The organism is Moorella humiferrea, from assembly GCF_039233145.1.
Lineage (GTDB): Bacteria > Bacillota > DSM-521 > Neomoorellales > Neomoorellaceae > Neomoorella > Neomoorella humiferrea.
In genome coordinates this window covers 1,357,279-1,472,621 of record NZ_CP136419.1, presented here as the reverse complement: position 1 = coordinate 1,472,621, position 115,343 = coordinate 1,357,279, and the positions used below count along the sequence as shown (strand labels likewise).

General features: G+C 51.8%; 111 protein-coding genes and 3 riboswitches (2 of these 114 only partly in view). Of the genes, 89 read left to right on the top strand and 22 right to left on the bottom strand.

Annotation, left to right across the window (positions count from 1 at the left end; translation table 11 throughout):
• Positions 1-1,072: the 3' portion of a nucleoside recognition domain-containing protein gene (locus MHFGQ_RS07630; protein ID WP_106004750.1), read on the top strand. The gene continues 329 nt to the left of window position 1, outside the view; 1,072 of the gene's 1,401 nt are visible here — the last part of the coding sequence; its start codon lies beyond the left edge, outside the window; the stop codon is at positions 1,070-1,072.
• A gap of 6 nt (positions 1,073-1,078) precedes the next feature.
• Here MHFGQ_RS07630 and mntR read toward each other — a convergent pair whose 3' ends face one another.
• The 3 genes from mntR to MHFGQ_RS07615 form a co-directional block, all read right to left on the bottom strand.
• Positions 1,079-1,552 carry a transcriptional regulator MntR gene (gene mntR, locus MHFGQ_RS07625; RefSeq protein WP_106004749.1) on the bottom strand — a complete coding sequence of 158 codons (474 nt, stop codon included), beginning with the start codon at positions 1,550-1,552 and terminating at the stop codon, positions 1,079-1,081.
• 76 nt (positions 1,553-1,628) lie between these two features.
• Positions 1,629-1,871: an alpha/beta-type small acid-soluble spore protein gene (locus tag MHFGQ_RS07620; RefSeq protein ID WP_106004748.1), complete on the bottom strand. Its 243-nt coding sequence runs from the start codon at positions 1,869-1,871 to the stop codon at positions 1,629-1,631.
• Positions 1,872-1,923: 52 nt separating this feature from the next.
• Positions 1,924-3,024 (bottom strand): GerAB/ArcD/ProY family transporter, encoded by a 1,101-nt coding sequence (locus MHFGQ_RS07615; RefSeq protein ID WP_106004747.1) that lies wholly within the window; start codon positions 3,022-3,024, stop codon positions 1,924-1,926.
• Between the two features lie 124 nt (positions 3,025-3,148).
• Between MHFGQ_RS07615 and MHFGQ_RS07610 the strand changes: the two genes are divergently transcribed.
• The 4 genes from MHFGQ_RS07610 to MHFGQ_RS07595 all read left to right on the top strand — a co-directional run bounded on the left by MHFGQ_RS07610 (position 3,149) and on the right by MHFGQ_RS07595 (position 7,582).
• Positions 3,149-4,828: a spore germination protein gene (locus MHFGQ_RS07610; protein ID WP_245907785.1), complete on the top strand. Its 1,680-nt coding sequence runs from the start codon at positions 3,149-3,151 to the stop codon at positions 4,826-4,828.
• Positions 4,829-6,082, top strand: a complete 1,254-nt coding sequence (locus tag MHFGQ_RS07605; protein WP_106004746.1) for a Ger(x)C family spore germination protein — start codon at positions 4,829-4,831, stop codon at positions 6,080-6,082.
• Positions 6,083-6,171: 89 nt separating this feature from the next.
• Complete coding sequence (locus MHFGQ_RS07600) at positions 6,172-6,339, top strand: hypothetical protein (RefSeq protein WP_170066176.1); 168 nt, start codon at positions 6,172-6,174, stop codon at positions 6,337-6,339.
• Positions 6,340-6,445: 106 nt separating this feature from the next.
• A complete protein-coding gene (locus tag MHFGQ_RS07595) occupies positions 6,446-7,582 on the top strand; it encodes a sensor histidine kinase (RefSeq protein ID WP_106004744.1) in 1,137 nt (378 codons plus the stop codon).
• 28 nt (positions 7,583-7,610) lie between these two features.
• Here MHFGQ_RS07595 and MHFGQ_RS07590 read toward each other — a convergent pair whose 3' ends face one another.
• Positions 7,611-7,877 carry a hypothetical protein gene (locus tag MHFGQ_RS07590; RefSeq protein ID WP_106004743.1) on the bottom strand — a complete coding sequence of 89 codons (267 nt, stop codon included), beginning with the start codon at positions 7,875-7,877 and terminating at the stop codon, positions 7,611-7,613.
• A gap of 141 nt (positions 7,878-8,018) precedes the next feature.
• Here MHFGQ_RS07590 and MHFGQ_RS07585 point away from each other — a divergent pair, with 141 nt between their 5' ends.
• On the top strand, positions 8,019-8,342 hold the full coding sequence (locus MHFGQ_RS07585; protein WP_106004742.1) for a DUF190 domain-containing protein: 324 nt from the start codon (positions 8,019-8,021) through the stop codon (positions 8,340-8,342).
• Here the strand turns inward: MHFGQ_RS07585 and crcB (MHFGQ_RS07580) are convergent.
• Together crcB (MHFGQ_RS07580) and crcB (MHFGQ_RS07575) are read right to left on the bottom strand one after the other, a co-directional pair.
• Entirely contained in the window at positions 8,331-8,717 is a 387-nt protein-coding gene (crcB, locus tag MHFGQ_RS07580; protein ID WP_106004741.1) for a fluoride efflux transporter CrcB, read from the bottom strand. The two genes, MHFGQ_RS07585 and crcB (MHFGQ_RS07580), sit on opposite strands and share 12 nt — an antisense overlap.
• 12 nt (positions 8,718-8,729) lie before the next feature.
• Positions 8,730-9,149 (bottom strand): fluoride efflux transporter CrcB, encoded by a 420-nt coding sequence (crcB, locus tag MHFGQ_RS07575; protein ID WP_106004740.1) that lies wholly within the window; start codon positions 9,147-9,149, stop codon positions 8,730-8,732.
• 65 nt (positions 9,150-9,214) lie between these two features.
• Positions 9,215-9,279: riboswitch (Fluoride riboswitch) on the bottom strand.
• 408 nt (positions 9,280-9,687) lie between these two features.
• Between crcB (MHFGQ_RS07575) and MHFGQ_RS07570 the strand changes: the two genes are divergently transcribed.
• From MHFGQ_RS07570 to MHFGQ_RS13970, 4 genes are all read left to right on the top strand, one after another.
• Positions 9,688-9,915, top strand: a complete 228-nt coding sequence (locus MHFGQ_RS07570; protein ID WP_211292849.1) for a nucleotidyltransferase domain-containing protein — start codon at positions 9,688-9,690, stop codon at positions 9,913-9,915.
• A gap of 433 nt (positions 9,916-10,348) precedes the next feature.
• Entirely contained in the window at positions 10,349-10,744 is a 396-nt protein-coding gene (locus MHFGQ_RS13975) for a nucleotidyltransferase domain-containing protein (protein ID WP_422879828.1), read from the top strand.
• Positions 10,741-11,148 carry a HEPN domain-containing protein gene (locus MHFGQ_RS07565; protein ID WP_106004738.1) on the top strand — a complete coding sequence of 136 codons (408 nt, stop codon included), beginning with the start codon at positions 10,741-10,743 and terminating at the stop codon, positions 11,146-11,148. Before MHFGQ_RS13975 ends, MHFGQ_RS07565 begins: the two co-directional genes overlap by 4 nt.
• Before the next feature lie 171 nt (positions 11,149-11,319).
• A complete protein-coding gene (locus MHFGQ_RS13970) occupies positions 11,320-11,547 on the top strand; it encodes an IS3 family transposase (RefSeq protein ID WP_146127120.1) in 228 nt (75 codons plus the stop codon).
• Positions 11,548-11,755: 208 nt separating this feature from the next.
• Here the strand turns inward: MHFGQ_RS13970 and MHFGQ_RS07560 are convergent, their stop codons facing one another.
• The 3 genes from MHFGQ_RS07560 to MHFGQ_RS07550 are packed head-to-tail and all read right to left on the bottom strand — an operon-like array spanning position 11,756 to position 12,798.
• Positions 11,756-12,328, bottom strand: coding sequence for a manganese catalase family protein (locus MHFGQ_RS07560; RefSeq protein WP_106004736.1), 573 nt, complete (start codon positions 12,326-12,328; stop codon positions 11,756-11,758).
• A gap of 15 nt (positions 12,329-12,343) precedes the next feature.
• A complete protein-coding gene (locus tag MHFGQ_RS07555) occupies positions 12,344-12,601 on the bottom strand; it encodes a spore coat protein CotJB (RefSeq protein WP_106004735.1) in 258 nt (85 codons plus the stop codon).
• Positions 12,602-12,621: 20 nt separating this feature from the next.
• Positions 12,622-12,798, bottom strand: coding sequence for a spore coat associated protein CotJA (locus MHFGQ_RS07550; protein ID WP_106004734.1), 177 nt, complete (start codon positions 12,796-12,798; stop codon positions 12,622-12,624).
• 207 nt (positions 12,799-13,005) lie between these two features.
• On the opposite strand from MHFGQ_RS07550, the gene MHFGQ_RS07545 reads away from it, so the two are divergent.
• The 15 genes from MHFGQ_RS07545 (at position 13,006) to MHFGQ_RS07475 (ending at position 25,641) form a co-directional block, all read left to right on the top strand.
• Complete coding sequence (locus tag MHFGQ_RS07545; RefSeq protein WP_211292848.1) at positions 13,006-13,320, top strand: twin-arginine translocation signal domain-containing protein; 315 nt, start codon at positions 13,006-13,008, stop codon at positions 13,318-13,320.
• On the top strand, positions 13,313-14,461 hold the full coding sequence (locus MHFGQ_RS07540; protein ID WP_211292847.1) for a molybdopterin-dependent oxidoreductase: 1,149 nt from the start codon (positions 13,313-13,315) through the stop codon (positions 14,459-14,461). Before MHFGQ_RS07545 ends, MHFGQ_RS07540 begins: the two co-directional genes overlap by 8 nt.
• 73 nt (positions 14,462-14,534) lie before the next feature.
• Positions 14,535-14,678, top strand: coding sequence for a hypothetical protein (locus MHFGQ_RS13965; RefSeq protein WP_245907783.1), 144 nt, complete (start codon positions 14,535-14,537; stop codon positions 14,676-14,678).
• A 21-nt stretch (positions 14,679-14,699) separates the two neighbouring features.
• Positions 14,700-15,536 (top strand): dimethyl sulfoxide reductase anchor subunit family protein, encoded by an 837-nt coding sequence (locus MHFGQ_RS07530; protein WP_106004732.1) that lies wholly within the window; start codon positions 14,700-14,702, stop codon positions 15,534-15,536.
• Positions 15,537-15,630: 94 nt separating this feature from the next.
• On the top strand, positions 15,631-16,788 hold the full coding sequence (locus MHFGQ_RS07525; protein WP_106004731.1) for an NADH-quinone oxidoreductase subunit I: 1,158 nt from the start codon (positions 15,631-15,633) through the stop codon (positions 16,786-16,788).
• Positions 16,788-17,075, top strand: coding sequence for a molybdopterin-dependent oxidoreductase (locus MHFGQ_RS07520; RefSeq protein ID WP_106004730.1), 288 nt, complete (start codon positions 16,788-16,790; stop codon positions 17,073-17,075). Before MHFGQ_RS07525 ends, MHFGQ_RS07520 begins: the two co-directional genes overlap by 1 nt.
• 261 nt (positions 17,076-17,336) lie before the next feature.
• A complete protein-coding gene (locus tag MHFGQ_RS07515) occupies positions 17,337-18,284 on the top strand; it encodes a PucR family transcriptional regulator (RefSeq protein WP_170066173.1) in 948 nt (315 codons plus the stop codon).
• Positions 18,285-18,312: 28 nt separating this feature from the next.
• On the top strand, positions 18,313-18,990 hold the full coding sequence (locus MHFGQ_RS07510) for a TorD/DmsD family molecular chaperone (protein WP_106004729.1): 678 nt from the start codon (positions 18,313-18,315) through the stop codon (positions 18,988-18,990).
• Between the two features lie 187 nt (positions 18,991-19,177).
• Entirely contained in the window at positions 19,178-19,627 is a 450-nt protein-coding gene (spoVAC, locus tag MHFGQ_RS07505; RefSeq protein ID WP_170066183.1) for a stage V sporulation protein AC, read from the top strand.
• A gap of 12 nt (positions 19,628-19,639) precedes the next feature.
• A complete protein-coding gene (gene spoVAD, locus MHFGQ_RS07500) occupies positions 19,640-20,656 on the top strand; it encodes a stage V sporulation protein AD (RefSeq protein ID WP_106004727.1) in 1,017 nt (338 codons plus the stop codon).
• A gap of 32 nt (positions 20,657-20,688) precedes the next feature.
• Entirely contained in the window at positions 20,689-21,045 is a 357-nt protein-coding gene (gene spoVAE / locus MHFGQ_RS07495; RefSeq protein WP_106004726.1) for a stage V sporulation protein AE, read from the top strand.
• A 17-nt stretch (positions 21,046-21,062) separates the two neighbouring features.
• Positions 21,063-22,619 carry a spore germination protein gene (locus MHFGQ_RS07490; RefSeq protein WP_106004725.1) on the top strand — a complete coding sequence of 519 codons (1,557 nt, stop codon included), beginning with the start codon at positions 21,063-21,065 and terminating at the stop codon, positions 22,617-22,619.
• Complete coding sequence (locus tag MHFGQ_RS07485; RefSeq protein WP_338823192.1) at positions 22,600-23,547, top strand: acyl-CoA dehydratase activase-related protein; 948 nt, start codon at positions 22,600-22,602, stop codon at positions 23,545-23,547. The genes MHFGQ_RS07490 and MHFGQ_RS07485 overlap by 20 nt, the downstream gene beginning before the upstream one ends.
• Positions 23,544-24,677, top strand: coding sequence for an acyl-CoA dehydratase activase-related protein (locus MHFGQ_RS07480; protein ID WP_106004723.1), 1,134 nt, complete (start codon positions 23,544-23,546; stop codon positions 24,675-24,677). Before MHFGQ_RS07485 ends, MHFGQ_RS07480 begins: the two co-directional genes overlap by 4 nt.
• 4 nt (positions 24,678-24,681) lie before the next feature.
• Positions 24,682-25,641, top strand: a complete 960-nt coding sequence (locus MHFGQ_RS07475) for an acyl-CoA dehydratase activase (protein WP_106004722.1) — start codon at positions 24,682-24,684, stop codon at positions 25,639-25,641.
• Here MHFGQ_RS07475 and galU read toward each other — a convergent pair.
• From galU to MHFGQ_RS07455, 4 genes are all read right to left on the bottom strand, one after another.
• Positions 25,638-26,516 (bottom strand): UTP--glucose-1-phosphate uridylyltransferase GalU, encoded by an 879-nt coding sequence (gene galU / locus MHFGQ_RS07470; RefSeq protein ID WP_106004721.1) that lies wholly within the window; start codon positions 26,514-26,516, stop codon positions 25,638-25,640. The two genes, MHFGQ_RS07475 and galU, sit on opposite strands and share 4 nt — an antisense overlap.
• Before the next feature lie 24 nt (positions 26,517-26,540).
• Positions 26,541-27,290 (bottom strand): trehalose-phosphatase, encoded by a 750-nt coding sequence (gene otsB / locus MHFGQ_RS07465; RefSeq protein WP_106004720.1) that lies wholly within the window; start codon positions 27,288-27,290, stop codon positions 26,541-26,543.
• Positions 27,265-28,722: an alpha,alpha-trehalose-phosphate synthase (UDP-forming) gene (locus MHFGQ_RS07460; protein ID WP_106004719.1), complete on the bottom strand. Its 1,458-nt coding sequence runs from the start codon at positions 28,720-28,722 to the stop codon at positions 27,265-27,267. The genes otsB and MHFGQ_RS07460 overlap by 26 nt, the downstream gene beginning before the upstream one ends.
• A gap of 101 nt (positions 28,723-28,823) precedes the next feature.
• Positions 28,824-28,974, bottom strand: a riboswitch (cyclic di-AMP (ydaO/yuaA leader).
• A 214-nt stretch (positions 28,975-29,188) separates the two neighbouring features.
• Positions 29,189-30,418, bottom strand: a complete 1,230-nt coding sequence (locus MHFGQ_RS07455; protein ID WP_106004718.1) for an IS110 family transposase — start codon at positions 30,416-30,418, stop codon at positions 29,189-29,191.
• Between the two features lie 352 nt (positions 30,419-30,770).
• On the opposite strand from MHFGQ_RS07455, the gene MHFGQ_RS07450 reads away from it, so the two are divergent.
• The 12 genes from MHFGQ_RS07450 (at position 30,771) to MHFGQ_RS07395 (ending at position 42,093) form a co-directional block, all read left to right on the top strand.
• The gene (locus tag MHFGQ_RS07450; protein WP_106004717.1) at positions 30,771-32,930 is read left to right on the top strand and encodes an amylo-alpha-1,6-glucosidase; all 2,160 of its coding nucleotides are present in this window, start codon (positions 30,771-30,773) and stop codon (positions 32,928-32,930) included.
• An 86-nt stretch (positions 32,931-33,016) separates the two neighbouring features.
• Positions 33,017-34,207, top strand: coding sequence for a glycosyltransferase family 4 protein (locus MHFGQ_RS07445; RefSeq protein ID WP_106004716.1), 1,191 nt, complete (start codon positions 33,017-33,019; stop codon positions 34,205-34,207).
• 100 nt (positions 34,208-34,307) lie between these two features.
• Complete coding sequence (gene lysA, locus MHFGQ_RS07440; protein WP_170066172.1) at positions 34,308-35,627, top strand: diaminopimelate decarboxylase; 1,320 nt, start codon at positions 34,308-34,310, stop codon at positions 35,625-35,627.
• Between the two features lie 17 nt (positions 35,628-35,644).
• Positions 35,645-36,697, top strand: coding sequence for a CCA tRNA nucleotidyltransferase (locus MHFGQ_RS07435; RefSeq protein WP_106004714.1), 1,053 nt, complete (start codon positions 35,645-35,647; stop codon positions 36,695-36,697).
• A gap of 20 nt (positions 36,698-36,717) precedes the next feature.
• Entirely contained in the window at positions 36,718-37,347 is a 630-nt protein-coding gene (locus MHFGQ_RS07430; protein WP_106004713.1) for a site-2 protease family protein, read from the top strand.
• 23 nt (positions 37,348-37,370) lie between these two features.
• Complete coding sequence (trpS, locus tag MHFGQ_RS07425; protein WP_106004712.1) at positions 37,371-38,348, top strand: tryptophan--tRNA ligase; 978 nt, start codon at positions 37,371-37,373, stop codon at positions 38,346-38,348.
• A gap of 19 nt (positions 38,349-38,367) precedes the next feature.
• Complete coding sequence (locus tag MHFGQ_RS07420) at positions 38,368-39,111, top strand: segregation and condensation protein A (protein WP_106004711.1); 744 nt, start codon at positions 38,368-38,370, stop codon at positions 39,109-39,111.
• A gap of 18 nt (positions 39,112-39,129) precedes the next feature.
• Positions 39,130-39,672: an SMC-Scp complex subunit ScpB gene (gene scpB, locus MHFGQ_RS07415; protein WP_422392967.1), complete on the top strand. Its 543-nt coding sequence runs from the start codon at positions 39,130-39,132 to the stop codon at positions 39,670-39,672.
• Positions 39,673-39,732: 60 nt separating this feature from the next.
• The gene (locus tag MHFGQ_RS07410; protein WP_106004709.1) at positions 39,733-40,383 is read left to right on the top strand and encodes a DUF2953 domain-containing protein; all 651 of its coding nucleotides are present in this window, start codon (positions 39,733-39,735) and stop codon (positions 40,381-40,383) included.
• Positions 40,365-40,826, top strand: coding sequence for a GerW family sporulation protein (ytfJ, locus tag MHFGQ_RS07405; protein WP_106004708.1), 462 nt, complete (start codon positions 40,365-40,367; stop codon positions 40,824-40,826). The genes MHFGQ_RS07410 and ytfJ overlap by 19 nt, the downstream gene beginning before the upstream one ends.
• 137 nt (positions 40,827-40,963) lie before the next feature.
• The gene (locus MHFGQ_RS07400) at positions 40,964-41,563 is read left to right on the top strand and encodes a nucleoside recognition domain-containing protein (protein ID WP_106004707.1); all 600 of its coding nucleotides are present in this window, start codon (positions 40,964-40,966) and stop codon (positions 41,561-41,563) included.
• Complete coding sequence (locus MHFGQ_RS07395) at positions 41,560-42,093, top strand: spore maturation protein (RefSeq protein ID WP_106004706.1); 534 nt, start codon at positions 41,560-41,562, stop codon at positions 42,091-42,093. The genes MHFGQ_RS07400 and MHFGQ_RS07395 overlap by 4 nt, the downstream gene beginning before the upstream one ends.
• On the opposite strand, the gene MHFGQ_RS07390 is transcribed toward MHFGQ_RS07395, so the two are convergent.
• Positions 42,068-42,613 carry a methylated-DNA--[protein]-cysteine S-methyltransferase gene (locus tag MHFGQ_RS07390; protein ID WP_106004705.1) on the bottom strand — a complete coding sequence of 182 codons (546 nt, stop codon included), beginning with the start codon at positions 42,611-42,613 and terminating at the stop codon, positions 42,068-42,070. The genes MHFGQ_RS07395 and MHFGQ_RS07390 overlap by 26 nt on opposite strands.
• Before the next feature lie 19 nt (positions 42,614-42,632).
• Complete coding sequence (locus MHFGQ_RS07385; RefSeq protein ID WP_106004704.1) at positions 42,633-43,229, bottom strand: phosphatase PAP2 family protein; 597 nt, start codon at positions 43,227-43,229, stop codon at positions 42,633-42,635.
• Positions 43,230-43,329: 100 nt separating this feature from the next.
• On the opposite strand from MHFGQ_RS07385, the gene MHFGQ_RS07380 reads away from it, so the two are divergent.
• The 29 genes from MHFGQ_RS07380 to spoIVA all read left to right on the top strand — a co-directional run bounded on the left by MHFGQ_RS07380 (position 43,330) and on the right by spoIVA (position 73,809).
• Positions 43,330-44,067, top strand: coding sequence for a pseudouridine synthase (locus tag MHFGQ_RS07380; protein ID WP_106004703.1), 738 nt, complete (start codon positions 43,330-43,332; stop codon positions 44,065-44,067).
• Between the two features lie 36 nt (positions 44,068-44,103).
• Positions 44,104-44,631: a cob(I)yrinic acid a,c-diamide adenosyltransferase gene (cobO, locus tag MHFGQ_RS07375; protein ID WP_106004702.1), complete on the top strand. Its 528-nt coding sequence runs from the start codon at positions 44,104-44,106 to the stop codon at positions 44,629-44,631.
• A gap of 109 nt (positions 44,632-44,740) precedes the next feature.
• Positions 44,741-45,733, top strand: a complete 993-nt coding sequence (ilvC, locus tag MHFGQ_RS07370; protein WP_106004701.1) for a ketol-acid reductoisomerase — start codon at positions 44,741-44,743, stop codon at positions 45,731-45,733.
• Positions 45,734-45,883: 150 nt separating this feature from the next.
• Entirely contained in the window at positions 45,884-47,902 is a 2,019-nt protein-coding gene (locus tag MHFGQ_RS07365; protein WP_106004700.1) for a sodium-translocating pyrophosphatase, read from the top strand.
• A 121-nt stretch (positions 47,903-48,023) separates the two neighbouring features.
• Positions 48,024-48,434 carry a HutP family protein gene (locus tag MHFGQ_RS07360; protein ID WP_106004699.1) on the top strand — a complete coding sequence of 137 codons (411 nt, stop codon included), beginning with the start codon at positions 48,024-48,026 and terminating at the stop codon, positions 48,432-48,434.
• 51 nt (positions 48,435-48,485) lie between these two features.
• Complete coding sequence (gene aroH, locus MHFGQ_RS07355; protein ID WP_106004698.1) at positions 48,486-48,842, top strand: chorismate mutase; 357 nt, start codon at positions 48,486-48,488, stop codon at positions 48,840-48,842.
• A 180-nt stretch (positions 48,843-49,022) separates the two neighbouring features.
• Positions 49,023-50,513, top strand: coding sequence for an anthranilate synthase component I (trpE, locus tag MHFGQ_RS07350; protein ID WP_170066171.1), 1,491 nt, complete (start codon positions 49,023-49,025; stop codon positions 50,511-50,513).
• Entirely contained in the window at positions 50,497-51,087 is a 591-nt protein-coding gene (gene pabA, locus MHFGQ_RS07345) for an aminodeoxychorismate/anthranilate synthase component II (protein WP_106004697.1), read from the top strand. Before trpE ends, pabA begins: the two co-directional genes overlap by 17 nt.
• A gap of 33 nt (positions 51,088-51,120) precedes the next feature.
• Positions 51,121-52,137, top strand: coding sequence for an anthranilate phosphoribosyltransferase (gene trpD / locus MHFGQ_RS07340; protein WP_106004696.1), 1,017 nt, complete (start codon positions 51,121-51,123; stop codon positions 52,135-52,137).
• Positions 52,137-52,913: an indole-3-glycerol phosphate synthase TrpC gene (gene trpC / locus MHFGQ_RS07335; RefSeq protein WP_106004695.1), complete on the top strand. Its 777-nt coding sequence runs from the start codon at positions 52,137-52,139 to the stop codon at positions 52,911-52,913. The genes trpD and trpC overlap by 1 nt, the downstream gene beginning before the upstream one ends.
• A gap of 31 nt (positions 52,914-52,944) precedes the next feature.
• Entirely contained in the window at positions 52,945-53,574 is a 630-nt protein-coding gene (locus MHFGQ_RS07330; protein ID WP_106004694.1) for a phosphoribosylanthranilate isomerase, read from the top strand.
• Positions 53,575-53,602: 28 nt separating this feature from the next.
• A complete protein-coding gene (gene trpB, locus MHFGQ_RS07325) occupies positions 53,603-54,808 on the top strand; it encodes a tryptophan synthase subunit beta (protein ID WP_106004693.1) in 1,206 nt (401 codons plus the stop codon).
• On the top strand, positions 54,798-55,580 hold the full coding sequence (gene trpA / locus MHFGQ_RS07320; protein WP_106004692.1) for a tryptophan synthase subunit alpha: 783 nt from the start codon (positions 54,798-54,800) through the stop codon (positions 55,578-55,580). Before trpB ends, trpA begins: the two co-directional genes overlap by 11 nt.
• 172 nt (positions 55,581-55,752) lie before the next feature.
• Positions 55,753-56,781 carry a 3-deoxy-7-phosphoheptulonate synthase gene (gene aroF, locus MHFGQ_RS07315; RefSeq protein ID WP_106004691.1) on the top strand — a complete coding sequence of 343 codons (1,029 nt, stop codon included), beginning with the start codon at positions 55,753-55,755 and terminating at the stop codon, positions 56,779-56,781.
• Complete coding sequence (gene pheA / locus MHFGQ_RS07310; RefSeq protein ID WP_106004690.1) at positions 56,778-57,617, top strand: prephenate dehydratase; 840 nt, start codon at positions 56,778-56,780, stop codon at positions 57,615-57,617. The genes aroF and pheA overlap by 4 nt, the downstream gene beginning before the upstream one ends.
• A 14-nt stretch (positions 57,618-57,631) precedes the next feature.
• Entirely contained in the window at positions 57,632-58,771 is a 1,140-nt protein-coding gene (locus tag MHFGQ_RS07305) for a prephenate dehydrogenase (RefSeq protein ID WP_106004689.1), read from the top strand.
• A gap of 60 nt (positions 58,772-58,831) precedes the next feature.
• Complete coding sequence (gene aroA, locus MHFGQ_RS07300) at positions 58,832-60,136, top strand: 3-phosphoshikimate 1-carboxyvinyltransferase (protein ID WP_106004688.1); 1,305 nt, start codon at positions 58,832-58,834, stop codon at positions 60,134-60,136.
• The gene (gene cmk / locus MHFGQ_RS07295) at positions 60,133-60,855 is read left to right on the top strand and encodes a (d)CMP kinase (RefSeq protein WP_106004687.1); all 723 of its coding nucleotides are present in this window, start codon (positions 60,133-60,135) and stop codon (positions 60,853-60,855) included. The genes aroA and cmk overlap by 4 nt, the downstream gene beginning before the upstream one ends.
• 24 nt (positions 60,856-60,879) lie before the next feature.
• Positions 60,880-61,458 carry a lysophospholipid acyltransferase family protein gene (locus tag MHFGQ_RS07290; RefSeq protein ID WP_106004686.1) on the top strand — a complete coding sequence of 193 codons (579 nt, stop codon included), beginning with the start codon at positions 60,880-60,882 and terminating at the stop codon, positions 61,456-61,458.
• A 123-nt stretch (positions 61,459-61,581) separates the two neighbouring features.
• Positions 61,582-63,744, top strand: a complete 2,163-nt coding sequence (locus MHFGQ_RS07285) for a bifunctional 4-hydroxy-3-methylbut-2-enyl diphosphate reductase/30S ribosomal protein S1 (RefSeq protein WP_245907792.1) — start codon at positions 61,582-61,584, stop codon at positions 63,742-63,744.
• An 18-nt stretch (positions 63,745-63,762) separates the two neighbouring features.
• Positions 63,763-64,815, top strand: a complete 1,053-nt coding sequence (gene fni, locus MHFGQ_RS07280; RefSeq protein WP_106004685.1) for a type 2 isopentenyl-diphosphate Delta-isomerase — start codon at positions 63,763-63,765, stop codon at positions 64,813-64,815.
• A gap of 91 nt (positions 64,816-64,906) precedes the next feature.
• Entirely contained in the window at positions 64,907-65,662 is a 756-nt protein-coding gene (locus MHFGQ_RS07275) for a DUF1614 domain-containing protein (RefSeq protein ID WP_106004684.1), read from the top strand.
• On the top strand, positions 65,655-66,857 hold the full coding sequence (spoIIP, locus tag MHFGQ_RS07270; RefSeq protein ID WP_106004776.1) for a stage II sporulation protein P: 1,203 nt from the start codon (positions 65,655-65,657) through the stop codon (positions 66,855-66,857). Before MHFGQ_RS07275 ends, spoIIP begins: the two co-directional genes overlap by 8 nt.
• 1 nt (position 66,858) lies before the next feature.
• A complete protein-coding gene (locus MHFGQ_RS07265) occupies positions 66,859-67,806 on the top strand; it encodes a DUF3189 family protein (RefSeq protein ID WP_170066170.1) in 948 nt (315 codons plus the stop codon).
• A 72-nt stretch (positions 67,807-67,878) separates the two neighbouring features.
• The gene (locus tag MHFGQ_RS07260) at positions 67,879-69,240 is read left to right on the top strand and encodes a DUF512 domain-containing protein (protein ID WP_170066169.1); all 1,362 of its coding nucleotides are present in this window, start codon (positions 67,879-67,881) and stop codon (positions 69,238-69,240) included.
• Positions 69,225-70,538, top strand: a complete 1,314-nt coding sequence (gene der, locus MHFGQ_RS07255) for a ribosome biogenesis GTPase Der (protein WP_106004683.1) — start codon at positions 69,225-69,227, stop codon at positions 70,536-70,538. The genes MHFGQ_RS07260 and der overlap by 16 nt, the downstream gene beginning before the upstream one ends.
• 21 nt (positions 70,539-70,559) lie before the next feature.
• Positions 70,560-71,144, top strand: a complete 585-nt coding sequence (gene plsY / locus MHFGQ_RS07250) for a glycerol-3-phosphate 1-O-acyltransferase PlsY (protein ID WP_106004682.1) — start codon at positions 70,560-70,562, stop codon at positions 71,142-71,144.
• Complete coding sequence (locus MHFGQ_RS07245) at positions 71,145-72,158, top strand: NAD(P)H-dependent glycerol-3-phosphate dehydrogenase (protein WP_106004681.1); 1,014 nt, start codon at positions 71,145-71,147, stop codon at positions 72,156-72,158. It begins immediately after the preceding gene.
• Between the two features lie 172 nt (positions 72,159-72,330).
• The gene (spoIVA, locus tag MHFGQ_RS07240) at positions 72,331-73,809 is read left to right on the top strand and encodes a stage IV sporulation protein A (RefSeq protein ID WP_106004680.1); all 1,479 of its coding nucleotides are present in this window, start codon (positions 72,331-72,333) and stop codon (positions 73,807-73,809) included.
• Here spoIVA and MHFGQ_RS07235 read toward each other — a convergent pair.
• Positions 73,799-75,412, bottom strand: a complete 1,614-nt coding sequence (locus MHFGQ_RS07235) for an N-acyl-D-amino-acid deacylase family protein (RefSeq protein WP_106004679.1) — start codon at positions 75,410-75,412, stop codon at positions 73,799-73,801. The two genes, spoIVA and MHFGQ_RS07235, sit on opposite strands and share 11 nt — an antisense overlap.
• Positions 75,413-75,574: 162 nt before the next feature.
• On the opposite strand from MHFGQ_RS07235, the gene MHFGQ_RS07230 reads away from it, so the two are divergent.
• From MHFGQ_RS07230 to MHFGQ_RS07195, 8 genes are all read left to right on the top strand, one after another.
• A complete protein-coding gene (locus MHFGQ_RS07230) occupies positions 75,575-76,318 on the top strand; it encodes a FadR/GntR family transcriptional regulator (RefSeq protein ID WP_106004678.1) in 744 nt (247 codons plus the stop codon).
• Between the two features lie 80 nt (positions 76,319-76,398).
• Positions 76,399-76,512: riboswitch (SAM riboswitch) on the top strand.
• A gap of 90 nt (positions 76,513-76,602) precedes the next feature.
• A complete protein-coding gene (locus MHFGQ_RS07225; RefSeq protein ID WP_106004677.1) occupies positions 76,603-77,886 on the top strand; it encodes a homocysteine synthase in 1,284 nt (427 codons plus the stop codon).
• 2 nt (positions 77,887-77,888) lie between these two features.
• Positions 77,889-79,004: a homoserine O-acetyltransferase MetX gene (metX, locus tag MHFGQ_RS07220; protein WP_106004676.1), complete on the top strand. Its 1,116-nt coding sequence runs from the start codon at positions 77,889-77,891 to the stop codon at positions 79,002-79,004.
• A gap of 61 nt (positions 79,005-79,065) precedes the next feature.
• On the top strand, positions 79,066-80,364 hold the full coding sequence (locus MHFGQ_RS07215) for a homoserine dehydrogenase (RefSeq protein ID WP_106004675.1): 1,299 nt from the start codon (positions 79,066-79,068) through the stop codon (positions 80,362-80,364).
• The gene (thrC, locus tag MHFGQ_RS07210; RefSeq protein ID WP_106004674.1) at positions 80,361-81,407 is read left to right on the top strand and encodes a threonine synthase; all 1,047 of its coding nucleotides are present in this window, start codon (positions 80,361-80,363) and stop codon (positions 81,405-81,407) included. Before MHFGQ_RS07215 ends, thrC begins: the two co-directional genes overlap by 4 nt.
• A gap of 31 nt (positions 81,408-81,438) precedes the next feature.
• Entirely contained in the window at positions 81,439-82,332 is an 894-nt protein-coding gene (gene thrB, locus MHFGQ_RS07205; RefSeq protein WP_106004673.1) for a homoserine kinase, read from the top strand.
• 12 nt (positions 82,333-82,344) lie between these two features.
• The gene (locus MHFGQ_RS07200) at positions 82,345-83,562 is read left to right on the top strand and encodes an aspartate kinase (protein ID WP_106004672.1); all 1,218 of its coding nucleotides are present in this window, start codon (positions 82,345-82,347) and stop codon (positions 83,560-83,562) included.
• 76 nt (positions 83,563-83,638) lie between these two features.
• Complete coding sequence (locus MHFGQ_RS07195) at positions 83,639-83,968, top strand: LysM peptidoglycan-binding domain-containing protein (protein WP_170066180.1); 330 nt, start codon at positions 83,639-83,641, stop codon at positions 83,966-83,968.
• Between the two features lie 42 nt (positions 83,969-84,010).
• On the opposite strand, the gene MHFGQ_RS07190 is transcribed toward MHFGQ_RS07195, so the two are convergent.
• From MHFGQ_RS07190 to asnB, 3 genes are all read right to left on the bottom strand, one after another.
• The gene (locus tag MHFGQ_RS07190) at positions 84,011-84,349 is read right to left on the bottom strand and encodes a P-II family nitrogen regulator (RefSeq protein ID WP_106004670.1); all 339 of its coding nucleotides are present in this window, start codon (positions 84,347-84,349) and stop codon (positions 84,011-84,013) included.
• A gap of 11 nt (positions 84,350-84,360) precedes the next feature.
• On the bottom strand, positions 84,361-85,980 hold the full coding sequence (locus MHFGQ_RS07185) for an ammonium transporter (protein WP_106004669.1): 1,620 nt from the start codon (positions 85,978-85,980) through the stop codon (positions 84,361-84,363).
• A 257-nt stretch (positions 85,981-86,237) separates the two neighbouring features.
• Positions 86,238-88,079, bottom strand: coding sequence for an asparagine synthase (glutamine-hydrolyzing) (asnB, locus tag MHFGQ_RS07180; RefSeq protein ID WP_106004668.1), 1,842 nt, complete (start codon positions 88,077-88,079; stop codon positions 86,238-86,240).
• Between the two features lie 405 nt (positions 88,080-88,484).
• On the opposite strand from asnB, the gene glnA reads away from it, so the two are divergent.
• Positions 88,485-89,906 carry a type I glutamate--ammonia ligase gene (gene glnA / locus MHFGQ_RS07175; protein ID WP_106004667.1) on the top strand — a complete coding sequence of 474 codons (1,422 nt, stop codon included), beginning with the start codon at positions 88,485-88,487 and terminating at the stop codon, positions 89,904-89,906.
• 55 nt (positions 89,907-89,961) lie between these two features.
• Here glnA and MHFGQ_RS07170 read toward each other — a convergent pair whose 3' ends face one another.
• Entirely contained in the window at positions 89,962-90,600 is a 639-nt protein-coding gene (locus MHFGQ_RS07170) for a DUF1614 domain-containing protein (protein WP_106004666.1), read from the bottom strand.
• A gap of 125 nt (positions 90,601-90,725) precedes the next feature.
• Complete coding sequence (locus MHFGQ_RS07165) at positions 90,726-91,868, bottom strand: PRK06851 family protein (RefSeq protein ID WP_106004665.1); 1,143 nt, start codon at positions 91,866-91,868, stop codon at positions 90,726-90,728.
• A gap of 1,099 nt (positions 91,869-92,967) precedes the next feature.
• On the opposite strand from MHFGQ_RS07165, the gene brxF reads away from it, so the two are divergent.
• From brxF to MHFGQ_RS07095, 14 genes are all read left to right on the top strand, one after another.
• Complete coding sequence (gene brxF, locus MHFGQ_RS07160) at positions 92,968-93,426, top strand: BREX-3 system P-loop-containing protein BrxF (protein WP_106004663.1); 459 nt, start codon at positions 92,968-92,970, stop codon at positions 93,424-93,426.
• Positions 93,427-93,456: 30 nt separating this feature from the next.
• Complete coding sequence (locus MHFGQ_RS07155; RefSeq protein WP_106004662.1) at positions 93,457-97,137, top strand: DUF6079 family protein; 3,681 nt, start codon at positions 93,457-93,459, stop codon at positions 97,135-97,137.
• Between the two features lie 14 nt (positions 97,138-97,151).
• The gene (locus MHFGQ_RS07150) at positions 97,152-99,818 is read left to right on the top strand and encodes a DNA methyltransferase (protein WP_106004661.1); all 2,667 of its coding nucleotides are present in this window, start codon (positions 97,152-97,154) and stop codon (positions 99,816-99,818) included.
• A 25-nt stretch (positions 99,819-99,843) separates the two neighbouring features.
• On the top strand, positions 99,844-102,657 hold the full coding sequence (locus MHFGQ_RS07145) for a DEAD/DEAH box helicase (protein ID WP_106004660.1): 2,814 nt from the start codon (positions 99,844-99,846) through the stop codon (positions 102,655-102,657).
• Positions 102,654-104,603, top strand: coding sequence for a BREX-3 system phosphatase PglZ (gene pglZ, locus MHFGQ_RS07140; protein ID WP_106004659.1), 1,950 nt, complete (start codon positions 102,654-102,656; stop codon positions 104,601-104,603). Before MHFGQ_RS07145 ends, pglZ begins: the two co-directional genes overlap by 4 nt.
• 2 nt (positions 104,604-104,605) lie before the next feature.
• Positions 104,606-105,328 carry a hypothetical protein gene (locus tag MHFGQ_RS07135; protein ID WP_106004658.1) on the top strand — a complete coding sequence of 241 codons (723 nt, stop codon included), beginning with the start codon at positions 104,606-104,608 and terminating at the stop codon, positions 105,326-105,328.
• A 136-nt stretch (positions 105,329-105,464) separates the two neighbouring features.
• On the top strand, positions 105,465-109,022 hold the full coding sequence (locus MHFGQ_RS07130) for a DUF4020 domain-containing protein (protein ID WP_106004657.1): 3,558 nt from the start codon (positions 105,465-105,467) through the stop codon (positions 109,020-109,022).
• Between the two features lie 44 nt (positions 109,023-109,066).
• Positions 109,067-110,041, top strand: coding sequence for a PIN domain-containing protein (locus MHFGQ_RS07125; protein ID WP_106004656.1), 975 nt, complete (start codon positions 109,067-109,069; stop codon positions 110,039-110,041).
• Positions 110,042-110,178: 137 nt separating this feature from the next.
• Complete coding sequence (locus MHFGQ_RS07120) at positions 110,179-111,324, top strand: EVE domain-containing protein (RefSeq protein ID WP_106004655.1); 1,146 nt, start codon at positions 110,179-110,181, stop codon at positions 111,322-111,324.
• A gap of 17 nt (positions 111,325-111,341) precedes the next feature.
• The gene (locus MHFGQ_RS07115) at positions 111,342-111,830 is read left to right on the top strand and encodes a TnsA endonuclease N-terminal domain-containing protein (protein ID WP_211292846.1); all 489 of its coding nucleotides are present in this window, start codon (positions 111,342-111,344) and stop codon (positions 111,828-111,830) included.
• A 117-nt stretch (positions 111,831-111,947) separates the two neighbouring features.
• Positions 111,948-112,592 carry an SIMPL domain-containing protein gene (locus MHFGQ_RS07110; RefSeq protein ID WP_106004654.1) on the top strand — a complete coding sequence of 215 codons (645 nt, stop codon included), beginning with the start codon at positions 111,948-111,950 and terminating at the stop codon, positions 112,590-112,592.
• Positions 112,593-112,804: 212 nt separating this feature from the next.
• The gene (locus MHFGQ_RS07105) at positions 112,805-113,041 is read left to right on the top strand and encodes a hypothetical protein (protein WP_211292845.1); all 237 of its coding nucleotides are present in this window, start codon (positions 112,805-112,807) and stop codon (positions 113,039-113,041) included.
• Between the two features lie 325 nt (positions 113,042-113,366).
• Positions 113,367-113,621 carry a nucleotidyltransferase domain-containing protein gene (locus MHFGQ_RS07100; RefSeq protein ID WP_170066168.1) on the top strand — a complete coding sequence of 85 codons (255 nt, stop codon included), beginning with the start codon at positions 113,367-113,369 and terminating at the stop codon, positions 113,619-113,621.
• A gap of 40 nt (positions 113,622-113,661) precedes the next feature.
• Complete coding sequence (locus MHFGQ_RS07095) at positions 113,662-113,892, top strand: HEPN domain-containing protein (protein ID WP_211292844.1); 231 nt, start codon at positions 113,662-113,664, stop codon at positions 113,890-113,892.
• Between the two features lie 479 nt (positions 113,893-114,371).
• On the opposite strand, the gene MHFGQ_RS07090 is transcribed toward MHFGQ_RS07095, so the two are convergent.
• Positions 114,372-115,343, bottom strand: partial view of an Nramp family divalent metal transporter gene (locus tag MHFGQ_RS07090; protein WP_106004652.1) — the 3' portion only. 504 nt of this gene lie beyond the right edge of the window; 972 of the gene's 1,476 nt are visible here — the last part of the coding sequence; its start codon lies beyond the right edge, outside the window; its stop codon occupies positions 114,372-114,374.

Here is a 115,343-nt window from a genome sequence, read left to right as displayed (position 1 = left end):
CCACCTGGGGGCCCCTGATTGGCTTCACGGCATCGTCGTTGCGGGCATGTACCGTACCCTGGCCTGGGTGGTCGCCGTTATGTTACCGCCCATGGCCATCTTTTTCCCTTTATTTACTCTGCTTGAAGATCTGGGTTATTTGCCGCGCATCGCCTTTAACCTGGATAGTTTCTTCAAAAAGGCCGGGGCCCACGGTAAGCAGGCTTTGACCATGTGTATGGGCTTTGGCTGCAACGCCGCCGGCGTTGTCGGCTGCCGTATTATCGATTCGCCTCGGGAAAGGCTCCTGGCCGTTCTGACTAATAATTTTTCTCCCTGTAACGGTCGTTTTCCCACCCTCATTGCCTTGAGCGGTATCTTCATGGGCGGTTTTTTAACGACGTGGTCAGGTACGATGCTGGCCGTTCTCACCGTCACCGCAATTATCGGGGTGGGGATCCTCCTTATGTTTTTTACCACCTGGTTCCTCTCCCGCACCGTCTTGAAAGGGGAGCCGTCTTTCTTTATCTTGGAACTGCCTCCTTATCGACCGCCCCAGGTGCTGAGGGTAATCGTCCGCTCCCTCCTCGACCGCACAATTTACGTCCTGGCCAGGGCCGTTCTGGTGGCCGCGCCAGCCGGCGCCTTCACCTGGGTACTGGCCAACTTGCGCCTTAGCGAGGGCACCATTATCGACCATCTTGCCTGCATTTTCCAGCCCATCGGAAAAATGATGGGCCTTGACGGCTATATTCTCCTGGCCTTCATCCTGGGACTGCCCGCCAATGAGATCGTCCTTCCCATCTTACTAATGAGTTATCTTTCAGCGGGTATGCTCATGGAGGTGGATGGCTTGAGGGCCCTGGGAGAGATATTGATGGATAAGGGGTGGACACTGGTTACCGCCATAAACTTCATGCTCTTTTCCCTGCTGCACTGGCCCTGCGGCACTACTCTGCTGACCATATATAAAGAAACAAAGAACTGGAAGTGGCCGCTGCTGGCGGCGGCCGTTCCTACGGTAATAGGGTTTGCCTTATGTTTTCTCGTAAAACTCCTGGCGGGGCTTATGGGAATAATGGCGGCAGGATAAGGGCATTTAATCGCAGCTATGGCGGAAAAGCCAGGCCCTCAGCTCCTCCAGCTTTTCTCCTTCTGGATATTTATTCAGCTTGCTCATTGCCTGGACTTCTTCCAGGCCTTCAGGATGGGCGCGGAAATACATGATTAGGTTGCGGATCAGGCACATGGTAGGCGGCGTAATGTAATGCTCGATGCCTTCTACCTGTTCTTCAACACCTACCTTAGCGTTGAGAAGGGTCAAAAACTCTTTCAACACGGTATCACGCCAGACTAGGAAATACCCCAGTCGCCGGCCTTTATCCGTAAGGGCGATGTGACGATATTTTTCGTACTGGATCAAGCCTTCTTCGCGAAGCTTCTGGATCATTCTGGTAACAGAAGACGGCTGGACGTTCAGGGCCTCCGCCAGGTCGACGGCCCGGACGTATCCTTTTTCTTCGTTTAACCTATAGATCATTTCCAGATAATCTTCCATGCTTTCTGTAAGCACGGCACTCCCTCCCGGCATTTTGCTTCCATACTAAACTTTATGCCGGGAGGTAATTTTTTTGCCTTAATTCTGGCCGCTATAGATCATCCTTCAGGTTTAATCGGGCCTTACGGTCTCCTTCTTCCGCCAGGGCCTTTTCCCCGGACTTAACCAGTTTGCGCACCATATTACCGCCGATTTTTCCGGCCTCCCGGGTGGTCAATTCATTGCCGGCGTTTGCCAGATCGTCGTCGAGGCCCAGCTCTTTGGCCGTCTCCCATTTTAGCTTGTCGAGCTGGCGCTCTGTACGTAATTGATCGTTATCCTTTTTGTGCCCCATTTTATCACCCCGGGTTTTATTCTTCCGGAATCGGCCGTATATTATACTTTATTTAGCGTATCCTTCCTTTAACGTTACGTATTTTAGCCACTAATAGCAATATAGCGGGATAGAGCAGATAGGCAGGTAAGAAATAAAATGCAAATACGCGGCTGGCAAATAACATCATTTGGGCAAAATTTTCGTAAAGACTGAGGCTAAAAAAGGCCAGTAGCAGACCCGTCGGCAGCACCAGGGGACGGTAGTCTTTAAGGCCCCAAAGCTGGGCCGTACCTATAACGAAGGCATAATAGACGATGATTAATTTTAATAATATGGTAAAGCTCCAAACGAAGATGATGACCGGCTCCATGCGCTGTAAAAAATCGCCGATGTTGATCATTTGAATGGCAATGAGGCTGGGAAAATTAAGGCGTGTAACCTCGGCGGCGCCGAGGACGATAATGTTTCGAACTAGCACCATGGTGGTAAGCAGGGTGGCCGTGATTATAGCGGCAGCAAAGGGGAGAAAGCTTTTTTTCGGCTCGGTGGTAAAAGGTAAAATGAATAGAAAAAAAGCTGTTTCCCCGAAGGGAAAGGCTAGGGGCGGCACAGCGCCGCGGAGGACGGGCAGCACTCCCCTTTCCATCACAGGTAGAAGGGCTTCCCAGTGAACCAATCCCGGGATGGCTACTGCCATTATGGTGAGGATAAAAATGGCGATAAAAACCAGGGGTATCAAGAGCTCGCTCAAACGGGCCGGTACTTCAATTCCCAGGCGGACGGCGTAAGATGCAAGGCCGGCAAAAACCCCGGCCACTACCACCGTCGGTGTTTGGGGGAGAATCGCCAGTTTATACAATTCAACGACGTTGCGCAGCACCAAGGCTGAAAGGTGCAGGGCGTACCAGAGGAAAATAGCATTGCAGAAGGCAGCGACCCACCTTCCCAGGATCCGCGCGGCATATTGGACGGGGGTTTCCCGCGGGAAACGGCGGGCCAGGGCGCAGTAAATATAAGCCTCTCCCAGACCTATTGTTCCTGCCAGCAGGTATGAGATCCACGCATCTTGCCTGGCCGGTCCGACGGGAACGATTAACGTAGAAGTTCCAATCAGAAACCCTGAAAATAAAACAAAAAGCTGCCAGTGGGAAATCCTGCCCTTTTCCATCATGACCCATCCTCCCCATCTAATATTTCCCACGACCGGTAAGATATGCGGGTGGGTACGGCGGTATATTACCCCTGAACTGGCATCATAATAATTCCAGGTTAGATTAAAACAGGAAGTAAAGAAGGTGCCGGCCCTGTACCCCATGTGGCGCTGGCTGCGCCGCCGGAAAAAGGGGGGTGGTGGGGAAATTTCCCTGCCAAAAGGGAGGCAATCCTCCCAACTCCTCCATCCCCGGCTGGACATCAACATTGCCTATATCAAAGAAGCTTTCGGCCCCAGCGAAGACCTGGTAATCAGGGAGATTGAACTCTACGGCAGGCAAACAGCACTGATATATATTGAAACCCTGGTCGACAGGGATGTGGTCCAGCGGGACATCCTCCGCTCTTTAATCACCCTGCCGGCCGCTACCCTGGTGAAGGATGAGGCGGTACTTTTCCGTTTAATCCGCGCAAAGCTAGCCGTAGGCGATTTAGAGGAAGAGGTTTTAAGGTCTAAGGTCATAAACGGCCTCTTAGACGGCAAAGCGGCGTTATTGGTTGAGGGTTCGACGCGCTGCCTGCTCCTCAGCATTGAGGGGTGGGAAAAAAGGCCGGTGGAAGAACCGGTCAATGAGGTGTCCGTGCGCGGCCCCCGGGAGGGCTTTGCCGAAAACCTCGCCACCAACATTTCCTTAATCAGGCGGCGGTTGCGTACCCCTGACCTCTGTTTTGAAACTCTGAATATCGGACGGCGCACCCATACTAAAATAGCCATCTGCTATTTGGAAGGGCTGGCGTTGCCCGAGATTGTTGAAGAGGTCCGCCGGCGTCTAGAGCGAATTGACATCGACGGCGTTCTGGAAAGCGGTTATCTGGAGGAACTTCTGGAGGAGGCCCCCTTTTCCCCCATGCCCCAGCTGAACCGCACGGAAAGGCCGGACAAACTGGTGGCCGATTTGCTGGAAGGCAAGGTGGCCATCCTGACCGACGGCACCCCCTTCGTCCTGGTCCTTCCCGGGAGTCTTGCGGACCAAATGCAGGCCCCCGACGATTATTATGAACGCTGGCCCCTGAGCATGGGGGTGCGCCTTTTTCGTTATCTGGGCCTGTTGATTTCGCTGCTGCTTCCCTCTTTGTACGTAGCTTTGGTTTCCTTTCACCAGGAAATGATACCTACACCCCTGGCCATATCCATTGCCGCCCAGCGGGAGCCCGTGCCCTATCCGGCCGTGGTGGAAACCTTAATCATGCAGGTCCTTTTTGAAATACTTATCGAGGCCGGCATCAGGCTGCCGCGAGCCATCGGCACGACCATCAGCATCGTCGGCGCCCTGGTCATCGGGGAAGCGGCCGTTCGGGCGGGGCTGATGTCGGCGCCCATGATTATTGTGATTGCCGCCACGGCCATCGCCTCCTTTACCGTACCCACCTTCAGCCTGGGCCAGGCCGTGCGGCTGTTACGCCTGCCCATGATTTTTTTGGCCGGCACCCTGGGTCTGTTGGGCATTTTCGCCGGCCTCATGATAATTTTGATTCACCTGGTGAGCCTGAGAAATTTCGGGCAACCATATTTAACCCCGCTGGCCCCCTTTATATGGGAAGGGCATAAGGACCTCATTGAAAGGGTGCCGTGGTGGGCCATGGTAAGACGCCCCCTTCTTACCGGCCGGCGCAACCTGCGGCGTATGGCTATCGGGCTTAACCCCGCAGTCAACGCCCGGGAAAGAGAACCCGAAGAAGAACTGGAAACTTTTTTAGGGAACGGCAACGTAAAAAACAGCTACAGAAAAGGCAGAAAGCGCAAAGGAAGGCCGAAGAGGTAGATGGGTAAAAGGGGAAAAGGTTTTACAAGGCCATTGGTGCTGGTGGCCGTAGTGGTGGCGATCTGCGCCGGCGGCTGCTGGGATCGGCGGGAGATTAACGAACTGTCTTTTTTTTCCTCTGCCGCCTTTGATTTGGAGGGCCAGGAGCGGGTTTTAACCGTTGAATACATCAAACCATCCCCCGCCGGTGGCGGGGGAGAAGGGGGCGGCAGGGAAACCCTGCCCCAGCGTCAAGCAATTATAGATAGCGAAAAGGGAGCTACTTTTTTAGAGGCCGGTCGCCAAGGAGCCCTGGGCATGCCCCGGCGGGCCTATCTGGCCCATGCGGCCGCCATACTCATCGGGGAGGAAATGGCCAGATACGGCATTAAAGAGGTTCTGGAACACATCGACCGCATCCCGGAATTCCGCCGCACCACCCTTATTTTATTAACCCGCGGCCCCGCCCGGGACGAAGTGATTATGGCCCAGAGCGGCCTGGAAAAAAATTTGGGGAGGGAAATAACCGGGCTTCACAAATGGGTCCAGGTCAGCGGCTACGGTTTTATTCCCAATGTAAACCACGTTTTTTACGACCTGTCGGGGGAGGCGGGGAGTACCGTCCTGCCGGTGCTGGAACTGGCCCCCCAACCCTATCCACCCCTTCTGGGGCGGGGAGGCACTGCCGGCGGTACTGGAGGCGCAACGGCCCCAAAAGCAGAAACGCTGCTGACGGCGCGCCTCAATGGCGCCGGCCTTTTTTACCGTGACAAACTGGTGGCGTGGCTAAACGCCGAGCAGACCCGCGGCTGGTCCTGGGTGCGCAATAAGGTGAAAAATGCCGTCCTGACCCTGAGCGACCAGAATGGTAGTTTGGTATCTTTAAATATAACCGACTCCCGTGCAAAAACAGAAGTAGAATATCGGGATGGCCTAATCCGGGGGAATATTAAGGTTAAGGTGGAAGGTAACCTCCTGGAAGAGCAGGGATACCAGGATTTTACCAAAGAAGAGGCGGTGAAATACCTGGAAGAACAGGCCGCCGCCAGGATAAGGGCGGAAATCACTGAGGCCCTGCGGGCGGCACAGAAGGCGGGTACGGACGTCTTCGGTTTCGCCGGCGCCCTGCACCGCCGCTATCCCAAAGTGTGGCGTCAGGTGGAAAATAACTGGAGGGATGAATTTCAACGCTTGCCTGTAACCATTGAAATTGAAGCAAAGCTGAGGCGGACGGGAATGACGGGCCGGCCCTTAAAGCCCGGCGGGGGCAGTTAAAATAAGGAGTGCGCAAATCCTTTATGGGTAGATTGTTGATTTTGGTAGCCTTATATTTAATTATATTTTTTTTGGAGGTCCCTTCTCTGGTGCGGCGCCAGTCCTGGCGGGAACTTCTGGCCTTCGTGATAATGTCCCTGGCGGCCTTAGGTTTAAGCGTTCCCTGGTCCCTGGGGCATAAAATATTCTTTCCCTCCGAGGCGCTAATCAAGTTTTTTGAACCTTGGGCGCGGCTGCTTCTGGGTCCCCCGGAATAGGAACAAAAAGAGACGGCAATTAAAAATAAATATTCTGAGGTTCCACTTTTATGGTAATATAGATGTTAAAATATGGACGAAAATATCTCCTTGAGGTGGATTCTGAGTGGACCTCAGTACCCTGGACTTGATTATTAAGGAAACAATCGTGGCCATTGAGCGCAGCCAGGCCCAGATTTATGAGATTGCGGAAAATACCAGGTTAGAAGCCGATGCCGTCGGTAGAGAGCTGGCGGCGGTCAGAAACGAGCTGGAGGCGGTAATGGCCGAGGTAGACAAACTGGAAGTGGCGGAAAAAAAGGCGCGTCTGCGTTTGGCCGAGGTCAGCAGGGAATTTAACCGCTATACAGAACAGGACATCAAAGCCGCCTATGATAGAGCCTATAATCTCCAGATTGAACTAATTAAGCTCAGGGAAAAGGAAAAGGTACTCCAATATCGACGCAACCATTTGGAAATAAGCCTGCGCCGTCTGCGGACGACCTTGGAGCGGGCCGAAAAACTCATCTCTCAGGTGGGGGTGGTCCTCGCCTATTTGAATGACGGACTCCATGATTTGAGTTTAAAAATAGATGAACTGCAGGAAACGCAGCAAATGGCCTACAACATCATCCGGGCCCAGGAAGAAGAGCGTAAGCGCGTGGCCCGGGAAATCCACGACGGCCCGGCCCAGTCCATGGCCAACTTGGCCATGCGGGCCGAGTACTGCTTGAAACTTTTGGATAAAGACCCGGCAAAGGTAAGGCAGGAACTTGCAGACCTTCAGAATATGGTTGCAATTAGCCTCCAGGATGTCCGCAAGATTATTTTCGATCTCAGGCCTATGGTTCTCGACGATCTGGGACTGGTGCCTGCATTGAAGCGATTTTTCACCATTTATAATGAAAAGTACGGGTTGGAAATCGAATTTATCTTTTTTGGAAAAGAGCGGCGTTTAGAAAGCACGGTGGAGATAGCCTTATTCCGCATCATCCAAGAGGCTATTAACAACATTAAGAAACACGCCCAGGCGACAAACGCCAAGGTCAAAATGGAAATACAACCGGATAAAGTGATGGTCTCAATAAGCGATAACGGCCGGGGATTTGATCTAAGCTCCGTTCAGGACAGAAAAGACGGCAGGGGATACGGACTTGTCAGCATGCGGGAAAGGGTTCAGCTGTTAAACGGTGAAATGGTAGTCGATACTGCCCCGGGTAAGGGAACCCATATTAGCATTATAATTCCCTTACGACAGCAATAGACCTTTAAAGCACAGTCTAAGATAAAAGCTAATGGATTTTTTGCAACACCGTTTTGTAAAGCATCTTAAAAAAGCTTGCAATATTAGACGTCGTAACTCGCTGGTCAAAAACACGGGCCATTTCAATAAGCTCTGGCTCAAAAAAGTCGGGTATGGCCCGGGCAATGGTTTCGCGAATTGCATTTTCATTAATAGCGTTGCCCATTGCTGCGACGTGTTTACGGACAATCCCTTGCAGGTGTTTCCTGGCCTTCTGGCGTAAGGTTTCGGCTTGTTCCTTCAGAAACTCCGCCATTCGTTTCCTTTCCCCGGCCAGGAGATCTCCTAGAATGACGCGTTTTTAAAATGGCCTGTCAAGGTGAAAGAAATTGACAATTACTATTAAAAATATTATGGTTAGACTAAGATAGAAACGAGGAGGGACATTTTATTTATAATGAAAAGCATACCGGCTAAACGTTTGACAATATACGTTGGCGAAGGTGTTAAGTGGCAGGGCAAGGCCCTTTATCATGCCCTGGTATTAAAATTAAAAGAAGCCGGTTTGATAGGGGTGACTGTTAGCCGGGGCATTGAAGGCTACGGTAAGCGAAATAGCATATATGCCGCTCGAATTTTAGATCTTTCTTACGATTTACCTGTAATCGTCGAGGCAGTTGATACTCCTGAAAAGATTGCTTCGGTCTTACCGCAGGTACAGGCCATGGTATCCCAGGGGTTGATAACGGTGTCTGATGTAGAGATGATTTTACCGGGTTAATTGCATTAGCATTCCACTTAGAGCATGCCCGGCCAGGGCGAAGAGGAGCCCCAAAATGAGTGTGCCTGTTAAATAAGTCAATGCATTTACAATTTCCCCGTCTTCTGCCAAACGGACGACCTCATATGAAAAAGTAGAAAAAGTCGTGTAGGCACCTAAAAAACCTGTGGTTATCGCCAGCAATAAGCCGTTGCCAAATATATGGGCAAATGCCGGTGTGCCTAAAAATAATCCCAACAAGAAAGCTCCGGTCAGGTTAATTATCAGGGTGCCGGTAGGGAAGGTACCCTTGCTTCTTTTTGATAATGCCTGGCCTAAAGTAAAACGAACTATTGCACCTAAAAATCCGCCCAGCCCTATATATAGATAGTGCATTTCGATTTTCGCCTACCTGTTATTTTCCAACTCAGTTTCCTGTCCCTTAAATACCAGTAAAATTGGCATTCTAGCCAGGACTGTTCCTGCCCTCACCGCTATTAATCCCCCAATAGTAGATACCAGCATATACATTATGGCAGAAGTTATTAGGCCCCCGAACAAAAGGTTTATCGTCTCTACGCTAAAGGTGGAAAAGGTCGTAAAGGCGCCTATAAAGCCTGTAGTTAAACCCAATCTTAATTCAGGACTTAAGGTCAAACGTTCCAAGCTGTAGGTAAGGATTAAACCCATGGCAAAACATCCTACGATGTTTATAATTAATGTTCCTAAAGGAAAAGTTGAAGGCCAAAAAGCGGTAATAAAGCGACCAAGCTCAAACCTGGCTATGGCTCCCAGAAAACCGAAAATCCCGATATATATGTAGACCAACTTAAACTCCTCCCCCAGATTAGCAAAACCACAAAAAATCCTACCTCTCAGGCATAAAGATACCCTTCGGGGTAGGAGTCATCACTGCGATAACGCAGATTTAAAGGCGAACTCCATCGCCTAGACGTTATATATTACATAATACTATAGATGAAGGGATACGACAAGAGGTAAAAAATCCAAATGTGCTTGGCCTTGCTTTCCAGGAGAAGATTCCGTCCAAAGTCTGGCCATATATTACAGAACGTAGGGTAATGCCCTTTGGAAGGAAATGCAAAACCAGGATGATTGCCTTCTGCGATACCTTATGATACTATAACATATATGATGGAAAAATATGTTATCAGTAGTATACCGGTTAGGCAGGGTATAGGCAGGACATTATCTACCGGCGGGCGAAGTTTAAAGAAGCCGAAAAGAGGATGGTGACCATGAAAAAGACTATATCCGGTAGGAACGATAAGGCTATCAAAGATTTTTGTGAACTTTTGAAGCAACAGTTGGGGGAAAAATTCTAGCAACTCGCCTGTTTGGTTCGGTGGCCCGGGGTACTGCTACACCCGAGTCGGATATTGATATACTTGTCGTTGTAGAAAACGAGGATAAGCCAACGAGGGAAATAGTAATCGACGCGGCAGTAGAAATTAATTTAAAGTATGACGTGGTAATCTCACCAATAATCATGTCAGCGGCTCGTTATTCAGGTCCACTTTTCCGGGAAACATTATTCTATAAGTCCATCCAGGAAGAGGGGATACCTCTGTGAGTATTTTTGGTAAACGTAAAATAGCCCCCACCTGCCGGAGGCGGTAGGGAAGCTGGTAGCTGGCAGAGTGGGGCGATAACCGGGAACGTTACGAAAATGCGGCTATAGTTCAGGTTATAGCGGGCATCTCCCCATCAGGGCGCCACCTCCTGGAAACCGGTGGGCCCAGAAGTACTGGAACTTGGGTAAAAAAAGTAATTATCGCTTATGACAGGGACCAGAAAACCAACAAAGAAGTGGCCAGGGGTAAAAGAATGCTGGTGGCAGAATTAAAGAAACTGGGTATAACGGTCAGGGACGCTATATGGAGAGCTAGATCGAAAGAGGAAAAGGGATAGATGACGCCCTGGTGGCCGGGCTGGAATGAAAAATAATTTAACGACATGACGAATTTGAAAATACTGGTATGCAGTTGTAGTCATAGTGTATAATAGTGGCAGGGGTGATTACTGACGTGGTCGTTGAGAACAAGAGCAACCCGACAAGCTCCCGAGTTATTCGCCACTACCCAAGCGATGAGGGACAACGCTTATTAGAACGCTGCCGTGATCTTATTCGCGAAGTTGTTCCCGATGCAACAGTAATCCTGTATGGCTCCAGAGCTCGTGGTGATGCCGAACCAGATTCGGACTATGATATACTAATCCTAACGAAAGGACCTGCTAATTGGCACCTGGAAGAGGTGATCCGCGAGAAACTTTACCCGTTGGAGTTAGAGACAGGAGCAGCTTTATCTATAGCGGTTTTTAGCGAACAGGAGTGGAATTCCCCTCTATACCAGGCCATGCCTTTCACCCAGAATGTAAGACGTGAGGGGATAGTTCTGTGAAAGAAGAAATTAAGCAGTTATTCCTATACAGGATGGAACGCGCTAAAGAAGCTATAACTGAGGCGGAATTGCTTTTTTCAGAAGGCCATATACGTACTTCCGTTAACCGGTTATATTATGCCTGTTTCTACGCCGTTTCTGCCATTCTCCTTGCCAAGGGTTACTCGTCAGCCAAACATTCAGGTATCCGTTCGCTTTTCCACCAGATGATCGTAAAACCTGGTTTGGTTAACCCATCGGCCGGAACATTATATAACAGGCTGTTCGATGCCCGCCAGAAAGCTGATTATGCCGACCTGGTTAAATTTGAAGCCGATATTGTTGCTCCCTGGTTTGATGAAGTAAAATCTCTTGTCGATCAGATTGAAATTCTGGTGGTTAAAGAGATACGTAGTCTTGGTTAATTTATCCAGATTTATCATTACCATCATCCGTTCGGATAATGGCCCCCAGTTTGTAAGCCATCTGTTTGAATTGGAATGTGAGCAATGTGATGTTCTACACGAGACAATATCGCCCAAGACACCTAATATGAACGCATATATCGAATCGCACCATTGGCTTCTTGAGGATGAATGCTTGTCGATGGGCGAGTTCAGACCTATGCGGAAACATATCAGGCAGTCATAGAATTCGTTAGCCGTTACAACAACCGCCGGTTGTACTCCAATTTACACTACCTGTCACCGGCCAACTTTTACCGTCGTCATATTATGACTAGTAGAATTATTTCTACAACGTCGCGAATTTTTAACATGAGACCTCACCTTCCCTGGGATTTTGTGTATGGGCGGTTGTCCTAGAAGGACAACCGGTGAGGTTTTTTCTTCTTCGACCCCTTTTTCTCATACTTAAATTTTACACGCTCAAAATCAAATATGACGCCGGAGAAATGGCTTCTAGCGACATTTTTTCTATGGGGACCAAAGTAAAATTAAATGAAGGAGCGTCACGCTACGGCCGGTGCCGGTGCGCTCCTTCCTGAAGACAGGATAAAACGGGGTACCCCGCTTAGTAATACTTTTTCCGCTCCAGATACTCATGGACCAGATTTAATGTTTCGCCGAAGCGCTGGAAATGGACAACTTCCCTTTCGCGCAAGAACTTCAAGGTATCGCTGACATCCGGGTCGTCGGAGAGCTGGATCAGGTATTCGTAGGTAGAACGGGCCTTCTGCTCGGCGGCCATATTCTCATAGAGGTCGGTAACCGGGTCGCCTTTGGACTGGATGTAGGCGGCCGTCCAGGGAGCTCCCTCGGCGTTGACGAAATAGAGGGCGCGGTCGTGATCGGCATAATAGCCGTCCAGGCCGGCTCTTTTTATTTCTTCAAGGGGCGCGTCTTTGATCAGGTTATAGACCAGGGCGGCGACGATCTCCATGTGGGCCAGCTCTTCCGTGCCGATGTCCGTCAAAACTGCTTTGGCCTGGGGTATGGGCATGGTATAGCGCTGGGTGAGGTAGCGCAAAGAAGCGGCCAATTCCCCATCCGGCCCGCCATACTGGGTAATTATAACCTTGGCCAGTCGCGGGTTGGGGCGACTGACGCGGACTGGGTATTCCAATTTTTTTTCATATATCCACATTTATTATCCCTCCGTCTAGAAAGTTCTCTCCCACGGCCAGGGTTCTTCGATCCAACGCCAGGCCTTGGGGCTGGGCGAGCTACCGAAGTTTGTCAACGGACCATATAGACTTTCATACTGTTTTTTGGCGGCAAGCAGTTCTTCGCAGGCGGCATTATAATCGGCTAAAGCCCGGTAATCCTCCGGGTGGGTATCGAGATAAAGATTAAAGTCTATGCAAGTGAACTCTAAAGCCATGATTTTCTTTAAAAGATTGATGCGCTGGATGTCCATCGTTTTCCCCCCATTATTTTTTAAGGTGTTCTATACGGTTGATAGGGCATATAGAGTTCCGGGAAAATCGTTCCTTTGGTAAGTCCTTCTAATGGATCCCAACGATTGGTATAACGCTGCCAGGGTATATATGCCCGGGCTAACTGGTAAGAGAATGATTGTTTCTCGAGAACCTCTTTATCTTGATTGGTGGACATAACAAAACCCCTTCCTATTAATGGTTATTTTTATCTTATGATGGAATGCAAAGTATTGGTTACCAAAAAGGTTCCATTTTACACCTTTCTTTTTGTGCTTTTATATAATTACGGAGACTTATATTTAGGCTTAAAAACAAAGGAGAGCAAAACCTGTGTGTCGAAATTCGTGAATGCGCGTGCATATTGTAAAGGAGGGAACGAAAGATGAGCGAAAACGCCAAATTATGGCTTAAACCCATTTCCAGGCGTAAGTTTTTAGCCTTGGGTGCAGCGGTAGCCGGGGGCGCTGCCGCCCTCACATCCCTGCCTTTAGGAAGAGAGGCGGTGGCAGCCGGTGAAGCTAGCAAAGCGGCTGACGAAAAAATCATTCCTACCAGTTGCGTTCATAACTGCGGCGGCCGCTGCCCTTTGTATGCCCATGTTAAAGACGGTGTGGTGATCTGGTTTTCTCCGGATCAGGAAGGGAGCGACAGCCCTGAATTTCCTCAAGTACGTGCCTGCCTAAGGGGACGTGGATAAATATTGCTTGGGCTTTGATGAAGAACACATGCCTCCCGGCATTCCACCCGGCAATTCTTATAAAAGCTATGTTTTAGGATTGGGTGAAGATAAGACTCCCAAAACACCGGAATGGGCGGAAGCCATTACCGGCGTTCCCAAAGATACTATTATAAAACTCGCCCGTCAGATTGCCGGCATAAAACCCTGTTGCCTCCTTCAAGGGTTGGGATGGCAGCGCCACGCCTACGGCGAGCAGCCCGTACGCGGACTTCCGGTTTTGGCCGCAATGACTGGAAATATAGGCATTAAAGGTGGGGGCCCCGGTTTGCGTAACGGCGGTCACGGGGTAACTGTAGGCTGGATGCCGGCCGGGCAGAATCCGGTAAAAGCCTCCATTCCCTGCTTTATGTGGCCGGAAGCCGTAGAACGCTGGCATGAGTTGACTGCCGCCGACGGCGTCAAGGGAGTAGATAAGTTATCGACGGATATAAAAATGATTTGGAACTACGGTGGCAATACGTTGTTAAATCAACATGCAGATATAAATAAAACTGCCAAAATCCTGGCGGATGAGAAAAAATGCGAGTTTATTTTAGTTCATGATGTCTTTATGACGCCGAGCGCTAAATTTGCCGATATTCTTTTACCTGATGTAACTCATTTTGAACGGGAGGATATTGTTACCTTTTCTTCAGGCATCGGTTATGCCATTTACCATCAAAAAGTTGTTGAGCCCATGTATGAGTGCCGCAGCATCTATGAAGTCTGCAGCGAATTGGCCAGGCGCTTAGGCTTTGGCGATCGTTACACCGAAGGGAAGAGCGAGCAGGACTGGCTGCGGGAAGCCGTGGAAGTAGCCAGGCAGAAGGACCCCAATTTCCCGACCTTTGAAGAGTTTCGTCGTAAGGGGATTTACAAAGTTGCCCCTAAAGAACCAGTTGTGGCCTATGAAAAACAGATAAAAGACCCGGTAAATAACCCCTTCAAAACTCCATCGGGGAAAATCGAGATTTTTTCAACCCAACTGTGGGCCATGAACAAACCCAAGGAAATTCCGGCCATTCCGAAATACATTCCGGCGTGGGAGGGACCCCAGGACCCCTTAAGGGAGAAATATCTGCCCCTACGGCGCGCCCCAGTACAACCCCAAGACGGGTAAGGTAGGCAAATGCGACTTTTGCCGGGATTTACTGGCGAAGGGAGAAGCGCCGGCATGTGTTGCCGCCTGCCCCATGCGGGTGCTGGACTACGGCCCGATAGAAGAGCTCGAGAAAAAATACGGCGGCACCCGGCAGATAAAAGGGATACCCGACCCCAACATCACCAAACCTTCGCTATTAATAACCCCCCACCGGACGGCGGCCGTGGGGAAATAGAGGCAAAAGGAGGAAAACGAAATGGGAAAAGAATGGGCACTGGTGCTATTCACCCTGCTGGCGCAGGCGAGCGTAGGGTTGATGGTCGTGGCCCAGGCCTTAAACGCCAAAGACAGAACCGGGCTTAAAGCAGTGCTGCCGTGGGTAGGCATCCTCATGGCGGCCAGCATGCTCATCTCCCTGGGCCACCTGGGCAGTCCCCTGGGGGCGCCGCGGGCGATACTAAACCTCAAAAGTTCCTGGCTGAGCCGGGAAATCTTCTTTGCCGCCTGGTTTTTCGTACTATGGGCGCTAAACTACGTACTCGAGACGCGGAGCCAGGCAAGTGACGGGATAAAGGCGACGACCGGGTGGCTGGCGAGCCTTTGCGGGGTGGTGGCGGTAGTAAGCATGGCCAACATCTACGTCCACACCATTCTGCCGGCATGGACGACGGCCTACACCCACATCGCCTTTTACAGCACGGCCCTGGTGCTGGGGGCGGTACTCTATGCGGTGCTGACCCACCGGGCGGGGGAGGAAGGACGGTTCAAACAGGCGGCGATGCTGGCGATTATCGGTATAGCCCTGCAGCTGGTGAGCCTGCCGCCGTACCTGGCATATCTAGGGGCGGGGCCGGTAGCCGCCCAGGAGACGGCCCGGCAGCTGACGGGAGCGGCACCGGTGCTGATTTTGAGCCAGGCCCTGGCGGTCATAGGGGGCATTTTCTTCGGCGTCTACGCCCTGAAAGGGGGCGAAAAGGGCGCGGCGGCGGGCCAATGGGTGTACGGGGCCCTGGCCCTCCTCGTCCTGGCCGAACTGGCCGGCCGCTACCTCTTCTATGCCACCGGCGTCAGCATCATGGTGGGCCAGTTATAGCTTGATCCTTAATACGAAAAAGTGGATAATATTTAATGAGAAATATAGAGACGGGCTTTAACGGCCCGTCTCTTTACCACATTAGGAAACGGGGGTGGGGAAACTGGATCTAGAGTCCATCGCCAATTCCCTGGCAGGGCTGGGGCAGGTACGGCTAAAAAGTGATGCCTGCATCAGGGGAAAATCGCCGTGGGCAACATGTAATTACTGCCGGGATGTGTGCCCGGTTGGGGGAATTGAGCTGGCAAAGGGTTACCCGGAAATAAGGGAATGTCAGCGCTGCGGTCTTTGTGCCGTAGCCTGTCCTACGGGCGCCCTGGCCGATCCAGAACGTACCCATTCCTTTTATTTGGCCCGGGGCCAGGAAAGTATTGCCGCCACCGGGCAGGCCTGTTTTACCTGCAGCCGTCAAGCGGAAGAGCAGAAACGTGATGAGTGGATCGCGGCGTCATGTTTGGGAGCCGTTGCCCCGGAAGTTATGGTCGCCCTGGCCGTGAAGGGGCAGGTGGCCTTTTCCTATCATACGGATAGGTGCGCCGCGTGTCCCTGGGGACCTAAAGGCGAAGAGGTTTTTTTGGCTTCCTTTAACTGGGCCAAAAAAACCATTGCCTCTATGGGACTGTCAGAACAGCGCCTTTATAAAGGTTCTACCTTTGCAACACTTTCCTCTAACCGAAAGACTCCAGGTAAGGGCACGGGTTATGCTTATGGTACGGCGGCCATGGGGCGGCGCGAATTTTTTCGCTCCCTGGTGCGTGGGCTCAAGCTTCAGGGAGTAAAGGTTGAGCTGGCAAGTTCTCCATCCGCTCAGTTAGTCAACGTTTCGAGGACCGCCATCTTGCAGAGGGCCGTGATGGAAGCGAGACCCACCGGCGGCTATAGCGCAAACGCCTGTCTTGAACTGGCTTCCCTGGAGATAACCGGCCCCTGCTATTTGTGTAATATTTGCAGCCGTCTGTGCCCAGCAGGAGCCTTGCAGCTAATTGAAGGAGAACTTAAGTTTTACCCTGCCCGCTGCACCCACTGCGGCCTTTGCCAGGCGGTTTGCCCCCACCACAGTCTGACCTGGGGAGAAAACCTCTCCCTGGAGATGGTAGCTACAGAAGGGTGCTGCATCCTGGCCACGGCAACAAAACACAGGTGCAACAAATGCGGGGAGACCTTCCGAGCCAACCTTTGGGCCGAGGAATGCCTGCGCTGCGCTTTAAACCGTCAGCTTCCGGGCCGTGGAGCTGGGAAGGAGGGCGGTTGATGGCGTCCAAATTTTGCCGGCATATATGCCCCCGCAATTGCTACAATACTTGTGGGCTGGTATCCCTAGTAGAGGATAGGAGAATCACAGGGCTATATGGCGATCCCGCCCACGGCTACAGCCGGGGACACCTCTGCCGCTTTGGTTATCGTTATCTCGACTTATTTTATCATCCTGAACGGGTAATTTATCCTTTGCGTCAGGTGCCCCGTGGTTCGGGCAACTGGCGGCGTATATCCTGGGATGAAGCATATGAATTAATTGCCGGCAAAATGCTTGTAGAATAATACAAAAATAAACGGTGAAAATTGTATGGAACCACAAAAATGGTGTAAATTTATGGAACTGGCTGCTGCGGGAGATCAGAAACCTGTGGCCGTCCGGCCATCCTCTGTGACCTGACCTTACGCATCCTGGTCGGCAATATACCTGACCATAATACGCCGGCAATTGGAGATTATTTCATTGTACAACTTCCGGAAAAACCGGTAGAAGACATTTTTTACAGCGGCTCTTTCCGAGAAGAAAGCCGGGAAATACCCTTTCTCATGGTGACCGTAGGAGAAACCGTCCCGTACGGTTATATTTTCCTTTTGGGAGTTGATGCCGACTGGCACTTATACCGGGAGCCGCTGAAAGCTGCTTCCCTGGCGGCAATGATCGAACTGTCGCGGATGGTTATCGCCAGGGAAACGGAGAGGCGTTATCGCAACGAGTTCATCTACGATATATTATACAACAATCTACCGAATAGGGAAGCCATGGTTAACCGGGGACGCCTCTGGGGATGGGATTTAACCCGGCCCCATTTAGTGGTAGTGCTATCCCTGGACCTGGAAGAAAGAGGGCCCGAAGACGAAGCCCTCTGGGAACGATGGCGTCAGGTTGTACAACATCATTTAAAACAGAGGGTATCGCGGGCCATTCTTGCCGACCGCAGCGACCAGTTAATTCTTTTAGTCCCCGTAGCTTCTGGTGAAAAGGGAGTTAGTAAAGGTCAGGTCGCCGGCTTAGTTGACTTCCTGCAGAAAACGACCTCCTCCCATCTTGAGGGAAGGACTTTTTGCGCCGGGGTGGGGCGTTTTTATGAAAATGTGGCCGATCTCTACCGTGCCTATCAGGAAGCCAAGGTGGCCCTGGAGATCACCCGCCTTTTACGCCGACGGGGGACTTTGACCTTTTATGACGAATTGGGGGCCCTGCGTTTGATTTTTAACAATGGGGAACAGGAATTAATGGACTATTACGAGGAAACCTTGGGGGCGATTCAAAAATACGACGACGAACACAACACCAATTTAATGGAAACACTGGCAGCATATTTATATTCCTCCGGTGACTATCAGCGGGCGGCTAATAGCATGTACATTCATGTCAACACCTTGCGCTACCGTTTGAAAAAGATCGAAGAGATACTGGGTCAGGATTTACGGCGTATTGATGTTCTGGTAAATTTATATACGGCCTTCCAGGTTAAGATTATGCTTGAAAAATAAAAAACCACTTTTGCAGAAAGGAGAAACTATGAAAAAGGAATTACTGCTGGAATGGCTTCAGGGACGAGAACTTGTTTATCGATTTTTTGCCAGGATATATCAAGAAGGGCCGGTCATAGAACTTTTATCCGCCCTGAGTGGAGAACCTTTTTTGGAAGAAGTGGCCGCGGGTAGCCAGAACCAGGACATCATAGAAGGGTGTCGGGAAATGCAGGTTGAAATTGCTTCCCGGTCCGGCGACCTTAAAGCCTATCAAGATGAGCTGCGGGAAGATTACCACCGACTTTTTGTTGGCCCCGGCCACTTGGAAGCCCCCCCGTGGGAATCGGTTTACCGTTCTAAGGAGCATCTCCTTTTTGGGGAAGAAACGATGGCGGTAAGGGAATTTTATCGTTCCTTCGGTCTGGAGAGCAAGAACAAAAATAGAGAACCTGAAGATCATATAGGCCTAGAAATGGAATTTATGGCCTATCTTAACCGAGAAGCGGCGGCAAAGGCCGCAGCCGGCGAAGGGTTCGCTGAATTTTTGCAGGGGCAACGGCGTTTTCTAAAGGAACATCTGCAGCAGTGGGTACCGGCCCTGTGCGGTGATATCCAGAGGGCCGCCCGTACCGCATTCTTCCGGGGCCTTGCCGTATTTACCCGAGGATGGCTGGAAGCCGACGGCGTGGAGCTGGAAGTTGTAATCGAAGAAAACGACAACTAGACATAAATATAGCACAACCAATACCGGCAGATGGTATGAATAACCATCTGTCTTTTTTTACGTATAAAGGGGGTTCTCCGCGGTCGATAATATAAGCCGAGGGATAAAAATAGAGGTGAAGGTAATGGCCGACAGTACCAAACAGCCGGGGCCGCCCAAGAAGCCGTTGACCCTAGCGGAACAGGTTATGCAACAAAAGCAGACCTACGACCAGCAGGCCTATCAGCGCCTGGCCAGCAGCGTAAAGCCCAAACCGCGGGTGATAATTAACGCCATAAACGCCTTTTGGGTAGGAGGAACTATTTCCGCCCTGGCCCAGCTCATTACCATTATCTTTACTTCCGCGGGCATGTCGACCCGGGACGCCGCTTCGGCAACGGTAATCGTAATGGTGTTTTTGGGAGCCTTTTTGACGGGTTTAGGGTTGTATGATGAAATCGGTAAGATCGCCGGCGCCGGCTCCATTATTCCCATAACCGGGTTTGCCAACTCTATTGTGGCTCCGGCCATGGAATTTAAGAGGGAAGGCTTTGTCTTCGGGGTGGCGGCGCGGATGTTTAACATCGCCGGGCCGGTACTGGTTTACGGCTTTATAGTTTCCGTATTAATAGGTCTCATTGCCTATTTCGTGAAGTAGGGGTGAAGATATTTGCAGGCACCCAAAAGGGTAGGTCAGCATACCATCCAGTTTGCCAACCCGCCGGTGATTGTGGCTACGGCCTCCATTGTTGGTCCTAAAGAAGGGGAGGGCCCCCTGGGCAATACCTTTGATATGGTTATAGATGATACTTATTTCGGTGAAGAAACTTGGGAAAAAGCCGAGCGGAAAATGCTGGAAGAAGCCGTGAAAATGGTTATTGCCAAGGCCCAGTTAAAACCCCAGGATATTGATTTTCTTTTAGCCGGTGACCTTTTAAACCAGACCATTTCCGCCAATTATGCCGCCCGAAACCTGGGAATACCCTTTCTAGGACTTTATGGCGCCTGTTCCACCATGTATGAAGGGATGGCCTTGGCCGCCATGCTCATTGACGGAGGCTTTGCCCACCATGTTGTGGCCGCCAGCAGCAGCCATTATGATACAGCAGAGCGCCAGTACCGTTTTCCCACCGAGCAGGGCGTGCAGCGTCCGCCCACATCCCAGTGGACGGTTACCGGCGCTGGGGCCGTTTTAATGGCTCCGGCCGGCAATGGTCCCCGGATCACCCATGCCACCATCGGCCGGGTAGTTGATGTGGGTATTAAAGATCCCAATGATATGGGATCGGCCATGGCTCCGGCGGCTGTCGACACCATCGTCCGTCATTTCCAGGACACCGGCCGCGGTCCTGCGGATTACGATCTGATTATTACCGGCGACCTGGGCCGGGTCGGCCATGAGATCGCCACCAAGCTCCTGGGCGAGCAAAGGTACGATGTCTCTAAGAATTACAACGACTGCGGCATTTTGATTTACGATCACGAACGCCAGGACACCCATGCCGGAGGCAGCGGCTGTGCCTGTTCGGCGGTAGTTTTTGCCGGCCATTTAATGGGTAAACTTAATGAAGGCCGCTATAAGCGCATCCTGGGGGTAGGCACCGGGGCCCTGTTAAGTCCGACGGCAACCCAGCAGGGGGAATCCATTCCCGGCATCGGTCATGGCGTGGTGATAGAAAAGCTGTAGGCAAATTTACAAAGCGGAATGGAGGAAAATATATGAGCATCATAATGGCCTTCCTTATAGGGGGGCTAATATGCCTGGTAGGGCAGCTCATTATGGAATTGACGCCATATAATGTGACTCCCGCACATATTTTGGTGGGTTTTGTGACGGGGGGCGCACTTTTAAGCGCCGTGGGTCTTTATGGGCCGCTGGTGAAAATCGGCGGTGCCGGGGCTACCATTCCGATTAGTGGTTTTGGGCATACCCTGGCCCAGGGAACCCTTGAGGCAGTTCAAGCTAAAGGTTTTTTAGGTGCCTTCACCGGAGGCGTTACCGCCGGTGCCGCCGGTATAGCTGCGGCGGTTGTCTTCGGTTTTTGTATGGCCACCCTTTTTAATCCCAAAGGTTGAAGGGAAGAAAGGTAAAAATGACCATTTTAGGTGATATTGTAAAAGTCGATAATAACCTAGACGTCAACGTCAAATGGATAATGGAGGAACTGGGAGTAGGGCAAAGCTTTGATGTGATCCGGCGTGATATAACCCTGGCGGGGAGAAGGGCCACCCTTTTTTATATCAACGGTTTGGTAAAGGACGAAGTTATGACCTATATCCTTACCGCCCTTGCCGATCTAAAAGAGGAAGATTTGACCCCCGACGCCTTTTTGCAGTTATATAACAGGTATGTAAGTTACATTCAGGTCGAGGATGTCGACGATCTCCATAAAGCGGTTGACAAGATCGTCAGTGGCGAAATCGCCTTAATTGTCGATGGGTTTAAGAAGGTGATCTCCATTGACGTACGCAAATACCCCGCCCGGATGCCGGAAGAATCGGATCTCGAAAGGGTGGTACGCGGTTCCAGGGATAACTTTGTTGAAACCATTTTGTTTAATGCCAATCTCCTTAGGCGCCGGGTGCGTGATCCGAAATTAAGGATGGAACTGCTTCAGGTAGGCAGTCGCTCCAAAACCGATGTGGCTGTAGTTTACATTAAGGACATTGCCAATCCCGGTCTGGTGGACATTATTAAAGAGAAAATCAAAGCCATTAAAATGGACGGCCTGCCCATGGCAGAAAAGTCGTTGGAGGAGTTTATCGGTTCGGGGAGTTACTGGAACCCCTTCCCCCGCGTGCGTTATACAGAACGCCCGGATGTGGCCGCCGCCCACCTTTTTGAAGGCCATGTATTAGTTTTAGTAGATACATCGCCCAGCGTTATGATTCTCCCGGCCACCCTTTTCCATCACCTCCAGCACGCGGAAGAATTCCGCCAGGCGCCTTTAATCGGCACCTTTTTGCGGATTGTACGCTTTTTGGGGGTTCTCATTTCCGTATTTTTACCCCCTATTTGGCTGTTGCTTTCCCTGCAGCCGGGATTGTTGCCGCCGGGCCTGTCATGGATCGGGCCTAAAAGTTTAGGCGCCATTCCTTTATTCTGGCAATTCCTTTTTGCCGAACTGGGCATCGATCTCATGCGTTTGGCTGCCATCCATACTCCTACGGCTTTGGCTACGGCTCTGGGATTAATTGCCGCCGTATTGATCGGCGATATTGCCGTGGCGGTGGGCTTTTTTAACCCGGAGGTAATCCTTTATATGGCCATTGCTGCCGTGGGCATTTTTTCCACGCCGAGTTATGAACTGGGAATGGCCAATACCTTGGTTAGAATTGCCCTGTTAATCGGTGTCGGGCTGTTTCGTCTGCCCGGCCTGGTGGCCGTCACCCTGGGAACCTTTTTGTTGCTGGCCACCACCAAATCCTTCGGTTTGCCTTATTTATGGCCTTTGCTGCCTTTTAACGGCAGCGCCTTAAAGGACATCTTAATCCGACCGCCGGTACCCCTGCAAAAGGTGCGTCCCCGGGTCCTTCATCCCCTGGATGTGGACCGACAGCCCTATCCCGAGCCGGCCCGCAAGCCCATGATACGAGAGGAAGACATCTGGCGAAGGGAAGGGGAGGAAAATGATGGGACTAAAAAATAAAAAATGGCGTCTGGGTGTGCCGCGCGCCCTATTTTACTATTACTACGGTTCCTGGTGGGAAACATTTTTTCACCACTTGGGGGTCGAAATAGTGGTATCCCCTGCCACCTGCCGGGAGATTATGGATTTGGGTGTGGAATTGGCAGTGGCCGAAGCCTGTCTGCCGGTAAAGGTTTATTACGGCCATGCCGCCTGGTTGGCTCCGCGCGTTGATGCCCTTTTTGTTCCACGCCTGGTAAGTGTGGAAGACAAAAGCTATATCTGTCCCAAGCTCATGGGTCTGCCGGATATGCTGCGGGCGGCCTTGAAACCCTGTCCGCCTATTATAGATACAACCGTAGATCTTGCCCGTCGACGGGAAGAGGGATTGCAGTCTGCCATAAAAGGGATGGCCAAGGCCTTGGGCATGGGCGCAAATCGTGTCGTAGAGGCGGTGGCTGCAGCAAAAGCCCGGTACAGGGAACAAATCTTTACTCCTGACGGTTTAAAAGAAAATACCGCCAGGCAGAAATTAACGGTGGGGATTATCGGCCACGGATATCTCCTCTATGACCGCTATCTCGGTATGGATGTTCCCGAAAAGGTGGCCCGCATGGGCGGTAAGGTCGTATTTCCTGAACATTTGACAGAAGGTGAGGTAGAAGAAGCCTGCCGGCAGTTGTCTAAACGTTTGTACTGGACGCTGGGGCAAAAAATTATGGGTGCAGCTCTACATTTCATGGATAGAGACGATATCGACGGTATAATTCATTTAACAGCCTTTGGCTGCGGCCCCGACTCTTTGGTAGGGGATCTGGCGGAGCGTTATGCCCGTCGCCGGGGGAAGCCCTTTTTACTGTTGACCCTGGATGAACATACCGGTGAAGCGGGTCTAAACACAAGGATAGAGGCCTTCATGGATATGCTCTACCGGAGGCGAACGGCATGAAGGTTACTTTTCCCCATATGGGTCATCTGTGGGTGGTTTTAAAAACCGCCCTTGAAGGTATAGGTTTAGAGGTGGTGGTACCACCCCCCTGTACCCGCCGTACCCTGGAACTCGGCGTGCGCCATGCCCCGGAATCGGCCTGTCTACCCTTGAAAGTCAATCTGGGGAATTTCCTCGAAGCCAAGGAGCTGGGCGCCGATACCATCGTTATGGCCGGCGGGGTCGGGCCCTGCCGTATTGGTTATTACGCCCAGGTACAGCGGGAAATTCTACGGGATATCGGCTGTGAATACGAGATGGTGGTCTTTGAACCTCCTGATGTTCATTTTTCTGAGGTCTTAGAGAAAGTTAAATACTTAAATCGTCGTCCCTGGCAGGAAGGGTTGCGAGGGGTGATGCTGGCCTGGCAGAAGGCCTGCGCTTTAGATTACCTGGAACAGAGGGTACAACATCTAAGGCCGAGGGAAGCCCAGCCGGGCCGGGTTGATGCCGTCTTTCAGCGGGCTTTACGGGAACTGGCTGCCGCCGCAAGCCGCAGGGAGATTAAAAGAATAGTTAGACAGGCAGAGAGGGAAATGGCTACATTACCCCTCCATACAGGACGGACGGTTTTAAAGATAGGCATCGTCGGCGAGATTTACACCGTCCTCGAACCCCTGGTCAATCTAAATATCGAGAAGCGCCTGGGAACACTGGGTGTCGAAGTGGTAAGGGGACTTTTTATCAGCCGCTGGATTAACGACAATCTTTTTAAAGGGCTCCTGCCCCTACCCAGCCACGACCCGGCGAAGACGGCTCCGCCTTTTTTAAATCATTTTGTCGGGGGTCACGGTTGGGAATCGGTGGGGGATGCGGTAACCTTCGCCAGGCATGGTTGTGACGGCGTCATTCAGCTCGCACCCCTTACCTGTATGCCGGAAATAGTAGCCCATTCCGTCATGCCCGCTGTTCAAGAAGCCGGTGGTGTACCCGTAATGACCCTGTATTTGGACGAGCAGACCGGGGAAGCCGGCCTGCAGACGCGCCTGGAAGCCTTTGTAGATATGCTGTATTGGAAGAAAAAGAGGGACAAGGAAAGGAGAAGTGCCGGGGCATGGGGGTATTTCTTAGGAGTCGGCAGGGGGAGTTAAAGTTATGAAGGCAGTTTACCTAGGAATAGATGTAGGCTCGGTCAGCACCAACGTTGTCGCCCTTGATGAACAAGGGAAGGTACTCCACACCGTTTACCTGCGTACGAAGGGTCAGCCCATCCAGGCCATTCAGGAAGGACTGCGTCAGTTGTTAACGGCTTTAGGAAAGGACCTTAAAGTAAAGGGTGTAGGGACTACGGGAAGCGGTAGATCCTTGGCGGCCGTTATGGTGGGTGCCGATGTGGTGAAAAATGAAATTACGGCCCACGCCGTCGCTGCCAATTTTGCCGTGCCGGGGGTGCAGACGGTAATTGAGATAGGCGGGCAGGATTCCAAGATTATCATTCTCCGCCACGGTATAGTCACCGATTTCGCCATGAATACCGTCTGCGCCGCCGGTACCGGCTCCTTCCTCGATCAGCAGGCGGCCCGCCTGGGGATTCCGATTGAAGATTTTGGCCGTCGTGCCCTGGAAGCCAGGAGCCCCGTACGTATAGCCGGGCGCTGTGCCGTTTTTGCCGAATCTGATATGATCCACAAACAACAACAGGGCCATCCCATTGAAGACATTATTGCCGGTTTGTGCGAGGCTTTGGTACGCAATTACTTGAACAACGTCGGTAAAGGAAAAGAGATTTTGCCGCCCGTCGTTTTCCAGGGCGGGGTAGCGGCCAATGCCGGTATGCGCCGGGCCTTCAACCGGGCCCTGGGCACCGAAGTTATAGTCCCCGAACATTACGGCGTCATGGGCGCCTTTGGCGCCGCCCTGCTGGCTAAGGATATGGGTCTTAGAGAAAGCGCCTTCAGGGGTTTTAATCTTACGGAGATGGAATTTAAAACCGGTGGCTTTGAATGCCAGGGCTGTGCCAATCACTGCGAAGTAGTGGAACTCCGCGAAGGGAGCCGCCTACTAGCCCGCTGGGGCGACAGGTGCGGCAAATGGAGTAACGCCGTAGCAGTCTAGGAAGTGCGCTGCTGAAGAAGGGCGGTAAGATACTCCCGGAAAGGTTTCGCCAGGTCAGGACGTGCCAGGGCGAATTCCACCGTAGCCTGAAGGAAGCCCAATTTATCGCCGATGTCGTAACGTTTGCCCTCGAAACGGTAGGCGTAAACCCGGCGTTCCCGGGCCAGCAGGCGCAGGGCATCGGTGAGCTGAATTTCACCCCCGGCTCCAGGCTTGACTTCGGCCAGAAGGGGGAAGATTTCTGGGATCAAGATGTAGCGGCCGATGACGGCCAGGTTGGAAGGCGCCTCTTCTGGCCGCGGTTTTTCTACCAGATCCTTTACTTCAATAAGGCGCCCTTTGATGTCCAGCGGTTCAATAATACCGTATCGATCGACTTCTTCCCGGGGTACCTCCTGAACGGCAATGATTGCGGCCTTGACTTCCCGGTAGACTTCCAGCATTTGTTCAAGACAGGAAGGGCGATTGACGATAATGTCGTCTCCCAAAAGAACAGCGAAGGGGTCCTCCCCGATAAATTTACGGGCGCAGTAAACGGCGTGGCCTAAACCCAGCTGTTCTTTTTGCCTGATATAGTGGATGTCCGCTAACTCGGACACTCCTTCTACCAGGGCCAAAAGTTCTTCTTTAGCCTTTTCCCGCAGGAGGTTTTCTAATTCCAGGGAACGGTCGAAGTGATCTTCAATGGCCCGCTTGTTTTTACCGGTTATAATTAGAATGTCTTCCATTCCCGCAGCAACGGCTTCCTCTACAATAAACTGAATGGCCGGTTTATCGACGATGGGGAGCATTTCTTTAGGCTGGGCTTTAGTGGCCGGTAAGAAGCGGGTGCCCCAGCCTGCGGCGGGAATAACTGCCTTCTTTATAAGTGCCACATCTTACCACCTCACTAAAAAATGCTAAACCAAGTGGGCTAAAAGTTCGACGACTTCTTTCGCCGAAGGTAAAAAATAGGGAGTTTCAGTGGTAAGTACGTTGCCGACGCGGACTGCCAGGCCGTTCGGGGGCAGGGCGGAAAAAGCGTCGGCGTCGGTTTTGTCGTCACCCAAATAAACCGGCAGCGCCCTGGGCCATTTTTTGATAAAGTAGGTTACCGCTAGGCCTTTATTGATACCACGACGGCGCACTTCGAGGACTTTGTTTCCTTCAAGGAATTCGATGCCGAAGATGTGATATGGCTCCATGGACCGCCGGAACTCATGTAAAACCGACGCCGCCGTTTTGGGAGGGACCAGCCGGTAGTGGATGGCTACGGCCTCGCCTTTATTTTCTAGATAAAATCCCGGCAGGCCTGCCGTTAACTTTTGGGCCAGTTTAAAAATTTCCGCCCAGGGGATTTTTTCTTTACCTGAAGGAATAAGGCTTACAACCCGTTTGTCAGGGGTTAACACGTACGCCCCGTGCAGACCGGCAAGATAAAGACCTGCAACGGGCAGGAGTTCCCGCAATTCGTCAAGGCTGCGGCCGCTGATTACGGCCATATGTAAATGGGGCCTCATAACAAGGCGCCGCAGCAAATCTAAAAGATGGGGCCCGGGTTGGGCTAAACTGGGGTGCGGGGCCAGGGGGACAAGGGTACCGTCGTAATCGCACATTAAAAGCACTTCGCCGCCGGCGCGAATTTTAGCTGCCAGTTGATTCGGAGACATGGGAAATTTCCCTTTCGGCGGCCATCATGGCTTGATAGAAACAGCCCAACCACCAGCGGATGTCGTAACGGCGTACCCTTTCCTGCATTAGACGCATCCTTTTTTCCTGTTCTTCGCGATCCATATTTAAGGCCCTGGTAAAGAGGGCGGCCATACCGTCGAGGTCATAGGGGTTGACGAGGACGGCACCCTTCAATTCCTGGGCGGCACCGGCGAAACGGCTTAACACCAAAACCCCGCTGCCGTCACGTCTGGAAGCTACATACTCTTTGGCAACCAGGTTTAAGCCGTCGCGCAGAGGGGTGACCAGCATGACGTCGGCGGCAAGGTAATAGGATACCAATTCCTGACGAGGTATCCCCTGCCAGAAAAAATGTACGGGACGGTAGCTTCCTTGGCCGAAGCGATGGTTAATGCGCTGTACCACGGCTTCGACTTCTTCCTTTAGTAATCGATAAGCCGGTACGGCGGTACGGCTGGGCACCGCAATTTGAATCAGGGAGGTCCGGCCACGCCATTTGGGCGATTTGTCCAGGAAACGCTCCCAGGCGAGGAGTTTTTCCACTATACCTTTGGTATAATCCAGCCTTTCTACGCTCAAAGCCAGGCGTTCTACATTGAATTGACTGCGAAGGGCCATCGCCCTGGATACAGTTGCCGGATCCATGGCCCGGCGGCGGAAGTTGTGGTAATCGATACCCATAGGCCAGGCCCCTACATAAATGCACCTTTGTTGCCAGTAGACGGTATTATGTTCAAAATCCACTTCGGCGTCCAGCAGGGACGCGACTGCATTAAGGAAGTTGTCGGCATACGACCGTAAATGAAAACCCAGCACATCGGTTCCCAAAAGACCGCGCAGGATATGGGACGCCCAAGGAAGGGTAGACAGAAGATCGTGATGGGGGAAGGGGATGTGCCAGAAAAAGAATTGTTTTGCCTTGGGTTGACGGTTACGAATGATTGAAGGAACGAGGGCCAGGTGATAGTCGTTTACCCAAACAACATCGCCCTCCGTTGTTTCCAAGAGAGCAGCTTCGGCAAATTTGTTATTAACCTTAACATATGTCTCCCATTCTGCTGCTTTATAGCTACATTTTTCTAAAAAATAATGGCACAGGGGCCACAGGGCGCCGTTGCTGAAACCATTATAATAAAGTTCTATTTCCTCGGCAGTTAAAGGAACTTCCTGAAAAGAATACAGCGGATCGTCCTGGGGTACTGGTAACCGTAGGCCTGTGGCGTTTTTCCGTGGAGCCTCACGTCCACCCCAGGCTATCCACACGCCTCCCTTTTCTTTTAAAAGAGGTTCAACTGCCGAAACGAGGCCGCTGATGGCCGGTACAGGACGGATACCGCTTTCAGTGGCTTGAAGATTGTACGCTCCCCGGTTGGAAACCATGATGATTTTAGCTGTTTGTTTTTTAGCCACTTTGGCATACCTCCTTTTTTTGACCTGTGCCGTTGTCGAGATACCCTCAACTCCTTTAAAATAAAGTTAAACCCCGGGGGAACCGGGGAAATTCAATAACAATATATACCCTCCACGCTTACGAAGTTAGCTGACGGGTTCGGACGTAAAATTTATACGCCCTACTCGCCGGCCGCTGCCGGCAAGATTCACCCCCGAAAAACTGGTTCCCCCGCTTACGGTTGTTTTACCGCAATTCAGCGTGATGGGATATATACAGACTATATTATATCATAATGGTAACAAAATGCAAATATTCCTCTACACTATTGGTAATATATAACAAAAGAGACCCGCGGTAAAATGTCAAGACCCTGAACTGGAAATTTTAATGTCTCAAAATGTAAAAAAGGCAATAAAAAACCAAGCCGGCAAACCGAGACAATAATTGCCAGCACAAACACTAAAAGTAAACTTTAAAGAAAGTTTAACCCAACCTCCTTTGCCGGTAAATTTGGCCCTCACTCAGCAGCGTGAAGACCATGCGCACGAGCTTGCGGGCAGTCAAGACCAAGGCACGTTTATGGTGATGATGCCTGGCTTCGGTAAATTTCTTGCGGTAGAACGCGGCGTATTCCGGCTCCCGCACCCGGACGGAATTAGCCGCTTCAATGAGGTAGTACCGTAAGTAATAATTACCGGACCTGGTTAAGGGGATATCCTCGGCAGAAAACTTGCTAGACTGATGCTGCCGCCAGGTCAGGCCCGCAAATTTAGCAAGGGCATTGTGGTTCTTAAACCTGGAGATGTCACCAATTTCGGCTACAATGCCGGCAGAGTAAACTGGCCCGATACCAGGAACAGTATCTAACGTTTGGGGAATGGCTTTAAGTTCTTTAGCAATGACCTGGTCGATTTTCTTCTGCTGGGTTTCAAAGAAGCGGATGGTTTCCAGGGACATGGCCAGGGTAACATCAACAGCATCCCGCATTTTAGGGTTTAAACGGTAGGAACTGCAGGCCGCCTGTTTAATAACTCTGGCCATCTCCGGGACATCCTTCAAGCGGTTATTACCGTGCTCAAGCATCATATCGACCAGTTCTTCCACCGGCATATTAGCAATTTCATCAGGGGTGAGGTTGCCAACGACGGCCCGGGAGGCCTGCCCGAACAAATCGGAGAAGGGGCACTCCTTCTGGTAGGTAGAGAACTTAAGGAATATCAGATTGAGGGCCCTATTCTTCTCACGAGTGAGGTTACTGACCAGGTGATAGCGAAACCGGGTAAGCCGTTGCAAAGGAGCATAGGTCATATCAGGAGGAGGTGTTGGACGTACCCGTCCAAACCGCAAGCAATCAGCAATAACCCGGGCATCCAAGGAATCGGTCTTAGCCATATCCGGATAGATACGCTTAAAACCATCAATTACCTTAGGGTTAATCACCGCTATTTCCGCATCAAAAGCCGAGAGTTCAGGGGCCTCATGCAGGGCCTGGGAAAGGTGCCACCAATACAGGTTAGTAGCTTCCATGCCAATCTTAACCTTATCAGCATCAATGAGCTCAGCTTCAGTAACAATCCTTTCCACAAGCCTTTCAGCTCCGGGAAGGTCGTTGGAAACGCTAAAACCGCAGACATCTTCGCCGGTATCGTCGAGGATGCGCACCACATTGGTGTCGGACCCTATATCGATACCGACAAAAAGAGTTTTTCCCATAGCAAAACACCTCCTTTCCCGGGGAAATAGCAAACCAAAATTGGGGTATCCCTGGGAACCTGACGTAACAGCAACCTTGCTGATGAGCACCGACCCTTAAGAGACTGGTGCGTAGCTCCTTGCTGAAGGGAGAACCTCTAAAGGGCGTGCGACCCGCGCGTAAGCGGTTGCCGTCAGGCCCGGGGAGCAGTCTCAAAAAGCACTTGAAAGTGCAGGAGGGAGAAAACTGCCCCGCCACGGTTCTACCGTGATTGTCCCAAAGGATACCTCAAAGGTCAAACACTTTTTATGACAAAATAAATGACCAACTGGAAATTTAACCGTTGGTCATATCATACAAGGAGGGGGAGATATGCTGGAAACTTCTTTAGATTTACGAAACAATCCTTGTGTTATGGAGCCGCGGACCGAGGTTTTAAAGGAAGGGAGCATGTTTTTTGTTTTTTTACCGGACGGTTCCCTAAATGACGCTGAAGGCGGCAGTTTGGGTCTGTACTATAACGATACGCGCTATCTCCATTTCATGGAATTTACCGTTAATGGATGGCGGGCCGTTTATCTTTCTTCTACGGTACGCGACAGCCACTTCAGCCAGATTGAGCTCACCAATCCTCCTTTTACCCTGGCAGATGGAACCTTGGTCCCCGCCCAGACAATTCACCTTCGCCTTTTAAGGTTGATTAAAGGTGCCCTTTACCAGCGGCTGCGCCTTATTAATTTTAACGCCTTTCCCGTCAGCTTGACACTCCATTTCACCTTTGCCGCCGATTTTCGTGATATTTTCGAAGTGCGGGGTAGTAGGCGCCCGCGCCGGGGGGAACTGCAGAAGACCGAGGTTCATCCTTTCGGTTTCATCCTTAACTACAAAGGGTTGGATAACGTCTTCCGTACAACCAGCATTACCTTTGAACCGGCGCCATGCAGCATTATAGGACAGCCCGGCCGTGGGGAGGGCACCTATGAAATAGTTCTCCCCCCTAAAAAAAAGATATATCTTTACTTAAAAATAGAACCCGACGGTCGCGGTGTTTTCGACGGCCAAATCAACGGAAGCTTTGCCGCGGTATCCATTGAGCTGGCCGCATCTTACCGCCGCTGGCAAAAGCAATGCACTCAGATTTGGACGGATAACAATTTTATTAACGATATGTTTAAAATAGCGGTCACCGACCTCAAGGCTTTGGAAATCGAGTTTCCTGATGAAGGCAAGATTATTGCCGCCGGCATACCCTGGTATACGGCACCCTTTGGCCGGGATTCCCTCATCGCTTCCTGGCAGGCCCTGGTCTTAAATCCGGAAATAGCTAAAAACACCCTGCATTTCCTGGCCCGGTATCAAGGAAAGGGAATTGACAAATGGCGAGAGGAAAGGCCGGGAAAAATCCTTCACGAACTGCGACGCGGCGAGATGACTCGCTGCCGGGAAGTGCCCCACAGCCCTTACTACGGTTCTATAGACGCCACCCTTTGGTTTGTAATCCTTTTAGGCAACACCTACAGGTGGACCTTGGACGGCGAAATGCTCTGGGAAATGGCCGCTCCTTTAAAGGGCTGCCTTAATTGGTGCTGGCGCTACGGTGATTTGGACGGCGACGGTTACCTGGAGTACTGGCGAGAATCGCCGGCAGGCTTAACCAATCAAGGCTGGAAGGATTCCTGGGACGGGGTGGTGGATAAAGATGGCCGCATTCCCGAAGGGCCCCTGGCCCTGGTTGAGGTGCAGGCTTACTACTACCTCGCCCTCTGTGAAGGGTCCTTCCTTTTGAAGGTACTGGGGGAAAAAAGGGCGGCCTTGGAGCTGGAAACTCGGGCCCAAAAATTGAAAGAACGTTTTAACCGCGATTTTTGGCTCGAAGATGAAGGTTATTTGATTTTTGCCCTCGATGGTAAAAAAAGGCCCATTACCACTATGGTTTCCAATGGCGGGCATGCCCTCTTTACCGGCATCCTCGCGCCGGAACGGGCCAGAAGAGTGGCCAGGAGGCTTCTTTCCGACGACTTTTACTCAGGTTGGGGTATTCGCACCATGAGCAAAAACGAAAAGGCATATAACCCCATGAGCTATCACAACGGTTCTGTTTGGCCCCATGATAATGCCATTATCGCGGCCGGGCTGCGCCGTTATCAATGTCTGGAAGAGCTGGCACGATTGGCCGACGGTCTGTTTGCCGCCGCTTCCTTCTTCAATTACCGCCGCTGGCCTGAACTATTCTGCGGTTTTACCCGTCGGGGGTTGAGCGGACCGGTGCGTTACCCTGTTGCCTGTGATCCCCAGGCCTGGGCGGTGGGAAGCCTCTTTACCTTTTTGCAACATTTACTCGGCTTGGATTTACGGGAAAACACCCTTTATATATCACGGCCTATCCTTCTGCCGGGCACTAAAAGGGTAGTTCTCAGAAATTTAGCCATTGCCGGGAGCAGGTTGGATTTGGCCTTTGAGGAAGGGGAAGGCAAGGTCTTTACCAATGTTTTAAAGAAAGAAGGGGAAATAAAGGTAATTATTGAAGCATAAGCAACTTTGTCCTTTATTGATTTTTCCCTAGCCCCTGGCTAAAATTAAATCTGGTATATTTTAACCTAAAAGGAGGCTGATGTAATATGCGTATTGCCATGTTACACTGGGCGTTTCCGCCGATTATCGGGGGAGTGGAATCCCATTTAGCCCTACTCTGCCCCTACCTGGTACGGCAGGGACACCAGGTGAGCCTCCTAACGGCTACGGCCCAGGGGGTGCCGGAGAGGGAAACCTGGCGGGGCGTGTCCATACTCCGTTCGCCCTTGCTCGATTTAAACTCTTTGACACCCGAAAGTATAGAATCCCGGGCTGAAGACATAAAGCGGTTGCTGGAAAATTTCTTGCTGGATTTTAAGCCCGACATTGTCCATGCCCACAACTTCCATTACTTCAGCTACATCCATGCTGCCGCCCTCCAGGAAATTTGCCGCCGCCACGGGTGGCCTTTGGTACTTACGGCCCACAATGTTTGGCAAGACGATTTGTGGGTGCAAATGAATACCCTGGCCGAAGGATGGGATCAGGTGATAGCCGTCAGTAATTACATCCGTCAGGAGTTAATGGTTGACGGCTATCCGGCCGAGAGGGTAACGGTAGTCTATCATGGCACCGACACAACTACTTTCAAGGCGCCTTCCGGGGCTGAGCTGCACTCGATCTTGGCCGCTTACCCGGAATGGCAGGGCCGGCGCATTATATTCCACCCAGCCCGGATGAGCCGAGCTAAGGGTTGTGACGTGAGCATCAAAGCCATGGACCTTGTGCGCCGGGAATTTCCCGATGCTTTACTTATTCTGGCGGGCACCACCAACACCGTCGACTGGGGGCAGAAACAGCCGGCAGAAGTAACTGAGATGTATCGCCTTATCGCCGATTTGGAACTGGAGAAAAATGTTTTCGTACGCTTTTTCCCATGGCATGAGATGCCGTCGGTCTACAAGGCCGCCGAGGTGTGTATTTATCCTTCGGCCTTCCAGGAACCCTTCGGGTTGGTAATGCTGGAAGCCATGGCTACGGCTAAACCCCTTATTGTCAGCAGGGCCGGGGGGATGCCGGAAATCATTGTTCCCGGCCATAACGGCTTTCTAGTTACCATGGGTGATTATAAAGAGTTGGCCCGGTACATCACCTTCTTATTACGCCGCCCGGAGGTGGGGAAGGTTATCGGTCAGAACGGCCGTAAAATTACCGAAGAAAAATTTACAACGTCCGTAATGGCCCGCAATACCCTGGAGGTATACAGGGAGCTGCTGTCCCTGCCCAAAGCCAGTTAGGGAACCGGTTATGGTTCCCTTAATTTAATTATTCTAGACATGGAGGGCGCCGTTGGTTAAAATGAGTATATATATGTTTGGAGGGGAGTAAGGGTTTTTAATGCACTTACATGGCACCATGCACATCGATGCTAAAGGACACCTCACCATCGGGGGATGCAGCGTTGTCGAACTGGCCAGGGAATTCGGCACCCCCTTATATATTTTTGACGAAGATTGTATACGCGATAACTGCCGGAAGTTTATCAGGGCTTTTGCCGTTGAGGAAGGTTTAGGCAAGGTAATTTATGCTGGCAAGGCCTTTTTGACCATGGCCATGTGCCGGATAATCGCCGACGAGGGACTGGGTCTGGATGTAGTTTCCGGCGGGGAGTTGTACACCGCCCTGGCGGCCGGTTTTCCTGTTGAAAATATTTACTTTCACGGTAACAACAAAAGTTATGCCGAAATTTGCCAGGCCCTGGAGGCGGGTATTGGCAGGTTTGTGGTAGATAATTTCGCCGAATTGGAGCTGTTGAGCCGCTTAAGCGCAGAAAGGGGGGTTAAGGCACCGGTAATTTTAAGGGTGACGCCGGGCATTGAAGCCCATACCCATGATTATATACGTACCGGTCAGATTGATTCTAAATTCGGTTTTACCCTGCCCAACGGTCAGGCCCTGGCAGCCGCCAAAAGGTTGAAAGAACTACCGGGCCTGGAATTTAAAGGCTTACACTGCCATATAGGCTCCCAGATTTTTGAACTGGAGCCTTACAGGCTGGCGGCGACGGTTATGATGGAGTTGGCCGCGGCTATCAAGGAGGCGACGGGTTTAATAACCTCCGAGCTTGATCTTGGAGGGGGGTTCGGCATATATTATACTGCTGAGGACCATCCCCAGCCCATCGGTGCCTATGCCGAAACCATCTTTACTGCAGTCGAGGAGGCCGCCCGGAATTTAAAAATCCCCCGTCCCCTGATAATCGTCGAACCGGGCAGATCCATTGTGGGACCAGCCGGGAGCACTGCCTATACCGTAGGCACAATTAAAGAAATTCCCGGCGTGCGTAAGTACGTTGCCGTTGACGGCGGCATGGCCGACAATATTCGCCCGGCCCTTTACGGTGCCAAATACGAAGCCATATTGGCCAACAAGGCCGATCGTTCAGTTGTCGAGAAAGTAGCTATAACCGGCAAATGCTGCGAGTCCGGTGATATGCTTATTTGGGAGGCAGAGCTACCTCAGGTAGAGACAGGAGACATCCTTGTCATACCTTGTACCGGCGCTTATGGCTATGCTATGTCCAGCAATTACAACCGCCTAGGCCGACCGGCTGCCGTTTTAGTAAAGGATGGAACTGCCGATTTGATTTTAAAACGGGAAGATTACAATGACCTGCTTCGCAATGACGTGATTCCCCACCGGTTGGTTTGTAGGTAAGAATACATCGGGGTAAAATGATTACCTACCGGAAATTTTTTCACCGCGTTCAACAGCGCATCTTATCCCAGGCAAGAAAAATAGCCACTGCCAAGGGTTTGCGCGTTTACCTGGTGGGCGGGACGGTTCGCGATCTTTTTCTGGGCCGTCCGGAAGTCGATTTAGATCTGGCCGTGGAGGGTGACGGTCTTTCCTTCGCCGGGGAGCTGGCCCGTCAGCTGGGAGGGCGGGTGGTTTTTCACGAGCGCTTTTTGACGGCCACCGTCTACTGGAGTGGAGAAAGGGTCGATGTAGCAACAACCAGGAGGGAGTTTTATCCCCATCCAGGTTCTTTACCAGAAGTAGAGCTGGCGGATCTGGAGGCGGATCTGGCCCGCCGCGACTTTACCGTTAACGCCATGGCTCTGCCGCTGAATGCCGGCGATTTAAATGCCATTGTAGATCCGTTTGGGGGTCGTCTCGATTTAGACAAGCGGATATTACGGGTGCTTCATGAAGACAGCTTTAGTGATGATCCGACCCGCCTTTTAAGGGGTATTCGCTTTGTAACTCGTTTAAAGTTTACTCTGGAAGAAAAGACCTATTGTTTGGCGCGTCAGGCCTTAATGGATGGTTATCTGGAACGTATCGCAGCGGAACGATACTGGCAGGAATTTTTCTTGCTGCTGAAAGAACGGCGGCCTGTAGCGGCATGGGAGGGTTTAATTGAGCTGGGATGGAGGGGCTTTCCTGAAGCCGGACTGCCGGATATGGTAGCCGGGCGCCGGGTGGAAAAACTCCTTTACCAGTGGAAGTGGTGGGGAAAAGGCCCCCTGGATCCCAGTTTGGTTTATTTTTTGGTAGCTACGGCAAGATTAAAGGCGGAAGAACTTGAGGATGTTCTTGAGTATTTAAATTTTGGCCGCAAAAAACGAAACAAGGTATATGCCGCCAGGAGACTTCTACCCGTATTAACGCCCTCTCTTATGGGCAGGCAGTTGCCCCTATCGAGAGAGAAGGGTATGGCTCCGGAAGTTGTAATATTTGCCCTGGCTATGACGGGGTGGAGTCAATTACCGCCCTGGGTTTAAGCCACGGAAAGGGGAAAACCATGCACCTTAAAAGCCTGAGCCAGCTGGTCTTCGGCATCCCGGCCATTTTGATAGCCCTGACTTTTCACGAATACGCCCACGGCAAGATGGCCTATATTCTGGGGGACCCGACGGCACGGAATCAGGGGCGTCTTACCTTAAATCCCTTGGCCCACCTGGATGCCCTGGGAACGCTGCTCCTTATTGTGGCGGGGTTTGGCTGGGCCAAACCGGTGCAGATCAACCCTTACTATTTCCAAATGGATCGTCGTAAGGGGATGATGCTGGTAGGCCTGGCGGGTCCGGTTATGAATCTTGTGCTGGCATATTTGGCTGCCGTTGCCTTGCATATTTTTTTACGGCTAGATATCGGCAGTTATTGGCTGATTACTTTTTTAAATCTACTCGTTGGTTACAACGTAGTTCTGGCCGTATTCAACCTGATTCCCATACCTCCCCTTGACGGGTCCCGCGTCCTGGCGGGTATAATACCCCCGGAAGGGGCGGCGGCTGTTTATCGTATGGAAAGCTACGGAACCCTGATTTTGCTTCTTCTTATCGCCACGGGTATTATCGGTCGGATTATGGGCCCACTGGTGACGTTGGTCCTTAACTTGATTATTTCGGCCAGCGGCCTGGCCTTTATATAATTTTTGAGGAGTGTTGCGGTAAAATGCGTATTTTGAGCGGTATGCGCCCCACGGGGCGCCTGCATATCGGTCACTTGAGCGTACTGAAAAATTGGGTGCGTCTTCAGGAAGAAAATGATTGTTTTTATTTTATCTCCGACTGGCATGCCCTCACCACCGCCTATGATGATACTTCAGAGCTTAAGGAAAATATCCGGTCCATGCTCCTGGACTGGCTGGGAGCGGGTCTGGACCCGGAGCGCAGTACAATTTTCGTACAATCCCATGTTAAGGAACATGCCGAACTGCATCTCCTTTTTTCCATGATTACTCCCCTGTCGTGGCTGGAGCGCGTTCCCACATACAAGGATCAAATCCAGCAGCTCGGCAAGGAGGGTAAAGACATCTCCACCTACGGTTTTTTAGGTTATCCATTATTGATGACTGCCGACATCCTGATCTATCGGGCCGACGGCGTACCAGTAGGTGAGGATCAGCTGCCCCACCTGGAGTTTTGCCGGGAGGTGGCGCGCCGCTTTAACTACCTGTATAAAACCGAACTTTTTCCCGAACCCCAGGCGTTACTAGCGGAGGTAGCCATGTTGCCCGGCGTTGATGGCCGTAAAATGAGTAAAAGTTATCATAACGACATTCCCATGTCGGCTTCACCGGAAGAGGTTTTTGAAAAAGTACGGATGATGGTAACCGATCCCGCGCGGATTCATAAAACCGATCCCGGGCATCCCGAGATATGCCTGGTCCATCGTTATCACGAAATATATAACGGTGAGGAAGTGGAAGAAACCAGGGTAAGCTGTCGTGGCGGCCGTATAGGTTGTGTGGCTTGTAAAAAGCGCCTGGCGGAAAAAATAAATGCCTTTTTAGAACCGGTACGGGAAAGACGGGCGTACTGGACGGCGCGGCCAAATTACCTGGAGGAGATATTGACGGCCGGCGCCGCCAAAGCCAGAGCCGCGGCACGCCAGACTATGGCCATGGTGCGGGAGGCCATGGGAGTGTAGTTAAAGTGGTGTGGGGCGTATGATCGGCAATGTCCGGCTCGATGTATTTCAGGGCCCCCTCGATCTCCTCCTCACCCTTATAGAACGCCGGGAAATTGACGTTCAGGCCATATCTGTCGCCGAAGTAACCTCCCAGTACTTGGAATATCTCAACGAAGTAACAGAGCTCGATCTTGACTGGGCCAGTGAATTTTTAGTCCTGGGAGCAGAGCTCCTGGCCCTTAAAGCCAGATTCCTTCTGCGGCACCCGGGCGATAATGAATTGGAGGAGGAAGAAAAGGACGGGAGCGAAGAACCGGGAGAGGTTTTGGTCGACCGGCTGCTGACCTACCGGCGTTACCGGGAGGCGGCCCGCAAGCTGGCCGAGATGGCCGCCAAGGGGGGGCTTGTATACGGCCGTCCTCTGGATCAGGATGCCGTTGCCCGGGCATTGGCCGGAATTAATCCCCTGTCCGGAATAGGGCCGGCGGACCTTTCCCGGGCCATGACCAGATTGCTGGCGAAGGTTTCAACCCCTTCAAAGCCGGTGGTAAGTACCCTTACCAAGCCGGCCTTTACCCTAATAGGACAAATTCGCGTTATCCTAAGACGTTTGAAAAAAACGGAAACCCTCACCCTTGGCGATTTTTTAAGCCCCCAACCTACGCGCCTGGAAGCGGCTTTGACTTTCCTTGCCCTTTTGGAACTGGCGCGTCGGGGCAGGGTAAACATCTACCAGGAAGAGGTTTTTGGGACCATAACGGTGACGGCAGCAAAGCGGTGAAACTGCCTCTTCAAGGAGGTGAACCCTTTGCCTTTATTTTTTAGGGAAGAAAAAAAAGCGGCCCTTGAATGTCTCCTTTTCGTCGCCGGGGGGCCGGTGACTGTTGAAACCCTAGCTGCCTCCCTGGGATTAAGTAATGAGGACGTAATAGAGCTGGCTTTAGAGTTAAAAAAACTTTATAACGAAGAAGGGCGGGGACTGCAGATTAGGGAGGTAGCCGGCGGCTACCAAATGTGTACCAGGCCCCAGTATGCCCATTATATTGAAACCTTTCTGCGGCCCGAACTGCCTTCCCTTTCCATGGCCGCCCTTGAAACCCTGGCCGTCATCGCCTACCGTCAACCGGTCACGCGGGCGGAAATTGAACACATTCGCGGAGTTAAAGTAGATGGGATTTTAACTAGTCTTTTAAATCGCGGTTTAATAAAAGAAGCCGGCAGGAAAGACGCCCCGGGTCGCCCCATCCTTTACGTTACCACCCCGCGTTTTCTCGAATTACTGGGTTTAAAGGATTTATCGGAACTACCGCCTTTAGAGGAAGCAGCAGACGTCCGGGAATAAGTATATAAGACGTTCCCGGTGGGAAAATAGGGTCAGATTTACTGCCGGGGGGCGTAACTGTTGTGGGCTTGGACGGCAGGATTTTTTACAGCTTGCCTCCTGATGCTTTTATTACCGGTGCACTTGGAAATTACCTTCCGGCAAAATAACGGCAATACCGATCTTAAATTGCAACTAGGACTGCCGGGAGGTTGGGGCGTCTGGGAGGTTAACGTCGCTTCCTCGCGGCAATGGTGGGCTATTTTTTTGCAGAATGGCGTCGGAGGGGCGTTATGGAACGATAGCGACGCGGGGACCGGCAGGGACAGGAGAAGGCGGGTAAGCCGGCGTTCAACCTTCCGGTTCCATAAATTGAGGAAAATTATTGAGATATGGGGGCGCTTCTTTAACCTGGTGACCTGCCGCCGGTGGCGCCTTTTTTTGACACTGGGCACAGGGGACCCGGCAACTACAGCTTTCACCTGTGGTGCCGTTTGGGTGGTAACGGGTTGGATGTACCGCAATTTAAAACAACACGCTTGTTTGGATTTTTTTACACCTGAATGGCATATACAGCCTTCCTTCGATAAGCCGACAATAACTGTCGATTTCAGGTGCATATTCGTCCTGAGGTTAGGTCATATTATTAGTGCCTGCCTACAGTCCCTGTGGCTGGTGTTAAAGGAAGCACGGCTGATGAGGAGGGGCAAAAGTTGCCCGAGCATCCCATAGAGGCTTTGATGAAGACGGCAATGGAAAGCATCAAAGATATGGTAGATGTCAATACCGTAGTCGGCGAACCCATAGAAACCCCTGACGGCCATGTAATAGTTCCCGTATCCAGGGTTTCGGCTGGTTTTGTCGCCGGCGGCAGCGAATATGAACCGCCCCAGGAAGACGGCGGAGGAAACGGTAAATCTTTGCCCTTCGGCGGCGGCAGTGGTGCCGGCGTTTCCGTCCAGCCAGTTGGTTTCCTGGTGGTAGGGAAGGAGCAAATTCGCCTGCTGCCGGTCGACGGCAATGCCGTCGTCGACCGTATAATTGATGTCGCCCCCCAGGTACTGGAGAAGCTTCAGGAATTTATGGGAAAAAATAAAAAGGAAAAGGGAAACGGCGATAATGCTCCTGCCGCCGGGCGGACGAAGATGGTTATCCGGCCCCAGGGAGGAGAATGACATAACTACCATAGGTTAATCTTCCCCGGTTTTAAATGCCGGGGTTTTTAATTTTTCAGGGCCAAAGGGGAGGGTTCTAGATAATAACCCCCCTTCATAAATGTTACCAGGAAGGTAAATTATGGAGGGAAAGGCAAATGGTTAATCTTATCTGGCTTTTGATGCTCCTTTCCGGAATTATCGTAGCCGGCTATAACGGTCGTATTGAAGTAGTTACCGAAGCGTCCCTCGAGGCGGCGCAGACGGCCGTAAATCTGGCCTTTGAACTTATAGGTCTTATGGCCATGTGGCTCGGTCTTTTAAAAATCGCCGAGGAAGCCGGCCTCGTGGGGCTTCTGGCGCGGTTGTTACGCCCCTTTACCCGGTATCTTTTCCCGGAGATCCCTCGGGATCACCCGGCTATAGGTTCCATTATCATGAATTTAAGCGCCAATATCTTGGGGTTAGGCAATGCCGCTACCCCCTTTGGCCTTAAAGCCATGCAGGAATTGCAGACTTTAAACAACCGTCCCGAGGAAGCTACCCCGGCTATGTGTACCTTTTTGGGGTTGAACACCGGTTGCCTGACTCTCATTCCGGCGACAATTATCGGCATCCGGGCCGCCGCCAATTCTACCGATCCGACGATCATCGTGGGACCGACGATTTTAGCGACGGGGTTTAGCATGATAGTCGCCGTGATTGCCGATCGTTTTTTACGCAAGCTTTACAACGGCTTCAGGGGTGACGGAAGATGACCGAAATTATCCTTGAGGTTTCGCGCTGGGCAATTCCTCTAGTTCTTTTTTTTATTCCTTTATATGGATACCTGCGGGGTGTGCCGATCTATGAAACCTTTGTTGCCGGTGCGGAGGACGGTTTCAAAGTGGCAATAAAAATCATTCCCTTCCTTGTGGGTATGTTGGTGGCCATTGCAATTTTTCGTGCTTCCGGTGCCATGGATCTCCTGGCCCGGAGTTTGAACCCGCTACTTCGGCTTATCGGCGTACCGGGAGAAGTCCTGCCTCTGGCCATTATGCGTCCCCTTTCCGGAGGGGGAGCCTTGGGGATCGCGGCGGAGCTGATTTCAAACTACGGTCCGGATTCCTTCATTGGCCGTCTGGCCTCCGTCATGCAGGGCAGCACAGATACGACTTTTTATGTACTTACGGTTTATTTTGGGTCGGTAGGCGTGCGGCGTTATCGGTATGCCCTTGCCCTGGGCCTTTTGGCCGATATTTCCAGTCTGGTGGCCGCGATTGTCATTTGCCGGTTGATGTTTGCCTAGTTTTTACGTGCTTTGCTTCAAAATTTAACAACCACTCCTTGATTTTCAGGCCGCCGCCAAAGCCGATCAACTGGCCGTTTTTCCCAATCACCCGATGACAGGGTATAATAATACCCAGGGGGTTGCGCCCCACGGCCTGTCCTACTGCACGGGCTGCTTTGGGCCTACCTATTTTTTCGGCTATATCGCCGTAACTTAAAGTAGTACCATAGGGGATTTCGCGTAGTGCTGACCATACTGTTAACTGAAAAGGCGTGCCATATAATTCCATGGGTATGGTAAAGGAAAATCGGCTGCCGCTAAAGTACTCATCCAGCTGATTTATTATTTCCCTGCAGGTACTGCCGCCTTCATCCACATTAATGGTCGTACCGGGTAATTTACGTTTTAGGTCACTCATGATCCCTTCGTGTTCCTCTCCGGGAAAAGCCAAGCGGCATAGCTTCTCCCCCGTTGTAACTACTGTTAACCGGCCGATGGGGGAAGGGTAAAAGGTAAGGAACAGTGCTTTATTAGGCATAACCAAACCTCCCGAAATATTATTTTTCTTTCCACCAGGCCAGGAAAATGGCGAAGATACTTGTTCCGGCGGCATATCCCGCCAGGATGTCGGTAGGATAATGAACGCCAAGGTAAATGCGGCTATAGCCGAGGAAAAATAAAAAAATAACAGTAACAGGTGGGATAACGCGGCGAAGGGGAAGGGGGACTTTTTTAATCAACCACAGGGCCAGTAGGGCAAAAAAAACGGTGCCCATCATGGCGTGGCCGCTGGGAAAACTATAACCCGATGCCGTCTGTAACGGGTCCAGGGCGGGTCTGTTACGATGAAAAGAAAGCTTGAGGCCTTCCATGATTATCCAGGAAGCAACCATGGTGATTATTACCGCTGCAAAACCTCGCCATTGACGCCAGAAATAATATATAAGGCTTAAAATAGCCGTTGCGGGATAAAAGAATGCCGGCGTGCCGAAAAAGGTTATAAACTTAAAAAAGCCAGTAGCGGTAGGAATGCGTGTGGACATTACCACTTTAAGGAGAAAAACATCGATGTTGGTGGTACGGGGTATTGCCGCGGCAAAAACTATAAAGATAAGAAGGGAAATAACGGCTAAAAAGATAAATTTATTACGCATGACGGCCTTCTTACCAATAAAGGTTTGGCTAAAAATAGTATAGCACTATTGCTTTTTTAGAGGCAAATATGTTAGCATAATAACGTTGCCGGAGGTTCGTATGCGCCTACAAAAATACCTGGCCCATATGGGAGTGGCCTCGCGACGTCACGCTGAAGATTTAATTCGCGCCGGACGGGTTAAGGTTAACGGGCAAGTAGTTACCGTCATGGGCTTTAAAATAGAGCCGGGCCGGGACGAAGTAACGGTAGACGGGAGGCCGGTTAACGAACCAGAAAGAAAAGTCTATGTATTATTATATAAGCCTTCTGGTTACGTAACAACAGTTAAAGATCCCCAGGGGCGGCCTACGGTACTCGATCTCCTGCGGGACGTACCTGGGCGCATATATCCGGTCGGACGTCTAGATTATGCAACGGAAGGCCTTCTTTTGCTAACCAATGATGGAGAGCTCACCCTAAGGCTTACCCATCCCCGCTATCGCATACCGAAAACCTATTTAGCCCTGGTAGAGGGGGTCCCTGGAGCTAAAACCGTAGCACGGCTACGCCGGGGCGTTGAACTGGAGGACGGCCCCACATCTCCGGCGGAAGTGGAAATTCGACGCATAAAAAACGGACGGGCTCTATTAAAATTGACTTTGCGCGAGGGTCGTAAACGGGAAGTAAGACGAATGCTGGCTGCGGTTGGTCACCCGGTGAAGTGGCTCAAACGTATTAAATTCGCCTTTCTCACCCTCGGCGATTTAAAACCGGGAGAATACCGTTATCTAGCCCCACATGAAGTCGCCCGGCTGTATCAAATGGTTGGTTTAAGTTCACCTCAATATAAAAACTAATGGTGTGGTAAAATAGGGTAAAAGGAGGGAGACGCAGTGGGGCTAGAAAAGGGGCTGGTGCAGGTCTATACCGGTGATGCCAAAGGAAAGACGACGGCCGCCTTCGGACTGGCCTTAAGGGCCTGCGGGCACGGGTTGAAGGTGTTGATCGTTCAATTTATGAAAACCCCCGATTACGGCGAACACAAGGCCTTTAGACGACTGTTGCCGGAGGTGGAGGTAAAAACCTTTGGCCGTAAAGGTTTCATCCACCGCGAAGGTGCCAGGCCGGAAGATTATGAACAGGCCCGGGCGGCCCTGGCCTACGCCAGGGAAGCGGTATTAAGCGGCAGAATAGATATCCTCATCCTGGACGAGATCAACAATGCCCTTTATTTCGGCCTTTTAGCGGAAGACGAAGTTTTAACTTTTTTAAAGGAAAGGCCGCCCCAGGTGGAAGTTATCCTCACCGGCCGCAATGCTCCGGCCGGTATCGTGGCGGCTGCCGATTTGGTTACAGAGATGCGCCAGATCAAACACCCTTATGAAAAAGGAATAAAAGCGAGAAAAGGGATAGAGTATTAATTTAATCAGGCGTAACAGGCAGGAATTTCCCTTTAAGGTGCGAATAAGTAAGTTTAAAACTTTTTACAGGAGGTGAATTCCCGGCCGCATTTAAGACCGGGAAGAAAAATTGGCGGTAGTATATTATGAGCATGATGCCGATCTCAGCGTACTTAAGGGCAAAAAAATTGCTGTTATGGGTTACGGCAGTCAGGGTCATGCCCAGGCCCAAAACCTGAAGGATAGCGGTCTGGATGTAATTGTCGGCTTGCGCCCGAACAGCCAGTCCCGCCGGGCGGCAGAGGAAGCGGGGCTACAGGTTACGACAGTGGCCGAAGCCGCTGCGGCTGCCGATATAATCCAGATTCTTCTACCGGATGAGACCCAAGCGCGTGTCTATCGTGAGGAGATCGCTCCCCACCTTAAGGCCGGTAAGGTTTTGATGTTCTCCCATGGATTTAATATCCATTTTAACCAAATAGTTCCACCACCCGATGTCGACGTCGTCATGGTAGCTCCCAAAGGCCCCGGCCATCTGGTACGCCGGATGTATGTGGAAGGCCAGGGGGTACCGGCCCTTCTAGCAGTGTATCAGGATGCCAGCGGCCGGGCTAAAGAGATTGGCCTGGCATACGCCAAAGGCATTGGTGCCACCAGGGCAGGGGTGATCGAAACAACTTTCAAAGAAGAAACGGAAACGGATCTTTTTGGTGAGCAGGCCGTTCTCTGCGGTGGGGCTACCGCCCTTGTCAAAGCCGGTTTTGAGATTCTGGTGGAAGCCGGCTACCAGCCGGAGATCGCCTATTTTGAATGCCTCAACGAGCTAAAGCTGATTGTTGACCTTATGTATGAGGGCGGCATCAAGTACATGCGCTACTCCATCAGCGATACGGCCGAGTACGGCGATGTTACCAGGGGGCCCCGGATTATCGACGACCACGTGCGGGCTAACATGAAGGCCATTTTAAAGGAAATCCAGGACGGTGTTTTTGCAAAAGAATGGATCCTGGAAAACCAGGCCGGCAGGCCGAGCTTCAATGCCCTGAGGAAAAAGGAGCGTGAGCACCTCATCGAACAGGTCGGCGATTCATTAAGGGAAATGATGCCCTGGTTAAAGAAATAAAGAAGTGGTCATATATCGGCGGGCAGGACAAGCCCCGGGGATTTCCTGGGGCTTTACCTTATAAAAATAATACTTGAGGGGAGTGGTAGCTATTATTGTTTAGCAATAATTTAAGCTAAATCAAACAATTCTATAAGGAGTGGAAGAAAGGTGGAAATTTTAGCGCCTGTAGCAGGGATCTTGGCCCTTTTGTTTGCCCTATATCTTTCTAACAAAATAAACAGGGCCGATCCGGGGAATGCGCGCATGCAGGAGATTGCCGCTGCCATCCAAGAAGGCGCCATGGCCTTTTTGATGCGAGAATACCGTACTTTGACCTTTTTTGTGGTAGGTATGGCGGCTTTAATTGTAGCTGCCGGGCTTTTGACCAAGGGCGCTGAAAGCATGCAGCCTGTCACGGCCGTTGCTTATGTCGCCGGTACCCTTTGTTCAATAGGGGCAGGCTATATCGGTATGCGGGTTGCAACCAAGGCCAACGTCAGGACGGCCAACGCCGCCCGCCAGAGCTCTAACGCCGCCCTGGATATCGCCTTTTCCGGCGGTTCGGTCATGGGTATGGCGGTGGTCGGGTTGGGCCTTTTGGGCCTTGGTATAGTTAATCTTATATTTAAAAACCCCAGCATCGTCAACGGTTTTGCCCTCGGGGCAAGCTCTATTGCCCTCTTTGCCCGGGTGGGCGGGGGAATTTACACTAAAGCGGCCGACGTAGGCGCGGACTTGGTTGGTAAAGTGGAAGCCGGCATTCCGGAAGACGACCCCCGCAACCCTGCAGTCATTGCCGACAACGTCGGAGATAACGTGGGGGACGTTGCCGGCATGGGCGCCGACCTTTTTGAATCCTACGTGGGTTCTATCATCTCCGGTATTGCCCTGGCGGCGACCCTGAATATCCCCAATGGCACCCTGGTACCCCTTATGATTGCCGCCGCCGGGATAATCTCTTCAATAATCGGCGCCTTCTTTGTCAGGACGGGCGAAGGGGCCAATGCCCAGAAGGCGTTAAACACCGGTACTATGGTGGCCAGCATTCTGGCCATTATCGGGACATACCTTGCCACTCAGCTATTGCCCGCGCAGTTCGTAGTCGGTTCAACAATTTATACTTCCATGGGTGTATTTATCGCCACCATCGCCGGGCTTATTGCCGGTGTCCTTATCGGGCGTATAACCGAATACTACACCTCCGGCGACTATGAACCGGTGAAGGAAATCGCCAAGGCATCTCAAACCGGCACCGCTACCAACATTATTGAAGGTCTGAGCACAGGAATGTTAAGTACCGTTTTGCCCATTTTAGTAATTGTCGTGGCCATCCTGGCGGCCTATCATTTTGCCGGGCTGTACGGTATAGCCTTGGCGGCCGTAGGTATGCTGTCGACAACCGGGACCACGGTGGCCGTTGATGCCTATGGACCAATTGCCGACAATGCCGGCGGTATTGCTGAAATGGCCGAACTGGATCCCAAAGTCCGTAAGGTAACAGACGCCCTAGATTCCGTTGGTAATACTACCGCGGCAATAGGCAAGGGGTTTGCCATCGGCTCGGCCGCTTTGACGGCTCTGGCCCTCTTTTCCGCCTATACAACGGCCGCCAAAATAACGACTATCGATTTAACCAATCCCAAGGTTGTCGGTGGCCTATTTATCGGCGGGATGCTGCCATTCCTTTTTGCAGCTTTAACCATGAAGGCCGTCGGGCGAGCCGCTTTCCACATGATCGAAGAAGTGCGCCGTCAGTTTAAAACCATTCCGGGACTAATGGAAGGCAAGGGACGGCCGGACTACGCCCGCTGTGTGGCCATCAGCACAGGAGCAGCTTTAAAAGAAATGATCGTTCCCGGTCTCCTGGCAGTTGCGGTTCCCCTGGCGGTGGGCCTCATTCCCGGTCTGGGCAAAGAGGCCCTGGGAGGCCTCCTGGCAGGAGCAACCGTGACCGGCTTTTTACTGGCCGTGATGATGGCCAACGCCGGAGGCGCCTGGGACAACGCCAAGAAATACATTGAGGGCGGCAACTTTGGCGGCAAAGGTTCGCCGGCTCATGCCGCGGCCGTCAACGGCGATACCGTAGGCGACCCCTTCAAAGACACGGCGGGCCCGGCCATGAATATTTTGATAAAGCTCATGACTATTGTAGCCCTAGTATTTGCCCCCTTATTTATGCAGTTATAAATGTGTTATATAAATGAATGGGTAGCGTCACCCTTAACCTGCAAATGGTTAAGGGTGTTGTTTTTTATGGCAGAATATAATATAATCGGTGCATGGGAAAAAACGGGTAGGTGCAGAGGTCATGGAAATGGGCAGCAGAAAGGTAGCGGCAGCGGCCCTCAGGATGGCCCTCAGTGAAAACCGGGAAGAAGAAGGGCGCTTAAAAAAAGAATATGCGGCCAGCGGTATAAAGGCAGTGGCAGTCGATTATGGCGGCGAATTCATCAATTCCATGCAGAAAATCGTGGAACGGGCCGTGGTAGCCGCCAAACGTGAAGGAGTCATCAAAGAAACCCACCCTGAGGAAGGCGCCGTCGCCGGGGCGACCAGGGAAGCCTTATCCCAAATTATGCCTAAAGCCCTCGGTTTGAACGTAGGCGGCAAAATCGGTATTGCTCGCTGGCAGGACCATTTGAGCGTGGCTATTTTTTTCGGCATCGGCCTGCTACATCTTGATGAGGTCGGGATCGGTCTGGGACATCGAGCCGTATAACGGCAGTATGGCAGGTTTTCAAAAAATAAAGCAGGACGGTAGGGGAGGAACATGATGACTAAGGTAAGGGGTTTCCGCGGGGCGGTTGATGTAAAAGAAAATAAGGCGGCGGCCATCCTCGAGGCTACCGAGCGCTTGCTGCGAGAGCTGCAAAACCGAAACCGGCTGGCCGTAGAGGATATAATCAGTGCCATTTTTACGGTGACACCGGATCTTAATGCCGCCTTTCCGGCCGAAGCCGCCAGGCGTTTGGGCTGGCACAGTACCGCTTTAATGTGCGCCACCGAGATCCCTGTACCGGGAAGCCTTCCGGGAATAATCCGCGTTTTAATCCATGCCTACAGCGACCGGGAACCGGTTCACGTTTATTTGGGCAGGGCCTCCGAACTGCGTCCCGATTTGGCTTAACAAAAAACTATTGACAGTTATTTACTTCCCGTGTTATGCTGTTACCAACAAGGGAATATAGCTGAGTTGAGCCGAGGAGAGTTGGAGTTGAGCCTGGAGGAGAGGTAAGGAGCTAAGTTGTTATACCGACCAGGGCTCGCTTGAGCGCTGGTTTTTATTTTGCCTAAAAGGGGGAGGGGTATGATTATCTGGCCCGATCGGCAAACCTACCTGGATTTATCGATATCTACACGTGTTCCCTATATACCGGTATGGACTGAAATCCTGGCCGACACGGAAACCCCAATTTCCCTGTACTTGAGGCTGGCCAATAAACCCCATAGTTTTCTTTTGGAAAGCATAGAAGGAGGCGAGAGGCTAGGACGTTATTCTTTAATCGGCTATGACCCTTTAATTACCTTTATTATACGAGCCGGGAGGGCGTATATCACGGCGGGAAGGAAAACCGACCTTCTTCCGGAAAAACCCTTGACGGCTTTACGCCGGTTGCTAACACGACTTAGCCTGCCCTTTAATAATAGTTCCCGGTTTTCGGGAGGATTGGTCGGCTACCTGGGCTACGACCTCGTACGGGAAATTGAGAACCTGCCCCAACATACCGTAGATGACCTGCAGTTACCTGATGCCTATCTGACCCTCCACAGAACTTTTCTCATTTATGATCACCTGCGCCGGACGGTGCGGGTGGCCTGCCTGGGGCAGGGTGGCGAAGAGGCCGCAAGGAGTTATGAAGAAGCCGTTGCCGTAATTAATTCCCTTGTGAAGAATTTAGAACGTCCTGCCAGGATAAAGGGTGATAAGGACAAAGGGGTGGTCAGCGGCGGTTCTTGGCAGGCCAACATGACACGGAAGGAATTCATAGCCAAGGTCCAAAGGGCCAAAGATTATATAGCGGCCGGGGACATATTTCAAGTAGTCCTGTCCCAGCGCTTAAATTCCCCCTTTCACGGCGACCCTTTGGCCGTCTACCGGCGCCTCCGCGTCCTCAATCCATCTCCCTATATGTTTTATCTTAACTTACCGGGAGTTCAGCTGGTAGGGTCTTCTCCCGAAATGCTTGTCAGGGTGGAGGGAGATAGGATCGACTATAGTCCCATAGCCGGAACAAGGCCGCGGGGTCGTACCCCCAAGGAAGAGCAGCATTTAATGCAGGAGCTATTAAACGATGAAAAGGAACGGGCCGAACATCTAATGCTCCTCGATTTGGGGCGCAACGACGTCGGTAAAGTGGCCGTTCCGGGCAGCATCCAGGTACCGCGGCAAATGGTCGTAGAATATTACTCCCACGTCATGCACCTAGTATCCAGCATAACAGCCCGGCTGGCACCGGATAAGAAGGCCCTGGACGCTTTGCTGGCCTGCTTTCCGGCGGGAACGGTTACCGGCGCCCCCAAGGTACGGGCCATGGAGATCATCGCCGAACTGGAACCGACGGCAAGGGGTCCTTACGCCGGTGCCGTCGGGTACTTAAGCCTCAACGGCAACCTGGATACTTGCATTGCCATACGCACGATTATTTTTACCGGCGGGAGGGCCTTCGTCCAGGCCGGTGCAGGCATAGTCGCCGATTCCGAACCCGCGGCCGAATACGAGGAAACCCTGAATAAAGCCCGAGCCATGCTTCAAGTGCTGGACGCCGGGAGGGGTGACGACTGTGCTGCTAGTGATTGATAATTATGATTCCTTTACCTATAACCTTGTCCAGTATTTTCAAGAACTGGGACAGGAAGTGCTGGTACGGCGTAACGACGCCGTCACCCTGGCAGAAATCTTCGCCATGCGTCCGGATTACTTAGTTATTTCGCCAGGTCCCTGCACTCCTGCCGAGGCCGGTATTTCTCTGGCGGCGGTAACGGCTTGTGCCGGAAAATTTCCCATCTTAGGGGTGTGCCTTGGCCATCAGAGTATTGCCCAGGCTTTTGGCGGGCGAGTAGTACGGGCCGGCAGGTTGATGCATGGTAAAACTTCGAACATCCGCCATGACGGCAGGACGATTTTTCGTAATCTACCCAATCCTTTTACGGCTACTCGTTACCATTCCTTAATTGTTGAGGAGGAAAGCCTGCCGCCGTGCCTGGAAGTGACGGCACGCAGTGAGACAGGAGAATTAATGGGTCTGCGTCACCGGCAGGTGGCGGTGGAGGGGGTGCAGTTCCATCCGGAATCTATCTTAACGTCTGTAGGAAAGGAACTGTTGCGTAACTTCCTCGAGGTATATGCCGGGTTCACCCGGATAAATGTATAGAGAGCAATTATTTTTCAAGGGGAGATGAGCAGAGTGTTTAAGTCCTTGATTTCCCAGGTAGTGACCGCACGGGATTTAACGGAAGCCGAGGCTTTGCAGGCGATGGATATAATAATGGCGGGTGAAGCCACCCCGGCCCAAATAGCCGCTTTCCTCACCGCCCTCAGGTTAAAGGGGGAAACGGTAGAGGAAATCACCGGTTTTGCCCGCGCTATGCGCCGTCGAGCCGCCGTTTTATCCACCCGTCACACTGTTTTTGTTGATACCTGCGGTACCGGCGGCGACGGCCGCCATACCTTCAATATATCCACTACGGCGGCCTTTGTCATTGCCGGGGCCGGCGTTCCCGTGGCCAAACACGGCAATCGTTCGGTATCCAGCCGTTGCGGCAGCGCCGATGTGCTGGAAGCCCTGGGCGTCAAGGTTGAGCTGCCGCCGGCGGCTGCGGCCCGTTGTCTGGATGAAGTGGGGCTGACCTTTCTTTTCGCACCTGTATTTCATGGGTCCATGAAGCATGCCGCCGGTCCCCGCCGGGAAATCGGCATCCGCACTGTTTTTAATCTCCTAGGTCCTCTTACCAACCCGGCCAATGCTCCTTATCAACTTGTCGGCGTTTATGAATCTTCTTTGACGGAAAAGATGGCCGCGGTTCTGGGGAGATTGGGGTGTAGACGGGCTTATGTCGTACACGGCGACGGATTGGATGAAGTCACCACTACGGGACCAACGCAGATAACAAGCCTTGAGGGCGGCAGCATTAACACATATATCTTTTATCCTGAGGATGTAGGCATTGCCAGGGCTCGCTTAGAAGACCTGGTGGGGGGCACGGCAGACGACAACGCCGCCATTACCCTTGCCGTTCTTAAAGGAGAAAAGGGCCCGGCCCGGGACGTGGTGCTTCTGAACGCCGCCTTCGGCATCTTGGCGGCGGGAAGCGAGACTTCTTTGCCCGGCGCCCTGGCGGCGGCGGCAAGAAGCATTGATTCCGGTGCCGCCCTGGCCAAACTTGAATCCATGAAGTCTTTTATAGAAAGTTGGGCCGCCTGATGCTGGCAGAAATTCTGGCTTATAAAATCAAGGAGGTCGAGGCGGCTAAAGAAGAAAGGCCCCTTGCCGACCTCGAAAGGGAAGCCCAAAAATTACCCTTAACACGGGATTTTGCCGCCGCCCTGCGGCGTCGGGGATCTCAACTGCGACTTATCGCCGAATTGAAGCAGGCCTCGCCTTCCCGGGGATTAATCCAGGCGGATTTCAAACCTGAAGGGCAGGCGCAACTTTATACGGCTGCCGGTGCTGCGGCAATTTCGGTGCTGACGGACCATAAATACTTCAAAGGAAAACCTGAGTATTTACGGCTGGTACGTGGGGTGACACCCCTTCCTCTTCTCCGGAAAGACTTTATCATTGATCCCTATCAGATCTACGAGGCCAGGGTCCTGGGGGCCGATGCCGTTCTCCTTATCGTTGCCGCACTGACACCTTATGAACTGCAGGATTATCTACGCCTTGCCGCGAAACTTGCCCTCGCGGCTTTGGTGGAAGTGCATACGGCAGAGGAGGTCGAGATTGCCTGCCGTGCCGGGGCGCAACTAATCGGCATTAACAACCGGGATTTACGCACGTTTCGCGTTGATCTGCAGACCACCATTGAATTACGACCACTAATCCCCCCGGGACCGGTGGTAGTCAGCGAGAGTGGCATTAAAAATAAAGGCGATGCCATTAAGGTGGCCGCAGCCGGTATCGACGCCATTTTAGTTGGAGAGGCCCTGATGACGGCGAAGGACGTCGTTGCCAAAGCCCAAGAGTTGTGTCTGAAGTAAAATAGTTTAAGGAAGTGAGCCTTTTTTAATAATGATCAGGATAAAGATTTGCGGCATACGTAGCTATGAAGAAGCGCGGATGGTCCTCGACGCCGGGATCGACGTTATGGGTTTTGTCTTTGCCCCAAGCCCCCGCAGGATAAACCCGGAAACCGCCAGGGAGATAATTCAAAGACTCCCACCTTTTACGACGACGGTAGGGGTTTTCGTAAATGAACCCCGTTACAGCCTTTTAGAAATAGCTTCTTTCTGCCGTTTGGACGTCCTGCAGCTCCACGGCGACGAACCGCCGGAATACTGCCGGGGCATTTCCCAGCGGGTTGTCAAAGCCTTAAGGGTAAAGGATGCCGGTTTTCTTCAGGTTATGGACCATTATCCCGATGTCCATGGTTTTCTCCTCGATACCTATGTCCCCGGTGTAGCCGGCGGCAGCGGTCGTTCTTTTAATTGGGAGCTGGCAAAAGGAGCCACTGCCAGGGGTAAACCCATCATCCTGGCAGGTGGTCTAACACCTGAGAATGTCGGCAAGGCCATTCAAATAATACGCCCTTATGCCGTCGACGTCGCCGGCGGCGTAGAAACTGACGGTCGCAAGGATTTAAAGAAAATACTTTCTTTCGTGCGCGCCGTGCGGGAAGCTGAAAAACGCCTTATGCTGTAAGTAAATCAAATGGCGCGGAGGTAGCAACATGCATTTACCCGATGTAAACGGTCATTTTGGCTCTTACGGTGGGCGATTTGTACCGGAGACCCTGATGCCAGCCCTGGAGGAAATTGAAAAAGCTTACAGGGAAGCCAAAGAAGATGCCCTCTTTATTAAGGAATTAAATTATTACTTTGAACAGTATGCCGGACGGCCGACGCCCTTGTATTTTGCGGCCAACCTCACTAAATACCTGGGCGGTGCCCGCATCTATTTAAAAAGAGAGGATTTAAACCATACCGGCTCCCACAAGCTCAATAATGCTTTGGGGCAAGCTTTACTTGCCCGGCGTATGGGCAAAAAGCGCGTGATTGCTGAAACCGGCGCCGGTCAGCACGGCGTGGCTGCCGCCACGGCAGCCGCCCTGCTGGGAATGGAATGTGTGGTTTACATGGGGGAAGAAGACACCCACCGCCAGGCATTGAACGTCTTTCGCATGGAACTCCTCGGGGCTAAAGTGATACCCGTTACGGCCGGCAGCCGTACTTTAAAGGACGCCGTCAATGAAGCCCTGCGGGACTGGGTTACCAACGTTGAAACCACCCATTACCTTATCGGTTCCGTCGTCGGTCCCCATCCCTACCCAATGATCGTCAGGGATTTTCAAGCAGTTATTGGTCAAGAGACCCGCCGCCAAATCCTAGAAGAAACCGGACGCCTCCCCGATCACCTATTTGCCTGTGTCGGCGGCGGCAGCAATGCCATGGGCCTCTTTTATCCATTTATCCAGGACGACGGCGTTAAAATGTGGGGTGCCGAGGCCGCCGGCCTGGGTATAACAACCGGCCGTCATGCCGCTTCTCTAACGGCCGGACGGCCGGGCGTTTTTCAGGGGGCTTACAGCTACGTCATCCAGGATGAAGACGGCCAAATCGAACCCGTTTACTCCATCTCGGCTGGCCTTGATTATCCCGGTGTAGGGCCGGAGCACAGCTACCTAAAGGATACGGGCCGGGCCGTCTATACGGCCATAAGCGATTTCGAGGCCCTGGAGGCATTTCAGTTGTTGAGCCGCACCGAAGGCATCATACCGGCCCTGGAAAGCGCCCACGCCGTAGCCCTGGCCATGAAAATTGTTCCCGGGTTGTCCCCGGAAGAAATCGTCGTCATCAATATTTCCGGACGTGGCGATAAGGACGTCGAGCAGGTTCAAAGGGTGCTGCGGAAGGGAGAGAAAATCCGTGGGAGTTGAAAAAATCGACGCGGTTTTTACCAACAGGAAGCAGGAGGGGCGCCGGGCTTTGATTGTCTACCTTTGTGCCGGCGATCCTTCCCCGGAAGCCGTAGCTACGGCCGTGGAACACCTGGCAGAGATTGGCGTCGATATTATCGAGCTGGGGGTGCCTTTTTCCGATCCGGTAGCCGACGGCCCGGTGATCCAGGCCGCCAGCGCCAGGGCTCTGGCCAATGGAATGAACTTGGAAAAGACCTTACTGCTCGTACAAATGCTACGGGTGCGGTTAAATCAGCCCTTGGTCCTGATGAGCTATTATAATCCCCTCCTGCAATATGGCCTAGATAAACTGGCGCGCGATCTGGCGGAGTGCGGTGTTGACGGCCTGATCGTACCTGATTTGCCCTTTGAAGAGGGGGGGCCTTTACGGGAAAAATTAAAATCAAAGAAGATAGCTGCCATACCCCTGGTGGCACCGACTACAACGCCGGCGCGCCTTAATAAAATCACTTCAATAGGTGAAGGTTTTGTTTATTGCGTGTCGCTGACCGGAGTAACCGGAGCGCGGGATAGCTTGCCCCCCGGCATTGCGGCCTACCTCGAAAGGGTGCGTAAGGTGACCGATCTTCCCCTGGGGGTGGGCTTCGGCATCAGCAGCCCCGACCAGGCGGTAATGTTAGCCCCCCACTGCGACGGCATCATCGTCGGCAGCGTTGTGGTTGAAACAATTTATAAAAAAGGGCTGGCCGCGGCGGCAGAGCTGGTCAGGGAGTTACGCCAGGTTATATAAAATGGAAAATGCCCCTTGCCAGGAGGGGGGCGCTGTGCTATATTCTAAATTGTAGTATGGTAGTATGAAATGGTTTAATCTAAATGGTAGGACGGTAGCACGGCAGGAGGGAAAGTAAATTTTAGGCGTCACTCCTGGCGGGGTGACGTTTTGTTTTTTTGGGGGGATAAAGATGATAATTATCATGGAACCTGGAGCAACACCGGAAGAGCAGCAGCAAGTAATGGCACGCCTGGAACGGGAAGGATTTAAAGTACATCTTTCCCGAGGAGTAGAGAGAGTGATAATCGGGGCCATTGGCGACAAAACGCGTTTAAAGGCCGAAACTTTGGCCGCCATGCCGGGAGTGGAAAAAGTGGTTCCTGTACTACACCCGTATAAATTGGCCGGTCGCGATTTCCATCCCGAGGATACCATAGTGCCGGTAAGGGATTTGCTTGTTGGCGGACGCCGGGTACAGGTGATTGCCGGTCCCTGTGCGGTAGAAAGCCGGGAGCAACTTTTAGAGACGGCCATGGCCGTCCGTGAAGCCGGAGCGACCATGCTGCGAGGTGGGGCATTTAAACCACGTAGTTCCCCTTACACCTTCCAGGGCTTGGCCCTTAAGGGATTGGAATATCTGGCCGAAGCCCGGGAAGTTACCGGCCTGCCGGTGGTGACGGAAATTACGGATCCCTCTCTTATAAAGGAAGTGGCCGAGGTGGCCGACGTGTTACAGATAGGTTCCCGGAACATGCAAAACTTTGCCCTCCTACAGGCCGTGGGCCGCGTCCAAAAACCGGTCCTCTTGAAGCGGGGTCTTTCGGCGACCATCGAAGAATGGCTTCTGGCGGCCGAATATATTCTCGCCGAAGGTAATAACAAAGTCATCTTGTGTGAACGGGGCATTCGCACCTTTGAGACGTACACCCGTAATACCCTGGATTTAAGCGCCGTACCGGCGGTAAAACATTTGTCCCACCTGCCCATATTAGTCGATCCCAGCCACGGGACGGGACGACGCTGTATGGTAGCGCCCATGGCACGGGCCGCCCTAGCCGCCGGCGCCGACGGTTTGCTCATTGAGGTGCACCCTAATCCCCAGGAAGCCCTCTCCGACGGTCCCCAGTCTCTGACACCGAAGGAGTTCGCCCGTCTGATGGAGGAAATCCGACCGATAATCACCGCCGTCGGACGCGAAATGGGGCGTCTACCTGTATGAAGACCATTGCGTATCTAGGCCCGCCGGGAACCTTTTCCCATGAAGCGGCGGTCACCTGGAGGCGGCGCCTGGAACCTGAACGTGAGAAAGAAGTAGAGGAGCTCCTGGCATGCCCCGAACTGCCGGGAGTCGTCGATGCCGTAAAAAACCACCGGGCGATGGCCGGTATTCTGCCTGTGGAGAATTCCATTGAAGGCGCCGTCAACCTGACTCTGGATCTCCTCCTTGAAGAAATGGAACTGCAGATAATCGGGGAAGTGATACTGCCCATCAACCACTGCCTCTTAAGCCAGGCAGACGACATAAATGCCGTGCGGGAGGTCTGGTCCCATCCCCAGGCCCTGGCCCAGTGCAGGCGTTACCTTGCCGCCGTTCTTCCATGGGCAAAAATTAAAGCCGTTACCAGTACGGCCGAGGCCGCCGGAGAGGCTCTTAAACGCCCAGACCTGGCGGCCATTGCCTCCTCTTTCGCCGCCTCGTTGTACCGCCTGCCGATTTTGGCGCAAGATATCCAGGATTATTCAGGAAATAAAACACGGTTTTGGGTCGTCGGCCGGGAGGCGCCATCTTTAACCGGGCCTTATAAAACCTCCTTGGTGGTGGCCGCCCCGGCCAACAGACCTGGAACCCTTTACACCATCTTAAAGGATTTTGCCGAAGCCGGTATAAATTTAACCCGCATTGAATCGCGACCCACTAAAAAAGAGCTGGGCGAATACCTTTTCTTTATTGATTGCGAGGGCCGGTGTGACGAGGCGCCGTTGAATGAGGTGCTGGCTGGTCTAAAATCCCGCACGGTTTTGCTACGAATTTTGGGGACCTATGCTTTAGGATAGGGGTGGGTTTTGTGATGGAACAAGGTTTAGCCTACCGGTTGCCTCCTGGAAGCCCTCCTGTGGCAAGGGCGGCTATTATCGGCCTGGGGCTTATTGGAGGTTCCCTGGGGTTAGCCTTGGTACAGGGAGGCCTGGCCCAGGAGGTAGTGGGATATGACCGCGACGGGGAGGCAGTACAAACGGCAGTACGGCTCGGTGCCGTAACCCGGGCAGCTTTCAGTTCGGAAGAGGCAGTCGCCGGTGCCGAAATAGTTTTCCTTGCGGTACCTGTGGGAAGCTTAACTAAAGTCGCCGCGGCCGTCGCGCCTTTTACGGCACCGGGGGCTATAGTGACTGACACCGGCAGCGTTAAGGGAGATATTGTTTACGCCATGGAAAACATCTTCCATTCCCGCGCCTTTTACATCGGCGGCCATCCCATGGCCGGTTCTGAGAAGGCCGGGATTAAAGCTGCTGATCGTTACCTTCTGGAAAACGCCGTCTATGTACTTACGCCTACACAAAACACCGATTCCGGCGCGCTATCCCGTCTTCAAGGGCTTTTAAAAGCCCTGGGGGCCAGGGTAATCACCATGGACCCGGAAGAACATGATCTGGTAGTGGCCGGGGTCAGCCACTTACCTCACCTGTTAGCCGTCAGTTTAATGCAGACGGCGGGTGAGCTTTCACGGGAGCACCCCATCACGTTAATGTTGGCCGCCGGGGGTTTTCGGGATACGACCCGCATTGCCGCAGGAAACCCCGAGATGTGGCGGGATATTTTTCTCTCCAATCGTCAAGCCATCCTTAAAGTGTTACAGCTCTGGCGGCGTCAGGTCGAGGCCCTGGAAGGAGTGATTGCCAGGGAAGACGCTATGGAACTGGAGGCGGTTTTACAGCACGCCCGCCATCTAAGGAACCAGGTACCTGCCCGCCAGAAAGGCCTGCTGCCCACCCTACATGAGATTGTTGTGACCGTGCCCGATCGTCCGGGGGTTATCGGCCGGATGGCGAGTGCTCTGGGAGGGGCGGGCATTAACATAATAGATCTGGAGATCCTCCGGGTAAGGGAAGGAGAAGGAGGCAGCATTCGCCTGGCCTTTACCACTGCCGAGGCGGCCGCCGGTGCCCTGGAGATTTTACAGGGCATGGGTATCAATGCCCGCATATTGTGATACCCTTGACAATATTGATGGTTCCTGGTAGTTTGAAAGGAGAAAATCAGGAGGACGAGGATGCAGCTTTTTATCGAGCCGCCATCTTCCTTGGCGGGAACGTTAAAGCCACCGGGAGATAAATCCATTTCCCATCGTGCCGCCATTATCGGCGCCCTGGCCGAAGGCACCACGGTTATCGAGGGCTTCCTGGAGGGAGACGATTGCCTCAGTACTTTAAGGTGCCTCCGGGCCCTTGGAGTTAACATTGAAGGTCCCCACCGGGGCCATGTCACAATTTACGGTAAAGGGATGTTTTTAAAGGAGCCCGAAGATGTCCTCGACGCCGGCAACTCGGGTACCACCATGCGCCTTCTTATGGGGGTGCTGGCCGGACAGCCCTTTTACAGCGTCATCACCGGGGACCCTTCGTTGCGGTGGCGGCCCATGGGGAGGGTAACGCGGCCCCTAAAAACCATGGGGGCCCAAATTTGGGGACGAAATGGGGGAGAACTGGCACCCTTAAGCATCCAGGGCGGGAATTTGCAGTCCCTTTCCTATACATTACCTGTAGCCAGCGCACAGGTAAAATCGTCTTTATTGCTCGCCGGGCTTTTTGCCCGTGGGGAGACGATAATAAGCGAACCTTTTCCCACCAGGGATCATAGCGAGCGCCTCCTCAAAGCGGCCGGGGCAGCACTGGATGTTGAAGGTCAGACCATCAAAATCTCCGGTGGGCGGCCATTGAAACCCCTGGCCGTTGTCGTTCCGGGAGACATTTCGGCTGCCGCCTTTTTCATGGTGGCCGGCTGTATCCATCCACATGCGGATATTATCTTAAAAAATGTTAACTTAAATCCTACCCGAACAGGCATCATAGATGTTTTAAAGGCAATGGGAGGGCAAATAACGGTAATACCCCGGGGAGAAAGCAGCGGGGAACCGGTCGGCGACATCCACGTGGCCTCCAGCCAGCTCCACGGGGTGGAAATAGGCGGTGCCCTCATACCCCGGCTGATAGATGAAATACCGGTTTTGGCCGTCGCGGCTGCGGTGGCCTCGGGGGAAACACTGATACGTGACGCCGCCGAACTACGGGTTAAGGAAAGCGACCGCATCACCTTGGTGGCCAGGGAGCTAGGTAAAATGGGGGCCTCTATCCAGGCCCTGCCAGACGGGTTTTTAATTCAAGGAAACAGGGGAGGCGACCTCCGGGGAGCGATTGTAGACAGCCATGGCGACCACCGCCTGGGCATGGCTCTGGCCATTGCCGCACTAGTTGCCGATGGACCGACGGTGATTAGAGGCGCTGAATGCTTGGCCGTTTCTTACCCGCAGTTTTCCGCCCATATGTCTATCCTGGGGGTTAAAGTAAAAGAGGAATGAAGGAAAAATTGTCTGGTAATGTAGCCATCGACGGTCCCGCCGGAGCGGGAAAAAGTACGGCGGCCAGACTTCTGGCACAAAAACTCGGGTATCTCTATATAGACACCGGAGCCATGTACCGCGCTCTAACATGGAAGGCACTAAAACGGGGTATAAATGTCTTCGCCGAAAAACAGCTTGTCGCTCTGGCGGAAGAAACTAACATTTATCTGGAAAGTACAACAGGCGGGATACTTAAAGTTTACTGTGATGGCGAAGAAGTGACTAAGGCCATCCGCCAGGAAAATGTGTCCTGCCATGTTTCCGCCGTCGCCAGGGTGCCGGAAGTGCGGCGACGTTTGGTTGAACTACAACGTAAGATGGCCGCTTCCAACCGCGTGGTTATGGATGGGCGCGACATCGGCACCAACGTTCTACCGGAAGCTCCCTATAAGTTTTTCCTGACGGCGTCCCTGGCTGAGCGGGCGCAGCGGCGATATCAGGAACTTCTGGCCGCGGGTCAGCCGGCCGCATTGGAAAAGATAAAAGAAGAAATACATAAGCGTGATGTTCAGGATAGTCTGCGGGAAGTGGATCCCTTGCAGCCGGCACCTGATGCCGTAATCATCGATACTACCAACCTCTGGATAGAAGAAGTGGTAGACAAGATGCTCAGTATAATTTATGAACGCCATAATTTTGGTACCGGCGGCGCAACTAACTCCGGTTTATCGGTATAGCGACTTGGAGGGGGCGGGGCTGGGGTGTTCTATTATTTTGCTAAATTTGTCTGCTATATTTTTCTTCGTTTTTTCTGTCGCTGGAAAGTTGTAGGAAGGGAAAATTTTCCCCTTGAAGGGCCGGTTATTGTGGTTGCCAATCATATTTCCCTTTTGGACCCGGTAGTAGTAGGGGTGGCGTCTCCCCGTATGGTACGCTTTATGGCCAAGGAGGAGCTTTTTCACATTCCTGTAGTTAAATGGATTATCAAGGGTCTTCGGGCCTTTCCCGTGAGACGCGGTCGTTCCGATCGGGGAGCTTTAAAGACAGCCCTGGAAGTGCTGAAGGCCGGTCAGGTTATCGGGATATTTCCCGAAGGTAAAAGAAGCAGAGACGGACGTCTGCTACCTTTTCAACACGGTGCCGCGCTGCTGGCACTAAAGGCGGGGGCGCCCCTTTTACCGGCAGCCATAAAAAATACCGATAAAGTTTTTCGCGGCGGGAGAATTACGATAACCTTTGGCAAGCCTTTAAAATATCATATTGATGGTCCGAGTCCCCCCCACCAGGTGGAAAACCTGACGGCCGCCGCATATCAAGAAGTTGCCAAAATGCTGGCTTAAGGGCCGGCTTTTTTTTACGAGCGGCAGGAATTTGCTTCTTTTTCGCGAAATGTAAATAATGTTTGGCTGTAATTAGCAAACTAGATTTTAGCTTAAAAGTCGGGAGAAGAATTGTTTTTGGAAGTGCTGGTTGCCGATTATGCAGGTTTTTGTTTCGGCGTCACGCGGGCCGTAAAAAAGGCCAAAGAAGCTCCCAAACCCATCGCCTCCCTAGGTTCTTTGATCCATAACAGGTTGGTAGTGGAAGAACTGGCTCGAGAAGGAGTAAAGCCCGTTGCTTCCCTGGAAGAGGTAGACTGCGGGCGAGTCCTAATTCGTTCCCACGGAGTATCACCGGATGTTCTAGAGGTTGCCAGGGAGAAAGGGTTGGAGGTCATCGACGCCACATGCCCCTATGTGGCGCGGGCCCAGCACCTGGCCCAGAAGCTGGCCCGGGAGGGTTATCAAGTAGTAATTGTCGGCGAAGCTTCCCACCCTGAGGTCAAAGGATTGCTGGGCTGGGCCGGCCCGGGGGCGGTCGTCGTTTCCGATAGAGAAGAAGCTGAACTTTTGCCATATTATCCCCGGCGGGCGGTTTTGGCCCAGACCACCCAGCCGGAAGAAAAACTGGCTGAAGTAGCCGCTGTTCTGCGTACAAAAACGGATACTCTGGTGGTACACAATACCGTATGCCATGCTACCCGCAGGCGCCAAGAAGCAGCAGTGGACCTTGCGCGGAGGGTAGACGTAATGCTGGTAGTCGGCGGTAGAGAAAGCGCCAACACCCGTCATCTGGCAGAGCTTTGCCGGACAACGGGTACGCCGACATACCACATTGAGACGGCGGGAGAATTGTGTCGCCAGTGGTTTATAAATGCCCGGAGGGTCGGGGTTACAGGTGGCGCTTCGACCCCAGCGTGGATTATTGAGGAGGTAGTTGTAATGCTGGCTGAACAGGAAAAGTTAATGGTTCCTGAAGGGGAAAGGGAACCGGAAAAGGGACCGGAAGGAGCTGAATTGGCGCCGGCCGGGGAAAATAATGCTGTTGAGGTGAAGCCGGAAACAGAGTCCGGGGCGACAACCGTGGAGGCAGGGGAAACTGATGGAGCTATAGAAAATACTGCAGCTCCAGAAAAGCAAGAAGAACAGAAAAATGAAATACAGCAGCAAATTGAAGCCAAAATGCCTGAGCTACGGCGAGGAAGCATTGTTACGGGAACTGTAGTTCAGGTTAATGATAATGAAGTGCTGGTGGATGTGGGAGGCAAATGCGAAGGCATCATTCCTTTGAATGAACTCTCTCACCGTAATATCAGCGACCCCCACGAAGTGGTGGCCGTTGGTGACACGATCAATGTTATGGTGGTCAAGCCTGAAAACGAAGAAGGGCATCCCGTGTTGTCCAAAAGGCGTGCCGATCGTCGCATTGCCTGGGAAAAATTAGAGCAATACCTGGCAAACGGCACTGAAATTCAAGGAGAAGTTATAGAAGTAGTTAAAGGCGGTTTGTTGGTCGATGTAGGGGTAAGGGGTTTTGTGCCCGCCTCCCTTATCGAAAGGGGTTACGTCGAAGACTTAAACGCTTATCTGGGAAAAACCCTGCGTCTCAGGGTTATCGAACTGGACCGGAGCAAAAATAAAGTGGTGCTATCGCAAAAGGCCATCCTTGAAGAAGAATATGAAAAACAGCGCCAGGCTACATGGGAGAGCCTGGAAGTAGGCCAGGTTCGCAAGGGCATCGTCCGTCGCTTGACCAACTTCGGGGCCTTTGTAGATCTGGGTGGCGTCGACGGCCTGTTGCATGTTTCGGAGATTTCCTGGGGCAGGGTTGAACATCCCCGCGATGCCCTGCAGGAAGGCCAGGAAATTGAAGTTAAAGTTTTGGGCGTCGATCGGGAAGAAGGTAAAGTATCCCTGGGGCGCAAACAGCTTCTGCCCAATCCCTGGGATACGGCTGCCAGCCGTTACCCCGTTGGGACGATTGTGGAAGGTAAAGTGTTGCGTCTAGCTCCCTTTGGCGCCTTCGTGGAAGTAGAGCCGGGTATTGAAGGGCTTGTCCATATTTCCCAGCTGGCTGACAGGCACGTAGAAAAACCCGAAGACGTTGTTAAGGTGGGGGATGTTATTCCCGTTAAAGTGCTGGGAGTGGATCAGGAGGCCCAGCGTATGAGCTTGAGCCTGCGTCAGGCCTTAAGGGATCGCGCCAAAAAGCAACCCAAACAGGCCGAAAAGAGTCCGGAACCCCAGGAAGAAAGCGGCGTTAAGCTGGGGGATCTTTTCGGTGAACTTTTTGAAGAGGTAAAATGAGAGTGCGAGGAGCAAGGAATGCAAGAAAGCATAGCAGGAAGAGGCCGGCGCAAACTGGAGCACCTGCGTTTCTTCCGGCTTGAAGGTAAAGGCACGAGCGGCCTCGAGGATGTACATTTGATACACCAGGCCCTGCCGGAACTAGATTGGCAAGATATCGATCTTAGCTGCCGGTGGCTGGGGAAAACCCTGGCCGCCCCTTTTATTATAAATGCCCTTACCGGAGGGCCGCCGGAAACCCTGGAGATCAACGCCGCTCTGGCCAGGGTGGCCAGGAGAACGGGGATTGCCATGGCCGTAGGTTCCCAGAAAGCGGCCATTGAGAACAAGCAGTGGGCCGATACCTTTGCCGTCGTCCGTCGTGAAAACCCCGAAGGCCTCATCCTTGCCAACCTGGGAGCTGGTAATTCCCTGGAAGCCGCCCGCGAAGCAGTGGACATGATTGCTGCCGACGGTTTGCAGATACATTTAAACGCCGCCCAGGAGCTGGTTATGCCGGAGGGCGACAGAACTTTTCGCGGGTGGTTGCAAAACATCCGAGAAATGGTAGAATACCTGGAAGTGCCCGTCATTGCCAAAGAAGTTGGATTTGGCCTATCCAGGGAAACTGCCCTCAAGTTATACCAGAGCGGCGTACGTATTTTTGATGTCGGCGGTCGCGGTGGTACAAATTTTGCCCTTATAGAAAGCAGCCGCCGCCAGCGCGAGGTAACGGCTTTATCCGAATGGGGGCTGACGACGGCGGTAAGTATATTGGAAATAAAGGCTTTGGGTCTGCCGCTAGATATCATAGCCACCGGCGGTATCTCCAATCCCCTGGACGCAGCCCGGGCCCTGGCTTTAGGGGCAAAGCTTGTCGGCGTTGCGGGTTATTTTTTAAAAATCCTCCTGGAACAGGGTGAAGATGCTCTAATTCAAGAAGTGGTGGGCTGGCAGGAAGATTTAAAACGCATTTGCCTTCTAAGCGGATGTACCCGCCCAACTGAGCTGGCAGATAAACCCTTAGTCATAACAGGAAAAACCAGGGAATGGTTGAAAGAAAGAAATATAAGCATCCACCGGTCACCGTAAGGTACCGGCGGATGCTTTTTGTTTTTTACCCAGACTGACGGTATATTTCTCACTTTACGGGGAAAATCTAACCCCGGAAGGTGATTGAAGTATGATGGGATATACGGCAGGAGTTTTGCTTTTAGTAATCGTCTTTGCCCTAGTGTATTTCGGCCTGGCCCATAGGGTTTTAGACCGCCTTTATTTAAGCGACAGGGCGGCCCTCATCTTAATTGTAGCCATGATTTTAGGCAGTTTCATCAACATACCGCTGACCGGCGGCAGGCTGGTTACTTCCGTCAATGTGGGGGGCGCCCTTATCCCTTTGGGTATAGCCGTGTATGTACTTTACCGGGCCGGCACCCCGCGGGAAGTAGGGAGGGCTATGCTAAGTGCCGTTTTTACTGCCGCCGTTCTTTACGGAATTAGTCTTCTAACCCGGGGACGGGAGGCCTGGAACGTTTACGCCTTAAGTCTGTTGGATCCTCTTTTTTATTATCCCCTTATCGCCGGTGTAGTTGCCTATCTGGTAGGTCGTTCCCGCCGGGCAGCTTTTGTCGGAGCCATTTTGGGTGTTCTTTTGTTGGACGTTGTCGACTTGATTTATTATCTAAGACGGGGACTGCGCGGGACGGTGGCCTTTGGCGGTGCCGGTATAATCGATGTGACCTTTTTGGCCGCCGTCGTGGCAGTGCTTCTTGCGGAAGTAATCGGCGAAACCCGGGAAAGGCTTCAGGGGGGGCCGGAGGTTTCTAGGCGACCCCGGGCCCTGCTGTCCGGACTTAAAGGGGCATCATTGAAACCTTTTGCAAATAACGAAGTAACCAAAGGTGGTGATCAAGGTGAAGGGCAGGATAAAAATGAATAAAAGATTGTTTCTTCTATTTATCTTTGCGGTTCTGGCACTCCTCTTTGTTTTCCAGGAAAGTCAACGGAATAGGGTTGTGAAGGTTTTTACTCTGGAAAATTTGCTCGTGGGCCAGGCCCATACGGAAGGGGAGTACTCTATACTCGTTGATGAACAAGGCCGGGTTTTAGATATGATGGCCCGCCGGGTCTACGTTAACGACGAGTTTATCTCTGCCGACAACCGGCGCTATAAAGTGATACGGGTGGAAGGCAATCGCGCTTATTGCCGTCAAATAGGAATAGAACAGCTGTCCTTTGAGGAAAAAGTAGAAAAGGTAATGCCCGCCCAGGCTGGAGGCTCCCAGGTAATCGGTGTATATTATTCCCACGATGACGAATCGTACGTACCGACCCAGGGAACGGAAAGTATACCTGGACGCGGCGGCATCCTCCAGGTTGGTAATACCTTTGCCAACCGCTTGCGGGGACTAGGGCTAACAGTGATCGAAGATCAAACCTCCCATGCCCCCCATGACGATAGCGCCTATCGGCGCTCGCGCCGCACGGCAATGAATTTGTTGCAAAAGGGAGCAGCGGCAATCTTTGACGTCCACCGTGACGGCGTTCCCGATCCAACTTTTTACCGTCGAACAATCAACGGTCAGGACGTAACGATGATTCGTATGGTTGTCGGCCGGGAAAATCAGAATATGGGTTCCAACCTGGATTTTGCCAAAAGGCTTAAAGCTGCCGCCGATGCCCGCTATCCCGGTTTAATCAGGGGAATTTTTATCGGTGCCGGAAGTTATAATCAGGATCTGTCACCAAGGGCCATGCTCGTGGAAGTCGGTACCCATACTAACACCATGGCCGAGGCCGAAAGGGGTGTCACCCTCTTTGCCGATATCGTACCCCCTGTATTGGGTGTTGCGGCCAGGCCGGCAGCCGCCCAGACACCCAGCACGGCTGCCGACTGGAAAGGGGTCCTGTTTGTCATCCTGGCTTTAGTAATTGGCGGCGGCGCCTTCCTGCTTATCTCATCGGGCGGCTGGGATAAAGCGGTAGCCAGACTTAAGGAGTTTACCTCGATAGAATGGGTAAATTTAATAGGATGGCGACGTAAAAAAGAAGAAGAAAATGCTCAACCTAAACCTCGTGAAGATAAAAGGGAGTTTCAATTAAACGAAGAAAGGGCTGACTGGCAGAAGGATTAACATGATGGTCATATACCACTGTTTTGGTGGTTCCCACTCTTCAGTTACGGCAGCGGCCATTCATCTGGGATTGCTATCCCGTCACAGGCTGCCTACGGCAGCGGAGCTTTTGGCCCTGCCGTATTTTGATGGCCGCAGCCGGGGCGAAGAAGGGGATCTCAAATACATGGGTACCGATGCTTACGGTAACAAAGTTTATGCGGTGGGAAAGAAAAATTTAGGCGCCCGTTTTGAAACCTTTCTATATAATTTAGCGGCCGTTATAGGTATACCACGTAGAAATATACTCCTTTTAAATACTTCCCCCTTAGTTAACATGTCCATGCGTATCGGCGGTTTCATTTCGCGCCGGATGGGCCTTACCTTTTTGGGGCGTCCGTTGGTTGTTTGGGGTACGCGGCGTGCCTTTCCTCGTCTTGGGCTTTTTGTCGCTGAAAATCGTAACCTTTGGCAAAACAATAGAATTACACCACTGAAGCCGTCAATAAAAAGAAATATTATAATTTATGCTTGTTTCAGCGGTACCCATGCGGCAGTTGTTGCCGCCGCCCTCCACGCCGGGCGCTTATCTTTCCATCATCTCCCTGATTGGAAGGAGTTAAAAGAGTTGCCCCATTTTGACACTCCTGAAGGGCAAGGTGGACTTCGTTTTTTCGCTTTAACACCTTCCGGTCATGCAGTTTATACCGCAGCCGTTGGGCACGACGGCGAAACGGCAAAAAGGGCAGCGGCAACTTTCCTCGCAGCCTGGGATGGGGAGCCGGAGCGGGTTCTATGGATTGACGTTTCCGGAAGGGTATCTTTTTTCTGGCGGATAGGCGCCTTTTGTCGTCGTTATAATTATCTTGGCTGGTTGGGGCGTTTGTTTCTCCGTTGGTCCCTGGCGCGTGATTATCATGTTATAGGCGATATTGTAAAAAAGACAAAACGTCAGGAAAGGGGAGAATAACTTGACGGCCGCCGTAATATGTTGGATAATTAAGGCGAAACTTGGGTAAATACTTACGGGGACGGAGATTTCTTGACGGAAAAAAGGGCAGTTATTACCTACGTCCGGCCGGGCAGTATCGCGGCTGAAATGGGCATCTGCCCGGGAGACATTTTGCTGACCGTTAATGGGGAGCAGGTTACCGATTTTATTGTTTATCGTTACCTTACTGCCGATGAAAACCTGGAGGTCGAGGTCGCTAAACCGGACGGCGAAAGATGGATACTGGAAATAGAAAAGGACTACGGCGAAGACCTGGGGTTGGAATTTGCCTCTGCCACCTTCGACGGCCTGCGTCGCTGCCGCAATAAATGTATTTTTTGTTTCGTCGATCAAATGCCCCTGGGATTAAGATCGTCTCTTTATGTCAAGGATGACGATTTTCGTTATTCCTTTCTCCACGGAAATTTTATAACCCTAACCAACCTGAAACCCGAGGATTGGGATTATATTTTCCGCTGGCATATCAGTCCCTTATATATTTCCGTGCATACGACAAATCCCCTGTTAAGAAACAAATTGTTGGGCAATCCCCGGGCAGGGGAAATAATGACGCAGCTGAAAAGGCTAGCGGCAGCGGGAATTGTGATGCACACTCAGATCGTCCTCTGTCCAGGCCTTAACGACGGCCCGGAGCTGGAACGGACGATAAAGGATCTTGGCGGCTTGTTTCCGGCCGTACAGTCCATCGCCGTAGTACCCGTAGGCCTGACTTCGTCGAGGAAACATTTATACCCTTTAAGGCGCGTAACGCCGGAAGAAGCGACGGCGATCATTGACCAGATAGAAGTCTGGCAGGCATCTTTTCGTAGACGTTACGGTTGCGGCCTGGTATACGGCGCCGATGAATTTTATTTACTGGCCGGTCTTCCCCTTCCACCGGCTGCCTACTATGACGAATTTCCCCAGGTAGAAAACGGCGTCGGCCTGACACGTCTTTTTTTAGACGACTTCGACGCCGCCCTTGCCCATGCTGAACCGAGGCCGGACGGGCCGCGGCGGATTGCAATAGCCACCGGCACTCTAGCGGCACCGCTTTTAAAGGAATTGCTTCCTAAAATTAAGGCCAAAGCGGGCGAACTTGAGCTAATGGTGGTCCCCGTAACAAATCATTTTTTTGGCCCGGAGGTTACGGTGGCCGGCCTGTTGACGGGCCGCGATTTGATAGAGGGGTTAAAGGGGACAGTTTCATGGTTACGGGGTAAAGAGGGATGGGTTCTCATCCCCGACGTCATGTTAAAGAGGGAAGCGCTGATTTTTCTCGATGATCTGACGCCGGAAGTTGTGGCAAGGGAACTTGGTGTTAAGGTAGAAGTGGTTCCCACTAACGGAAAAGGGCTGATCGCCGGATGCTGCGGTATTGAAATGGAGGAATCCTTTTGCCCAAACCAGTAGTTGCCATTGTCGGACGCCCCAATGTCGGCAAATCGACGCTTTTTAACCGCATTACCGGAAGCCGGATAGCCATTGTAGAAGATACTCCCGGAGTAACCCGGGATCGTCTTTACCATGATGCCGACTGGCGGGGCTGCTCCTTTACCCTTGTTGATACAGGCGGTATTGCTGTGGGGAACGACGATCCACTGATAGTTCAAGTCAGGCGCCAGGCGGAAGCCGCCGTTGCGGAGGCCGATGTCATTCTCTTCGTCGTCGATGCGAGGAACGGTTTGACCGCCGATGATGAAGAAGTGGCCAATCTTTTACGCCGTTCTGGGCGGCCGGTCATCCTGGTGGCCAACAAAGTCGAAGACTTCCGCGATCCCACCCCCGTCCATGAGTTTTACCGCCTGGGCCTGGGTGATCCCGTACCCATTTCCGCCATTCACGGATTAAATATAGGTGATCTCCTCGACAGGATCGTCGAGCTTTTACCCCGGTTTCATGAGGTAGACGATGGTGAAGCCCTGCGCGTGGCCGTTGTCGGACGCCCCAATGTCGGCAAATCTTCAATAGTAAACCGGCTGCTGGGCGAAGAGCGGGTGATCGTCAGCGATTTACCGGGAACCACCAGAGATGCCATCGATACATATATCCGCCGGGACGAAAAGGAATATGTATTAATCGATACTGCCGGTATGCGGCGTAAGAGTCGTATTGTTAATGCTACGGAACACTACAGCGTTTTACGTACGTTAAAGGCCGTGGAACGGTCCGACGTCGTGCTGTTAATCCTGGATGGCACTGAAGGCGTTACCGAACAGGATAAAAAAATAGCCGGTTATGGTCATGAACTAGGGAAAGCTTCTATAATAGTAGTAAACAAATGGGATCTCGTACCTAAAGATGATAAAACTGTGGTCCGCTATGAGGAAATAATTCGTCGTGAATTGAGCTTTATGACCTATGCACCTATTCTGTTTATTTCGGCTTTAACCGGCCAGAGGGTGGCCCGTATTTTGCCTACCGTTGATGCGGTGGGTGCCGCCGCTGCCCGGCGTGTTGCTACGAGCACTTTAAACGACGTGGTACGGGAAGCCATCATGCTGACGCCTCCGCCTGCCGTCAAAGGTCAAGCGGTGAAAATCTACTATGCCACTCAGGTTAAAGTAAAGCCGCCCACCTTTGTCTTCTTTTGCAATCGTCCGGATGACGTACATTTTTCCTATCAGCGCTATTTAGAAAACCAGCTGCGTCAGGCCTTCGGTTTTGAAGGTACGCCGCTGCGCCTGCTGTTCCGCCAGAGTAAGGGATAAAAATTAAACGGAGGGGAAAATATGTGGCTTCTGGCCTTGGCACTGGCCTATCTTATCGGTTCTATTCCTACGGCTTATGTAGTTGGGCGCTTTGTTTACGGATTTGACATCCGGAAACGCGGCAGCGGCAATGTAGGTGCCACAAATGCCTTGAGAACTATGGGCACTGTCCCCGGCCTAGTTGTACTGGCGGTGGATGCCTTGAAGGGCGTGATTGCCGTTTGGCTCGGTCAGGTTGCAGGCGGTCCATGGCTGGCGGCTGTTACGGCCCTGGCGGCCATTATCGGACACAGCTGGTCGTTGTTTCTTGAATTTCAGGGGGGCAAAGGAGTAGCGACCACGGCAGGAGCGGTGCTGGCTATGGCGCCGGCTGTAGTCCTGTGGGCGGGACTCTTATGGCTTGTCATAGTTGTTTTGTCAAGGTATGTTTCATTAGGCTCAATCATTGCGGCGGCCGTGGCTCCCTTTCTTATGCTTTTTTTCCATCGTCCCTGGCCGTACACCCTTTTTACCTTAGTAGGTGCCGCCTTGATTATTTACCGCCACCGTTCGAATATAAAACGGCTTTTAACGGGCACAGAACATAAACTGGGGGAGCGGAGTTAAGTGGGGGGTACTATAGCAGTCATTGGTGCCGGCAGCTGGGGTACGGCCTTGGCCGTCTTGCTGGCCGGAAAAGGTTTTTCGGTCAATTTGTGGGTCAGGCGAAAGGAAGTAGCCCGCGAACTGGATGCCAAGAGAGAGAATATAGCCTACCTGCCGGGAGTGACACTTCCCGACGGTATCCGCCCGATGGTCGAACTGGCAGAATGCGTTAAAGGTGTGAAATTAGTCGTTTTAGCCGTGCCTTCCCACGTCGTGCGGACGATTGCCCGCCACCTGAACCCCCTTCTGCCCAGGGAGGCAGTTATCGTAAACACAGCTAAAGGACTGGAATTAGATACCCAGAAAAGATTATCAGAAGTCCTTAAAGAGGAAGGTTTTGAACGGATAGCCGTCCTATCAGGCCCGAGCCACGCCGAAGAAGTAGGTCGTGGGCTGCCTACCACCGTAGTGGTAGCCGCGGTTGATAAGAAAGTGGCCGAATACGTTCAGGATATTTTTATGACACCCGCATTTAGGGTTTACACCAATCCCGATATGATAGGGGTGGAATTTGGCGGCGCTTTAAAAAATATAATCGCCCTGGCCACGGGTATTGCCGATGGACTGGGCCTTGGCGACAATGCGCGGGCGGCTTTAATGACGAGGGGAATAGTTGAGATCGCCCGCCTTGGTGTGGCTCTAGGGGGCAGACCCATGACCTTTGCCGGTTTAAGCGGCATCGGCGATTTGATTGTTACCTGTACCAGCATGTACAGCCGCAACCGCCGCGCCGGCATTGAACTCGGTAGGGGCAGACCCCTGGATGAAGTTTTAGCCGGGATGGGTATGGTGGTTGAAGGGGTGCGAACTACGGCGGCGGCCCGAGATTTAGCCCTGCGGCACGGTATTCCCATGCCGATAACTGAAGAAATTTATCAAGTTCTTTATAAAGGCAAACCTCCCCAGGAATGTGTGGGGGCCCTTATGCAGCGTCCCCGGACTAATGAAATGGAGGCCAGTGTATGGCAGATATAAAGCCTGCCCACAGGGGCGGGTTATTTTATTTTCCCCCGGTGCATATATTTGTAAAAGGTTAAACACCCGGGGTATTTTCGGTCATATTCCGGCGGCAAAATCATATAGATGTATTGTTAAAACATACCATCTTTGAACGGGTAAATTAAGGCCTGGGGAGGGAGATTAAGGGGTGGAAAATCGGGATATTTTCCGGGACATAGCCGAACGTACCGGTGGTGATATTTATCTCGGCGTGATGGGCCCGGTACGCAGCGGCAAATCGACTTTTATTACTCAATTTATGGAAAAGCTGGTACTGCCAAATATTAAAAACCCCAATGAACGGGAACGGGCCAGGGACGAACTGCCCCAGAGCGGCGCCGGTCGCATGATTATGACCACCGAACCTAAATTCATCCCCAACGAAGCGGTGGAGATCACCGTTCGTGAGGGCCTGAAGGTGCGGGTGCGGATAGTTGACTGCGTCGGTTATACAGTACCCGGCGCCCTCGGTTACGAGGAGGACGGCGGGCCCAGGATGGTCCGAACGCCGTGGTTTGAAGAGCCCGTACCTTTCCAAGAAGCGGCGGAAACGGGAACGCGTAAAGTAATTACCGATCACGCCACCATAGGTATAGTCGTCACCACAGACGGCAGTATAACTGAAATTTCACGGCAGGATTACGTTGACGCCGAAGAAAGGGTCATTTGGGAACTCAAAGAATTGGGCAAACCCTTTGTCGTCCTTCTCAATTCCCTTCATCCTTTGGCCGAGGAAACGGTGACGCTGGCCGGGGAACTTGAGGCGGCCTATGATGTTCCCGTCCTGCCGGTGGACTGCCTGCATTTAGAGGAAGAGGACATCCTGCACATCATGGAAGAAGCCTTATATGAATTTCCGGTGGCCGAAGTAAACGTCAACCTACCCCGCTGGGTTGATGAACTAGCAGGGGACCACTGGTTACGCCGCCAGCTAGAAAATACCGTCCAGGAAGCCGTGGGCGAGGTGCGTCGCTTGAGGGATATTAACGGGGTTGTGGAGAAGCTCAACAATAACGAATACGTTGCCCGGGCGGCCCTGAGGGATATGGACCTGGGTACGGGTACTGCCCACATTGACCTGACGACGAAAGAAGGTCTTTTCTACCAGGTTTTGCGTGAGGTCAGTGGTCTGGATATCGGCGGGGACCACGACGTCCTACGCTGGATTCGGGAGCTGGCCGGCATTAAAAAGGAATGGGATAAAATCGCCTACGGCATCCAGGAAGTACGCAATACCGGCTACGGCGTCGTTACACCCAGCGAAGAAGAAATGGAACTGGCGGAACCGGAACTTATCAAGCAGGGCGGCCGTTCCGGCGTGCGGTTGAAGGCCACAGCCCCATCTTACCATTTCATCCGCGCCGACATCACCACCGAAGTAACGCCCCTCATCGGAACTGAAAAACAGTGTGAAGACTTGGTGAAATATATTATGGAAGAGTTTGAGGACAATCCCCAGAAAATCTGGCAGACCAATGTTTTCGGCAAGTCTTTAAGCGAATTGGTACGGGAAGGCATCCAGAGCAAGCTCTATCGCATGCCTGAAAGCGCTCAAATAAAGCTTCAGGAAACAATAGAACGCATTGTAAACGACGGCGGCGGCGGGCTAATATGCATTATAATTTAACCGGGGACTGCCCCGGTTTTGTTTTTAAGATAAAACCCGGCAGCTCTCCGCTAAATTGACCGTCCTGGTAGATGACCCGGCCGTTAACGATCACTGCTACAATACCGCTCGGAGGCTGAGCGGGTTTCTCAAAGGTAGCGCGATCACCTACAGTTTCCGGGTCAAAGATTACCAAATCCGCATAATATCCTACTCTAACTTGACCGCGTTCTTTTAGGCCAAACCTGAACGCCGGACGAGAGGTCATTTTGGCCACCGCCTCTTCCAGGGTAAAGAGCCGACGTTCCCGGACATAGCGCCCCAGAACCCGCACAAAGGTACCGTACAGGCGGGGATGGGGACGTTCGCCGGAATATATGCCGTCGCTGCCAACGGTTGTCTGGGGATGCTTTAAGATCATTTCCAGGGTTTCTTCACATCCGTGTTTAGTAGCAATGGTAAGGGAGGCACCCTCCTCCAGCAGGAGATCGAGGAGGGCGTCGGCAGGATGGCATTGCCGCCTATCCCCTATCTCGACCAGATTTAGACCGACGCAATCGGCATTCTTCCTTCCCCCAACGGCGCTGATAATCAAACCTTCATAACCCAAGGATCCCACCATATTATCCCATCCCGGCAGGCCTTCCTGCCAGTTTATTTTTATTTGCCGCCGCATCTCGGGGTTCCTTAAACGGTTTTTTATTTCTCCTTCCCCTCCGGCAACAGCCCAGGGTGGGAGGAGAGAAGAAGCCGTGGTCGAACCGGTGGTGTAGGGGTAAACGTCCCAGGTGACGTCTTGCCCTTTTTCCCTGGCCTCCGCTAGCATGGCCAGGGCTTTGGAGATTTTAGGCCAGTTGCGGGGGCCGCAGGCTTTCAAGTGAGATATATGGACGGGTATGCCTGCCTCACGGCCGATCTCCAGCGATTCTTCAATGGCTTCCAGGACGCCGTCGGATTCGTCACGGATGTGGGTAACGTATATACCGCTGAAGGGTTGAATCACTCGGCATAGGGCGATCAATTCCCCCGTAGAGGCATAGCAGCCAGGGGGATAGAGAAGTCCGCTGGAAAGGCCGGCTGCCCCTTCGGCCATGGCCTGACGGAGGAAAGAGGACATGGCATCCAACTCTGCTTTTTTTGCCCGACGAGGTTCCATACCCATAACCGCAAGGCGTATGGTGCCGTGGCCGACCAGGATAACGCAGTTAACGGCCGTACCTCGGAATGCTAAGAAAGATAGGTACTCCTCCAATCTTCCAGGGCAGAAAGTGTCTGGTATTTTACCTAAAACTGGTGCGGCATAAGAGGCCAGCAAAGGAAGACTGCCCCTATGGCTGGGCACAAGGGACATGCCGCAATTGCCTATAACCTCACAAGTAACACCCTGGGATACCTTGGCCGGATCTTCAGGATACCTCAAAAGCTCAGCGTCGGCATGACTATGGATATCGATAAATCCCGGTGCAACTGCCAGGCCGTCGGCATTAATAACGCGGGCGGCAGGTGTTTTATCTAAAGCACCCACGGCCGTAATTTTCGTTCCCTGAATGCCGACATCGGCCCGAAAGGCCGGGCGACCGGTGCCGTCGACCACCAGCCCGTTTTTTATTAACAGGGAAAACACGGCACCCCTCTCCCGAATATAAAGTTATACTAAAGTAATTCTAATAATATTTATATATAATTACAATAGCAATATAATAGTTTATGGCATTTACGCCTGACGTAAATTATGATAAAATAAAGAGGTAAGACCACTTGTTACTAGATATAGGAGCGATAACCATTGCGTGATTCTTCAAAGAAAAGGCTTTTTCAGCCCATCAATCCCAACCCCAAAAGCGTTTACCACCGTGTCGTGGATGAAATAAAAAAAAGCATTTTTGAAGGACGAATGAAGCCGGGGGATCGCCTGCCGGCCGAGCGGGAATTGGCTGAGATGCTGGGAGTGAGTCGTACTTCCGTAAGGGAAGCCTTAAAAATGTTGGCCGCCGAAGGCCTGGTAAGCATTCGACACGGGCAGGGGGCCTTCATCAGCGAGCAGGATCCCGACGAGTATTTGAAACGTTTTGCCAGCCATCTGCCAGTAAGCAAAGATACGGTACTGCATTTGTTCGAAGTACGTAAAGTCCTCGAGCCCCGAGCAGCCCTCTGGGTGGCGGAGAGGGCGGGGCAAACCGATATAGAAGAATTGGCCGCCATGGTGACTACCACGAGGGAACACCTGGGACACCTGCATAGCGGCCGTCTATCCTTACTTGCCAGTCACGACAGCAATTTTCATTACCGTTTGGCCCAAGCCACGGGAAACACGGTTTTGGTGCGTCTGATGCACAGCATGCTTGATCTTCTGGCCGACAGCCGTTCCAGGAGTCTGGCCATACCCGGTCGCGGCGAGCGCTCGGTTGATGAGCACTATGAGGTGGTAAAGGCTTTGAAGGAGCGTGACGGTCAAGGGGCGGCGGCCGCCATGTTACGACATCTAGAAAACGTTGAAGAACAGATAATAGCCAGCTGGCGCCAGGAATAGATTTAAAAAAGTGCTTGACACATAAAAAAACAGGGTTTATAGTTGATATCAAGCTGGAGCAATTAAATACAGGAACGAAACTCTTATCAAGAGTGGTGGAGGGACGGGCCCGATGAAACCCGGCAACCCGCGTTCCGTTTATCGGGAGCGCAAGGTGCCAATTCCTGCAGGACGCAAGTCCTGAGAGATAAGGGGGGTAAGAAAACTAGTGCCTCTTCCTTATCGGAGAGGCTTTTTTATTCCCCCGCGGCCAGCTAATTTTTAAAGAGAGGGGAATACTTCCTATGTCCAGGCAGTATCGTTTTGCCACCCAGGCCATTCATGCAGGCCAGGAACCCGACCCGGTTACGGGTGCTCAGGCTGTACCTATTTATCAGACTACCTCCTACGTCTTCCGGGATGCCGAACATGCGGCGCGGCTTTTCGCTTTAGAAGAAGAAGGGCATATTTACACGCGGATTACTAATCCTACGACTGAGGTATTTGAAAAACGGATGGCCGCCCTGGAAGGCGGGGTGGGTGCCCTGGCTACTGCTTCCGGTCAGGCGGCAATAACTTTGGCAGTTGCCAATATCGCCAACGCCGGGCAGGAGATCGTGGCTTCCACCAGTCTTTACGGCGGCACCTTCACCCTCTTTAATTACACCTTGCCGAAATTCGGTATTAAAGTCCGTTTCGTCGACAGTACCGATCCGGAAGATTATCGCAAGGCCATTAACGACAACACCCGCGCCATCTACGTAGAAATCCTGGGCAATCCCAAGCTGGACATACCCGACTTGGAAGCCCTGGCGGATATTGCCCATGGGGCAGGTATACCGTTGATTGTCGACAATACCTTCGCTACGCCGTATTTATGCCGGCCTATAGAATTTGGTGCCGACATCGTCGTCCACTCAGCCACCAAGTTTATCGGCGGCCACGGTACATCTATCGGTGGCGTTATTGTGGATTCCGGTAAATTCAACTGGGACAATGGCAAATTTCCCGGACTGGTCGAACCGGATCCCAGCTACCATGGTCTCAGTTATGTAAAGGCTTTTGGAACGGCGGCCTACATTGTCAAGGCCCGCGTTCAGCTTTTACGGGATATGGGGCCGGCCTTAAGTCCCTTTAATGCCTTTCTTTTCCTCCAGGGGCTGGAAACCCTACATTTACGCATGGAGCGCCATGTTCAAAATACCCTTCAAATTGCCCGCTGGTTGTCCGAACATCCGGCCGTGGCCTGGGTAAGTTATCCTGGCCTGCCCAGCCATCCTTCGTATGAACGGGGACGAAAGTACCTGCCGCGGGGTACGGGGGCTATTTTAACCTTTGGCATCAAAGGCGGTAAAGAAGCGGGGAAAAGGTTCATCAATAGCCTGAAGCTTTTCTCCCTCCTCGCCAATGTGGGAGACGCCCGGTCCCTGGTCATTCATCCGGCCAGTACCACCCATCAGCAACTTAGTCCAGAAGAGCAGCTGGCATCGGGAGTAACGGAAGATTTGGTTCGCTTGTCCATCGGCCTGGAAGACGTTGAAGATCTTGTTGCCGATCTGGAACAGGCTTTGAACAGGAGCAGATTATAAGCATGGGCGATGTAGGTATTGTAGCCACCCGGTTTTATGAATGGCCGGGTAAATTACAATTGGAAGGAGGGGCCCACCTGGGCCCCCTCACCATAGCTTATGAAACGTACGGCGAATTAAATGCCTCAGGGGATAACGTTATTCTTGTACTTCACGCCCTGACCGGCAGCGCCCATGTTGCTGGTCGCCATTCTCTGGAAGACCGGTTGCCCGGCTGGTGGGATCCGTTAATTGGACCGGGAAGGGCTTTGGATACCAGGCGGTATTTTGTTGTTTGCGCCAACGTACTCGGCAGCTGCTATGGAACTACGGGGCCGGCGAGCATCAATCCGGATACAGGCAGGCCGTACGCCTTAGATTTTCCCGTGGTTACCATACGGGATATGGTCAGGGTCCAGAAAATACTTTTGGACCATCTCGGCGTAAAACATCTGGTCGCGGCCGTCGGCGGTTCCATGGGAGGCATGCAGGTTCTGGAATGGGGCTTCCTTTATCCAGAAATGGTCAGGGCCATCATTCCCATTGCCGCATGTGGACGCACGACGCCGATGCAGATTGCTTTTAACAACGTCCAAAGGGAAGCCATTTACGCCGACCCTGAATGGCAGGCCGGAAATTATTACGGTACACAGGGACCTCAAAGGGGTCTGGCTTTGGCCCGGAGGATCGGGACAATTACTTATAAAAGCGACATTTCCTGGACCATGAAATTCGGACGCACAATAGTCGATGAAAAAAAATACTTTCACCTTGACGGTCAATTTGAAGTAGAAAGCTATCTATCTTATCAGGGGAGGAAGCTGGTGCAGCGTTTTGACGCCAATGCCTATATATATCTGACCAAGGCCGTTGACCTTCATGACGTCGGCCGAGGCCGCGGCAACTATAATGAAATTTGGTGCAACGTGCCTGTATGTCTGGGAATAGGAATATCCAGCGATTTTCTTTTTCCGCCCCAGCAGGTTAAAGAAATCGTTCAATTAATTAATGCCGCCGGCGGCAGGGCTCTATATAAAGAACTTAAATCACCCTATGGCCATGACGCCTTTCTCATCGAATTTAAACAGCTGGAAGCCATCCTCAAGCCTTTTCTAGATGAAATAAGTCGGCAGGTTTAAAAAGTATTGCCCTGTACCGAAGTATAAGGTAAAATTGAGAAGGTGCAAGGAGCGTGAAGAAGTGTCAGGACCAGTGAATATCGGCCTATTGGGATTAGGGACGGTCGGCAGCGGTGTAGTTCGTCTGCTGCAGCAAAACGGTGCCCTTATTACCCAGAAACTAGGACGTCCCTTAAAAATCAGCCGCGTTCTGGTGCGGGAGCGGAACCGTCCGCGACAGGTCGAAGTCGATCCCGCCTTGCTGACTACTGACGCCGACGGGATAATAAACGATCCCGACATTCATATAATAGTTGAGGTAATGGGCGGAACGGATGCCGCACGGGAATATATCCTCAAGGCGATGGAACGGGGTAAAAGTGTAGTTACGGCCAACAAAGATCTCCTCGCCCTATACGGTAAGGAGCTTTTTGATGCTGCTGCGTCAAACGGAGTAGATCTTTTTTTTGAAGCCAGTGTGGGCGGCGGCATCCCCATTATTCGCCCTTTAAAAGAATGCCTGGCCGGCAATAAAATCCGGCAAGTAATGGGCATTGTCAATGGTACTACCAATTACATCCTTACCAAGATGAGCCGGGAAGGCCGTGATTTTCAAGAAGTTTTGCGGGAAGCACAGGATTTAGGATATGCCGAGGCCGATCCCGCCGCCGATATTGAAGGTGACGACGCCGCCAGGAAGATGGCCATACTGGCTTCCATCGCCTTTAACACGCGGGTGACTTATAGAGACGTTTACCGGGAAGGCATCAGTCGCATTACGGCCCAGGATATTAGTTATGCCGCCGATCTGGGTTATGTCATTAAACTTTTAGGAATAGCCCGAGAAGATGAGGAAGGTATTGAAGTACGCGTTCATCCCGCTTTATTGCCCGGCAACCATCCCCTTGCTTCTGTGAACGACGTATTTAATGCTATTTTTATAGAAGGGGATGCCGTCGGTGAAGCAATGTTTTACGGCCGCGGCGCGGGTTCTATGCCAACGGCCAGCGCCGTGGTGGGTGATATAATAGAGGCGGCTCGTAACCTCAACTATCAAACACGGGGCCGCATAACCTGCACCTGTTTTTATGACAAGCCCATTAAACCAGTAGGGACCATCAACACAAAATATTACTTGCGTTTACTTGTGGTGGACCGACCCGGGGTGCTGGCAGCCATTGCCGGTGTATTCGGGGACCGTGAGGTCAGTCTGGCATCGGTAATCCAGGAACGCATGCTGGGAGAATTGGCCGAGCTGGTGCTAATCACCCATCGCGTCCGGGAACAAAACCTGCAAGATGCCCTAAAGGTTTTGGCCGGTCTGCCAGTTGTTAAAGAAATAGCCTGCGTTGTACGTGTAGAAGGAGGAGAAAACGTTTGAGCTGGCCGGGGGTAATTCGAGCTTACCGGGAGTTCCTGCCGGTAACGGAGGCAACTCCCTTGATTACTTTACAGGAGGGTAACACCCCATTGATAGCCGCCGGGAACCTTTCCCGGGAACTGGGTATAAAATTATACTTTAAGTTTGAAGGCCTCAATCCCACTGGTTCTTTTAAAGATCGCGGTATGGTGATGGCTGTGGCCAAGGCTGTGGAGGCCGGTTCCAAGGCCATCATGTGCGCTTCTACGGGGAACACTTCGGCTTCCGCCGCCGCCTATGCCGCCCGCTGCGGCCTCAAGTGCAGCGTACTTATTCCTGAAGGGAATATAGCTTTAGGAAAATTGGCCCAGGCCCTTTTTTACGGTGCCAGGGTAATTGCCATTCAGGGTAATTTCGACGACGCCCTGGATCTCGTACGCCGGATAACGGCCAAGTATCCCATCACCCTTGTCAATTCCATCAATCCTTTCCGTATCGAAGGGCAAAAAACGGCGGCCTTCGAGGTCTGCGACTGGCTGGGTGAGGCACCTGATTATTTGGCCATTCCTGTGGGCAATGCTGGTAATATTACCGCCTATTGGAAAGGATTTAATGAATATTACCAGGCCGGCCGCAGCCATCTTTTACCCAAAATGATCGGTTTCCAGGCCGAAGGGGCGGCGCCCATTGTTCGTGGAGAAATAGTGCCCAATCCGGAAACGGTGGCCACGGCTATCCGGATCGGCAATCCGGCCAGCTGGCAGTCGGCCGTACGGGCGGCAAAGGAATCCGGAGGTTTTATCGACTGCGTGAGCGACGAAGAGATTCTTGCTGCCCAGCGCCTCATGGCTTCTGCCGAAGGTATTTTTGCCGAACCTGCTTCGGCCGCCTCCCTGGCCGGGGTGATCAAGTACGTTAAAAAAGGTTACTTCCATCATGGCGATAGGGTGGTTTGCGTTCTTACCGGAAATGGCTTGAAGGATCCTAATATTGCCATTAAGCAGATCGGCGAACCCCTTTCCCTGCCGCCGGAAGAAGCGCGGATAGTTGAGGCTATTCTATAGGCGGAAATGACGAAACGAAGGTAGAAAAATTATGCCGCTGGTACGGGTTCCGGCTACAACAGCCAATTTGGGACCGGGGTTTGATACTATAGGCATGGCCCTGGACCTTTATGATGAAGTGTATATCGAAGTTTCGCAAAACCTGGAGATTAATGTAACCGGTGAAGGTGAAGCTACCATACCCAGGGGCCCCGAAAATATAGCGTTTCGGGCGGCCATGGCCGTTTTTGCCCGAACCGGGCAACGAGGGGTTAATTTAAAAATAAACATGCACAACAACATTCCCGTAGCCCGGGGATTAGGATCCAGTGCGGCGGCCCTGGTGGGGGGATTGGTTGGTGCCAATGTCCTCCTCGGTGAACCCTTAAGTAGTGAAGAACTAATAGAGCTTGCTACCCAGCTCGAAGGCCATCCAGATAACGTTGCCCCTGCTATTTTAGGCGGCCTGGTGGTGGCGGCGAGGGAGGGGGAGAAAGTTTACTGCCGTCGTTTAGAGCCGCCGGTCGGCCTGACGACAGTTGTGGCCATTCCCCATTTTACCCTTTCCACCAAGGTATCCCGAGGCGTCCTACCTGCCAAAGTGGATCTCGCAGACGCCGTTTTCAATTTGAGCCGTGTAGGTCTATTCTTACTGGCCGTTCAAGCCGGCGACCTGGAGTTAATGGGTAAAATGATGGAAGACAAATTGCATCAGCCCTACCGTTTGTCCCTGGTACCGGGAATGGCGGAGGTCTTCGGCGCTGCCCGGGAGGCAGGGGCTTTGGCCGTGGCTTTAAGCGGTTCCGGTCCTTCGGTAATCGCTTTTTGCCGAGGGCGCAAGCCTAAAGTAGGGGAGGCCATGGCGGCGGCCTTTGCCCGCCACGGGGTAGCCTGCATAATTAAAGAGCTTAATCCCTGTAAGCGGGGAGCCTTTGTAGTCAATTAAGGAGGTTCACTAATGGCCCTGATAGTACAAAAATATGGCGGAACTTCTGTTAACGGACCTGAACGGGTGAAAAACGTTGCCCGCCGGGTAGTTGACACCCGCCGAGCGGGTAATGATGTGGTGGTGGTCGTTTCGGCCCCTGGGGACATGACCGATGACCTGATAGCCATGGCCCATGCCATTAGCCCGAATCCGCCGGCAAGGGAGATGGACATGCTCCTGGCTACTGGTGAACAGACGTCCATTGCCCTGATGGCCATGGCCATCCACGAACTGGGCGAACCGGTGATTTCCCTTACCGGTCCCCAGGTCGGTATTTTAACCGACAACGTTCATACTAAAGCCCGCATTCTTGATGTATGTTGTGACCGTCTGCGGCAGGAATTAAAACAGGGTAAAATTGTGATTGTGGCCGGATTCCAGGGGAAAACGGAGGATAACGAGATTACGACACTGGGACGGGGCGGTTCGGATACCACGGCCGTGGCCGTTGCCGCCGCCCTCAAAGCGGACGTCTGTCAAATTTATACCGATGTGGACGGAGTTTATACGGCGGATCCCCGTATAGTTCCCAAAGCGAGAAAGCTACCTGTAATTTCCTACGATGAAATGCTGGAGCTAGCCAGCCTCGGCGCCCAGGTCCTCCAGCCGCGTTCAGTGGAGTTTGCCAAGCAAAATAATGTAGTTTTAGAGGTTCGTTCCAGTTTCAATTATAACGAAGGAACATTGGTGAAAGAGGTGGCGGAATTGGAAAGGAAAATGGTGGTCAGCGGAGTGGCCGGAGATCGCAATGTAGCCCGTATCGCCCTTCACGACGTTCCCGACCGGCCGGGTATTGCCAAAGTGTTATTCGTGGCCCTGGCCAAAGAGAGCATTAATGTCGACATGATCGTCCAGAGCGCCATGCGTGATGGGATTAACGATATCGCTTTTACCGTAGGCCGAGACGATTTGCAAAAGGCCGTAGCCGTCACCGAAAAGGTGCGGGCAGAGATCGGGGCGAGCAAAGTAACGTTTAATGACAAGGTTGCCAAGGTATCTATCGTGGGGGCCGGCATGATTACCAATCCCGGCGTGGCCGCCGATATGTTTGCCTGCCTGGCCGAAGAAGGGATAAATATTCATATGATCAGCACTTCAGAGATTAAGGTATCCTGTATCATTGATGAAGAGTACCTTACCAGGGCTGTACAGGCCCTCCATACCCGTTTCGGCCTGGATAAAGAATAAACCTGCCGGTTTCAATTTTCAAAGCCCGCGCATAAGATACAGAAAAACCGCCAAGGGGTGATTATGCGTGGGCTTGATGCAAATACCCTGCCCCTCCGGCCGCTACTGGCGGGTGGAGCCGGGTGATACCCTGTATCTTATAGCTTTACGTATCGGGACGACCGTCGCCGAGTTGGAACGCCTGAATCCCGGGATAGATCCCTATAATTTGCAAATCGGTCAGGTGTTGTGTTTACCGCCTGAACCGCCCTGCCCTTCAGGCGTTTACTGGGAGGTTGCCCCGGGCGACACCCTTTATAGTATTGCCCGGGCCACCGGAACGACGGTAGAAAGGCTGCTTGAACTAAATCCCCATGTCAATCCCTACAATCTCCAGGTCGGCCAGAAGATCTGCCTGCCGGGGTAGGGGTAAAGGTAAAAAAAGGCGACGGGATAGAAACCGCCGCCTTTAGATTGCCCCTTCTCCTTGCTCACCGGTGCGGATGCGGATGGCGTTCTCCACCGGGTAAATAAAAATTTTACCGTCGCCGATTGCCCCGGTACGGGCTTCCCGGCAAATGATAGCAATTATTTCCTCGAGCCGGTTATCGGGGATAACAATTTCCACCTTTACTTTGGGCAACAAGTTGATGGTATAGAGATTGCCGCGATAATACTCCGTTTGCCCCCGCTGCAGGCCGCAGCCAAGGACGTGGGTTACCGTCATGCCATGGATATTGTTTTTCCCCAGGGCTTCCTTCACTGCTTCCAGGCGGGAGGAGCGGATAATGGCTTCAATTTTCTTCATAAAGACCCCCTCTAATTGCGAACCGGTATTTCCTGCCGGCGGGGAGCGTAAGCAGTTTGCCTGGCAGGTGCCGGTCCCGGGCTGTAGGTATCGTTAAAGGCCAGGAGAAAGTCAGGGTAAGCCAGAGCGCCCATTTCGGGGATGTCCAGGCCCTGTTCTTCAGCTTCGGGGTTGGCGCGAATACCAATGACCTTGTCGAGAACCTTGTAAAAGACATAGGAAGCACCAAAGCCCCAGATGAAGACTGCCGCCATATTGATTAGCTGGGCTACCAGCTGGCCGGGATCGCCGTAGAAGAGGCCGGTAACGCCCTGGCCAGCAACTCCCAGGTAGGTGTCAGCACCAACGCCGTTCCAGCCGGCGCCATAGGTGCCGTCAGCAAAAAGCCCTACGGCGAGTAAGCCCCAGAGGCCGTTAACCAGGTGGACGGATATGGCGCCTACCGGATCGTCGATCTTGAGGACGTGATCGAAGAAGTAAACGCTCCAGACAACCAGGACTCCGGCTACGGCGCCAATCAGGCAGGCTACCGGTCCATTGACAAAGGCCGCAGGAGCGGTAATGGCCACCAGGCCGGCCAGAACACCGTTACACATCATGGAAGGATCGGGCTTGCCCTGGCGCCACCAGGTATAAAGCATGGCGGCCAGGCCGCCGACGGCTCCGGCCATCATGGTATTGACGGCTACCACCGCGATGCGCAGGTCGTTGCCGGACAGGGTACTGCCAGGGTTAAAGCCGAACCAGCCGAAGAAGAGGATGATAGTACCCAAGATGGCCATGGGAATATCATGGCCGGGCATAGCTACCGGCTTGCCGTCCCGGTATTTACCGAGACGTGGTCCTAGGATGAGGGCCCCGGCCAAACCGGCAGCACCGCCGATGGAATGGACTACCCCGGAACCGGCAAAATCCACGGCACCGTGACCCAATCCCAACCTGCTGCCAAGCTGGGAAAGCCAGCCTCCGCCCCAGACCCAATTGCCGAAAATGGGATAGAGGAACATGGCAATAAAGAAGGAACCTATGACAATAGCGCTGAATTTAACTCGTTCGGCCATGGCTCCGGTAGGAATGGTCACGGCCGTATCCATGAAGACCATTTGGAAGAGGAAAAGGGCAAAAACACCTACATCATAGGCGTCACCATTTAAGAAAAAGCCCTTCAGCCCCATCAAACCCCACCCGCCGACTGTTAATTCACTGGTCAGGGGCGGGGTACCGCCCAAGTTAGCCACGGACCCCACGCCGCCGAACATCAGACCAAAGCCCAGGACAAAAAAGCCTACAGCGCCAACCAGGAATACCATAAGATTCATGGCCATGGTATGAGCGGCGTTTTTGGCCCGTGTGAAGCCTGTTTCCACGAGGGCAAAACCGGCCTGCATAAAGAAGACCAGGAAACCGGCAAGGAGGGTCCAAACGAAATTAAGGCCGATTTTCAACTTACCGGCTGCAGTCGCCAGCTCTACTAAAGAAGGATTACCTGTTTGCGCCGCCGGAATGTCGGCGATGCCGCCGGTGGCAGCACCGGTTGGGTCGCCGGCCCAGGCGGGCAGGGCCTGGCTCAATAACAACATGAGGGCCAGGATTAAACACGCATAAAGAACGGGTAACCTCAGGATTTTCATGTGGGAGCCTCCTTTTTGGGAACTTTGATGTTTTTGGCGGACGGCGTTGCCCACAGGTAAAAAAGCACCACCTCCTTAAACAATAGGGGCTCCGTACGGGCAAAAACCCATACAGAGCCCCGTTGCTCCGAGGGATAAAGTAAAAGCCCCGGTACTTTGCAGTACCGGGGCTCCTTTACCCCACAACCAAACTCCTTTGCTTGATTTTGATATTTATTATACTAACATTCCGGCGTCTGTCAAGGGTGATCTTTTGTTTAGCGCACTGCGATTTTATATTCCCGCATCCACATGTCAACCTGGATCAGGTAGGCAAGTAGCTGTGGTCTACCCATGAGCTGGCCGAACCATGGTAGACTGGAAACCTCCCGCGATTGGACCAGGGCCTTTACTGCCGGTACATCAATGAACGATAGAATTGGCGAAGTAGGATCCTCCAGGATTTCCAGCATCAAGGCGCTAACCGCCTCCAGGTAGGCCGGGTTATAAGTCTTGGGATACGGGCTCTTGCGTCTGGCAATTACTTCCGCGGGCAGGAGGTCCTCTACAGCCAGGCGCAAGATGCCTTTTTCCATCTTACCGGCAAATTTCATATCCCAGGGGATGTTCCAGACGTATTCCACCAGGCGGTGATCGCAATAGGGAACACGTACTTCCAGTCCTACGGCCATGCTCATCCGATCTTTACGGTCAAGCAGCACCGGCAGGAAGCGTGTAAGGCTCAAGTAGGAAATCTCCCGCAACCGGGCTTCCCGCTTATTTTCGCCGGGCAGGGCGGGTACTTCCTGCAGGGCTTCCCGGTAGCGTCGGGCAATATACTCTTCCGGCTGTACCGCTGCCTTTAATTCCGGCGACAAAATTGACAACCGCTCCCGACCCGCCCTGTTCCAAGGAAATGAGTTGAGGGCCAGGGCCTTTTCGCTACGGAACCAGGGATAGCCGCCGAAAACCTCATCGGCAGCCTCACCAGACAGGGCAACGGTGGCTTCCTTTTTAACTTCGCGGCAAAACAGGAGCAGGGAAGAATCAACGTCGGCCATACCCGGCAGGTCCCGTGCCTGCATGGCCGCCTTCAGGGATTTGACCAATTCCGAGGTATCCAGATAAACGGAGTGGTGGGTAGTTTGCAGGTATTCTGACACCAGCTTTATCCAGGGACCGTCTGGACTGGGCTGAAAGTGACTGGGTTGAAAATAACGATCGTTTTCGATATAATCGACGGACCAGGTGTGAAGGGAACCACGGCTTCTAGAGTGAAAAGCCTTGACGGCAAGGGCGGTCACGGCGCTCGAATCCAACCCGCCGGAAAGGAGGGTGCAGACGGGCACGTCGGCCACCAACTGACGTTCAACTGTATCCGCCAGTAAATGACGCACCTTGGCCACGGTTGTCTTCAAATCGTCTTGGTGAGGATGGCTTTCCAGCGACCAGTACCGTTGCAGGTGCAGGCCCCGCCGGTCGTATAATAAATAATATCCGGGTTTTAACTCGGCCAGGTTGCGAAACACACCGTGCCCCGGTGTACGGGCCGGGCCCAAGATGAAGACTTCGGCAAGGCCTTCGGCATCCACTTCCGCCTTGACCCATGGATGGGCCAACAGGGCTTTCAATTCCGACCCAAAGAGAAAAGAGTTATGAAAACAAGTATAAAAGAGGGGTTTAACCCCCAATCTGTCCCGGGCTATAAAGAGACGTTCCCCGGCTGTTTCCCATACGGCAAAGGCAAAGATGCCATTGAAACGCTCTACACAAGCAGGCCCCCATTCCATATAAGCGGTCAGTAACACTTCCGTATCCGAATGGCCGTAAAAAGTGTAGCCCTTAGCCAAAAGCTCGCGGCGGATATCCTCGGTGTTATAAAGCTCTCCATTATAAGAAATGACAAAAGTTTGTTCCCCCCGGCGGCGGACCATTGGTTGGCCGCCCCCGGCGGGGTCGACGACAATTAAGCGGCGGTGCCCCAGGGCCGCGCGGGGCGTTACCCAGGTGCCGCCGGCATCGGGCCCCCGGCAGGCCAGGGTAGCGGTCATAGCCTCCAGGATACGGCTTTGCTGTGTTAGGTCAAGTTCCCAGTCTACCCATCCTGTGATCCCGCACATGCTAAAATTCCCCCCAGCAGGCATGGTGAATAAGTTAACCCTTGCTTGAAACCCGCCTTTTATCGGACGCCATTGCCCGCCGGAGTTACGCCTTTGCAACCCCTTGCAACCGGGTTCCAATATTGATCTTATGCCAGGGTCGACGAAAAGTATCTCTTTCCTTGTAGAAGGTACTAAAGAGAAAAGGTATTTGGGGATGGGCTATGGGCTAATTAGTGCTTGCCAAAAAAGCAGTTATGGTATATATTAATAACAAAGGGCGAGGACGTCCTTGGGCAAAAGCAAAATGGTACGGCGATGTTGCCGGATGAGCAAAGACGCTCCGAGGGGTAAACCCTAAAGGGAGCGTTTTTCTTTTTGCGCAGTATTATTTAGATTAAATTACGAAAGGGGTTTATCAAGGGTATGACGGCAAAAGAAGTCCTCGCCATGGCCAGGGAAAAAGGTGTTCAAATGGTCGATCTAAAATTTATCGACCTGCCCGGCACATGGCAACATTTCACCGTCCCCATAGAGCAGTTTGGGGAAGAGGTTTTTACCAGCGGCGTAGGTTTTGACGGTTCCAGCATCCGCGGCTTTAAAACCATCAACGAGAGCGATATGATCCTCATTCCCGACCCGGAAACGGCCTTTATCGATCCCTTTTGTGAAATTCCGACATTGAGCCTCATCTGTAACGTCTATGACCCTGTTACTGGCAAAAACTACAACCGCGATCCCCGCTTTATAGCCCAGAAGGCGGAGGCCTATCTCAAGGAAACCGGAATTGCCGATACCAGTTTTTGGGGGCCGGAGGCCGAATTTTTCATCCTCGATCACGTCCGCTTTGATCACAGTCAGTATGCCGGTTACTATTTTATCGATTCCATAGAAGGCTTTTGGAATTCCGGCGCGGAAATGAACGGGCATCCCAACTTGGGTTACCGGCCGCGCTATAAAGAAGGATATTTCCCGGTTCCTCCTACCGATACCCTGCAGAACCTGCGTACGGAAATGGTATTACTGCTCAAAGAAATGGGAATTGCCGTGGAGGCCCATCACCATGAGGTGGCCACTGCCGGCCAGGGCGAGATCGATATGAAGTATGCACCCCTCACCCGTATGGCCGACCAGTTGATGATGTTTAAATATGTGGTCAAAAACGTAGCCATCAAACATAACAAAACGGCTACCTTTATGCCTAAGCCGGTATTTCAGGATAACGGTTCGGGGATGCACGTCCATCAGAGCCTATGGAAAGAAGGCCGGCCGTTGTTTTTTGACGCCGATGGTTATGCCGGTTTAAGCGAACTTGCCCTGTACTATATCGGAGGACTTTTAAAACACGGTCCGGCCCTGGCGGCCTTCTGCAGCCCTACCACCAATTCCTTTAAACGGTTGGTCCCCGGCTTTGAAGCCCCGGTGAACCTGGTTTACTCCCAGCGTAACCGCAGCGCGGCCATCCGCATACCAATGTATTCCAATAGCCCGAACTCCAAAAGAATAGAATACAGGCCGCCCGATCCTTCCTGCAATCCATACCTCGCCTTTGCCGCCCTTTTAATGGCCGGTATCGACGGGATTAAAAACAAGATCCATCCGGGCGATCCCCTGGATAAAGACATCTATGATTTATCACCGGAAGAAGCGAGTAGGATAAACTCCCTGCCTGGGTCCTTGGAAGAAGCCCTCGCCGCCTTGCAAAATGACCATGAGTTTTTACTTCAGGGAGGCGTCTTTGACGAGGATCTAATCAAAAGCTGGATTGAATACAAAACAAAGAAAGAAATAAGCCAAATTAAACTCCGGCCCCATCCTTACGAGTTTGTCCTGTACTACGATATTTAGGCAAAGTTCTTCCCCCCTGCCCTGCCGCCAGTAAGGGCGGGGGTTTTTTGTCCCTTTAACTTAATAAAGATGCGGCCAAGGCTACCAGGAAAATTCCGTCAAAAACGCCGGCGCCGCCGATGCTGACCACCTGGGAGCGCAAGCTACGGATGGCGCCGAGGTTTAAAATATCTGCCCCTAAAAGGGTTCCTAGAGCACCGGCAACGTAGGCCACCGGAGCGGAATTATGAGGGGAAACGATAACGGCCGCTAGGGCGGCAGCAATGGGGGGGATAAATGTAGGTATGGTAATACCTACCCCCGGAACTACCCGGGAAAGTGCTTTAGTCACAATGGTTACGATTAGAGTAGCCTCCAGGGATGGCAGCAGCGGAGCCCTGGTGGTCAGGAGGTAGAGGGAAAAAAGTACGGGAATTACCGCTCCACCGACGTTGACGCACAGGAATTGGTAGCTAACCTGGGGAGGGTAATAGAAAAAGAAAGGGAAACGACCGAATTGGAGCTGTTCAACATAAAAACGTCGGCGAGAGATGGGAATGTTGATGAAGCCGCCGATAATCGAAGCTGCCAGCAAGGTAAAGGCTCCCGTCGGTGTTAAACCCAACCGGGCAAAGGAAAATACGGCTAAATTTAAAAATAGAGAAGCCAACAGCATAGGAATAAAAAGAAAAAGGAAAAGAAGCGACCATAACATTTTTTTCACCTCGCGTATTTAATTTTAGATTATTATAGCAGGCAGACCGGTTATCGAACAGGCCATTGGATTAAAAGATTAAAAAAGGGAGCTGCCTCCTTTAAAGAAGGCGCCCCCAATAACCTTTAACCTGCCAGGGCATGGTTACCGGAAAACTCGGCGGCATAGTTTAAAATCCGCTGCAGCACTTCCTGACGTTTGGCATTGATCGCTTCGAAATTCATGGCTGGGATATAGAAGCTTTCTATATAATCATGGGTTAATTTGGCCTGGCGGATGTAGGCCACGGCCCGGTCCAGGCAGGCCTGGTAGCGGTAGGCGGCGCTACTGATCTCGTGGGCATAAGTTCCCAGCTTATCCCGGTCGATATAGGCTGACAGGTTTAGTTTCATGGCCATAAGCTCGGGCAAGGACGAAGGATCGTAGGTATGGGGCGGTTGGACGTTCATGGCCGCCGTTTTTATTTCCGGAATGATTACCAGATCAATATTGCGGGGGTTAAAAGGACAATGGTAGATTTCGGTGTGTAGCCCTTTTTCATGGGCTAGCTCGGCGATCCTAGCCAGCACCTGGGCTACGCCGGAACCGGGTTCGCCGGAAATGGTATATAGTTGTTGAACATCCTGTAGCAGGGATTCGACATGGCCGGTAATGATGCCGTCGGGAGTTATGGCCGTGGCAAAAAGATGGCGGGTTTTGGCCGGACGGTCATAGCGAGGTGCTACACCGTTAAAAATTGCTTGGAGCAGGTTGGCAACGGCTTTGTTTACCTGACTTTCAATCATGCATTCGGAAATATAGCTTTCCCATTCGTCGCGGATGACTTTTGCTTCCCGGAGGGCGCTGTAGGCTATCTGGAACAAGCGTGACACCCGGGTATTGGCTTTAATGATCTCCTCCTTGTGGGCGGCTATTTTACTTTCATCCCAGTAGTCTCCCAAATGGATAATTTCATCTACAGCACCGGGGTTCTTAGGATCGACTATGTGGGGGGCTGTGCCATCGATTAAAGCTACTTTGATGGCGGGAATGACCACGGCATCCAGGGAGTTGTTGTCGGAAGAGCAGCAATGGAATTCCACGTCATAACCTTTGGTCAGCATAGTTTCGCCGATTTTGCGCATAAAAGTTGACTTGCCGACACCGGGACCACCTTTAACGACAAAGATCCTGTTTGCATCAGGTTCGATAATGTAATCATAAAAAGAATAAAAGCCTTCACAAGTATTCCCACCGGGAAAAACTCTTCGCAATTTACCCTGGCTCATATTTTAACCCCCCTGAAAACTAACTTACTTAAATCTTATGCTTATGGTCCTAAATCTTTACTGGTCCGAGAAGAATATGATGCTGGGTTGCCGATATGACATCGTAAAAAGGCTCTTCCTGCTTTAAATATGGAAAGGTCCTGTGGAAGATCCAATTCGTGAGGCACGGGGGATTTTGAAGGGAAAGGGCTTTAACGTAGAAAAATAACTGCAGTCCAAGCAACTGGAAAAGGATAGGTGCCAGCCTTGTAACTGCGGATCACTATGAGTTCGAACTTATTACTACCAGGGAAGATATCGCTTCCCGCAGAAGTCAATAGATAGGAAAGAAAAGGCAAAATACATTATAAATGATAACGGTGATTGCGGCAGCCATAAACATCAGCCGAGCAGAAAGACTGCTTAAGCGAAAACAGCTTCCCGGTCTTTTCCGGACTTCGATTTTAAATCGATCCTGCTCAAAGCGGCAGCCATCAGGTTTACACCATAGGAGAGGTGGCCCAACACTTATGCAGCATCTTGGGAAATGCCAAGGTACTGCCTACTCCCGCCCTCGTAGAGGAGCTGGCCAAGGTGAAATTTGTGCAGCGTCTCTTCGAATCTCCCGCGAGGGAAGTCCAGGAGCTTACGAGAGCTGTCCTTGGAAGGAGTGAAAACCCGTGAAAATAGTGTCTACCGTCAAGCTTCACAAACACCACTCTCCTGGTTACTATTGTACCATGATTTCTATCACTAGAAACTCACAGGGTTAAATAACCGTATTACTTCACTACTTACCAGCGGCGGCACGGGCACAGCTACCCATTCCTCCGGGAGTCGAATTCTTGGGCTGGCGCTCACACCATGCTGTCTTTTTGCAGGGTTATCCTGCCAATTGGCAGGATTTTCATGTTTTCTTGCCGAATAAGTCTCCATATCCAGTTTTCCACACTTCCTGGCAGGTGGTTTTCTTGGTCCAAAAGAAAATTTTTACACCTAAAATGGGACCGAAAGGCGATAATTATTCCCGCCAGCAAGAAAGATGGATTTGGGGAAGCTACTGAAAGCTGATGTTTTTAGTGGTTATCCAGGGGATAAATAGGCAGGTGCTGGGATTGCCATGAAAACAGATGAACTCAAAAAACAAATAGTAGCAGCCCGGTCGAGGTATTATCGACTGGTTTTACTGGTCGGGTCAGCTGCAACCGGAAAAACCAAAATTCTTGTTCAAATAGCCAAAGATGAGGGTTATCCCTATATTAATCTGAACCTCATGCTGAGCCAGAAACTCCTGGAATATCCCGCTAAAATACGAGCGTTACGCCTGCCGAGAATAGTGGAGACGATCATAGGCGAAACGGAAAAGGACACTGTCCTTCTGGATAATACAGAAATACTTTTTGATCCTGTTCTTCAACAGGACCCTTTACGTTTACTTCAACAGGTAAGCCGCAATCGAACTATCGTTGCCGCATGGAACGGCAAGTTCGAAGGTGGTGCGCTGATTTATGCCGAGCCGGATCACCCGGAGTACAGAAAGTATTATGAAGTCGATGCCCTTGTTTGTCCTTTGGGGTAAAGAGATTTCAGGAAAAGGTGGGAAAATACGGTGAAATACGCTGACCTGATACATTTTGAACCGGTCGAAACTATAGTGCAGTTACGGGAAGCTGATGCCAAAAGCAGGGCCGGTGAGTTGGTAAAAAGCTACGTGATCTCGGAACGGATGGCCGAGCAGATTACTGAAGTTGTCTTTCCGCAACTCCAATACGAACATCCCCAGGATAATAAGGGGCTTTTGATCGTCGGTAACTACGGTACCGGCAAATCGCATTTAATGTCGGTACTATCTGCTATAGCCGAATATCCAGACCTGGTCACGGAGATACGGCATCCTGCTGTGGCTAAAAAAGCGGAGGTTATCGCTGGCAAGTTCAAGGTTATCAGGACCGAGATCGGTTCCACCACGATGTCCCTCAGGAACATTATTTGTGCTGAGCTGGAAGAACAGCTGGCTAATCTTGGGGTGAAATACCGTTTTCCTGAAGCCGATAAAGTTACCAACAACAAAGACCCTTTTATAGAGATGATGAATGCTTTCCAGGAAGTTTACCTGGATCACGGGCTCTTGCTGGTTGTCGATGAACTCCTGGACTACCTGCGTACGCGCAAAGATCAGGAGCTAATCCTCGACCTGAACTTTTTGCGAGAAATCGGGGAGGTTTGCCGGCTCACCCGGTTTCGTTTCATGGCCGGTGTGCAGGAAGCCATTTTCGATAGCCCACGCTTTCAGTTTGTGGCTGAAACCCTGCGCCGGGTCAAAGACCGCTTTGAACAGATACGAATTGTTCGTGAAGACATAGCCTACGTAGTTGCCCAGCGCCTGCTGCGCAAGGATGACCGGCAGAAGGCTCTTATAAGGGAGCACCTGCAGCGTTTCACCAAATTATACGGCACCCTGGCCGAGCGCATGGACGAATTCGTCGCTCTTTTCCCCGTGCATCCGGCATACCTTGAAACATTTGAACGGGTCTATGTAGCCGAAAAGCGCGAGGTTCTAAAAACCATCAGCGCCGCCATGAAAAAGCTCCTCGACAGAGAAGTGCCGGAAACTGCTCCCGGCCTCATCGCTTATGACTCTTACTGGCAAAACTTAAAGGACAATCCTTCTTTCCGCAGTGACCCGGACATTCGCGAAGTGATTGAGAAGAGCCAGGTGCTGGAAAGCCGTGTCCAGCAGGCTTTTACAAGGCCGCAGTATAAACCTGTGGCCTTCCGCATCATTCACGCTTTAAGCGTTCACCGGCTGACAACAGGAGATATTTACGCTCCCATAGGGGTCACGGCTGAAGAACTCCGCGACGACCTCTGCCTTTACCTGCCCTTGCCGGAAGAGGATGCTGAGTTTCTTAAAACCACCGTCGAATCAATCTTGCGCGAGATCTTAAGGACGGTGAGCGGCCAGTTTATTTCTTTCAACCAGGACAACGGGCAGTACTACCTTGACCTGAAAAAAGACATTGATTTTGATTCGCTAATTGAGCAGAAAGCCGAGACACTTACCTCGAACCAGTTGGACCGTTATTATTTCAGGGCCCTCGCCCGGGCCATGGAGTGCCCCGAAGCCACGTATGTTCCCAATTTCCAGATCTGGGAGCACGAAATTGAGTGGCGCGAGAAAAAGGCTACCCGGTTAGGGTATTTATTCTTCGGGGCTCCCAACGAACGTTCTACGGCCCACCCGCCCAGGGATTTTTACCTCTATTTTCTGCAGCCCTTTGACCCGCCGCCCTTTGAGGATGAGAAAAAGCCCGATGAAGTGTTTTTCCGGCTGGTGCAGCGTGACGAGGATTTTGACCGTGCCCTGAAGTTCTTCGCCGGCGCCTGCGAGATGGCCAGCACGGCTTCGAAAGGAACGCGGCAGGTTTATGAAAATAAGGCTAACGATCAGCTAAAAAAGATAGTCGAATGGCTGCGGAACAACATCACCACGGCTTATGAAGTTACCTACCGGGGAGCAACTAAAAAATTCGTCGAGTGGGTTAAGCACAGTGCCACTCCTCATGTGTCGGTTCGTGATCTGGTAAACTTGGTGGGTTCCTCGTGTCTCGCGCCCTGCTTCCAGGAGCTGGCGCCCGAATACCCGGCCTTTTCCATCCTGGTTACCGTAAAGAACCGGCCTCAGGCAGCCCAGGAGGCGATAAAGTGGATCCTCGGCAGCATCAGGACCAGGCAGGGGGCTGCCGTCCTCGATGCCCTGGAGCTTCTGGACGGAGATAAGTTAAGGCCGCAAAATTCCCGTTATGCCAAACACATCCTGGGACAGCTGGACAAAAAGGGCCCGGGTCAGGTCTTCAACCGGGGCGAAATAATTACCGATTTTCGCGGTGTGGAGTTTGAGCCCCGTTTCAGATTGGAGCCGGAGTGGGTGGTCGTCATCCTGGCGAGCTTGATCTATAGCGGCGATGTTACTTTAAGCATGCCGGGGAAGAAGATAGATGCTTCCAACCTGGAGGAGCTGGGCAAAGTTCCCCTGGAGGAACTTATCAAGTTCAAACACATCGAGCGTCCCAAGGATCTTCCCCTTGGTCCCTTGCAGGTTCTGTTTGAATTTTTGGGGCTGCCGCCTGGGCTCATCGTCAATCAATCTACTCGTGAAGAAGGGGTAAGGCAGCTTCAGGAAGCAGTGGATAAGCTTCTGGAACGCACAGTGGAGGCCCAGCAGGCGATCCAGCAAGAGATATCCTTATGGGGTATTTCTCTCTTCGATGAGAAAAAGAAAACCGGTTTAAGGGATGAACTGGCCGGTTTCAAAGGGTTTCTGGAGTCACTCCGGGTTTTTAACACTCCCGGGAAGTTGAAAAACTTCCGCTACTCCGAGCGGGATATAAATAAGCAGAAGGCGTACCTTGCCACCCTGAAGAGGGTTGAAGAACTGGCCGGCCTGGCCAATGAGATTCAGCCTCTGCTCTCCTACCTCAGTACCGCCGAAGCCGTGCTTCCTGCGGATGCCGGTTGGACGGCAAAAGCCAGGGAGCGGCGTGAAGAACTCAAAGGAAAACTATCCGGTCTTGATGAAGTATCCGTTCCTGACCTTCGCCGGGAGCTCGTGCAGGTGCTCTTAGAGCTCAAGAATTCTTACATTGAGGCCTACCTTGAGGCCCATACCAAAGCCAGGTTAAATGCGACTGGAGATCAGAAGAAATCCGGGCTTCTCAAAGATGAGCGGTTGAGCAAACTCAGCAGACTGGCCGGTATCGAGTTGATGCCCCGGGCCCAGCTTACTGACTTCCAAAACCGTCTGGCGGAGCTGAAAACGTGCTTCAGCCTCACCAGAGATGATTTGGAAAAAACGCCCATCTGTCCTCACTGCAACTACCGGCCGGCACAGGAGCAGATTAAGCTTCCGGCTGACGCGGCGCTCAGGCGGTTGGAGGACGACCTGGAAAGGCTATGCGAGGATTGGGAAAGGACACTGGTCGCCAACCTGGAAGACCCGACGGTAAAGGAAAACATCTATCTTTTGAAGCCGGATCAGCAAAAAGCACTGGAACAGGTGATCAAAGAACAGCAGCTGCCATATATGGTGGACGCATCGTTTGTAAAGGCTGTTCAGGAAGTGCTGTCCGGCATGGAAAAGGTTTCGATCACCGCAGCCGACTTAAAGAAAGCTCTGGCACAAGGCGGAACGCCCTGTACAGTCTCTGAGTTAAAGCAGCGCTTCGAGGATTATATCCAGTCTCTCACGCGCGGCAGGGATCCGCAGAAAGTGAGGATCGTTCTGGAATAGAGGGGTGAAGAGTTATGGCCAAAGAAGAGCAACTTTTCATAGATACACCGGAAAGGAACAAAGAAGGAAGGGAATGGCAAGAACGTTCACGTTTCCGGCTTACCAAGGAACACCTGGACCTGGTCAGGCATATCGAGGGATTCCCCATTGCCAAAGATGAGGACATCATCAACCTTTCCGACCCGCCCTATTACACGGCCTGCCCGAACCCGTTCATAGGGGATTTTATCAAAGAGCACGGCAAGCCGTATGACCCGGATAACGACGCTTACCGCCGGCAGCCCTTTGCGGCAGATGTATCAGAGGGCAAGAACGATCCCATTTACAATGCCCATTCCTACCACACCAAGGTGCCGCACAGGGCCATCATGCGTTATATCCTCCACTACACCGAGCCGGGAGACATCGTCTTAGACGGTTTCTGCGGCACGGGCATGACCGGCGTTGCGGCGAGTTTATGCGGGGACCGCAAGGCCGTAGAATCCCTGGGTTACATTGTGCAGGATGATGGCACTATCCTTGATGAAAAAGGCCGGCCCTTTTCTAAGCTTGGAGCACGCAAGGCTATCTTAATCGACCTCTCCCCTGCCGCCACCTTCATTGCCTACAACTACAACACGCCGGTGGATGTCCGGGCTTTTGAGCGGGAAGCCCGGCGGATTCTGGACGAAGTGGAAAGAGAATGCGGCTGGATGTACCGGACGCAGCACGTGGTGGATGGGAAAGTGCAGAAAGACGCCAAGGGCAACCCCATTATGGGGAAAATCAACTACACCGTCTGGTCCGACGTGTTTATCTGTTCCAGCTGTTCCGGAGAGCTTGTCTTCTGGGAAGTGGCGGTAGATAAAGAAGAAGGTAAAGTACGGAACGAGTTTCCCTGCCCCCACTGCGGGGCAGATCTCACTAAACGGACCCTGGAGAGGGCCACGGAAAGGGTGTACGACCGGGACATCGGGGAGTTTATCACCCGCGCCCGCCAGGTGCCGGTGCTGATAAATTATTCGGTGGGGAATAAGAGGTATGAAAAAGAGCCCGACGATTACGACCTGGAGCTGATCCGGAAGATCGAGGAGAGCGAGATACCGTACTGGTATCCTACCGCCCGCATGCCGGAGGGCTACAATACCGAACAGCCTAAAGTATCACATGGGATTACTCATGTTCACCATTTTTACACCAGGCGGAATTTGTGGGTATTAGCTGCTTGTATGAGTAAACCAAAATCATTAGGTAATTTGCGTCTAAGAAACCGTCTACTTTTTCTCGTTGAGCAGCTTGTGCTTGGGATGTCCAGACTCGCCCGGTACGTTCCACGTCACTACTCTCAGGTTAATCAATATCTTAGTGGAACATTATATATAGCTTCTCAGGTAGTTGAAGTTTCTCCTTGGTATATACTCAACAGCACTAAAATAAAGAATTTGACCAGGGCACTTTTAAAGGAGTATGTTGGAGCCTGCACCACTTATTGTTCCTCAGCCGATAGCACCCTGCTTAGAGATGCCTGTATTGACTACATCTTCACCGACCCACCCTTCGGCGGCAATCTCATGTATTCCGAGCTCAACTTCCTCTGGGAAGCCTGGCTCAGGGTTTTTACTAACAATAAGCCCGAAGCCGTTGAAAACAAAGTGCAGGGCAAAGGCCCCCGGGAATACCAGGAGCTCATGGAAAAGTGCTTTGCTGAATATTACCGTGTCTTAAAGCCCGGCCGGTGGATGACGGTGGTGTTTCACAATTCCCAGAACCGGATCTGGAACGCCATCCAGGAAGCCATTCTGCGGGCTGGGTTCGTTATTGCCGACGTGCGGACTCTGGACAAAAAGCAGGGGACCTTCAAGCAGGTTACCTCGACCACCGCGGTGAAGCAGGACCTGGTCATCTCCGCCTACAAGCCCAACGGCGGCCTGGAAAAGCGCTTTCAGCTTGAGGCGGGGACCGAAGAAGGAGTCTGGGATTTTGTCCGCACCCACCTCAAACAGCTGCCGGTCTTTGTGGAGAAAAGCGGCAAAGCGGAGGTCATTGCCGAGCGGCAGAATTTCCTCCTCTATGACCGGATGGTGGCCTTCCACGTCCAGCGGGGAGTCACCGTACCTATGGGGGCGGCGGAGTTTTACGCCGGTTTAAAACAGCGCTTCCCGGAAAGAGACGGCATGTACTTCCTCCCCGACCAGGTGGTGGAATATGATAAGAAGCGTTTTATGGTCCAGGAAATTGAGCAATTATCCCTTTTTGTAACCGATGAAAAGTCTTCCATCCAGTGGCTGCGCAGTGAACTCGAAAAGAAGCCGCAGACCTACCAGGAGATCCACCCCAAATTCCTGCGAGAACTGCACAAAGCGCCGCACGAAAAGCTGCCGGAGCTGGCAGAGCTTTTAGAGCAGAACTTCCTTAAAGACGATAACGGCCGCTGGTACGTCCCCGACCCCGGCAGGCAGTCTGACCTGGAGAAGATGCGCGAGAAGGCCCTCCTCAAAGAGTTCGAAGAATATAAAGAAGGCAGAAGCAGACTCAAAGTGTTCCGTACCGAAGCGCTGCGGGCGGGATTCAAGGCGTGCTGGGCTGCTAAAGACTACAAGACCATCGTAGAGGTGGCCAGGCGCATACCGGACACCGTCCTCCAGGAAGATACCACCCTCCTGATGTACTACGACAACGCCCTGATGCGGCTGGATGAATGATTTATCTGCCGGTGAGGTGTCAATTTTGAGTCGGGATGGTATATGGCGGCCTGGTGATTGGGCCTGGAGCCGGGAGTACCGTGAACCGGTCAAGGTTATCGAAGCCCTGGACCTGTGGGGAAAGAACGTCTACCGCGTCTGGGTACCGGGCCGGGACGCGGTTTTGCGCCTTCAGGAAAACGAATTATCCTCGATAACAGAGGCAGGCTTAACCAGTCGGGAGAGGCTGATTTATACCGTCGCCGCGGCCCGAATCGCTGAAAGCCTGGCCCGGCCGGATATCCTGCTGGCGCCTCTGGAAGGCTGCGTCACTCCTCTGCCCCACCAGCTCTACGCCCTCTCCCGGGCTGTTTCCGGCAACAGGGTCCGCTATCTTCTGGCTGACGAGGTCGGCCTCGGCAAAACAATAGAAGCCGGTTTAATCATGCGCGAGTTGAAGCTCAGGGGACTCGTCAGGCGCACGCTGGTGGTGGCGCCGAAGGGCCTGGTGATGCAGTGGGTGCAGGAAATGGAAAACCGCTTTCGGGAACGCTTTCACCTGCTGATGCCCGCCGAGATCACAACTCTATCGTGCTTTGAATGGGATGCCAACGTCTGGCAGCGGTTTGACCAGGTAGTCGTTCCCATGGATGCCGTAAAGCCTTTGGAATCGCGCCGGGGGTGGAGCAGGGACCAGGTAAGCCGCTATAACCGGGAACGCTTCGAAAACCTTATCGCTGCGGGTTGGGATTTGATTATTGTCGATGAAGCTCACAGAATTGCCGGCAGCACGGATGCCGTGGCCAGGTACCGCTTAGGCCAAGCGCTGGCTGAAGCGGCACCGTATCTTCTCCTTCTCACGGCGACGCCCCACCAGGGGAAGACTGATTCCTTCCACCGGCTCATGGCTCTCCTAGATAGGGAGGCTTTCCCCGGCGTCGAGTCCATAAAGCGGGAGAGAGTGGCCCCGTATGTAATCCGCACCGAAAAACGCCGGGCCATTGATGAGAAGGGTCAGCCGTTATTCAAACCGCGCCGCACCCAGCTGGTGACCGTAGTGTGGCAATCCCGGCACCAAAAGCAGCGGGAACTATATGAAGCGGTGACGGAATATGTGCGGGAAGGATACAACCGGGCGCTGAAAGAAAAGCGAAACTATATCGGCTTTTTGATGGTTCTCATGCAGCGCCTGGTAGCCAGCAGCACCAGGGCAATCCGGACCGCCCTGCAACGGAGACTGGAAGCGATCGAACAGGAAGCTCCTTTTCAGATTAACAGTGAAATAGAGCTGGAAGAAGACTGGTGGGACCTCGACGGGCAGGAGCAGCTCGAGCAAATTCTGAAGCACCGTTTAGTCGCCTTCGCCAGTGAACGGGAAGAGGTCAAGCGTCTTTTATCCCTGGCACGTCAGTGCGAGTCCCTGCCCGACGCGCGGGCCGAAGCCTTGCTGGAGTGGATGTACCGGCTGCAGGCCGAAGAGAACGACCCCGAGCTCAAATTTCTCATCTTTACCGAGTTCATTCCGACCCAGGAGATGCTTAAGGAGTTTCTGGAAAACAGGGGCTTTAGCGTCGTTTGTCTAAACGGGTCCATGGGGCTGGAAGAAAGGCGGAGGGTCCAGCAGGAATTTGCCGGTCCCGCCAGGGTGCTCGTATCCACCGATGCCGGCGGCGAGGGCTTGAATTTGCAGTTTTGCCACGTGGTCATCAACTACGACCTGCCGTGGAACCCCATGCGCCTGGAGCAGCGCATCGGCCGGGTGGACCGCATCGGCCAGGAACACGTTGTCCGGGCACTTAACTTCGTCCTGCAGGACACTGTTGAATACCGGGTGCAGGAAGTCCTCCAGGAAAAACTGGCCGCAATCCTGGCGGATTTCGGCGTTGACAAGATGAGCGATGTTCTCGACTCGGCTGAAGTAGCGCCGGATTTCGAGGACCTGTATAAAGAGGCTATCCTCAGGCCGGAAGAAGTTGAGTCCAGGATTGAACGGCTGGAAGCTGAACTTCGGCAGCGCATCCAGGAAGCAACTACGGCCAACCGGCTTTTGGGAGAAGAGGCAGAGCTCGATTCCCGGCTGGTGGAGAAAATTCCCGGCCATCCGCTTCCGTACTGGGTAGAGCGCATGACCGTTAACTTTTTGGTGAGCGAAGGCGGCATAGTAAAGCCCAAATTGGCCGGTTATGATTTAACCTGGCCCGACGGCTTCACTATGAAGGACGTGGTTTTCTCCCGGCAGGAAGCAGATAAGCACTCAATGTCTTATCTCAGCCTGGAAGAACCGAGAGTTCGCGGGCTGGTCTCCCGCCTGCCCCTAGCGGTGGCGGGTCAGCCTTTTGCGAAGGTCAGGCTCAAAGGACTGCCGCAGGAGATAAGCGGCTACTGGTCTTTATGGCGGATATCTCTTATGGCGGAAAACATGCGTGAGGTTCGGGTTCTACCCTTGTTCCATCAGGAAAAAGACGGCAAAATACTCATGCCCACCGCCCGCAGGATATGGGATTTGTTATTACAGGAAGAAACCTCCCTCGAAATCCAGGGTTATATTACAGGCGAAAAATCCGAGGAAATCTTTGAGAGGCTCCAGAAACAGGCTGTACGATACGGGCATAATCTTTTCCTGGAGCTCAAGAACCAGTATGAAGAGCACCTGCAGAAAGAGCGGGAAAAAGGCCGATATGCGTTCCAAATTCGCCGGCAGGCCATTATGAGGGTTGGCCTGCCCGCCGTGCGCCAGCACCGCCTGGCCGAACTGGAACGCCAGGAGAAAGAATGGGCCCTGCGGTTACAGCAGAAGGAAAAAATCTTGCCGGAACTAAGCGCGATTACCATTATTTACGTAGAAGGTGTAGTCCCATGAACTGGCGTGACCTTATCCTTCAGAACTTAAAGCCCTGCGTATCAAGGCTTACTTTAGTGGCTGACCCCGACGGCTTGCTCTTGGAAGAAGATGTTCTCTCGACCTTAGGGGAAATGGGGCTTGATGTCCTTGTTTTTAGTGATCCCATCATCTTTCGTTATGCATATGAAGCAAACTATCGCTCAAGGTGGGATCGGGGCGAAGCGGCACATTTAATAGTGGTGGTACAAGGCGGCCCGCAGGAACTGCGCCGCCTCCCCTTCGATGTATGGCAGAGGGGTCATAAGCTTTTCTTCAGCCTGGCCGATATCTTTCCCAAACTCAGCTATCCGGTAGTTGCGGCTGTGGAGAAGTCGGACATGGATAAGCTTTACAGGGCATACCAGAATTACAATGGTCCTGCGCTGGGGGAGAAGGCGACCAAGGATTTTATCCTAAAACGCGTTTTTGGCATAATACCCGACCTTATCAATTCACCGGTCGAACTGATGAAGATGCTGCTTTCGCGGCATTGCAACTTTGTGACTGTGCCAAGGGTTTTGGACGAACACCTTATCCATTGTTTAAGAGAAAAGAGCGTTTTTAAGGACTGGCCGCTGGAAGACATCATCCCCAGCAGGGAAGCCTTTTTTGCTTTTCTGCAAGAAAAATGGCGTAGATTCCTGGAAAGCACGGCCAGAGGAGAGAATTTCACCGAGGTCCCCTTTGACCATTATGACATACGGGTGTACATCGACAACCTGTTCTTGGAAGGCAGTTTAAGGCCTGTTCCGGTTGCGAGTACGGAAGGTATGCCCGGGTGGGTCCGGGCAGGTGTGCTCTTCGATAAGCAGGCTGAGGAAAGGCGCAGGACCAAGTGGCTGCTAGAGAAGATACGACAAGATTTGCCTGGAGAAACAGCGTCCCACAAGGATTGGCAGCGCCTGGCCGTTCTGTGGGCGGAATTGATTGTACTTAGCGGCGAACTGAATCAGGACATAAAAACTGGAAGTAAACCACAAATTGAAGAATTGCACGATCAATTGGAAGAGCGCTTTGCGAGCTGGATGGTCGTGCGCTACGGTTCTTTGGCCAACCTTTCTTACACGTCCAAACCAGTAATGGTGCATCACATACCCCGTTATCTGGCTCATCTGCGCGCCAAAGAAGGGGAAAAAAACATTGCTCTGCTCGTAATTGACGGCCTGGCGTTGGATCAGTGGCTGGTTATCCGCAATTTCCTGAGAGACAGGTGCCCGGTGTGGCGACTCGAGGAAAACCAGGTCTTTGCCTGGGTACCGACCTTAACTTCTATCTCGCGGCAAGCACTGTTCGCTGCAGAGCCGCCCTTGTATTTCAAGGACTCCCTAACGACAACCTCGAAAGAAGAACAGCACTGGCATAAATTTTGGGAAGACAGCGGGGTCAGGAAAGGAAATACCTACTACCATAAAGGTTTGGGTGATGAGTTGGCAAGTGAAATTGGAGAATTTTTAGGATCACAGTTCGAGATCGTGGGTCTGGTTATAGATAAAGTGGACAGAATCATGCATGGCATGGAGCTGGGAACAGCTGGTATGCACCAGCAAATCAGACTGTGGGCCGAACAGGGTTACCTGATACAGCTAATTGATCATCTCCTTAAAAACAAATTTGCCGTCTATCTGACTTCGGATCACGGTAATATTACGGCCAGGGGGAAGGGCCGTTTGCCGGACGGGGTCCTGGCTGAGTCCCGCGGTGAGCGGGCCAGAATTTATCATTACGACGTTTTTCGACAGCAGATGATGAAAGAAATAGAAAATGCCATCTGTTGGCCTGGTTTTGGTTTACCCCAGGGTTACTCCGTTCTGCTGGCCAGGGGCCGGTCGGCCTTTGTTTCTGAGGGTGAAGAAGTTGTAAGCCATGGTGGGATATCTTTGGAAGAGGTTGTCGTTCCTTTTGTCAGGATTTGGGAGGAGCATTGATCATGGCCTTAAATATCGGTTTTGACCGGAGAGTTAAGCTGGAATGGCTGGATGCCGCCGCCTGGAAAGCCGCAACGGAAACAGACATTGCTGAGGTACGGAAATACCTTGATGATTTCTTGCAGTCAGAATGCCAAAATAGAGAGGCACGCAGGAAGACCATAACCGTGTTAACTCGGATTTGGGTCAGGGTACCGCAGAAACATCGGTCATTACAGGAGCGGGCTTTAGGAATTTTAACCGAGGACGGCCCCGATACAAGACTCTGGTTGCATTGGGGCATGACGCTTTTGGCCTATCCATTTTTTCGCGATATAGCGGATATCATTGGTCGTCTGTTGACACTGCAGAATGAAGTTTCTCTAGAGCAGATTTACCGCCGACTGGCGGAGCGGTGGGGGGAAAGGTCAACTGTTCGCCGGGCGAGCCAACGAGTGGTACGTTCAATGGTAGACTGGGGCGTTCTCCAGGATACGGCCGTAAAAGGCGTTTATATCCCCACCGCCAAAAAAGGCCCGGCCAGCGCTAGTGTTCAGTTATGGTTTTTAGAAGCCCTTTTGTATTCGGAATCCACCCCAGCGGTGATCCTGCACCAATTGCCAAAGCTACCCTCAGCTTTTCCGTTTCACCTGGATATTTCGGTGGCAGCTATAAGACAATCTAAACGGTTTGAAATACAGCGTCAGGGTTTGGATTTAGAGATGGTCACAATCGCCCATAAGTAATGGTCGGGTCTGTATCTTTTTAGTGGTAAATTTGATGGTTTTACCACATGAAGATGCTGAGCCTGTTGAGCGATCGTACCCTTTGATACAAAGACATCTCTCACTTCTCTGGATGATCATGATAAGGAAGGAGATTATGTGGATAGGTAAAATTAAACTACCGGAAGAGCTTATTAATGCCCAGGTCGATGGGAGACTGGTTATATTTGCGGGCGCTGGGGTATCTATGAGTCCGCCGTCTAGCTTGCCCAATTTTAGAGACCTGGTCAGAAAGATTGAATCTAAGACAGGTAATCTATTGACGTGGGAACCCGAGAAAGAGGCCCCTGATCGCTTTTTAGGGCGGCTCAAGGAGAAAGGCCCCAGGGTTCATAAATTAGTCTGGGATATAATAAAGAATCAAGATTCAAACCCAACAGAGCTGCATTACGCTCTTTTATCATTATTTCGTAGCCCTCAAGAAGTCCGGATCGTGACCACTAACTTCGATACGCATTTTTCTACAGCTGCAGCCGAACTTTTTGGCGGTGAAGTTCCCATATATCGTGCTCCTGCCCTGCCCCTGGGGCACCGATTCAATGGCATTGTTTATCTTCACGGCTGCGTAGACCAGAAACCGGAAGAATTAATTCTCACCGACATTGACTTTGGGCGGGCCTATCTTACCGAAGGCTGGGCCACACGTTTTTTGGTGGGGATATTTAGTAGCTACGAAGTTCTATTTGTGGGTTACAGTCACAATGATCTACCTATGGAATACCTGGGGCGTGGCCTCCCGCCAGAGACTAAACGCTATGCCCTCATTCCTGAAGATGAGACTGAAAAGTGGAAGTTCAGGGGGATAGAACTAATTCCCTACCCGCGTAGCCGGGAAGACCGAAACCATAATGACCTTGTTGCGGCTGTAAAATCGTGGGCAACCCAAACCAGAATGGGTCTGGCCGAACACGAGCAACGCATCAAGGACATAGTGCAGTTTCCACCACCCCTTGACAGGGAACAAGCCAGTTATATCGAAGAAGCTATCAAAGACCCGGTAAAGGTGCGCATATTTACTAGATATGCCGAGACGGTGGAATGGCTGCGCTGGGTCGAGGAAAAGGGCGCTTTCAAGCCACTCTTCAGTTTAAATAATCCTTCTGATGAAATCAGCCAGACTTTTGCCTGGTGGTTTGCTGAGAAATATATTTGCCGTTACCCAGAAGATGCTTTAGCTGTGGTACAAAGGCAAGGTCAAGTGTTGAGCCCTTTGCTCTGGCAGATTATAGCTTCAAATCTATGGCGCTCCGAGCCACTGCCAGAGCCCAAGATTCTTGCCAAATGGGTGGCAGTTTTGCTAGCATCCCCTAACCGTCTTCCTTCCCAAGGAGATTATTTGGATTATTTACTACAAAAGTGTTGTCGTCCCGAATATGCCACTATAGCAATTCTTATTTTCAAATACCTTTCTACTCCATATCTGGTTTTAGAGCCGTCCTTCACTTTCTTTGCCGAGAGAGGACATGAGGGTAAGCAGGTTACCTTTGAAGTAGCGATACCGGCTGAACATTATTGGCTAGATAAGGCATGGAAGGAATTTTTCAAACCTAATCTAAAAAACTTGGTCCGCGACCTAGAGCCAATAATTACTGGCCACCTAAAGGAGGCCCACCGTTTGTTGTGCAGCGTGGGTTATGCCGACGATAAATGGGACCCGGTTAGCTTTACACGGGCTTCCATTGAACCCCACGAACAGGACCGATATCCCCGCGGCATAGACCTGCTTATTGATGCTGCCAGAGACATAATAGAATGTCTCCTCAAACATGATCCTGAACGAGCTCAGATTGTTATCCAAGAGTGGGCTTTATCCGAAACCCCGATGCTTAAGAGACTAGCAATTTATGGTATGACAATTGACCGCAATCGCAGCTCGAATGAAAAACTCCAGTGGCTCTTGACAAATAATTGGCTTTTTGTTTATGGACTTAAGCATGAAGTTTTTCAACTGCTTAAAGCTGCCTATCCCCAGGCTGACGAAGCGGTCCGCCAACGGCTTTTGAATGATGTTGAGATTTATTGGGCAGGTAGTGACAGTGGTGAGGAAGACCCTGCCGCTGTAAGAAGGCGAAGCTATGAGGTTTACAATCTTTTATATTGGTTAGTACAAATCGCCCCACATTGTTCATTAGCACGCCAGAAGCTCAGCGAGATTCAAGATAGGCATCCTGAATTTCAGCCCAGGGAACATCCAGACTTAGATTGGTATGGGTCGGAATGGGTCGGACCCCAAAGTCCCATAACCGTTGATGAACTTCTTTCCAAACCGCCTTCGGACAAAATTAACTTTTTGCTAACCTATCGGGGAGAGAAATTCTTAGGACCTGACAGAGAAGGGCTTATGTCCGCGGTTAGGGAGGCAGTGACGCGATCTTTTATCTGGAGCTCTGAGTTAGTTAAAGAACTAGAACTGAGGAGAGAGTGGAGTACTGACCTCTGGGATGCGATTATTTCAGGATGGCAGGTAGCCCATTTAACTGAAACCCAGTGGGAAGAAGTACTGCAATTCTTGGAGCGGCGCACGGAAATCTGGCAACATGGATATAAGATAGCCGAACTGCTGAAAAAAGTGGTCGAAAAGAGTGAAGGGGGCTTATCAGTCGCATTATTATCTCGTGCGGAGGCTCTTACAGACCGACTATGGCAAGAACTAGAGGATTACAATGAGAAAGAAATGGAGAATAATGACAATGACTGGTTAACAAGGGCCATTAACCACATTGGAGGGATAATTACTCAATTCTGGCTCTTAGCCCTGTCCAGGCGGCAAGCCGAAAAAGGAGGTGATTGGCAGGGTATACCTGATAAGTACAAGACTCGTTTTGAAAGGATTATGTCAGGGAAGTCTAGCGCAGCTGCAATGGGTCGGGTTATAATTGCTAGCCAATTACATTTTCTATTTTCCCTCGACCGCAGTTGGACCTGTAAAAAGATAGTACCTTTACTTAATTGGGATATAGATGTCCAACGTGCCGTACAGGCATGGGGAGGATATCTTTGGTGGGGAAGATGGAATGAGGCATTATTGCCAGAACTACTGCCCTTATATGAGCAGGCTTATAATAAGTTGCCGAGAGGCTTAAAAGTATTTGACCGGCTTTGTGACCATCTCGCCAGCATTGCTGTTCGTAGTTCAGTAGATCCCTTGCAGAATGGCTGGCTTGACAGGTTTATAGCTACTGTAGATGAGGAGACTAGAATAAGCTGGGCTAATAAGGTGGCCCATGAGCTTACCCGTCTTTCACCAGAAGCGGCCAAGGAGATATGGGATAAATGGATAAAAAATTACTGGTCCCGACGAATTGACGGTATCCCGCTTCCTTTGAGTCCGGCTGAGGTGGGAGTTATGGTAGATTGGGCTTTGGCATTGAAACCGGTTTTTTCTGAAGTAGTGGATTTAATCGTTACTGGTCCTATCCCAGTTCTGCGATTTTCAAGCATTTATTATAGGTTGGCTAAAGAAAAATTTGCTGAAAAGTACCCTGGGGATACAGCCAGATTGCTGGTTCACCTCCTTTCAGGGGAAAGTCGCCTCTTTGATTACTGTCACGAACTAAAAGAGCTTTGCAACGATATTTTCCAAAGTTTACCGCCAGACGGGATAAAACCTCTTAAAGATCATCTTATCCGCTTGGGCTGTTTTCCGTTAAGTTGAAAAGGGAAGCTAAACTTCCGTGAAACCATCGAGGTGGCGGTAAGATGAGGGAAGAAAGAGAAAAACTCAGGAACAATGTTGCTGAGCATACAAGAGAGAGGGTTTTTCTGGATTCAAGCGTTTTGTTAACCGCTGCCTGCCATGAGCATTCTGATTCAGCCAAACTATTGGGGCGATGCAAAGAAGGTAATATGTTAGGCATCGTTTCCCAGACTGTTCTTAACGAATGCTATCGAAAACTAAATCGTCATCCAGAACTCCAAAGGAAATTCGATGAGTTAGCGCGCCATCTAGAAGTGGTCGAAGTTTCAGACAAGGATATAGAAAAGTATACTACAATAGCCGACCCGAATGATCGTCACGTTTTAGCTGGAGCTGAAGCCGGTTGTGCAGATTACTTGGTAACTTTGGATTGGAAGCATTTCCTATCCTCGTCGGCAAAAAAACGGTTGGCGGGCTATCCAATTCCGCGGGTCTTCCCAGGGATATTGACCAGCCCCTTTCGCGAAGAACAACTTCCGAGAATTGCAATTAGTATAACTGAAGGAACATTCGCTATAGGAGTGGATCCTCAATGGACCAGCAAGACTATCCAGCATGCTGGCCGCCCCTTCGTCGTTCTCGATTTCCCCGGGGTATTCAGTATTTGGTATGAACCGGCACGCTTCCAGTTGAAGATGCGTACAGAGGTATACGAGAGTCCTATAGTGCTTACATTTCATCGATACATAGATGACAGCGATGCCTTCCTATGCATTGCAACCTGGGACGTAGTCCAGGGATTTACTTGTATGCTGGATGGAAAATTACAGACGATCCGACGGCGCTGGCAGAAAGTTCCCGCAGAAAGCAGGCTTTGGATAGGCTCAGACCGAAATGGAGCCAATCAAATAAACGGCCTTGTTATTTTTCACGGCTGGCCACGAGCTTTGACCGAAAAAGAGATGAGGCGTGTGTTTGAAGGTGGTTATGTGATATTACCCGAAAAACCGGCGAGTTTGACCAATTCTATAGTTTGAATCCGACTTTAGTCCTTTAGTCTGGGTTAGTGCAAAATATGGATACAGGTCCCCTTCATACTCGGGCAGAAAATTGCCGTTAAGATTGTGGATGTGCTATCGGAGGAGTATTTTGAGGTCTTGGAGGTGGGAGCAAGATGATGCCACTGGAACAGGTATTAGAACTGGTTGGCGACCTTGATGACGCTCCAGGCGAGAAAACGCCAAGGGAACGCTTCCGCCGTTTCCTTTCCCAAAATCTCACTAGCGTTGGCGCTGTACGCGATTACGTGGAAGAGTGCCTGCGCAGTTCCGGGGAGCAGTATAACCGGGCCTTACAAGATCTGGTGAACCACTTGGGCCGCCTGCTGGGCTTTGACGTAACCTTTGGCAGATATAAGGGCGTCCAGGGGGAAATCGGGTTTGACGGCGTGTGGAAGTCCCCTTCCGGCCTTTATATCGTCGTAGAAGTGAAAACAACCGATGTTTATGCCATAAAAACGGCTACTCTCCTCGGCTACATAGACCGGCTTATATCCGAACAAAAGATACCCGACTGGGACCACGCTTTGGGCCTTTATGTAGTAGGGCGCAGTGATGCTGAACTGAAGCAACTGGAAAACTCCATCATTGCTGAGAAGCGCACCCACCAGTTACGGGTTATTACCGTTGATAAACTGCTTACCCTGGCTGAACTCTTAGCCGATTACGAAATGGAACACGAAGCTGTTTTAACTGTTCTCCGGCCAACGGGGCCTATAGTGGATTCCCTGATTGAACTGATGGCCGGCCTGGTAGCGAAAGAAATCCGCACTGCCGGCGAAGGCATACAACAGCCGCAGGAAGAAATTACTAATGAACCTTCATCGGAGCCCGAAGGTGTTGACGTTCAGTATTACCTCGCTCCGGTAGCGTCCGATGACACTCAAACCGCAGAAGAACGTATAAAAAAACTCCTTGGCGCAGGAATTTACGCCGTCAGCGAAAATTCCCTGGGACGAAAAGTTAAGCCGGGCGACTGGATTTGTTTTTATGCCACCGCGACGGGTGTAGTAGCACATGCCAGGGTAAAATCATCCCCCGTGCAGAAACATCACCCGCTGGTAAAGCATCCCGAAAAGTATCCTTACGTCTTCGAGGTGGATTCCGTCAGCATCTATACCGAAAATCCCGTTGTTTTAAGCGCCGAGCTAAGGGCGAAGCTGGATGCTTTCCAAGGGCGTGACCCTTCAAAACCCTGGGCTTGGTTTGTGCAAGGCACGGGACGTATCACTAAGCACGATTTTATGCTGCTTACCCGGTAAGCGAAGGTTGAGGTGGTATGATGAGCGCAATTTCTTTTCTTGATCAACTGTGGCAGGCTTTTGAGCAGTGCCGGGGCTACTCCAGTGCTGAATTTGTTGGGAAACGCTTGCGGCAGGAAGAGAACGAGCGATTTTACGAGGGTGACTTTTTTATAAAGGTATTCCCTGAAACCCAGAACATCTTGCGCCACATCCGGGAGGTTGGCTTTTTGCACCCACCGCAGGTGGACGCTTTTGAGTTTTACGTAGAGTATTACGATGAGTTGGAAGGTCGTTGGAGACGCTATTACCCAGACTTTATACTTAAACTCAAAAATAATGGATGGGCAGTGGTTGAAGTGAAACAGGCAGACCAAACGGCACACCCCCATGTGGTAGCTAAAGAGCAGGCCGCCCGCGAACTCTTTGAAAAACTGAATTCCATCCACTACATTATCAAACGGGATGATGAGATACGCCGGGGTATGTTCCAAGACATTATTGCAGCAGGCAGCAGTAACGGGTAATAGTCCCACCTGTCGTTGAAGCTTATTATATAGTCAATTGGATATATATGGGAAAGAACCCCTGGTGTTCCCAGGGGCGACTGCTGAAAGTACTTCGCATGCTGGGGAGGTGTGCTTATGCTTAGGAAAATAGTTGTATCCGGTTACGGAGAAGCTTCTGCAAGGCCCAATATTGCTGAAGTCGGGCTCAATATCACCTTTATCCAACCGGAAGCTAATCAAGCTCAGGAACTGGTGGCTGGTGTAACCCAGAAACTGTTGGCAGAATTGCTGTCCCTCGGAATACCGAACAAAGACATCGAGACTAGTAATTACTCATTATTCCCTCATTATCAATGGGAAAAAAACTCGCGTGTTTTCAAAGGTTACCAGGCTTCCAATGCTCTTCTGGTTAAGACCGGCGATCTGTCCCTGGTTACGCAAATTATTGATGCGGCCGTTAAAGCCGGAGTAAAAAACATAGACTACGTTAATTTTACGTACGAGGACAAATCAGCTTTGGAACAAGAAGCACTAACGAAGGCAGCCCAAGACGCGGTAGAAAGAGCCAAGGCTATTGCTGCAGGACTTGGAGTAAAGGTAGGTGCAGTTATTCGCGTTTCCGGTAATCGCCGTTCGTATGATAGCGGGTACTATATTCTTCGTGAAAGCTCCTCTTATCAAGCTGAAAGGCCAGAAAACGTTATTCCTTCAGATAAAATCAAGGTTACTGCCGAGGTAGAAGCTGTGCTAGAACTGGTGGATAACTACCCAGACAAATGACATTTACATAAAGAACCAGTATATCTAAAACATGGTGACTATCCTGTTAAAAGAGTGGTCACGACCTCGGTGGGTCTGGAGTAGTAGTTGGACCTAAGAAGGTTTACAAAACTTACCTCGTCCTCGATGGAAACGGATGGCACCAGTGGGAATAGATTGAGTTGCGAGATGAAAAGAAAATGGCAAACTCCTAAAAGTCGAAGGGCAGCCGGTTGATGAAAACGGCAACCCGATTGACCTCAAACCGGGCAAGTGACGCATTAAAACAAAATGAGTTCACGCCGCTTGTAAAATTAGATCCAGCGGCGCGAGTGATGTGGCGGCGCGAAGAAAATCTCACGCCGCCCGACACGAGCCGGCGTGACAAGAATCAGATGTTTTTTAACATAGTTGAGGTGTTCAAAACCAGAAACCGCCTAGCGAGCACAGGAGTTAATATGAATTATTAGCGATAAGGTGTTGTATCTCGTGAAAGACAGTTCATTTGGATTGCGGCCTCCTTTAATGCTGGCTATTGGGGTTGAAGTTCATGATGACTTGGTCGGCTTTCACGACACCAACCGTGGGCACCAATTCTTTGGGAAGCTTGTGAAGGAGACTAAGGGCGCGGAAGCGAAGGAAGGCAGTTGAGTTTGAGCATTCTACATGGTATAATCTTACAAAAGAAGCGGCGATAACCCAAATAAGTATTGGTAAGTGTGACCTTTTTCAAAGAAGAACTCCTATTTTTAGGGTGTAGTGGCTTTTTCTAGGACAAAAAAAGGGGGGCTCCCTGTGGAAGAAGTCCTTGATACAGTAGTCGAAAAGATAGTGAAGACTGTAAACCCCGATAAAATTATCCTTTTTGGATCCAGAAGCAGAGGGCAGGAAGGATCGCATAGTGATTACGATCTTTTGGTGCTGAAAAGAGGAATAAATAATCGCCGCGCTTTGGCCCACCAGATCTATAGAATCCTGGTCGATGTTCCTGCTGCCGTGGACATACTTGTAGAAACCCCGGAAAAACTAGAAAGGTACCGTAATTCATGAGGGTTCGTGTATGCTGAGGCCGCAAGAGGGCGGGTAGTTTATGAGCGATGAATTATGGCGCCTGTGGTTCCAAAGAGCAAAAAGTAACCTCGCAAGGGCCGAACTTGGCAGGCAAACCTCAGATATTCTCTACGAAGATCTTTGCTTTGATGCCCACCAGGCAGTTGAAAAGGCCCTTAAAGGTATAATGGCATTCCTGGAAATGGATATCCCGAAAACCCCTTCTATTGGGTACCTTTTGAAGTTAATTGAAGAGTCCGGGAAGGTTTAGGTTCCCGAAAGTCTTAAGGAAGCCGCGATTCTTACTGATTACGCTGTAACAACCCGTTACCCGGGAGACTGGGAACCAATAGATGAAGCTGAATAAAAACGGGCAGTCTCGCTGGCCCAAGAAGTTTACCGGTGGGCGTTATCCCTCACCAACCGGAATGGAGAAAAATAAGCACCGTATAAAACCCTTTATTTTAGCGAAAGTCTAAAAAAGAATCCGTGCTTCATTTACGGGTTCTATTTTATTTTATAATGAGGTTGGTATCAAAGGTAGTTATAACGAAGGACCCGCCGCAAACCTCATTTAAAAACCACTACCTCGAAGGCGGACAGACACGACCCTGTGGGGGGCTGTGCCATCGATTATGACGGGAATGAATATGCCGCAGTTCTTAAAACATTGCCTGGAATAAAAAAGACCTTCCTAAATTGAAACAGGAAGGTCATAACAGGGTCTAAGGTGTTTTTAATTTTAGTTGTTTAAAATTTAAGTCCGAACAGCTGATTGAAAGCGAAAAGGAGGAAAAAGGTGCCAAAGAACAAGGCATTTAATACCAGCATAATTTCGCGCCAGAGGGGTGCCCTAAATTCTTTTGGTATAAATTTCCGGTTAAGATAGATGGTCGTCAGAGCGGATAAGGCCAGGGTAAAATTAGCAATGTTACCGCTTAAGGCCACAAGCTTCAAAGGAACCGTGATTTTCATATATAGGAGACCCCAGATTGTGAAGATTAACAGCAGCAGGTAGTAAATTTTCCTGATATCATCCTTGGCCCAGCGCCGCACGGCCGGGGAACCGGACCAGGACATATCGGTTATCTGACGGCAGACTAGGTCCACATTACTTAGGGCCGTACTGAAAAGTATCCAGAAGCCCAAGCCCAGGGCAAAAAACCAACCTATCGGTCCGATTAAGCTTCTGAAAACCTCTCCTTGATAGGCGGCAACTCCCCACTGAGGCAAATCGCTTCCTCTGGGTATCAGGCCAGCCGCCAGGATGCCCGGCAGGAACATACCGAACATGCCGCCAACAAAGAAAACACACCATTGATCATAGCTTAAAATCTTAAACCACTGTTTCCAGGACTTCAAGTTATCTTCCGTAGGCGGTGCGACTTTACCGGAAGGGGAGACATGGACCATGGTACCGCCCACCAGTGCGGGGATGTATCCCACCTTGGCGCCCATTCCGAAACCTTTATCTCTATACCAGTTGGTAATAGCGTTGTTGCCGAAACCGCCGTACGCCGAATAGCCCGCAAGGGCGCTAAGCATGAAAATATCTACCCCTTTTGGAACATAGCCGAAGGAAACGAAGCCTTTCAAGCCTTCCGCCCAGACCCTTGCCGGCACAAAGGCAATGGCCAGCAGGCCCAAACCCAGAAAAACGATAATCATCATGGCCCAGTTGGCTATTTCCAGGGTACGTTCAACCTTACGCCCCACGGAAGT

What these genes read in the sequence shown, in the direction of transcription:
- MHFGQ_RS07620 (WP_106004748.1), bottom strand. Translation starts at nt 1,871, where the DNA reads ATGGGGCACAAAAAGGATAACGATCAATTACGTACAGAGCGCCAGCTC.
- MHFGQ_RS07615 (WP_106004747.1), bottom strand. Translation starts at nt 3,024, where the DNA reads ATGATGGAAAAGGGCAGGATTTCCCACTGGCAGCTTTTTGTTTTATTT.
- MHFGQ_RS07605 (WP_106004746.1), top strand. Translation starts at nt 4,829, where the DNA reads ATGGGTAAAAGGGGAAAAGGTTTTACAAGGCCATTGGTGCTGGTGGCC.
- MHFGQ_RS07590 (WP_106004743.1), bottom strand. Translation starts at nt 7,877, where the DNA reads ATGGCGGAGTTTCTGAAGGAACAAGCCGAAACCTTACGCCAGAAGGCC.
- MHFGQ_RS07585 (WP_106004742.1), top strand. Translation starts at nt 8,019, where the DNA reads ATGAAAAGCATACCGGCTAAACGTTTGACAATATACGTTGGCGAAGGT.
- crcB (WP_106004741.1), bottom strand. Translation starts at nt 8,717, where the DNA reads ATGCACTATCTATATATAGGGCTGGGCGGATTTTTAGGTGCAATAGTT.
- MHFGQ_RS13970 (WP_146127120.1), top strand. Translation starts at nt 11,320, where the DNA reads ATGCTTGTCGATGGGCGAGTTCAGACCTATGCGGAAACATATCAGGCA.
- MHFGQ_RS07560 (WP_106004736.1), bottom strand. Translation starts at nt 12,328, where the DNA reads ATGTGGATATATGAAAAAAAATTGGAATACCCAGTCCGCGTCAGTCGC.
- MHFGQ_RS07555 (WP_106004735.1), bottom strand. Translation starts at nt 12,601, where the DNA reads ATGGACATCCAGCGCATCAATCTTTTAAAGAAAATCATGGCTTTAGAG.
- MHFGQ_RS07550 (WP_106004734.1), bottom strand. Translation starts at nt 12,798, where the DNA reads ATGTCCACCAATCAAGATAAAGAGGTTCTCGAGAAACAATCATTCTCT.
- MHFGQ_RS07545 (WP_211292848.1), top strand. Translation starts at nt 13,006, where the DNA reads ATGAGCGAAAACGCCAAATTATGGCTTAAACCCATTTCCAGGCGTAAG.
- MHFGQ_RS13965 (WP_245907783.1), top strand. Translation starts at nt 14,535, where the DNA reads ATGCGGGTGCTGGACTACGGCCCGATAGAAGAGCTCGAGAAAAAATAC.
- MHFGQ_RS07530 (WP_106004732.1), top strand. Translation starts at nt 14,700, where the DNA reads ATGGGAAAAGAATGGGCACTGGTGCTATTCACCCTGCTGGCGCAGGCG.
- MHFGQ_RS07520 (WP_106004730.1), top strand. Translation starts at nt 16,788, where the DNA reads ATGGCGTCCAAATTTTGCCGGCATATATGCCCCCGCAATTGCTACAAT.
- MHFGQ_RS07515 (WP_170066173.1), top strand. Translation starts at nt 17,337, where the DNA reads ATGGTGACCGTAGGAGAAACCGTCCCGTACGGTTATATTTTCCTTTTG.
- MHFGQ_RS07510 (WP_106004729.1), top strand. Translation starts at nt 18,313, where the DNA reads ATGAAAAAGGAATTACTGCTGGAATGGCTTCAGGGACGAGAACTTGTT.
- spoVAC (WP_170066183.1), top strand. Translation starts at nt 19,178, where the DNA reads ATGCAACAAAAGCAGACCTACGACCAGCAGGCCTATCAGCGCCTGGCC.
- spoVAE (WP_106004726.1), top strand. Translation starts at nt 20,689, where the DNA reads ATGAGCATCATAATGGCCTTCCTTATAGGGGGGCTAATATGCCTGGTA.
- MHFGQ_RS07490 (WP_106004725.1), top strand. Translation starts at nt 21,063, where the DNA reads ATGACCATTTTAGGTGATATTGTAAAAGTCGATAATAACCTAGACGTC.
- MHFGQ_RS07485 (WP_338823192.1), top strand. Translation starts at nt 22,600, where the DNA reads ATGATGGGACTAAAAAATAAAAAATGGCGTCTGGGTGTGCCGCGCGCC.
- MHFGQ_RS07480 (WP_106004723.1), top strand. Translation starts at nt 23,544, where the DNA reads ATGAAGGTTACTTTTCCCCATATGGGTCATCTGTGGGTGGTTTTAAAA.
- MHFGQ_RS07475 (WP_106004722.1), top strand. Translation starts at nt 24,682, where the DNA reads ATGAAGGCAGTTTACCTAGGAATAGATGTAGGCTCGGTCAGCACCAAC.
- otsB (WP_106004720.1), bottom strand. Translation starts at nt 27,290, where the DNA reads ATGTCTCCGAATCAACTGGCAGCTAAAATTCGCGCCGGCGGCGAAGTG.
- MHFGQ_RS07455 (WP_106004718.1), bottom strand. Translation starts at nt 30,418, where the DNA reads ATGGGAAAAACTCTTTTTGTCGGTATCGATATAGGGTCCGACACCAAT.
- MHFGQ_RS07450 (WP_106004717.1), top strand. Translation starts at nt 30,771, where the DNA reads ATGCTGGAAACTTCTTTAGATTTACGAAACAATCCTTGTGTTATGGAG.
- MHFGQ_RS07445 (WP_106004716.1), top strand. Translation starts at nt 33,017, where the DNA reads ATGCGTATTGCCATGTTACACTGGGCGTTTCCGCCGATTATCGGGGGA.
- lysA (WP_170066172.1), top strand. Translation starts at nt 34,308, where the DNA reads ATGCACTTACATGGCACCATGCACATCGATGCTAAAGGACACCTCACC.
- MHFGQ_RS07435 (WP_106004714.1), top strand. Translation starts at nt 35,645, where the DNA reads ATGATTACCTACCGGAAATTTTTTCACCGCGTTCAACAGCGCATCTTA.
- MHFGQ_RS07430 (WP_106004713.1), top strand. Translation starts at nt 36,718, where the DNA reads ATGCACCTTAAAAGCCTGAGCCAGCTGGTCTTCGGCATCCCGGCCATT.
- trpS (WP_106004712.1), top strand. Translation starts at nt 37,371, where the DNA reads ATGCGTATTTTGAGCGGTATGCGCCCCACGGGGCGCCTGCATATCGGT.
- MHFGQ_RS07420 (WP_106004711.1), top strand. Translation starts at nt 38,368, where the DNA reads ATGATCGGCAATGTCCGGCTCGATGTATTTCAGGGCCCCCTCGATCTC.
- MHFGQ_RS07400 (WP_106004707.1), top strand. Translation starts at nt 40,964, where the DNA reads ATGGTTAATCTTATCTGGCTTTTGATGCTCCTTTCCGGAATTATCGTA.
- MHFGQ_RS07395 (WP_106004706.1), top strand. Translation starts at nt 41,560, where the DNA reads ATGACCGAAATTATCCTTGAGGTTTCGCGCTGGGCAATTCCTCTAGTT.
- MHFGQ_RS07390 (WP_106004705.1), bottom strand. Translation starts at nt 42,613, where the DNA reads ATGCCTAATAAAGCACTGTTCCTTACCTTTTACCCTTCCCCCATCGGC.
- MHFGQ_RS07385 (WP_106004704.1), bottom strand. Translation starts at nt 43,229, where the DNA reads ATGCGTAATAAATTTATCTTTTTAGCCGTTATTTCCCTTCTTATCTTT.
- MHFGQ_RS07380 (WP_106004703.1), top strand. Translation starts at nt 43,330, where the DNA reads ATGCGCCTACAAAAATACCTGGCCCATATGGGAGTGGCCTCGCGACGT.
- MHFGQ_RS07360 (WP_106004699.1), top strand. Translation starts at nt 48,024, where the DNA reads ATGGAAATGGGCAGCAGAAAGGTAGCGGCAGCGGCCCTCAGGATGGCC.
- aroH (WP_106004698.1), top strand. Translation starts at nt 48,486, where the DNA reads ATGATGACTAAGGTAAGGGGTTTCCGCGGGGCGGTTGATGTAAAAGAA.
- trpE (WP_170066171.1), top strand. Translation starts at nt 49,023, where the DNA reads ATGATTATCTGGCCCGATCGGCAAACCTACCTGGATTTATCGATATCT.
- trpC (WP_106004695.1), top strand. Translation starts at nt 52,137, where the DNA reads ATGCTGGCAGAAATTCTGGCTTATAAAATCAAGGAGGTCGAGGCGGCT.
- MHFGQ_RS07330 (WP_106004694.1), top strand. Translation starts at nt 52,945, where the DNA reads ATGATCAGGATAAAGATTTGCGGCATACGTAGCTATGAAGAAGCGCGG.
- trpB (WP_106004693.1), top strand. Translation starts at nt 53,603, where the DNA reads ATGCATTTACCCGATGTAAACGGTCATTTTGGCTCTTACGGTGGGCGA.
- aroF (WP_106004691.1), top strand. Translation starts at nt 55,753, where the DNA reads ATGATAATTATCATGGAACCTGGAGCAACACCGGAAGAGCAGCAGCAA.
- pheA (WP_106004690.1), top strand. Translation starts at nt 56,778, where the DNA reads ATGAAGACCATTGCGTATCTAGGCCCGCCGGGAACCTTTTCCCATGAA.
- MHFGQ_RS07305 (WP_106004689.1), top strand. Translation starts at nt 57,632, where the DNA reads ATGGAACAAGGTTTAGCCTACCGGTTGCCTCCTGGAAGCCCTCCTGTG.
- aroA (WP_106004688.1), top strand. Translation starts at nt 58,832, where the DNA reads ATGCAGCTTTTTATCGAGCCGCCATCTTCCTTGGCGGGAACGTTAAAG.
- cmk (WP_106004687.1), top strand. Translation starts at nt 60,133, where the DNA reads ATGAAGGAAAAATTGTCTGGTAATGTAGCCATCGACGGTCCCGCCGGA.
- fni (WP_106004685.1), top strand. Translation starts at nt 63,763, where the DNA reads ATGCAAGAAAGCATAGCAGGAAGAGGCCGGCGCAAACTGGAGCACCTG.
- MHFGQ_RS07275 (WP_106004684.1), top strand. Translation starts at nt 64,907, where the DNA reads ATGATGGGATATACGGCAGGAGTTTTGCTTTTAGTAATCGTCTTTGCC.
- spoIIP (WP_106004776.1), top strand. Translation starts at nt 65,655, where the DNA reads ATGAATAAAAGATTGTTTCTTCTATTTATCTTTGCGGTTCTGGCACTC.
- MHFGQ_RS07265 (WP_170066170.1), top strand. Translation starts at nt 66,859, where the DNA reads ATGATGGTCATATACCACTGTTTTGGTGGTTCCCACTCTTCAGTTACG.
- plsY (WP_106004682.1), top strand. Translation starts at nt 70,560, where the DNA reads ATGTGGCTTCTGGCCTTGGCACTGGCCTATCTTATCGGTTCTATTCCT.
- MHFGQ_RS07225 (WP_106004677.1), top strand. Translation starts at nt 76,603, where the DNA reads ATGTCCAGGCAGTATCGTTTTGCCACCCAGGCCATTCATGCAGGCCAG.
- metX (WP_106004676.1), top strand. Translation starts at nt 77,889, where the DNA reads ATGGGCGATGTAGGTATTGTAGCCACCCGGTTTTATGAATGGCCGGGT.
- thrB (WP_106004673.1), top strand. Translation starts at nt 81,439, where the DNA reads ATGCCGCTGGTACGGGTTCCGGCTACAACAGCCAATTTGGGACCGGGG.
- MHFGQ_RS07200 (WP_106004672.1), top strand. Translation starts at nt 82,345, where the DNA reads ATGGCCCTGATAGTACAAAAATATGGCGGAACTTCTGTTAACGGACCT.
- MHFGQ_RS07195 (WP_170066180.1), top strand. Translation starts at nt 83,639, where the DNA reads ATGCAAATACCCTGCCCCTCCGGCCGCTACTGGCGGGTGGAGCCGGGT.
- MHFGQ_RS07190 (WP_106004670.1), bottom strand. Translation starts at nt 84,349, where the DNA reads ATGAAGAAAATTGAAGCCATTATCCGCTCCTCCCGCCTGGAAGCAGTG.
- MHFGQ_RS07185 (WP_106004669.1), bottom strand. Translation starts at nt 85,980, where the DNA reads ATGAAAATCCTGAGGTTACCCGTTCTTTATGCGTGTTTAATCCTGGCC.
- asnB (WP_106004668.1), bottom strand. Translation starts at nt 88,079, where the DNA reads ATGTGCGGGATCACAGGATGGGTAGACTGGGAACTTGACCTAACACAG.
- glnA (WP_106004667.1), top strand. Translation starts at nt 88,485, where the DNA reads ATGACGGCAAAAGAAGTCCTCGCCATGGCCAGGGAAAAAGGTGTTCAA.
- MHFGQ_RS07170 (WP_106004666.1), bottom strand. Translation starts at nt 90,600, where the DNA reads ATGTTATGGTCGCTTCTTTTCCTTTTTCTTTTTATTCCTATGCTGTTG.
- MHFGQ_RS07165 (WP_106004665.1), bottom strand. Translation starts at nt 91,868, where the DNA reads ATGAGCCAGGGTAAATTGCGAAGAGTTTTTCCCGGTGGGAATACTTGT.
- brxF (WP_106004663.1), top strand. Translation starts at nt 92,968, where the DNA reads ATGAAAACAGATGAACTCAAAAAACAAATAGTAGCAGCCCGGTCGAGG.
- MHFGQ_RS07150 (WP_106004661.1), top strand. Translation starts at nt 97,152, where the DNA reads ATGGCCAAAGAAGAGCAACTTTTCATAGATACACCGGAAAGGAACAAA.
- pglZ (WP_106004659.1), top strand. Translation starts at nt 102,654, where the DNA reads ATGAACTGGCGTGACCTTATCCTTCAGAACTTAAAGCCCTGCGTATCA.
- MHFGQ_RS07135 (WP_106004658.1), top strand. Translation starts at nt 104,606, where the DNA reads ATGGCCTTAAATATCGGTTTTGACCGGAGAGTTAAGCTGGAATGGCTG.
- MHFGQ_RS07130 (WP_106004657.1), top strand. Translation starts at nt 105,465, where the DNA reads ATGTGGATAGGTAAAATTAAACTACCGGAAGAGCTTATTAATGCCCAG.
- MHFGQ_RS07125 (WP_106004656.1), top strand. Translation starts at nt 109,067, where the DNA reads ATGAGGGAAGAAAGAGAAAAACTCAGGAACAATGTTGCTGAGCATACA.
- MHFGQ_RS07120 (WP_106004655.1), top strand. Translation starts at nt 110,179, where the DNA reads ATGATGCCACTGGAACAGGTATTAGAACTGGTTGGCGACCTTGATGAC.
- MHFGQ_RS07115 (WP_211292846.1), top strand. Translation starts at nt 111,342, where the DNA reads ATGATGAGCGCAATTTCTTTTCTTGATCAACTGTGGCAGGCTTTTGAG.
- MHFGQ_RS07110 (WP_106004654.1), top strand. Translation starts at nt 111,948, where the DNA reads ATGCTTAGGAAAATAGTTGTATCCGGTTACGGAGAAGCTTCTGCAAGG.
- MHFGQ_RS07095 (WP_211292844.1), top strand. Translation starts at nt 113,662, where the DNA reads ATGAGCGATGAATTATGGCGCCTGTGGTTCCAAAGAGCAAAAAGTAAC.